The sequence below is a fragment of the Sporosarcina saromensis genome (assembly GCF_054901285.1).
Window position 1 is genome coordinate 173,014 of the sequence record NZ_CM142738.1, and the last position, 115,343, is coordinate 288,356.

Annotated in this window: 115 protein-coding genes, 1 pseudogene, 1 riboswitch and 1 other annotated feature (2 of these 118 only partly in view); of the genes and pseudogenes, 20 read left to right on the forward strand and 96 right to left on the reverse strand. The window is 45.3% G+C overall.

Features of this window, described 5'->3' with window-relative positions; all coding sequences use genetic code 11:
- The 31 genes from atpD to ACVHUV_RS00830 form a co-directional block, all read right to left on the reverse strand.
- Positions 1-1,140, reverse strand: the 5' portion of a protein-coding gene (gene atpD / locus ACVHUV_RS00680; RefSeq protein ID WP_317944851.1) for a F0F1 ATP synthase subunit beta. 276 nt of this gene lie to the left of the window's left edge; 1,140 of the gene's 1,416 nt are visible here — the first part of the coding sequence; it begins with the start codon at positions 1,138-1,140; the stop codon falls past the left edge of the window.
- A gap of 41 nt (positions 1,141-1,181) precedes the next feature.
- A complete protein-coding gene (gene atpG / locus ACVHUV_RS00685; protein ID WP_317944853.1) occupies positions 1,182-2,039 on the reverse strand; it encodes an ATP synthase F1 subunit gamma in 858 nt (285 codons plus the stop codon).
- A gap of 266 nt (positions 2,040-2,305) precedes the next feature.
- A complete protein-coding gene (gene atpA, locus ACVHUV_RS00690) occupies positions 2,306-3,817 on the reverse strand; it encodes a F0F1 ATP synthase subunit alpha (RefSeq protein WP_317944855.1) in 1,512 nt (503 codons plus the stop codon).
- Between the two features lie 23 nt (positions 3,818-3,840).
- Positions 3,841-4,380, reverse strand: coding sequence for a F0F1 ATP synthase subunit delta (locus tag ACVHUV_RS00695; RefSeq protein WP_317944856.1), 540 nt, complete (start codon positions 4,378-4,380; stop codon positions 3,841-3,843).
- On the reverse strand, positions 4,377-4,910 hold the full coding sequence (gene atpF, locus ACVHUV_RS00700) for a F0F1 ATP synthase subunit B (protein ID WP_317944894.1): 534 nt from the start codon (positions 4,908-4,910) through the stop codon (positions 4,377-4,379). The genes ACVHUV_RS00695 and atpF overlap by 4 nt, the downstream gene beginning before the upstream one ends.
- Before the next feature lie 190 nt (positions 4,911-5,100).
- On the reverse strand, positions 5,101-5,313 hold the full coding sequence (gene atpE, locus ACVHUV_RS00705; protein WP_060209511.1) for a F0F1 ATP synthase subunit C: 213 nt from the start codon (positions 5,311-5,313) through the stop codon (positions 5,101-5,103).
- Positions 5,314-5,384: 71 nt separating this feature from the next.
- The gene (gene atpB / locus ACVHUV_RS00710) at positions 5,385-6,095 is read right to left on the reverse strand and encodes a F0F1 ATP synthase subunit A (RefSeq protein ID WP_462085779.1); all 711 of its coding nucleotides are present in this window, start codon (positions 6,093-6,095) and stop codon (positions 5,385-5,387) included.
- A 32-nt stretch (positions 6,096-6,127) separates the two neighbouring features.
- Complete coding sequence (locus tag ACVHUV_RS00715) at positions 6,128-6,502, reverse strand: ATP synthase subunit I (RefSeq protein ID WP_462085780.1); 375 nt, start codon at positions 6,500-6,502, stop codon at positions 6,128-6,130.
- A 573-nt stretch (positions 6,503-7,075) separates the two neighbouring features.
- The gene (gene wecB, locus ACVHUV_RS00720) at positions 7,076-8,173 is read right to left on the reverse strand and encodes a non-hydrolyzing UDP-N-acetylglucosamine 2-epimerase (RefSeq protein WP_371390903.1); all 1,098 of its coding nucleotides are present in this window, start codon (positions 8,171-8,173) and stop codon (positions 7,076-7,078) included.
- Between the two features lie 57 nt (positions 8,174-8,230).
- A complete protein-coding gene (upp, locus tag ACVHUV_RS00725; protein WP_317944862.1) occupies positions 8,231-8,860 on the reverse strand; it encodes a uracil phosphoribosyltransferase in 630 nt (209 codons plus the stop codon).
- Between the two features lie 665 nt (positions 8,861-9,525).
- Positions 9,526-10,779 (reverse strand): serine hydroxymethyltransferase, encoded by a 1,254-nt coding sequence (glyA, locus tag ACVHUV_RS00730; RefSeq protein ID WP_317944864.1) that lies wholly within the window; start codon positions 10,777-10,779, stop codon positions 9,526-9,528.
- A 130-nt stretch (positions 10,780-10,909) separates the two neighbouring features.
- The gene (locus tag ACVHUV_RS00735; protein ID WP_462085781.1) at positions 10,910-11,470 is read right to left on the reverse strand and encodes a TIGR01440 family protein; all 561 of its coding nucleotides are present in this window, start codon (positions 11,468-11,470) and stop codon (positions 10,910-10,912) included.
- A gap of 8 nt (positions 11,471-11,478) precedes the next feature.
- Positions 11,479-11,925, reverse strand: coding sequence for a ribose 5-phosphate isomerase B (gene rpiB, locus ACVHUV_RS00740; RefSeq protein ID WP_462085782.1), 447 nt, complete (start codon positions 11,923-11,925; stop codon positions 11,479-11,481).
- Positions 11,926-12,756: 831 nt separating this feature from the next.
- The gene (locus ACVHUV_RS00745; RefSeq protein ID WP_317944870.1) at positions 12,757-14,043 is read right to left on the reverse strand and encodes a methyl-accepting chemotaxis protein; all 1,287 of its coding nucleotides are present in this window, start codon (positions 14,041-14,043) and stop codon (positions 12,757-12,759) included.
- Positions 14,040-14,486, reverse strand: a complete 447-nt coding sequence (locus ACVHUV_RS00750; RefSeq protein WP_462085783.1) for a low molecular weight protein arginine phosphatase — start codon at positions 14,484-14,486, stop codon at positions 14,040-14,042. The genes ACVHUV_RS00745 and ACVHUV_RS00750 overlap by 4 nt, the downstream gene beginning before the upstream one ends.
- Positions 14,487-14,543: 57 nt before the next feature.
- Positions 14,544-15,050, reverse strand: a complete 507-nt coding sequence (locus ACVHUV_RS00755) for a manganese efflux pump (RefSeq protein WP_317944873.1) — start codon at positions 15,048-15,050, stop codon at positions 14,544-14,546.
- An 82-nt stretch (positions 15,051-15,132) separates the two neighbouring features.
- Entirely contained in the window at positions 15,133-16,155 is a 1,023-nt protein-coding gene (locus ACVHUV_RS00760) for an L-threonylcarbamoyladenylate synthase (protein WP_462085784.1), read from the reverse strand.
- Between the two features lie 60 nt (positions 16,156-16,215).
- A complete protein-coding gene (locus tag ACVHUV_RS00765; RefSeq protein WP_462085785.1) occupies positions 16,216-16,803 on the reverse strand; it encodes a stage II sporulation protein R in 588 nt (195 codons plus the stop codon).
- A gap of 43 nt (positions 16,804-16,846) precedes the next feature.
- Positions 16,847-17,746: a peptide chain release factor N(5)-glutamine methyltransferase gene (gene prmC, locus ACVHUV_RS00770; protein ID WP_462085786.1), complete on the reverse strand. Its 900-nt coding sequence runs from the start codon at positions 17,744-17,746 to the stop codon at positions 16,847-16,849.
- A complete protein-coding gene (prfA, locus tag ACVHUV_RS00775; RefSeq protein WP_317944879.1) occupies positions 17,688-18,764 on the reverse strand; it encodes a peptide chain release factor 1 in 1,077 nt (358 codons plus the stop codon). The genes prmC and prfA overlap by 59 nt, the downstream gene beginning before the upstream one ends.
- Before the next feature lie 196 nt (positions 18,765-18,960).
- Positions 18,961-19,926 carry a VanW family protein gene (locus tag ACVHUV_RS00780; protein WP_462085787.1) on the reverse strand — a complete coding sequence of 322 codons (966 nt, stop codon included), beginning with the start codon at positions 19,924-19,926 and terminating at the stop codon, positions 18,961-18,963.
- 121 nt (positions 19,927-20,047) lie between these two features.
- The gene (locus ACVHUV_RS00785) at positions 20,048-20,650 is read right to left on the reverse strand and encodes a thymidine kinase (RefSeq protein WP_317944896.1); all 603 of its coding nucleotides are present in this window, start codon (positions 20,648-20,650) and stop codon (positions 20,048-20,050) included.
- Between the two features lie 178 nt (positions 20,651-20,828).
- The gene (locus tag ACVHUV_RS00790; RefSeq protein ID WP_462085788.1) at positions 20,829-21,206 is read right to left on the reverse strand and encodes a nuclear transport factor 2 family protein; all 378 of its coding nucleotides are present in this window, start codon (positions 21,204-21,206) and stop codon (positions 20,829-20,831) included.
- Positions 21,207-21,222: 16 nt separating this feature from the next.
- Positions 21,223-22,482 carry an MFS transporter gene (locus ACVHUV_RS00795; RefSeq protein WP_462085789.1) on the reverse strand — a complete coding sequence of 420 codons (1,260 nt, stop codon included), beginning with the start codon at positions 22,480-22,482 and terminating at the stop codon, positions 21,223-21,225.
- A gap of 57 nt (positions 22,483-22,539) precedes the next feature.
- Positions 22,540-22,789 (reverse strand) — a binding site (T-box leader).
- Positions 22,790-23,245: 456 nt separating this feature from the next.
- A complete protein-coding gene (rpmE, locus tag ACVHUV_RS00800) occupies positions 23,246-23,461 on the reverse strand; it encodes a 50S ribosomal protein L31 (protein ID WP_317944522.1) in 216 nt (71 codons plus the stop codon).
- A 201-nt stretch (positions 23,462-23,662) separates the two neighbouring features.
- Entirely contained in the window at positions 23,663-24,946 is a 1,284-nt protein-coding gene (rho, locus tag ACVHUV_RS00805; RefSeq protein ID WP_371390818.1) for a transcription termination factor Rho, read from the reverse strand.
- 645 nt (positions 24,947-25,591) lie between these two features.
- Positions 25,592-26,557 (reverse strand): class II fructose-bisphosphatase, encoded by a 966-nt coding sequence (glpX, locus tag ACVHUV_RS00810; protein WP_317944526.1) that lies wholly within the window; start codon positions 26,555-26,557, stop codon positions 25,592-25,594.
- Between the two features lie 145 nt (positions 26,558-26,702).
- Entirely contained in the window at positions 26,703-27,980 is a 1,278-nt protein-coding gene (gene murA, locus ACVHUV_RS00815) for a UDP-N-acetylglucosamine 1-carboxyvinyltransferase (protein ID WP_317944528.1), read from the reverse strand.
- Positions 27,981-27,999: 19 nt separating this feature from the next.
- Positions 28,000-28,647 (reverse strand): fructose-6-phosphate aldolase, encoded by a 648-nt coding sequence (gene fsa / locus ACVHUV_RS00820; RefSeq protein WP_462085790.1) that lies wholly within the window; start codon positions 28,645-28,647, stop codon positions 28,000-28,002.
- A gap of 96 nt (positions 28,648-28,743) precedes the next feature.
- On the reverse strand, positions 28,744-29,601 hold the full coding sequence (locus ACVHUV_RS00825; RefSeq protein ID WP_317944532.1) for a class II fructose-bisphosphate aldolase: 858 nt from the start codon (positions 29,599-29,601) through the stop codon (positions 28,744-28,746).
- Between the two features lie 130 nt (positions 29,602-29,731).
- Entirely contained in the window at positions 29,732-30,100 is a 369-nt protein-coding gene (locus ACVHUV_RS00830; protein WP_317944534.1) for a response regulator, read from the reverse strand.
- A 178-nt stretch (positions 30,101-30,278) separates the two neighbouring features.
- On the opposite strand from ACVHUV_RS00830, the gene ACVHUV_RS00835 reads away from it, so the two are divergent.
- Positions 30,279-30,797 (forward strand): DUF2529 family protein, encoded by a 519-nt coding sequence (locus ACVHUV_RS00835; protein ID WP_462085791.1) that lies wholly within the window; start codon positions 30,279-30,281, stop codon positions 30,795-30,797.
- Positions 30,798-31,217: 420 nt separating this feature from the next.
- Here the strand turns inward: ACVHUV_RS00835 and pyrG are convergent, their stop codons facing one another.
- From pyrG to ACVHUV_RS00880, 9 genes are all read right to left on the reverse strand, one after another.
- A complete protein-coding gene (pyrG, locus tag ACVHUV_RS00840; protein ID WP_462085792.1) occupies positions 31,218-32,831 on the reverse strand; it encodes a CTP synthase in 1,614 nt (537 codons plus the stop codon).
- Positions 32,832-33,001: 170 nt separating this feature from the next.
- Complete coding sequence (gene rpoE / locus ACVHUV_RS00845) at positions 33,002-33,571, reverse strand: DNA-directed RNA polymerase subunit delta (protein WP_462085793.1); 570 nt, start codon at positions 33,569-33,571, stop codon at positions 33,002-33,004.
- Between the two features lie 481 nt (positions 33,572-34,052).
- Positions 34,053-37,310, reverse strand: a complete 3,258-nt coding sequence (gene icmF / locus ACVHUV_RS00850; protein ID WP_462085794.1) for a fused isobutyryl-CoA mutase/GTPase IcmF — start codon at positions 37,308-37,310, stop codon at positions 34,053-34,055.
- Positions 37,311-37,345: 35 nt separating this feature from the next.
- Positions 37,346-37,972 carry a TetR/AcrR family transcriptional regulator gene (locus ACVHUV_RS00855; protein ID WP_317944546.1) on the reverse strand — a complete coding sequence of 209 codons (627 nt, stop codon included), beginning with the start codon at positions 37,970-37,972 and terminating at the stop codon, positions 37,346-37,348.
- A gap of 13 nt (positions 37,973-37,985) precedes the next feature.
- Complete coding sequence (locus tag ACVHUV_RS00860) at positions 37,986-39,125, reverse strand: acyl-CoA dehydrogenase (protein ID WP_462085795.1); 1,140 nt, start codon at positions 39,123-39,125, stop codon at positions 37,986-37,988.
- Between the two features lie 27 nt (positions 39,126-39,152).
- On the reverse strand, positions 39,153-40,289 hold the full coding sequence (locus ACVHUV_RS00865; protein WP_462085796.1) for an acyl-CoA dehydrogenase: 1,137 nt from the start codon (positions 40,287-40,289) through the stop codon (positions 39,153-39,155).
- Between the two features lie 249 nt (positions 40,290-40,538).
- A complete protein-coding gene (locus ACVHUV_RS00870; RefSeq protein ID WP_462085797.1) occupies positions 40,539-41,390 on the reverse strand; it encodes a 3-hydroxybutyryl-CoA dehydrogenase in 852 nt (283 codons plus the stop codon).
- Between the two features lie 27 nt (positions 41,391-41,417).
- Positions 41,418-42,605, reverse strand: a complete 1,188-nt coding sequence (gene mmgA, locus ACVHUV_RS00875; RefSeq protein WP_462085798.1) for an acetyl-CoA C-acetyltransferase — start codon at positions 42,603-42,605, stop codon at positions 41,418-41,420.
- Between the two features lie 277 nt (positions 42,606-42,882).
- On the reverse strand, positions 42,883-45,033 hold the full coding sequence (locus ACVHUV_RS00880; RefSeq protein ID WP_462085799.1) for a (Fe-S)-binding protein: 2,151 nt from the start codon (positions 45,031-45,033) through the stop codon (positions 42,883-42,885).
- Positions 45,034-45,389: 356 nt separating this feature from the next.
- On the opposite strand from ACVHUV_RS00880, the gene ACVHUV_RS00885 reads away from it, so the two are divergent.
- On the forward strand, positions 45,390-45,665 hold the full coding sequence (locus ACVHUV_RS00885) for a hypothetical protein (RefSeq protein ID WP_462085800.1): 276 nt from the start codon (positions 45,390-45,392) through the stop codon (positions 45,663-45,665).
- 231 nt (positions 45,666-45,896) lie between these two features.
- On the opposite strand, the gene ACVHUV_RS00890 is transcribed toward ACVHUV_RS00885, so the two are convergent.
- The 13 genes from ACVHUV_RS00890 to ACVHUV_RS00950 form a co-directional block, all read right to left on the reverse strand.
- The gene (locus tag ACVHUV_RS00890) at positions 45,897-46,718 is read right to left on the reverse strand and encodes a hypothetical protein (protein ID WP_462085801.1); all 822 of its coding nucleotides are present in this window, start codon (positions 46,716-46,718) and stop codon (positions 45,897-45,899) included.
- A complete protein-coding gene (locus ACVHUV_RS00895; RefSeq protein WP_462085802.1) occupies positions 46,715-47,200 on the reverse strand; it encodes an ECF transporter S component in 486 nt (161 codons plus the stop codon). The genes ACVHUV_RS00890 and ACVHUV_RS00895 overlap by 4 nt, the downstream gene beginning before the upstream one ends.
- Position 47,201: 1 nt before the next feature.
- On the reverse strand, positions 47,202-47,783 hold the full coding sequence (locus ACVHUV_RS00900; protein WP_462085803.1) for a cob(I)yrinic acid a,c-diamide adenosyltransferase: 582 nt from the start codon (positions 47,781-47,783) through the stop codon (positions 47,202-47,204).
- Entirely contained in the window at positions 47,780-48,187 is a 408-nt protein-coding gene (locus ACVHUV_RS00905; RefSeq protein WP_462085804.1) for a bifunctional adenosylcobinamide kinase/adenosylcobinamide-phosphate guanylyltransferase, read from the reverse strand. Before ACVHUV_RS00905 ends, ACVHUV_RS00900 begins: the two co-directional genes overlap by 4 nt.
- Entirely contained in the window at positions 48,103-48,738 is a 636-nt protein-coding gene (locus ACVHUV_RS00910; RefSeq protein ID WP_462085805.1) for a histidine phosphatase family protein, read from the reverse strand. Before ACVHUV_RS00910 ends, ACVHUV_RS00905 begins: the two co-directional genes overlap by 85 nt.
- Positions 48,711-49,475 (reverse strand): adenosylcobinamide-GDP ribazoletransferase, encoded by a 765-nt coding sequence (gene cobS, locus ACVHUV_RS00915; protein WP_462085806.1) that lies wholly within the window; start codon positions 49,473-49,475, stop codon positions 48,711-48,713. The genes ACVHUV_RS00910 and cobS overlap by 28 nt, the downstream gene beginning before the upstream one ends.
- Complete coding sequence (locus ACVHUV_RS00920) at positions 49,472-50,299, reverse strand: cobyric acid synthase (protein WP_462085807.1); 828 nt, start codon at positions 50,297-50,299, stop codon at positions 49,472-49,474. The genes cobS and ACVHUV_RS00920 overlap by 4 nt, the downstream gene beginning before the upstream one ends.
- On the reverse strand, positions 50,296-50,883 hold the full coding sequence (locus ACVHUV_RS00925) for a bifunctional adenosylcobinamide kinase/adenosylcobinamide-phosphate guanylyltransferase (RefSeq protein WP_462085808.1): 588 nt from the start codon (positions 50,881-50,883) through the stop codon (positions 50,296-50,298). The genes ACVHUV_RS00920 and ACVHUV_RS00925 overlap by 4 nt, the downstream gene beginning before the upstream one ends.
- An 846-nt stretch (positions 50,884-51,729) precedes the next feature.
- Positions 51,730-52,815, reverse strand: a complete 1,086-nt coding sequence (gene cobD / locus ACVHUV_RS00930) for a threonine-phosphate decarboxylase CobD (protein ID WP_462085809.1) — start codon at positions 52,813-52,815, stop codon at positions 51,730-51,732.
- On the reverse strand, positions 52,802-53,761 hold the full coding sequence (gene cbiB, locus ACVHUV_RS00935) for an adenosylcobinamide-phosphate synthase CbiB (protein ID WP_462085810.1): 960 nt from the start codon (positions 53,759-53,761) through the stop codon (positions 52,802-52,804). Before cbiB ends, cobD begins: the two co-directional genes overlap by 14 nt.
- Positions 53,758-55,227 (reverse strand): adenosylcobinamide amidohydrolase, encoded by a 1,470-nt coding sequence (locus ACVHUV_RS00940; protein WP_462085811.1) that lies wholly within the window; start codon positions 55,225-55,227, stop codon positions 53,758-53,760. Before ACVHUV_RS00940 ends, cbiB begins: the two co-directional genes overlap by 4 nt.
- A gap of 1 nt (position 55,228) precedes the next feature.
- Positions 55,229-56,221, reverse strand: coding sequence for a FecCD family ABC transporter permease (locus ACVHUV_RS00945; protein ID WP_462085812.1), 993 nt, complete (start codon positions 56,219-56,221; stop codon positions 55,229-55,231).
- Positions 56,214-57,194 (reverse strand): ABC transporter substrate-binding protein, encoded by a 981-nt coding sequence (locus ACVHUV_RS00950; RefSeq protein ID WP_462085813.1) that lies wholly within the window; start codon positions 57,192-57,194, stop codon positions 56,214-56,216. The genes ACVHUV_RS00945 and ACVHUV_RS00950 overlap by 8 nt, the downstream gene beginning before the upstream one ends.
- A 129-nt stretch (positions 57,195-57,323) precedes the next feature.
- A riboswitch (cobalamin riboswitch) is annotated at positions 57,324-57,507 on the reverse strand.
- A gap of 244 nt (positions 57,508-57,751) precedes the next feature.
- On the opposite strand from ACVHUV_RS00950, the gene ACVHUV_RS00955 reads away from it, so the two are divergent.
- Complete coding sequence (locus tag ACVHUV_RS00955; protein WP_462085814.1) at positions 57,752-58,996, forward strand: IS4 family transposase; 1,245 nt, start codon at positions 57,752-57,754, stop codon at positions 58,994-58,996.
- Positions 58,997-59,195: 199 nt separating this feature from the next.
- Here the strand turns inward: ACVHUV_RS00955 and argS are convergent, their stop codons facing one another.
- The gene (gene argS, locus ACVHUV_RS00960) at positions 59,196-60,863 is read right to left on the reverse strand and encodes an arginine--tRNA ligase (protein ID WP_462085815.1); all 1,668 of its coding nucleotides are present in this window, start codon (positions 60,861-60,863) and stop codon (positions 59,196-59,198) included.
- A complete protein-coding gene (locus ACVHUV_RS00965) occupies positions 60,860-61,285 on the reverse strand; it encodes a YwiB family protein (protein WP_462085816.1) in 426 nt (141 codons plus the stop codon). Before ACVHUV_RS00965 ends, argS begins: the two co-directional genes overlap by 4 nt.
- Positions 61,286-61,490: 205 nt before the next feature.
- Between ACVHUV_RS00965 and ACVHUV_RS00970 the strand changes: the two genes are divergently transcribed.
- Entirely contained in the window at positions 61,491-63,545 is a 2,055-nt protein-coding gene (locus ACVHUV_RS00970; RefSeq protein WP_462085817.1) for a transglycosylase domain-containing protein, read from the forward strand.
- Positions 63,546-63,900: 355 nt separating this feature from the next.
- Here the strand turns inward: ACVHUV_RS00970 and ACVHUV_RS00975 are convergent, their stop codons facing one another.
- Positions 63,901-64,431, reverse strand: coding sequence for a YwhD family protein (locus tag ACVHUV_RS00975; RefSeq protein WP_317944583.1), 531 nt, complete (start codon positions 64,429-64,431; stop codon positions 63,901-63,903).
- 68 nt (positions 64,432-64,499) lie between these two features.
- Between ACVHUV_RS00975 and thmT the strand changes: the two genes are divergently transcribed.
- Positions 64,500-64,688: a 2-hydroxymuconate tautomerase gene (gene thmT / locus ACVHUV_RS00980; RefSeq protein ID WP_317944584.1), complete on the forward strand. Its 189-nt coding sequence runs from the start codon at positions 64,500-64,502 to the stop codon at positions 64,686-64,688.
- A gap of 443 nt (positions 64,689-65,131) precedes the next feature.
- Here the strand turns inward: thmT and ACVHUV_RS00985 are convergent, their stop codons facing one another.
- The 3 genes from ACVHUV_RS00985 to ACVHUV_RS00995 form a co-directional block, all read right to left on the reverse strand.
- Positions 65,132-66,310, reverse strand: a complete 1,179-nt coding sequence (locus ACVHUV_RS00985; RefSeq protein WP_462085818.1) for an IS256 family transposase — start codon at positions 66,308-66,310, stop codon at positions 65,132-65,134.
- An 836-nt stretch (positions 66,311-67,146) separates the two neighbouring features.
- The gene (locus ACVHUV_RS00990) at positions 67,147-67,653 is read right to left on the reverse strand and encodes a YwgA family protein (RefSeq protein ID WP_317944586.1); all 507 of its coding nucleotides are present in this window, start codon (positions 67,651-67,653) and stop codon (positions 67,147-67,149) included.
- 16 nt (positions 67,654-67,669) lie between these two features.
- The gene (locus tag ACVHUV_RS00995) at positions 67,670-68,968 is read right to left on the reverse strand and encodes an HD domain-containing protein (protein ID WP_462085819.1); all 1,299 of its coding nucleotides are present in this window, start codon (positions 68,966-68,968) and stop codon (positions 67,670-67,672) included.
- A gap of 192 nt (positions 68,969-69,160) precedes the next feature.
- Between ACVHUV_RS00995 and ACVHUV_RS01000 the strand changes: the two genes are divergently transcribed.
- Positions 69,161-69,790: an RsfA family transcriptional regulator gene (locus tag ACVHUV_RS01000; protein ID WP_317944589.1), complete on the forward strand. Its 630-nt coding sequence runs from the start codon at positions 69,161-69,163 to the stop codon at positions 69,788-69,790.
- 20 nt (positions 69,791-69,810) lie between these two features.
- Here ACVHUV_RS01000 and lipL read toward each other — a convergent pair whose 3' ends face one another.
- The gene (gene lipL, locus ACVHUV_RS01005) at positions 69,811-70,641 is read right to left on the reverse strand and encodes an octanoyl-[GcvH]:protein N-octanoyltransferase (RefSeq protein ID WP_462085820.1); all 831 of its coding nucleotides are present in this window, start codon (positions 70,639-70,641) and stop codon (positions 69,811-69,813) included.
- A gap of 260 nt (positions 70,642-70,901) precedes the next feature.
- Here lipL and hemQ point away from each other — a divergent pair, with 260 nt between their 5' ends.
- Positions 70,902-71,651, forward strand: a complete 750-nt coding sequence (hemQ, locus tag ACVHUV_RS01010) for a hydrogen peroxide-dependent heme synthase (RefSeq protein ID WP_462085821.1) — start codon at positions 70,902-70,904, stop codon at positions 71,649-71,651.
- 126 nt (positions 71,652-71,777) lie between these two features.
- Here the strand turns inward: hemQ and ACVHUV_RS01015 are convergent, their stop codons facing one another.
- The 3 genes from ACVHUV_RS01015 to ACVHUV_RS01025 form a co-directional block, all read right to left on the reverse strand.
- Positions 71,778-71,981 (reverse strand): hypothetical protein, encoded by a 204-nt coding sequence (locus tag ACVHUV_RS01015; protein ID WP_462085822.1) that lies wholly within the window; start codon positions 71,979-71,981, stop codon positions 71,778-71,780.
- Positions 71,982-72,078: 97 nt separating this feature from the next.
- The gene (locus tag ACVHUV_RS01020) at positions 72,079-75,147 is read right to left on the reverse strand and encodes an efflux RND transporter permease subunit (RefSeq protein WP_462085823.1); all 3,069 of its coding nucleotides are present in this window, start codon (positions 75,145-75,147) and stop codon (positions 72,079-72,081) included.
- Between the two features lie 1,096 nt (positions 75,148-76,243).
- Complete coding sequence (locus ACVHUV_RS01025; protein ID WP_462085824.1) at positions 76,244-77,098, reverse strand: aminopeptidase; 855 nt, start codon at positions 77,096-77,098, stop codon at positions 76,244-76,246.
- 89 nt (positions 77,099-77,187) lie between these two features.
- On the opposite strand from ACVHUV_RS01025, the gene ACVHUV_RS01030 reads away from it, so the two are divergent.
- The 3 genes from ACVHUV_RS01030 to ACVHUV_RS01040 all read left to right on the forward strand — a co-directional run bounded on the left by ACVHUV_RS01030 (position 77,188) and on the right by ACVHUV_RS01040 (position 78,430).
- The gene (locus ACVHUV_RS01030) at positions 77,188-77,607 is read left to right on the forward strand and encodes a cell wall hydrolase (protein ID WP_462085825.1); all 420 of its coding nucleotides are present in this window, start codon (positions 77,188-77,190) and stop codon (positions 77,605-77,607) included.
- Positions 77,608-77,806: 199 nt separating this feature from the next.
- Positions 77,807-78,163 carry a spore coat protein GerQ gene (gene gerQ / locus ACVHUV_RS01035; RefSeq protein WP_462086836.1) on the forward strand — a complete coding sequence of 119 codons (357 nt, stop codon included), beginning with the start codon at positions 77,807-77,809 and terminating at the stop codon, positions 78,161-78,163.
- 144 nt (positions 78,164-78,307) lie between these two features.
- Complete coding sequence (locus tag ACVHUV_RS01040; RefSeq protein WP_317944601.1) at positions 78,308-78,430, forward strand: hypothetical protein; 123 nt, start codon at positions 78,308-78,310, stop codon at positions 78,428-78,430.
- Positions 78,431-78,547: 117 nt separating this feature from the next.
- Here the strand turns inward: ACVHUV_RS01040 and ACVHUV_RS01045 are convergent, their stop codons facing one another.
- From ACVHUV_RS01045 to ACVHUV_RS01070, 6 genes are all read right to left on the reverse strand, one after another.
- Complete coding sequence (locus ACVHUV_RS01045; protein WP_462085826.1) at positions 78,548-79,591, reverse strand: beta-carotene 15,15'-monooxygenase; 1,044 nt, start codon at positions 79,589-79,591, stop codon at positions 78,548-78,550.
- Between the two features lie 388 nt (positions 79,592-79,979).
- Positions 79,980-80,360, reverse strand: coding sequence for a DUF423 domain-containing protein (locus tag ACVHUV_RS01050; RefSeq protein ID WP_371390856.1), 381 nt, complete (start codon positions 80,358-80,360; stop codon positions 79,980-79,982).
- A 99-nt stretch (positions 80,361-80,459) separates the two neighbouring features.
- Positions 80,460-80,720, reverse strand: a complete 261-nt coding sequence (locus ACVHUV_RS01055; RefSeq protein ID WP_317944607.1) for a YwdI family protein — start codon at positions 80,718-80,720, stop codon at positions 80,460-80,462.
- Positions 80,717-80,893 (reverse strand): uracil-DNA glycosylase, encoded by a 177-nt coding sequence (locus tag ACVHUV_RS01060; RefSeq protein WP_317944609.1) that lies wholly within the window; start codon positions 80,891-80,893, stop codon positions 80,717-80,719. Before ACVHUV_RS01060 ends, ACVHUV_RS01055 begins: the two co-directional genes overlap by 4 nt.
- 123 nt (positions 80,894-81,016) lie before the next feature.
- Positions 81,017-81,703 carry a uracil-DNA glycosylase gene (locus tag ACVHUV_RS01065; protein ID WP_462085827.1) on the reverse strand — a complete coding sequence of 229 codons (687 nt, stop codon included), beginning with the start codon at positions 81,701-81,703 and terminating at the stop codon, positions 81,017-81,019.
- The gene (locus ACVHUV_RS01070; protein ID WP_462085828.1) at positions 81,693-82,469 is read right to left on the reverse strand and encodes a DUF4230 domain-containing protein; all 777 of its coding nucleotides are present in this window, start codon (positions 82,467-82,469) and stop codon (positions 81,693-81,695) included. The genes ACVHUV_RS01065 and ACVHUV_RS01070 overlap by 11 nt, the downstream gene beginning before the upstream one ends.
- Positions 82,470-82,881: 412 nt before the next feature.
- Between ACVHUV_RS01070 and thiD the strand changes: the two genes are divergently transcribed.
- The 4 genes from thiD (at position 82,882) to ACVHUV_RS01090 (ending at position 86,557) form a co-directional block, all read left to right on the forward strand.
- The gene (gene thiD / locus ACVHUV_RS01075; protein WP_462085829.1) at positions 82,882-83,715 is read left to right on the forward strand and encodes a bifunctional hydroxymethylpyrimidine kinase/phosphomethylpyrimidine kinase; all 834 of its coding nucleotides are present in this window, start codon (positions 82,882-82,884) and stop codon (positions 83,713-83,715) included.
- A 250-nt stretch (positions 83,716-83,965) separates the two neighbouring features.
- Positions 83,966-84,316 carry a YojF family protein gene (locus tag ACVHUV_RS01080; protein ID WP_317944616.1) on the forward strand — a complete coding sequence of 117 codons (351 nt, stop codon included), beginning with the start codon at positions 83,966-83,968 and terminating at the stop codon, positions 84,314-84,316.
- A 33-nt stretch (positions 84,317-84,349) separates the two neighbouring features.
- Positions 84,350-85,033: a bacillithiol biosynthesis deacetylase BshB2 gene (bshB2, locus tag ACVHUV_RS01085; protein ID WP_462085830.1), complete on the forward strand. Its 684-nt coding sequence runs from the start codon at positions 84,350-84,352 to the stop codon at positions 85,031-85,033.
- A 171-nt stretch (positions 85,034-85,204) separates the two neighbouring features.
- Positions 85,205-86,557, forward strand: coding sequence for a YjiH family protein (locus ACVHUV_RS01090; RefSeq protein WP_462085831.1), 1,353 nt, complete (start codon positions 85,205-85,207; stop codon positions 86,555-86,557).
- 321 nt (positions 86,558-86,878) lie between these two features.
- Here the strand turns inward: ACVHUV_RS01090 and ACVHUV_RS01095 are convergent, their stop codons facing one another.
- The 5 genes from ACVHUV_RS01095 to ACVHUV_RS01115 form a co-directional block, all read right to left on the reverse strand.
- Positions 86,879-87,049 carry a hypothetical protein gene (locus tag ACVHUV_RS01095; protein WP_462085832.1) on the reverse strand — a complete coding sequence of 57 codons (171 nt, stop codon included), beginning with the start codon at positions 87,047-87,049 and terminating at the stop codon, positions 86,879-86,881.
- Between the two features lie 54 nt (positions 87,050-87,103).
- The gene (locus tag ACVHUV_RS01100) at positions 87,104-87,346 is read right to left on the reverse strand and encodes a hypothetical protein (protein ID WP_462085833.1); all 243 of its coding nucleotides are present in this window, start codon (positions 87,344-87,346) and stop codon (positions 87,104-87,106) included.
- A 40-nt stretch (positions 87,347-87,386) separates the two neighbouring features.
- Entirely contained in the window at positions 87,387-87,542 is a 156-nt protein-coding gene (locus tag ACVHUV_RS01105) for a hypothetical protein (protein ID WP_462085834.1), read from the reverse strand.
- Between the two features lie 141 nt (positions 87,543-87,683).
- On the reverse strand, positions 87,684-88,391 hold the full coding sequence (locus ACVHUV_RS01110) for a hypothetical protein (protein ID WP_462085835.1): 708 nt from the start codon (positions 88,389-88,391) through the stop codon (positions 87,684-87,686).
- 234 nt (positions 88,392-88,625) lie between these two features.
- Complete coding sequence (locus ACVHUV_RS01115) at positions 88,626-89,570, reverse strand: L-threonine 3-dehydrogenase (protein ID WP_462085836.1); 945 nt, start codon at positions 89,568-89,570, stop codon at positions 88,626-88,628.
- A gap of 189 nt (positions 89,571-89,759) precedes the next feature.
- On the opposite strand from ACVHUV_RS01115, the gene ACVHUV_RS01120 reads away from it, so the two are divergent.
- Together ACVHUV_RS01120 and ACVHUV_RS01125 are read left to right on the forward strand one after the other, a co-directional pair.
- On the forward strand, positions 89,760-90,416 hold the full coding sequence (locus ACVHUV_RS01120) for a hypothetical protein (protein WP_462085837.1): 657 nt from the start codon (positions 89,760-89,762) through the stop codon (positions 90,414-90,416).
- A 3-nt stretch (positions 90,417-90,419) separates the two neighbouring features.
- The gene (locus ACVHUV_RS01125) at positions 90,420-90,590 is read left to right on the forward strand and encodes a hypothetical protein (RefSeq protein ID WP_317944630.1); all 171 of its coding nucleotides are present in this window, start codon (positions 90,420-90,422) and stop codon (positions 90,588-90,590) included.
- Positions 90,591-90,643: 53 nt separating this feature from the next.
- Here ACVHUV_RS01125 and ACVHUV_RS01130 read toward each other — a convergent pair whose 3' ends face one another.
- From ACVHUV_RS01130 to ACVHUV_RS01175, 10 genes and pseudogenes are all read right to left on the reverse strand, one after another.
- Positions 90,644-90,961 (reverse strand): DUF6958 family protein, encoded by a 318-nt coding sequence (locus ACVHUV_RS01130; protein ID WP_462085838.1) that lies wholly within the window; start codon positions 90,959-90,961, stop codon positions 90,644-90,646.
- Positions 90,962-91,232: 271 nt separating this feature from the next.
- Entirely contained in the window at positions 91,233-92,423 is a 1,191-nt protein-coding gene (locus tag ACVHUV_RS01135; RefSeq protein ID WP_462085839.1) for a glycine C-acetyltransferase, read from the reverse strand.
- 72 nt (positions 92,424-92,495) lie between these two features.
- Positions 92,496-93,578, reverse strand: a complete 1,083-nt coding sequence (locus tag ACVHUV_RS01140; protein WP_462085840.1) for a hypothetical protein — start codon at positions 93,576-93,578, stop codon at positions 92,496-92,498.
- 550 nt (positions 93,579-94,128) lie between these two features.
- On the reverse strand, positions 94,129-94,395 hold the full coding sequence (locus ACVHUV_RS01145) for a hypothetical protein (RefSeq protein ID WP_317944636.1): 267 nt from the start codon (positions 94,393-94,395) through the stop codon (positions 94,129-94,131).
- A 344-nt stretch (positions 94,396-94,739) separates the two neighbouring features.
- Positions 94,740-95,389 (reverse strand): annotated as a pseudogene (locus ACVHUV_RS01150) (YczE/YyaS/YitT family protein).
- A 101-nt stretch (positions 95,390-95,490) separates the two neighbouring features.
- Positions 95,491-95,982, reverse strand: a complete 492-nt coding sequence (ybaK, locus tag ACVHUV_RS01155) for a Cys-tRNA(Pro) deacylase (RefSeq protein WP_462085841.1) — start codon at positions 95,980-95,982, stop codon at positions 95,491-95,493.
- A 152-nt stretch (positions 95,983-96,134) separates the two neighbouring features.
- Positions 96,135-96,725 carry a hypothetical protein gene (locus ACVHUV_RS01160; RefSeq protein ID WP_462085842.1) on the reverse strand — a complete coding sequence of 197 codons (591 nt, stop codon included), beginning with the start codon at positions 96,723-96,725 and terminating at the stop codon, positions 96,135-96,137.
- Between the two features lie 134 nt (positions 96,726-96,859).
- On the reverse strand, positions 96,860-99,028 hold the full coding sequence (locus ACVHUV_RS01165) for a DNA topoisomerase III (protein ID WP_462085843.1): 2,169 nt from the start codon (positions 99,026-99,028) through the stop codon (positions 96,860-96,862).
- 146 nt (positions 99,029-99,174) lie between these two features.
- Entirely contained in the window at positions 99,175-99,738 is a 564-nt protein-coding gene (locus ACVHUV_RS01170; protein WP_317944642.1) for an NADPH-dependent FMN reductase, read from the reverse strand.
- A gap of 64 nt (positions 99,739-99,802) precedes the next feature.
- The gene (locus ACVHUV_RS01175) at positions 99,803-101,746 is read right to left on the reverse strand and encodes a cation:proton antiporter (RefSeq protein WP_462085844.1); all 1,944 of its coding nucleotides are present in this window, start codon (positions 101,744-101,746) and stop codon (positions 99,803-99,805) included.
- Between the two features lie 135 nt (positions 101,747-101,881).
- Between ACVHUV_RS01175 and ACVHUV_RS01180 the strand changes: the two genes are divergently transcribed.
- Together ACVHUV_RS01180 and ACVHUV_RS01185 are read left to right on the forward strand one after the other, a co-directional pair.
- Complete coding sequence (locus ACVHUV_RS01180; protein WP_462085845.1) at positions 101,882-102,937, forward strand: PseG/SpsG family protein; 1,056 nt, start codon at positions 101,882-101,884, stop codon at positions 102,935-102,937.
- A gap of 24 nt (positions 102,938-102,961) precedes the next feature.
- Positions 102,962-103,150: an SE1832 family protein gene (locus ACVHUV_RS01185; RefSeq protein ID WP_462085846.1), complete on the forward strand. Its 189-nt coding sequence runs from the start codon at positions 102,962-102,964 to the stop codon at positions 103,148-103,150.
- Positions 103,151-103,349: 199 nt separating this feature from the next.
- On the opposite strand, the gene ACVHUV_RS01190 is transcribed toward ACVHUV_RS01185, so the two are convergent.
- From ACVHUV_RS01190 to ACVHUV_RS01225, 8 genes are all read right to left on the reverse strand, one after another.
- Positions 103,350-104,801: a phospholipase D-like domain-containing protein gene (locus ACVHUV_RS01190; protein WP_462085847.1), complete on the reverse strand. Its 1,452-nt coding sequence runs from the start codon at positions 104,799-104,801 to the stop codon at positions 103,350-103,352.
- A gap of 288 nt (positions 104,802-105,089) precedes the next feature.
- Positions 105,090-106,274, reverse strand: a complete 1,185-nt coding sequence (gene tnpC, locus ACVHUV_RS01195; protein ID WP_462086837.1) for an IS66 family transposase — start codon at positions 106,272-106,274, stop codon at positions 105,090-105,092.
- The gene (locus tag ACVHUV_RS01200) at positions 106,264-106,662 is read right to left on the reverse strand and encodes an IS66 family transposase (protein WP_462085665.1); all 399 of its coding nucleotides are present in this window, start codon (positions 106,660-106,662) and stop codon (positions 106,264-106,266) included. The genes tnpC and ACVHUV_RS01200 overlap by 11 nt, the downstream gene beginning before the upstream one ends.
- 39 nt (positions 106,663-106,701) lie before the next feature.
- Positions 106,702-107,061, reverse strand: a complete 360-nt coding sequence (gene tnpB / locus ACVHUV_RS01205; RefSeq protein ID WP_317946914.1) for an IS66 family insertion sequence element accessory protein TnpB — start codon at positions 107,059-107,061, stop codon at positions 106,702-106,704.
- A complete protein-coding gene (gene tnpA / locus ACVHUV_RS01210; RefSeq protein WP_317946915.1) occupies positions 107,051-107,386 on the reverse strand; it encodes an IS66 family insertion sequence element accessory protein TnpA in 336 nt (111 codons plus the stop codon). Before tnpA ends, tnpB begins: the two co-directional genes overlap by 11 nt.
- A 449-nt stretch (positions 107,387-107,835) precedes the next feature.
- A complete protein-coding gene (locus ACVHUV_RS01215; RefSeq protein ID WP_317944651.1) occupies positions 107,836-108,381 on the reverse strand; it encodes an RNA polymerase sigma factor in 546 nt (181 codons plus the stop codon).
- A gap of 84 nt (positions 108,382-108,465) precedes the next feature.
- A complete protein-coding gene (locus ACVHUV_RS01220; protein ID WP_462085848.1) occupies positions 108,466-108,750 on the reverse strand; it encodes a hypothetical protein in 285 nt (94 codons plus the stop codon).
- Between the two features lie 3 nt (positions 108,751-108,753).
- The gene (locus ACVHUV_RS01225; protein WP_317944652.1) at positions 108,754-109,989 is read right to left on the reverse strand and encodes a hemolysin family protein; all 1,236 of its coding nucleotides are present in this window, start codon (positions 109,987-109,989) and stop codon (positions 108,754-108,756) included.
- Between the two features lie 166 nt (positions 109,990-110,155).
- Between ACVHUV_RS01225 and ACVHUV_RS01230 the strand changes: the two genes are divergently transcribed.
- A complete protein-coding gene (locus tag ACVHUV_RS01230) occupies positions 110,156-111,553 on the forward strand; it encodes a dipeptidase (RefSeq protein WP_462085849.1) in 1,398 nt (465 codons plus the stop codon).
- 72 nt (positions 111,554-111,625) lie between these two features.
- Here the strand turns inward: ACVHUV_RS01230 and ACVHUV_RS01235 are convergent, their stop codons facing one another.
- On the reverse strand, positions 111,626-112,231 hold the full coding sequence (locus tag ACVHUV_RS01235; protein ID WP_462085850.1) for a nitroreductase family protein: 606 nt from the start codon (positions 112,229-112,231) through the stop codon (positions 111,626-111,628).
- 178 nt (positions 112,232-112,409) lie between these two features.
- On the opposite strand from ACVHUV_RS01235, the gene fakB reads away from it, so the two are divergent.
- Positions 112,410-113,252, forward strand: coding sequence for a fatty acid kinase binding subunit FakB (gene fakB, locus ACVHUV_RS01240; protein ID WP_462085851.1), 843 nt, complete (start codon positions 112,410-112,412; stop codon positions 113,250-113,252).
- Positions 113,253-113,289: 37 nt separating this feature from the next.
- On the opposite strand, the gene ACVHUV_RS01245 is transcribed toward fakB, so the two are convergent.
- The 3 genes from ACVHUV_RS01245 to ACVHUV_RS01255 form a co-directional block, all read right to left on the reverse strand.
- Entirely contained in the window at positions 113,290-113,781 is a 492-nt protein-coding gene (locus tag ACVHUV_RS01245; protein WP_371390884.1) for an amidase domain-containing protein, read from the reverse strand.
- A gap of 103 nt (positions 113,782-113,884) precedes the next feature.
- Positions 113,885-114,640, reverse strand: a complete 756-nt coding sequence (locus tag ACVHUV_RS01250) for an SDR family NAD(P)-dependent oxidoreductase (RefSeq protein WP_317944661.1) — start codon at positions 114,638-114,640, stop codon at positions 113,885-113,887.
- 303 nt (positions 114,641-114,943) lie between these two features.
- A protein-coding gene (locus ACVHUV_RS01255; RefSeq protein WP_462085852.1) for a M23 family metallopeptidase crosses the window boundary here: on the reverse strand, positions 114,944-115,343 show its 3' portion. Its footprint extends 176 nt past the window's final position; the window shows 400 of its 576 coding nt (coding positions 177-576); the start codon falls outside the window, past its right edge — the gene reads right to left on this strand; it ends in the stop codon at positions 114,944-114,946.

Sequence of the window (115,343 nt, forward strand, 5' to 3'; positions counted from 1 at the left end):
ATCTTGAAGTTCACGGTAACGTTGTAGCGTTGACTGTACTTGACGTGCCACTTCGTAGTGCTCTTCGCCGACGATTTCAGGGCTAAGTGCGCGTGAAGATGAAGCAAGTGGGTCAACCGCTGGGTAGATACCCATTTCAGATAGTTTACGCTCAAGGTTTGTTGTCGCGTCCAAGTGAGCGAATGTTGTAGCCGGAGCCGGGTCCGTATAGTCATCGGCTGGTACGTAAATCGCTTGGATGGAAGTTACAGAACCTTTGTTTGTTGAAGTGATACGCTCTTGCAATTGACCCATTTCCGTCGCAAGTGTTGGTTGGTAACCAACGGCAGATGGCATACGGCCAAGAAGTGCAGATACTTCAGATCCCGCTTGTGTAAAGCGGAAGATGTTATCGATGAACAGAAGTACGTCCGCGCCTTGCTCGTCACGGAAGTGTTCTGCCATTGTCAAACCACTAAGTGCAACACGCATACGTGCGCCAGGTGGCTCGTTCATTTGACCGAATACCATTGCTGTTTTGTTAATAACGCCGGAATCCGTCATTTCGTGGAACAAGTCATTTCCTTCACGTGTACGCTCACCAACACCTGCGAATACGGAGATACCGCCGTGTTCTTGTGCGATGTTGTTGATTAGTTCTTGGATAAGTACTGTCTTCCCTACACCGGCACCACCGAAGAGGCCGATTTTACCACCTTTGATGTATGGTGCAAGTAAGTCAACTACTTTAATCCCTGTTTCTAGAATTTCAACTTCCGTTGAAAGGTTTTCGAATTGTGGAGCTTGACGGTGGATTGGGTCACGGTGTTCTGAAGCCGGAATTTCCTCTCCTAGGTCAATGATTTCTCCAAGTACGTTGAATACACGTCCAAGTGTGACGTTACCGACTGGAACTGAAATCGCCGCGCCTGTATCAATAACAGCCGTACCACGCTTTAGACCATCCGTGGATGACATTGCGATTGTACGTACTGAGTCGTCTCCAAGGTGGAGTGCAACTTCAAGCGTCAACGTTTGCGGTTCTTCGTTCGGACGTTGGATTTGGACCTTCAGTGCGTTATAGATTGCTGGCAGTTGACCGTCTTCGAATTTAACGTCAACAACAGGACCCATAACTTGAAGTATTTGTCCGTTACTCATGCTTTTCCCTCCTGTCTTACTTTTCCCGTTCAAATTATGCTCTATTCGAGAGCGGCAACTCCGCCGACAATCTCGGTGATTTCTTGCGTAATTGCAGCTTGACGTGCTCGGTTGAATGACAATGTGAGTGAATCGATGAGTTCCGTCGCATTGTCTGTAGCCGTCTTCATCGCTGTCATACTGGAAGCATGTTCGCTCGCTTTTCCATCAAGCACTGCTCCGTAAATCAGACTTTCCGCGTATTGTGGAAGAAGCGTTTCGAGAATCGCTTCTGCAGAAGGCTCAAATTCATAGGAAGCCATTGCTGACGCTGATGAAATATCCGTGAGCGGAAGCAATTTCTTTTCCGTCACTTCATTGGAGATGGCGGAGATGAAGTGATTGTAGTATAAGTACACTTCATCGTATTCGCCTTCTGTGAACATGCCAACAGCTCGATTCGCGATTGATTTTATTTCCTCGAAAGAAGGGTGATCGGAAACTCCGACTAGACTTTCGCATACGTCATATCCAAGACGGCTGAAGAATTCAAGCCCTTTACGACCGATTGCAACGATTTTCACTTCCTCTTTGGAGGCGTGACGTTGTTCAATCGCTCGACGCGCTTTACGGAAGAGGTTACTGTTGTATCCACCAACGAGTCCGCGGTCAGATGAGACGATGATATAGCCTGTCTTCTTCACTGGACGATGTGTAAGCATCGGATGGCTTGCGTCGCTTGTCGCGCTCGCTATTGCACCGACAACTTCTTGGATTTTCTCCATGTACGGAACGAATGCTTTCGCGTTCATTTCTGCACGAGTCAATTTCGAAGCTGAAACCATTTGCATCGCTTTTGTGATTTGACTAGTCTTCTTTGTCGATTTAATACGATTTTCGATATCGCGTAATGATACCACTGGCAATTCACCACCTTATTGTTTAGTTGTAAAGGATAAATTTGTCTTGTTATAAGATATTGCACTGTTGATTTACGCTCCAGGCGGACGCTTTCCGCGGGCACGGCTTCAGACGCTTCCCTCGCTTCGCTCAGTCCAGGGTCTTCAGCTCGCGCTGTTCCCGCAGGAGTCGCCGCCTTTCGCTCCAATCAACTACATGAGTACTCTCTCATAATAGAATTAAATTTAACCAATAGTGATCAAAATCCTAAGAGACTATTTTTGAATTAAGACTCAGAAGGTACGAAAGTTTTCTTGAATGCGTTGATCGCATCTTTCATGACGTCATCAGACGGAAGGTCTTTCGTTGTACGGATATGATCTAACACTTCAGTGTGGTTGGACTCGAGCCAGCTTGTAACTTCGCTTTCGAATCGAAGAATATCTTGTACTGCGACATCGTCAAGAAGGCCGCGTGTCAATGCATAAAGAATGACTACTTGATATTCAACTTTAACCGGTTTGTTCAAGTCTTGTTTAAGAACTTCAACTGTACGGATACCGCGGTCTAGTTTCGCTTTTGTTGATGCATCAAGGTCTGAACCGAATGCAGAGAATGCTTCGAGTTCACGGTATGCAGCAAGGTCAAGACGAAGTGTACCCGCAACTTTTTTCATTGCTTTGATTTGCGCAGATCCACCTACACGGGATACGGAAAGACCGGCGTTGATCGCTGGACGTACACCCGAGAAGAAGAGGTCTGATTGCAAGAAGATTTGTCCATCAGTGATGGAGATAACGTTCGTTGGAATGTAAGCAGAGATGTCTCCTGCTTGAGTTTCAACGAATGGAAGTGCAGTGATTGAACCTGCGCCTAATGTATCGTTCAACTTCGCTGCACGCTCGAGTAGACGGCTGTGCAAGTAGAATACGTCACCAGGGTAAGCTTCACGACCTGGAGGACGGCGAAGTAGTAGTGAAAGTTCACGGTAAGCAGCAGCTTGTTTAGATAGATCATCGTAAACAACCAATACGTGCTTGCCTTGGAACATGAATTCTTCGGCCATTGTTACACCTGTGTAAGGTGCTAGGAATAGCAATGGAGCTGGTTGTGAAGCAGACGCTGTAACGACGATTGTGTAGTCAAGCGCTCCGTTTTTACGAAGTGTTTCAACAACCCCACGTACTGTGGATTCCTTTTGTCCGATAGCGACATAGATACAGATCATATCTTGGTCAGCTTGGTTAAGAATCGCATCGATCGCAACAGTTGTTTTACCTGTTTGACGGTCACCGATGATCAATTCACGTTGTCCACGGCCGATCGGTACAAGTGCATCGATCGCCTTGATGCCTGTTTGCAATGGCTCATGTACGGATTTACGTGCCATAACGCCTTGCGCAGGACTTTCAATTGGACGAGTTTTTGTTGTTGCGATTGGACCTAATCCATCTACCGGCATACCGATTGAATTGACTACGCGTCCAATTAGTTCCTCACCTACAGGAACTTCCATAATACGGCCAGTTCGACGTACTTCATCGCCTTCTTTGATATCTGTGTATGGTCCAAGGATAACGATACCTACGTTGTTCGCTTCCAAGTTTTGTGCCATACCTAGAACACCTGTTGAGAACTCTAAAAGTTCTCCAGCCATGACGTTGTCGAGGCCATGAGCAAGAGCGATACCGTCACCGATCTTGATAACCGTACCGACTTCGCTTACTTCCATCTCAGACTGATAGTTTTCAATCTGCTGCTTAATCAGCGTGCTGATTTCTTCAGCTTTGATGCTCATGTATGTCACCCCTCAATTTCAAATTAAGATCCGATCAATTTACGTTGGAGCTTATCGAGCTTCGCGCTCAAGCTGCTGTCGTAAATCTGATTGCCGATTTGGAGACGGATGCCTCCGATCAAGCTTGGATCGATGATATTTTCAATGCGTAATGTTTGTTTGCCAACTTTATGTGCGAATGAAGCAGAGATTGAGTTCGACTCATTTTCCGTCAATGGACGTGTCGAGTATACTTTCGCTTCTGCAACGCCTGCAGCACCGTTCGCGAGTTCATGGAATTCAGTAATAACATTTTGGATTTCATCAAGACGTTTCGCATCCAATAAAACGAACAATGTGTTCATGATGATCGGATTTACGCCTTTAAAGATGTTTGCCATAATGTCTTTCTTTTTTGCTACGGACAACTTTGGAGAACTAAGAAGTACACCTAGTTGTTTATTGTCACGGAACGCTTTTTTCAATTCGATCAGTTCTGATTGAATGGAAGCAGTTTGTCCTTGTTGTTGTGACAAGTTGAATAATGCGGTTGCATAGCGCTTAGCTACTACCGATTGGCTCATCGGCTTTCGCCTGCCTTCACAATCGTTTCTTCAATCAATGCACGGTTGTCTTCCTCAGAGATTTCTTTACCAAGAACTTTGGAAGCCGCCATAATTGATAGTGAGACGAATTCTTCACGGACAGCTGCAACAGCTTTTTCTTTCTCTGTCGCGATTTCAAGTGTTGCCGCTTCTTTCATGCGGTTCACTTCTGCACGTGCTGCTGAAATCAGCTCTTCACGTTGTGTTTCACCTTGCTTACGTGCATTGTCAACAATCGACTGTGCGTTATCACGCGCTTCTTTCAAAAGGGCACGCTGCTCTTCCAAAAGTTTGTGTGTTTCGAGACGGCTTTGTTCAGCTGCTTCGATTTCATTCGCGATCAATTGTGCACGTTGATCCATAATGCCCATAAGTGGACCCCATGCAAACTTCTTCAGAAGAAGCATTAGGATGGTGAAGAATGTTACTGTGACGATGATGTCACCTAAGTTCAAACCTTCTGGGTCGTTTAATCCTGCTAAAAATCCTGCGTCAGCGCTTGCCGACAAAAGGATGAAGGTATTTCCAAACACGATTGTTTCACTCCCTTCAAGAGCTCCTGTCAAATTTCGTTAGTGTATAGAAAGAACGTTATTCTTAATTTTCAACGTTAAACTTGCATTTCAAACATCTGTTGTTACATAAATGAATGGCGAAGGACAAACGTTGCGTTCTTCGCCATCTATAGTTGTGTGTAAATTATTTGTTCATTACGATGAACGCGATAACTGTCGCGATGATCGGAAGGGCCTCAACTAAAGCTACCCCGATGAACATTGTCGTTTGAAGCATACCGCGTGCTTCTGGTTGACGAGCGATACCTTCTACTGTTTTCGATACGATCAAACCGTTACCAATACCTGCTCCAAGTGCACCAAGACCAACTGCAAGTGCTGCTGCTAATAAACCCATTGTGTAATATCCTCCTAAAAATTCATGTTTTTTTGTGTTGTTTATGAACCCTCTAAAGGGGCAATATATGTTTAATGGTCTGTATCGACTTTATGAGCCATATAAACCATCGTTAACATAACAAAGATAAATGCTTGGATCGCTCCGATGAAGATGGAGAAACCTTGCCAAGCGAGTGCCGGGATTAATGCTCCAGCGAATCCGAAGATACTGGAAGCCCCTAGTGCCGCAAGAAGACCGATAAGGATCTCCCCTGCGAAGATGTTACCGTAAAGACGAAGACCGAGTGTCAACGTGTTTGCGAATTCCTCAATTACTTTAAGTGGTGCCAAGAAAGGCATCGGTTGTAGGTACGATTTAAAGTACCCTTTCGCACCTAATAGTTTAACGCCATAATAATGTGTCAAAACAACAACCATTCCTGCAAGCGTCATCGTTACAACTGGATCAGCTGTCGGCGATTTCCACCATAGATAATGGTTATAACTAATTGCGAATGGTAAACCGAGCATATTTGCGACAAATACGAACATGATGAGTGTTATCCCAAGTACATGGAAACGACCACCCGTTTTCCAGTCCATATTGTTCTTGATGATCCCTTTGACGAAATCCATGACCCATTCCATGAAATTCTGCATGCCTGTCGGTTTAATTTGTAAATTACGCGTCGCGATGACTGCAATTAGGAAGACGATAAGGCATGTTACGAAAAGCATTAGGATGTTGGATAAGTTAAAGACCAATCCGAGAAATTCCACATTCGGATTTTTATGGTTCACGTTTCGTTCACCTCCCTTTTGCAATCAAAAAATTAGTAATGCTTGACGTGTACTACGATCCTGTCGACTAGCAACAAGACGTATGGAATCATTAACCCGATCACTGTTGCAATCATGTTAAATGTTTCCGGCTTCGTCAACGTAATGGCTGCCGCCGCCACACCGGATCCGAATCGCAATACGGTTCCTCCGATTGACTTCGTTTCTTTTCCTTGCGAGATCGATTGATCAAATCTTTCCATTCTACGGACAATAATCCAAAAATTATACAATCCGAACAAGGAGCCAAGAATTAATCCTGCAAAAATCGGTTTGAAGTCAGTAAAACCCCATCCGATGACGAACAGTGCGAGCAAAAAAAAGAGCGCCTTCTTTTGCCTATTGAAAATTTGTCGCATTGTATGCATGGTGGGTGATTCTCCTGATTCGTATTTTTGCCGATTTTTGTGATCCGCGAAAAGTGTTAGGACAATGAGCAGTGTCAAACGAAAAGGTTCGTTTCCCTAAGTCGGGCTTGTCCAAGACTCCGATAAAGGTCGGAACCTATAATTGTAAGTGAATCGTCGTAGCCGCTGACCACCAGGAAGCGTTGCTATTGTGCACGCTCGTGATGTGACTATTGACGACGTCCAGTGAAAGGATGATAGAATCGCGTCAAATTTGATTGCAATGACGATTTTCATATGTATGAAATCCCTATCATTCTTACCCTTTGTTAGCATACAATAGGGGCATTTTGATGTCAATTGATTCCCGTGAAAAACTTCACAAAGTCGTGTTTTTGTCAAATTATCGACATAATTGGGTGCAACCTGCAAGAATGCGTGTTTCACGGAGTCATATGCTGCAATTTTAATGTGTCCATGGTCTGGATTTCCATCTATCCTGCGCACATTGTGAAAGGAAAGAAAAACCGTTGAAGTGGAAACACTTTCGAGTTGCACATTCAACGATTTTTCGTGTTGTTCGTTTGCTTTTTATTACAAAGAAGAAAGATATTCTTTCAACGCTTCTACAATTCGTGCAGACGCTTTTCCATCTCCGTAAGGATTGGATGCTTTGGACATCGCACTGTATTCCGCTTCGTCGGAAAGAAGTGTATCCGTCAGTTGGAAGATCATCTCTTCGTCTGTCCCAGCAAGTTTTAACGTGCCAGCCTCAATGCCTTCAGGGCGCTCTGTTGTATCGCGTAACACGATGACCGGCTTCCCGAGTGAAGGTGCTTCTTCTTGAATACCACCTGAATCCGTCAAGATGATGTGCGAGCGGGCAGCGAAGTTATGGAAGTCCACTACTTCAAGCGGCTCGATGAGATGAACGCGGTTGTTATTACCAAGCAGTTCATCTGCAACTTCACGCACCGCAGGATTCATATGCACAGGATAAATCACTTGTGTATCAGGATGTTTTTCAAGGATGCGATTGATGGCACGGAACATGTTGCGCATCGGCTCCCCTAAGTTTTCACGACGGTGTGCCGTTAGCAAGATGAGGCGATCATCCCCGATTTTATCAAAGATCGGGTGATGGTAATCTTCTTGGACAGTCGTTTGAAGGGCGTCGATTGCCGTGTTCCCTGTAATGTAAATACGGTCTTCCGGTTTCTTTTCATCTAGTAGATTACCGGCAGATTTTTCGGTTGGTGCAAAGTGCAAATCCGCAATGACGCCTGTTAGCTGACGATTCATTTCTTCAGGGTACGGGGAGAATTTATCCCACGTACGAAGTCCTGCTTCAACATGGCCAACAGCGATACGGTTGTAAAATGCTGCAAGGCTACCGATGAATGTTGTTGACGTATCACCGTGGACAAGGACGATATCAGGTTGCGCTTCTTTCATAATTGCGTCCAATCCTTCCAACCCACGAGTCGCAACATCCACGAGTGTTTGACGATCTTTCATGATGTTCAGATCGTAGTCAGGTGTGATGCCGAATGTATGCAAAACTTGGTCGAGCATTTGACGATGTTGTGCCGTCACAGTGACGATTGACTCGATGTCCTCCGTGTGCTTTTGCAACTCCAGTACGAGTGGTGCCATTTTAATCGCTTCCGGTCTTGTACCGAATATCGTCATTACTTTCCATTTCTGTTTCAAACCATTCACGCCTTCCCCCATTATTTTATCGCAATCTTATTTTGTGCCGAATAAACGGTCGCCCGCGTCTCCGAGTCCTGGTACGATATAGCCTTTTTCGTTCAGCTTTTCGTCCATCGCCGCGATATACACATCGATTTCCGGATGTGCATCCGTAAATACTTTAACGCCTTCAGGAGCAGCAATTAAACACATGAAACGGATGTTTTTTGCTCCGCGTTTTTTTAGTGAATTAACCGCCTCTACAGCCGTCCCACCTGTTGCTAACATCGGATCGACGACGATGAATTCGCGTTCCGCCACGTCAGATGGTAGCTTTACGAAATACTCGTGTGGCTGTAATGTTTCCGGATCACGGAACAAGCCGACATGTCCAACTTTTGCCGCTGGAATCAATTTCAAGATGCCATCAACCATCCCAATACCTGCACGGAGAATCGGAACAATCCCTAATTTCTTCCCTGCCAATACTTTCGATTTTGACATGCATACAGGCGTTTCTACATCGACTTCCTCTAAAGGAAGGTCGCGTGTAATTTCATACGCCATGAGTGTCGCCACTTCGTCAACGAGTTCACGAAACTCTTTCGTGCCGGTGTTAACGTCCCGGATGTGTGTCAATTTATGCTGGATGAGCGGATGATCGAATACGTGTACTTTTGCCATTGCTTATCGCTCCTTTTCGGAATGTCTCGTACATTATAACAGATAGTTACCAATACACACACCATCAACCGTAGTTTGTGTCAGATGTTGTTGAATGATGAATTATTTGAGGATTTTTTGTATTGATGATTTTGTGAAGAGGGAATTTTGGTAGAGAGCTAGCGAGTTCTTTTTGAGCGGATTGCTTCGGTCTGGAAGCAAAATGGACTAATCGACTGGCTAGCGTGGGTATTTTGTGTGTTTAATGACGCGAGAGATGCTGTTTTTCTGGGTTGCGTGTCGATATAATTTTTTATCGACACGGGACGGCCTGATTTTATGGCTCTCGCATCAATATAATTATTTATCGACGCAGGAGGTCCTGTTATTCCGGTTTGCGTGTCATTAGAGACTGGTTTATGACGCGGGAGGTCCTGTTTTTCCGGCTTGCGTGTCATTAAAACTATTTATCGACGCGGCGACTCCTCATTTGCTGGCTGGCGCGTCATTATCGGTATTGAGGAATGAGAGTGACCGCGGGCAAAACGACTTCTTCTCCCCCACTCTCCCTTTCGCGCAGAATGCTTTTGACAAATTAGCGCTTTGCTTCAATGGCCATCACTTGAAAACAAAACTCCCCTATCAAAAGAAAAACCCCGTTCTGCAAGAGAACGAGGCTGGTTTTATTATGCATATAGTGGGAATTTGTCTGTTAGTGCTTTGACGCGCTCTGCTGCTTCTTTTTTCGTTGCTTCGTCTTCGTGGTTTTTCAGAAGCTTCGCGATGATTGCACCGACTTCTTTCATTTCTTCTTCTTTGAAGCCGCGCGTTGTGACAGCAGGTGTTCCAATACGGATACCTGATGTGACGAATGGGCTTTCTGTATCGAAAGGAATCGTGTTTTTGTTTACTGTAATGCCGACTTCGTCTAGGACGTGTTCAGCGATCTTGCCTGTGATGCCAAGTGACTTCAAGTTGACAAGCAATAAATGATTGTCCGTTCCGCCAGATACGATGTCGACACCTTCTGCCATCAAACTGTCCGCAAGGGCTTTCGCGTTTTTCTTCACTTGCTGAATATGCGATTTAAACTCAGGCTTTTGGGCTTCGCCGAATGCAACCGCTTTGGCAGCGATGACGTGCATCAATGGACCACCTTGGATGCCAGGGAAGATCGTTTTATCGATTTTACGACCGAATTCAGCAGCGAATTCTTCATTCACAAGAATCAAACCGCCACGTGGCCCGCGCAACGTTTTATGCGTTGTCGATGTTACGAAATGTGCGTGTGGCACTGGGTTTGGATGCTCGCCCACTGCGACAAGTCCAGCGATGTGCGCCATATCAACCATTAAGTATGCACCGACTTCATCCGCGATTTCACGGAATTTCGCGAAGTCGATTTCGCGTGGGTAGGCACTTGCGCCTGCAACGATCATTTTTGGTTTGTGCTCGAGTGCTTTTTGACGAACGTCTTCGTAGTCGATGCGCTCGTCCGTTTCGCTTACTCCGTATTCCACGAAGTTGTAAAGGATACCAGAGAAGTTCACTGGACTACCATGCGTTAAGTGTCCACCGTGTGAAAGGTTCATTCCAAGCACTGTATCGCCTGGCTCAAGCACTGTGAAATAAACAGCCATGTTCGCTTGTGCACCGGAGTGGGCTTGGACGTTTGCATACGCTGCACCGAAGATTTCTTTTACACGGTCGCGCGCGATGTTTTCTACCACATCAACATGTTCGCATCCACCGTAGTAACGTTTGCCTGGATAGCCTTCTGCATATTTGTTTGTCAAATAGGAGCCTTGTGCTTCCATAACTGCTTCTGTTACGAAGTTTTCAGATGCGATTAACTCGATGTTTGCGTTCTGGCGATTTTTTTCCGCCATGATTGCTTCGAAAACTGCTGCGTCATCACGTTGTACATTGCTTAAATCCATGTTGTCATTTCCCCTTTATCATTTATATATCCGGAATCGGCGCCGTAAGCTTGTCCGGTATTTTGAACGCCCCGCTCTCACGTTCATTTCGCGAAAACGGAGCGGGCGCATCTAATTGGAAATCAGTCGTTCATTCTTCAATCGGATGTTTGTAAACTGCGCGTTCTCCACCGATTAGTTTCGGACGGGTTGTCGCAACGGTTACGATGGCGTCACCGATTTTTTTAATGGATGTACGTAGTGGGACAGCGACCGGTTTTAATTGCATTCCGATCAATGTCTGACCGATGTCGATTCCTGCATTGGCACGGATGGATTCGACGACAACTGCGTCTTTTAAATGTTCATATGCGTACGCTGACATAGAGCCCCCTGCCTTTACGACAGGTATGACAGAAACTGGGTCGAGATTGTACGCTTCTGCTGCTTTGCGCTCAATCGTCAATGCTCGGTTAATGTGTTCGCATCCTTGGAATGCCAAGTGGAGGGAATACTTTTTGGCAAATGCTTGCAACGGTTGGAACAAGGCTTCCGCTACTTCAAGTGCGCCGCCGGTACCAATTCGTTTGCCAGCAATTTCAGATGTTGAACAACCGATGACAAAGAACGTTCCAGGAATTAAATCGGTTTGTTCTGCCAATTCCGCAAGCAGTTGTTCAAGTTCGAGCTTATATAAGTTCATTGCATCCATTGTTCATTTCACCTCGATTCGTCTTCGAGCTCCGTTAATTTTGCGATGCGTCGCTGGTGGCGGCCGCCTTCAAAAGAAGTGTCCAACCATGCTGTCACGATTTCGCGTGCAAGTCCAGGACCAATTACTCTTTCGCCCATTGCGAGGACGTTCGAATCGTTATGGCCTCTCGTCGCTTTGGCGCTGAATACGTCATGGACAAGTGCGCATCGGATCCCTTTCACTTTATTGGCAGCAATGGACATACCAATTCCTGTGCCACAAATGAGAATCCCTTTGTCAAATTCCCCTTTTGCCACGCCATGTGCGACGGGCACTGCGTAATCCGGGTAGTCGACGGAAGCGTCTGAGTCTGGACCGAAATCCACATATTCTAGACCCAATTCCGATAATAAGTCCATAATTTCACGACGCAAGTTATTGCCGCCATGATCTGAAGAGATTGCGATTTTCATTGCGGTCCCTCTTTTCTTAATTTACTCACAACTAATTCTATCATTGTTCGACATAAAAACACAGCATCTGAATGATTATTTCGTGCTGTGAAATGAATGGCGAATCGCCATGTAGTGCTAATTCCACTGTACACTATCCGACTTGATGGGTAAATGATTCGATACTTGTATGGATTTGGTAGCTGCTTTTGGAGAGGTTTTGTTTATGCGGGGATTTGTGGCGTTATGCGGCGTTCGGCGGCATTATGCGGTGTTTTAAGGAATTTTGCTGTGTTTGGCAAAGTTATGCGGCGTTCGAGGGATTTATGCCGCGTTTTGAGAAAGTACGCGGCGTTTTCTTGATCCGCGGAGAGCAGTAACTCGTCAGCAATCTTGTCGCGCCACATGCACTTTACAAACTAAGGGTTGGTACAAGGCGAAATGCTATCATATTTTGGGTTATGCTGAGTTATAGGCATTTATGCGGCGTTTGCTTGTTCCGCGGGGAGCTGTAATTCATCAGCAATCTTGTCGCGCCATATGCACTTTACAAACTAAGGATTGGTACAAGGCGAAATGCTATTATCTCATGGGTTATGCTGAGTAATAGGCATTTATGCCGTGTTTAAAGGAATATTGCTGTGTTTGGCGAAGTTATGCGGCGTTCGAGGGATTTATGCCGCGTTTTGAGAAAGTATGCGGCGTTTGTTGTTCCGCGGGGAGCTGAAACTCATCAGCAATCTTGTCGCGCCACATGCACTTTACAAATCCTCACAACGATCAAAACCGTATAGAGCTACGTTTTTCGTACGTAGTTCCATACGGTTTTTCATTTATTCCACATATTTGCAATTACGAACGGTCAAATTGGTTGATCACTTTGTATAAGTCTTCCGATTGGCGTTTGAGTTGGATGGCCATGTCATCCGTTTTTTCGATTGACTTTACTTGTTCATCCGTTGCGGCACGTACTTCTTCAGCGCCGGCTGATGTTTCTTCTGCGATTGCTGCGACTTCTTGTGATTGTCTTGCCGTCGTTTCGATATTTGCTAATTGGTTCTCGACGAGTTCGGTTATTTGGACGACCGATGCCGCCATGCCGTTCACTTTTTCAGACATCGATTGGACACTGCTGCTCGTTGCGTCTGCACGATCCGCTTCGATAGCCGCTGTTTTAACTTGTTGCTCAATTTCTTTCACAACTTTGGAGACGTCTGTTTGAATCGTTTTCACGAGTTCATCGATACTGTGGACCGCTTTCGCACTTTCATCCGCCAGCACACGGACTTCTTCCGCCACGACCGCGAATCCTTTTCCATGTTCACCCGCACGTGCAGCTTCAATTGAAGCATTCAATGCAAGCAAGTTCGTTTGCCCTGCAATGCTGCCGACCAACTGAACAATTTCTCCGATTTTTTGTGCGTTATGATCCAACTCGCGAATCGTTCCGAGTGACTGCTCGCTTTGGTTGGACATGTCACGGATGCCATCGACGAGCGTTTTAAACACATTCGTCGTACGTTCGAGTTCTGCTAGCATTTCTTTTGAGCGGTCGGACGACTCCTCTGCACGGCTGCTCACTTCTGCAGCGAGCATTCTGACGTCTTCCATTGCCTCCGCCGTTTCTTGGATTGCCATCGCAGACGCTTCTGCACCTGAAGAAATTTCCATAATCGTCGATGCAACTGCATCCGCTTGTGTGGCAGCAGCGCTCGTTTCAGCGGACAACTGATCGACTGTTTTCGCCGTCTTTTCAAAATTCGTCTCAATTTCTCCAACAATCGTCCGTAAATTAACGACTAGATGTTGGAACGCTTCTGCAACCGAACGAATTTCATCCGAAGACTTCGGTAATGGGATATCCGCGCCAATTTTTCCATCCGCCACTTCAATCGCTGCAGCTTCCAAGTTTTGCAACGGTTTCGTCAAAATTGTTGAGAATAAGGCTGCTAAAATACCCGACCATAAAATTCCTAACGCATATGTAATTAATTCAAACAAAAAGGGTTGTACACCCGGAAAAAACGTCGGGCCAATATAATTAATAAATAATGCACTCGTTGAATACGTGACAATTGCTAAGATGGTCACGAATAAAACAAGTTTCTTCCGTAATCCAAACTTTTTTCCATTTTTCATCCTTCATCCTCCGTCAGCTTTGTCTTCAACTGTCCAATCAAAATGCTCAATTCGTCAAAAGTCTGTTCATACAGTTCCAGAGAACCGCCATAAGGATCTAGCACATCCCCGCCTTGATCCGGCCACACATACTCCTTCAACGTATATGTCTTCCCTGCCGCAAATGGAAAAGCAAGCAAAACCGCATTTTTGTGAGACGTTGTCATCGTCAAAACAAGGTCGGCCCATTCCAAGTTTTCAGCAGTCAACGCGGACGACACAGCGGTATAGGGCATGTCCGACCGTTTAATTACTGTTTCGGCATGCAAAGAAATCGGCAATCCGTCAAACGCATGGATTCCTGCCGATCGTACCGTGACTCCATCGATTTGTTTGGAACGCAAAATCGCTTCCGCCATCGGACTTCTACACGTATTTCCTGTACAAATAAAATAAATATTCATTCCATAATCACCTACTTATACCATACCTTATCTCTACGAATAAAGAAACAGATAATTTTAACGAAACCATGACATTATTCCCATGACTAGTAAAATACCGCCACAAGCCCTTCGTAACAGCGCTCCATTGCCAAGTTTTAGCTTTCTACCATAGTAAAGTGCCAAACAGGAGAAGATGAAAGTGAGAAAGCCGGATGCTAAGATGAACAGGATTTTATTCAATTGAAGCATGCCAAAAGAAACACTGACGGAAAATGTATCAAGACTGACCGCCAACGCGATAATACCAGGGTGCAATTGCCTCGTTAACTCCGAATTGGCATTGTCGTCTTGCAGCAACATATGCACACCAATTAAAGCCAGTAAAATCCCCGATAACAAATGGCTCCACGTCGAAAAAAGTTCTGCAGACCAATCACCCATGACAAATCCTATAAATGGAAACGCCATATTGAGCAACATCGTCCAAATGGCCAGCATCAATCTCGCTTTTCTTAATCGTAACAACGAATACACAATGATCACATCGATTGTCGTCACACTTGCCGCGATAATTTCTACCAATAAATTGACCTCCCAACTTCCGCATCCCCTCATCTTATGCGGCCCCTTGGGAGGTCATTCGTTCAATATTCAATTGTGTCAATTAAAACCGTTTGCCGTCCGCCGCTTTTAACAACCGGTTCATGACCGCTTCACCGACACCTGTTGAAGCAGTTTCCACAGCTAAAATGATATCTGCTTCCGTCTCATCACATTGCCGAATCGCGTTATACAAATTTGTCGCCATCGCTTGCTGATCGCTTCGTGCACCGACTGAAAAATACCAGTCCGCGCCACTATCGCGGTATTCATCCGGCCCAATGACCGCCACACGCTTGCCGTCTTCATGGATGGAAGAAACGGCACGTTGAATGACTGCTTCATCCGACTCAATTACATAAAGCGGAGATTCCGGCGCATAATGCATATACTTCATACCTGGCGCGCGTGGTGCTTCTCCTTCAGAAGTCTTGCTTTCTGCATGCACGGGTCCGATAACCGCTTCAATCATTTCTCGCGTCAAACCGCCCGGACGCAAAATCGTCGGCGGCTCCGTTGTCACGTCAAGCACGGTCGATTCCACACCGACGCCTGTCCGCCCCCCATCAACAATGAGAGGAATGCGGCCTTTCAAATCATGATACACATGTGCTGCTTCTGTCGGGCTCGGTTTACCGCTACGATTGGCACTTGGCGCGGCAAGAGGCCCGTCTAATGTGCGCAACAATTCAAGCGCAACGGGATGATCTGGCATACGTAGCCCGACCGTTTGAAAACCAGGTGTCGCATTTTCTGCAATGACACCCGGACGTTTGTGGAAAACGAGCGTCAGCGGACCTGGCCAATACCGTTCCATTAGCTTATTCGCAAGTTCGGGAACAATTACCGCATACTTATCCACATCTTCTTGACGTCCAATATGTACGATCAGTGGGTTGTCCGACGGGCGCCCTTTTGCGTCGTATATACGTTGGACAGCCGTCTCATCCGTCGCCAACGCACCTAGCCCGTAAACCGTTTCTGTCGGAAAAGCAACAACTTCCCCACTTTTTAAAATATCCACAGCCTGTTGATAACTTAGCGAGTTATCCATATGGTTATCCACTGAAACAATTTTTGTTTCCACGAATAAAACCTCCATTTATACACATTTCAATTCACTTATCCACAATTAAAGTGGATAACTTTACGAAAACAACGACTTTATCCACTCCCAAATAAAGAACGTTACCTTTTCCTCTTTTTCTTCATCCACTTTCTTTTCCGTTTCTTGCTCCGGAAAACAGACATTCGGGAACAAGCCACACCACCAATTGTCGCCACGCCCACTGCCGATTGTTAACACGTATGCATCATACGGCGCTTGCGGCGTAATGACGAGGCCAGACCGTTTTGGCGGGAACAATGTTGCTTTTCGTTCAAATTGCACATCTTGTCCATCCGCCATTTGTTGTGCAATACGATAAATCTCTTCATCTACTTCTTCCAAGTTATCCACAATGTCCGCATTAGACGTTGCCTGACTGACTGCATTGTGTATAAGCGGCGCAATTGCCTGTTGAATCGATTCTTTCAACTGCTGATCCGCTGGTGTATTCGAATGCGCAACAACACGGAACCGGATTTCCTTCGCCTGTTCAGGTTGTGGTTGTATAAAAAGCATCAAAGCGGACTGGATTAGAAATAAGATCAGCATGAATTCAACGACTGCCACCACTTTACCCATCCGCTTTGTACGTGTATGCAAATTACTAATTTCATAGTCTTGTAACATCTCGATTCCCTCCTGCCCTCATTGTTACCAGGAGCAGGATCGTTTATTCATCAATCTCGCAAAATATCATTCGATCTTTTCCGTTAATATCTTTGACAATTGAAACACGTGCTGCAGGGAAGGCATTTTCAAAGAGACGCGCAACTGCAGGACCTTGCTGATAGCCAATTTCAAGGCCGATGACTGAAGGTGCATTCATGAGCGGCGGCAAGTTTTCCGCCAGCTTCTTATAAAAGAAAAGCCCATCGTCCTCTGCGAACAATGCGCCATGCGGCTCAAAATCGAGAACCGTCCGCGACATATCCACGGACTCCTCAACAGCAATATAAGGAGGGTTCGATAAGACGATATCCCATTTTTCCATCGCAATCGGATTCGTTAAGTCCCCTTGCCGGAAGTCGATTGATACACCGTTCCGACATGCATTGCGCTTCGCCACTTCAAGCGCCGCCTCACTAATATCGACCGCCGTTACCATTGCGTTCGGTCGTTCTTTTTTGTAGGCAATCGCGATTGCGCCACTCCCGGTACCGATATCTGCCACGCGTGCATCTTCAGGCAGGTGCTTGCTTCGTTCAAGCGCGCCGAAAACAAGCTCCTCCGTTTCAGGACGCGGGATGAGGACATGCTCATTCACCTCGAAGGACAGTCCGTAAAACATTTCTGTCCCGATAATATGTTGGACAGGTTTCCCCGTTAACAGCTGTTCGGTTTGATTCCAAAAATCGGTTTGCTGTTCAGGCGTGAGCGGTTCACGTAAATCAGCAAGCAACGAAGCCCCTGATTTGTTTGTAACATGTTCCATCAGGAGCTGCGCAGCGTTTTCATCGAGATTGTTTGACGCTAGGCGCGTCTTCGCTCGTTGGAGCGCTTCATAAATTTTTTCAGTCATGCTGATCCAAACTTTCCAGTCGTCTCGCTTGGTCTTCCATAATGAGTGCATCGATCACTTCATCCATTTTCCCTTCGATGATTTGATCGAGTTTTTGGATCGTCAAGCCGATACGGTGGTCGGTTACGCGGTTTTGTGGGAAGTTGTACGTGCGAATCCGTTCAGAACGGTCCCCTGTTCCGACTGCGGATTTCCGTTTTTCATCATACTCCGCTTGCGCTTCTTGCATGAACTTGTCGTAGATGCGGGCACGCAATACTTTCATTGCCTTTTCTTTGTTTTTAATTTGCGATTTTTCATCTTGGCACGAAACGGTAATGCCTGTCGGTAAATGCGTCAAACGGACGGCAGACATCGTCGTGTTAACGGATTGCCCACCCGGACCTGAAGATGCAAACGTATCTGTCCGGATATCTTTTTCATGAATATCAATTTCGACTTCCTCGGCTTCCGGTAGCACGGCGACAGTGGCAGTGGACGTATGAATGCGCCCGCCCGATTCAGTTTCGGGTACACGTTGCACACGATGCGCACCGTTTTCATACTTCAATTTTGAATACGCCCCGTTCCCGTTAATCATAAAAATGATTTCCTTGAAGCCACCAAGCTCCGTCGGCGACGAATCCATCACTTCCACCCGCCAATTGTTCGTTTCTGCAAAACGGCTATACATCCGGTACAAGTTCCCAGCAAACAGCGCCGCCTCGTCCCCACCAGCAGCCCCACGAATCTCCATAATAACGTTTTTATCATCATTTGGATCCTTCGGCACAAGCAGCATCTTTAACCTAATTTCAAGCGCTTCAATCTGCTCATCCAACTCACTAATTTCCATCTTGACGAGCTCTCTCATCTCATCATCCAACGATTCCTCAAGCATCTCTTTCGCACTTTTGAACTGCGAAGTCAGCTCTTTATATTCACGATACGCATCGACCGTATCCTGCAAATCGGACTGCTCCTTCGAATACGTCCGCAACTTCGTCATGTCACTCACAATTTCCGGATCACTTAACAATTCATTCAACCGATCATAACGATCCTCAACGGCTTGCAGCCTATCAAACATACACGCACACCTCAAATTTCTCAGTCATATAGTAAGTTTATTGTACGGCAATAAGCCCCCAAAATACAGTAATTTCTCCCCATTTTTACGGGGACAGTCCCCCACACAAATGCCAATCTTCCGAATTAAACCGGGGACAGGCACCAGAACAATTGGGAATGTTGCGAATTGCGCCGGGGACTGTCCCCGAAACAATTCACAACGCACGACTATGTTTTTGCGAAGTCCTGAATTCGATGGTGAGGGAGTTTTTGTTGTAGATTGTTTTGATGAGGAACGGAACTTCAGAAGTATTTTGGAATCTAAAATCCAGTCCGCCGTATGACACAGTGGCGTCTCTTCCTTTAGGAACGTAGCCGATATCGAGGGAGTGGTGGTGTCTTTCGACATAGTTCACGGGTAGTTGATCCACTGCATTGAACAACGTTGAGGATGTTTGGCAGACGCCTCCTCCGATGCCCATAACAAGTTCTTTGTTTACGATTTCCGGAGCGGGTTGGTAGCCGCTAGCTTCATCTCGCGGACCGACGACGGTATTGAAGGAAAAGTAGTCACCGCTTCCGATAATGACATTGTTAATTGCCAAGGCGGACAGTTCAATATTTTTGTTCCGGCCGGTTTCAGCTGGATTAAAATACGTTGTGTAGGTTGCGACGACGACTTCGTCTAAATAAGGGACATCTTCGGGATCATAGTCACTTTCAATGATATCAATCGGAAGTTCAACCTTTCCACCTTCCACAGAAGCCGCTAAAATCCGTTCCACCAATACGCGTTCCCGCAGCAAGATTAACGGACTCCCTTTCACGACGTTGCCTTTGTCATCCAACTTATCCAAAACCATTCTTCGGTCGTATCCTTCCGCATCTTCCGTCCCTCTTGCCAAATTTCTCGCCAACTTTTCGATGGTCTGTTGATAGCTCACACGATCTGTTTCAAATTCTATTTCAGTCGGCTTAATCGTGTGGATAACTTCCGAAGTTGACGGATCGACAAGTTCAACAATTACGGGTTCCTGTTCAATTTCTTGCTGTGGTTTCTCCGTTTCCTCTTGCTTTTCCTCAACAACCGGCGCTTCCACTTGTTCAACAGCCGTTTCTTCCTCACAACCCATAAGTACAATGGCGAGACTGAGGGAAAAGATGCATTTCCATTTGTTCATACGTTCTCCTACTTTCAATATGCTCTTAATGCCCTTCATAGTATTCAGCCAAAGCCCTTTTGTGTGCATTTCATTCCACAAAAAAGACAATATGGAGGTTGTCCATATTGCCCACATTCTCTTATTTCGCTGCAACGTTCGCTGTTACGCCATTTGGTACTTCGTGATGCAAGCGACATCTTGCTTCATACGCTTCCGATGCGCCAACGAGGATAATCGGATCATCATAGCCTGCCGGTTTCCCATTAATGAGTCGTTGCGTACGGCTTGCAGGTGATCCACAAACTGTGCATACCGCTTGAAGTTTTGTAACGTTTTCCGCAACTGCCATCAATTGCGGCATCGGACCGAATGGCTCGCCACGGAAATCTTGGTCAAGTCCCGCAATAATGACACGAAAACCACGATCCGCAAATTCCATCACAACATCTACAATGCCTTCGTCAAAAAATTGCGCTTCGTCAATTGCGATAATATCGTAGTCTTCTGTAATGAACTGCTCAATTTGCGTCGATTCTGCGACCGGCGTTGCAATGACTGTCGTTCCATTATGGCTGACGACCGCTTCCTCACTATATCGATCATCGATTTCAGGTTTGAACACGGCAATTTTCTGTTTCGCGAATTGCGCACGTCGCACTCTTCGAATCAATTCCTCAGATTTCCCCGAAAACATACTTCCACAAATCACTTCAATCCATCCGCCTTGCATTGATACGTACATGTTGGTTCCCCTTTCACTTCTACCTTTATATGGACTTCCATCTATCGTCATAGGAATGTCTATCATACACCAAATCGAAGTGAAAAGGACGTCTTTTATTTCTTGTAAAAATATGTTATGCGTCAATACAGGACTTGTCATTCAAGCAACTAAAACTACTCTTTGTTAATAAAAACCTTTACCTTTCTAACTCAATATATTCCCTTAACAATTTCCACTCACCCTCCTCTTTTCTCCAAATGAACATACACTGAGCGCAATATGGTTCATTATTTATCAAATTGGTCTCTCTTCCTACAACAATCATTTCATCTCCATTTTTTCGTTCAGTTACGCAAAATGTTTCAAAACTTTTCTCTGCTTTCCCATACTGACATAATACATCGTCTAGGTCATAGTTGTAGCCGTACTCATCCGGTTTATTTAAATTAGCGTGCGCCCAATATCCAACAAATTCAGGAGACATGTAATGCCTAATCCCCTCTCCGTTTTTGCTGATAAATCCTTCATTCCAAGCAGCGAAATATTCATCCAATACCTTTTGTATATTCTCCATTTGACTCCCACCCCATCTATTTTTCTACTTGTTCGTAAACACGCTCTCCACTTGCTAAATAATAATGTACCTTCGCTGGTAGTACATTACAAACAAATAACACACAAGCGACAACTCCCATACATAATGCCCCTGAAACAACAACAAATCGAATGGACATCAACTCAGTAGCAAGTCCAAATATTGCGGTTGCTACGATAATGAGAAATGCTTCCACTAGCCCATAAATACTTCCGATCCGCCCCATTATCTCTACCGGAATAGTATTTTGGTAAAACGTATAAAAGCCCGTATTGGCAAACGCCGTCGCAAATGATAGGACGAAACAACCAATTGCAGCAAGGACAAATCCGTTCGATAGTGTAAATACGATATACCCTGTAGCCGTTACAATAGATCCCATTCCGATTAGCCAAGAGGTACGTAATTTCTCAACAACGGCTGTATTCAGCAATGAGCCGACGACTACCCCTGCACCTGCAATACTTACTAACACGCCGTATTCGCCTTCCGTCAGCAACAGGATTTGTGTAGCGAATGCAGCTTCTAAAGAGTCCGTTGCTGTCATTAGCACAATTGTGAGACTGAACAAGAAATAGATAAGCATAATGTAGGCGTTGGCTTTACTGAACTTTGCAACGAGTTGCCAGTCGGTTTTCAATACTGTTACAGATCGTGTTTTTGCTAATCGGGCTGGTTCTTCACGTATGTCGACAGTCGGCATGGCGAATGTAATGATTGCTGACATCAACAGCGCTAAAGCATTACAATAAATTGCAAGATTGGGTGTTCCAATTGTAAACAGCATACCTGCGATTGCTGGGCCCGTCAAAAATGCGCCAGAATCCAGTAAACTTCGCAGTGCGTTGAACCTTTTTCTTTGGTCAATTGGTAGTAGTTTCGTCAAGTATGCCATTGATGTCGGTTGATACATGGAACTACCAATTGTAATTATAAATACGAGTAAATAAATGATTGGTATCGACGGGAATAGTGGAAGTACCGCGATGAATAAAGCTTGCATGAAATTCAGTATCATCATCAAGTATTTTTTGTTTACTCGATCAATAAGACTGCCCGCCCAGCTATTCGTGAATACCGTGGAGACTGCACGAATGATATAGAGTCCTGAAACAGCGAGTGCTGATTTTGTCAGGTCCAAGACAATTAGATTGAGTGCGATGAAATAGATCCAACTGCCAACACTTGAAACTCCTATGCTGCACAAAAAGATGGCAGGATACCGCCATGATGTTGGTACGAATGCTCCCCTCATTTACACAACCCCTCTCATTATTGACCAATAAAAAAAATCCCACCTCCAAGAATTGATCTTGGAGGCGAGATTAACCAATCGCGGTGCCACCCCAGTTTATTAATATGTCACCATATTAACCTTATCAGGTACGTTTACATAAATACCCTAGCTCTATAACAGGAGCTCCTGTCACGCCATCCCCTTACACACGGTTTCGGCATGCTGCTCAGAGGCTTGTTTCAATAACGTTTCCTTACTCCTTTTCAGCTAACGGAGCTCTCTGTAAAGAAAAACGATTATCTACTCTTCTCTTCAGTGCATGTAGTTTTAGGAATAGTACCACTTTTGATTGTTTATGTAAAGAAGCCTTTTGTGGAGTTCAGTAGCGTTATGCGGCGTTTTGTGAAGTTATGCCGCGTTCTCGTCGATTTTGCGGAGTTTCGCGGAGTTATGAGGTGTTCCAACCAGTTATGCGGCGTTTGACGAAGTTATGCGGCGTTCTATCCAGTTATGCGGTGTTTGAGGAAGTTATGCTGCGTTCCAGCCAGTTATGCGGCGTTTGACTGAGTTTTGCTGCGTTCCAACGGATTATGCTCCGTTCAGGAAATTTTTCCGCCGTTTAACCGCCTAAAACAGTATGCAGCAACCGCGGTGATCGCTTATTGGAACGCATCCATCCCATTCGCGCCAAATGCCTTTGACACATCAAAAGCAATTCAGTCTTAAACATTTTTACACACATAAAAACCCGCTGGCATAATACCAGCGGGTTGAATCAATCTTATTCTTGGCCTTCTTCTTTGAAGCCATATTTCTTGTTGAAGCGGTCGATACGTCCGTCCGCTGCAGCGAATTTTTGGCGTCCAGTGTAGAATGGGTGGCATTCTGAACAAACTTCTACGCGAATGTCCTCTTTAACAGAGCCTGTTTCGAATGTGTTACCACATGAACAAGTGACAGTTGCAAGTTTGTAATTTGGATGAATTCCTGCTCTCATCGGTCTCTCTCCTCTCGCCCTGAACCATCTGGAACAGAGTATGTTTTAAAGGTCTTGCATAAGACTGATGCCTTACACGGTCCGTATATGTCAACCGTATATGCAGCAAATTTATTGAAACCTTACTCAAATAGTATAGCAAATCTGCTGGGACGACGCAACTGTTTCCTCTTTTATTCAGAAAAAGCATGTTTGCCTACTTTACAACAAACCTTTGCCGTTACGATGCGCTTTCATTTCTTCATTCAACTTATCAAAGAACTCCTCATTCGACTTCGATTGGCGTAACTTTTTCAAGAAACGTTCTGCAAAATCGGATGCATCTGAGAACGTTTTACGGATCGCCCACAGTTTTTCAAGCTGACTTGAGGGAATTAACAACTCTTCTTTACGTGTGCCCGAACGACGGATGTCGAGTGCCGGGAAGATACGACGCTCTGCCAGGCTCCGATCTAGATGCAACTCCATATTACCCGTTCCTTTGAATTCCTCATAAATGACTTCATCCATCCGCGAGCCCGTATCAATCAACGCTGTCGCCAGAATTGTTAAGCTACCGCCTTCTTCAAGGTTACGTGCAGCCCCGAAAAATCTCTTTGGACGGTGGAACGCCGCAGGATCAATCCCGCCTGAAAGTGTCCGACCACTTGGTGGAATGACCAAGTTGTACGCACGCGCAAGACGCGTAATCGAGTCCATAAGAATGACGACGTCCCGTTTATGTTCAACGAGGCGCATCGCTCGCTCCAAAACGAGTTCCGCAACTTTCACGTGGTTTTCCGGCACTTCATCAAAAGTCGAACTCACAACGTCCGCCTTTACAGACCGTTCAATGTCCGTCACCTCTTCCGGTCGTTCATCGATCAGGAGAACGATCAGTTCAGCTTCGGGATGGTTTGTTGTAATCGCGTTCGCAATTTCTTTCAACAGCATTGTTTTCCCCGCTTTTGGAGGTGCCACAATCAAGCCACGTTGTCCGAAACCTACAGGCGAAACGAGGTCCATGATCCGCGTAGATAATTTTGAAGGAATCGTTTCCAAATTGATGTGCCGCTCTGGATAAAGTGGTGTCAACGCCGGGAAGTGAACGCGTTCACGGGCAACTTCAGGATTTTCTCCATTGACCGCTTCCACTTGCAATAAACCATAATACCGTTCGTTTTCTTTCGGCGGGCGCACTTTTCCAGTTACCTTGTCCCCGTTACGCAAGTCAAAACGTCTAATTTGCGATGCAGAAATATAAATATCCTCTGAACTCGGTGAGTAGTTGATGGGGCGTAAAAAGCCATACCCTTCCGACTGGATGATTTCTAAAATCCCTTCCATGAAGAAGAAACCTTCTTGTTCTGCTCTTGATTTTAAGATGGCAAAAATGAGTTCTTTTTTCGTAAGTTTACTGTAATACGTAATCTTGTATTCCTTTGCTAGCTCGTATAACTCTTTGAGAGTCATATTTTCCAAACTGGCGATTGTTAATATCGACATATTCCGTTATGCACCACTCTTTAGTAAATTTAGTTTTTTGAGGTCTTATCGAGTATCGGGTAGGTGAAGCTCACTAGAAGTGTGCCCGGGGATTACCGGACGATGAGGCAAGCTAGTATTGTTTTGTGTATAGTGTTTCGTTGTTTGTAAGATTTCATACGTTTCGTTACTATATTATCATTTCGGGAAGAATATAAGTAGTTATTTTTTAGAGGGCATTCGTTTGGAATGCCCTCCTTTATTATGTTGGATCGTCGCGGCTAAACGCCCACCGCTTTTGTTTCATCCAGCTACGGGCGGCAGGCTCTCGGGTCGCTTCAGAATTGAAATAAAGGCAAAGTGCGCCTTTTTTTCAATTCTTCCGACGTACACGATGTACTAGTGCCGACGTTGCCACAGGACGTGGCGCACTTAGCCGGCCAGCGCCTGTCGAGCCTAAGCGCCGCCCTCCGCTTTTGTTAGCATCCAGCTGCGGGCGCTAGCTGCTCGGGTCATAAGTCAGCTCTGCTGCATGGCAAAGAGCGCCATTTCGCATTTCTGTCTTATGCCTGAGGCCGGCACGATGCCGGTCATGCAGTCGTTGCCACAGGACGTGGCGCACTTAGACTGCAAACCTCTGTCTGAGCAAGCGCCCTCCGCTTTAGTTTAGTCTTCCATTACGAGATTCGGTTTCTTCTTCAAGCTGTGGCGGCCTTCTACGAATCGGATGGTGCCGGATTTGGAGCGCATGACGAGTGAGTGGGTTTCACTGTAGCCGCCTTTTAGTTGGACGCCGCGGAGGAGTTCTCCGTCGGTTACGCCGGTTGCAGCGAAGATGGCGTCGTCGCCTTTGACGAGGTCGTCCATGTATAGGATTTTGTTGACGTCGATGCCCATTTTTTCGCATCGTGCACGTTCTTCATCGTTTGATGGAACGAGACGTCCTTGGATTTCGCCGCCTAGGCATTTGAGTCCAACCGCTGCGATAACGCCTTCAGGAGCACCGCCGAGGCCAAAGAGGATATCTACGCCCGTATTGTCGAATGCTGTGTTAATTGCAGCTGCAACGTCTCCATCATTGATGAGCTTGATGCGAGCGCCTGCTGCTCGTATTTCTTCAATAATTTTTCCATGACGTTCACGGTTGAGGACAGTTGCCACAACTTCATCAATCGATTTGTTTTTCGCTTTGGCTACGGCATGCAGATTTTCGGTTACAGAAGCGTCGATGCTAATCTTTCCTACCGCTTCAGGACCTACTGCGATTTTGTCCATGTACATGTCTGGCGCGTTGAGCAAATTGCCTTTGTCCGCAATCGCGATAACTGCGAGTGCGTTCCAGCCACCAGAAGCAACGATGTTCGTTCCTTCAAGCGGATCGACTGCCACGTCAACTGCCGGACCATGTCCTGTCCCTAATTCTTCACCGATATATAGCATCGGTGCTTCATCCATTTCGCCTTCACCAATAACGACGACTCCTTGCATCGGAATCGTATCAAACACAGTACGCATCGCTGTCGTCGCGGCGTCATCCGCTTCGTTTTTCAAACCGCGTCCCATCCAGCGTGATGCCGAGATAGCTGCTGCTTCTGTTACACGTACCAATTCCATCGATAAACTGCGTTCCATTATGATTGTTCCTCCCGTTATACGCTTTACAACTACAAGCTAAATAATTTGTCATTGTTCAGTATAGCATATTGTGAACGTGCCGTTTTTTGTCAATTCGCCAAGTTTTCAGCTGTTCATTCACACGAAAAACTCGACATGTTCTTTATTCGGTAATGACGGCATTTTCGGCGACGGTTTCTTTGCGAATATCCGCTCCAATGCCACGAAGCTTTTCGATAATCGAACTATAGCCTCGTTCGATGTGTACGATTTCCTGAATTTCCGTTTCCCCTTTAGCAATCAACCCTGCAATGACAAGTGCTGCCCCTGCTCGTAAATCGGAAGCACGGACGGTTGCCCCTTCCAATGGGGTTGGTCCGCTCAATAACACCGATTGGCCTTCCACTTTCCCATCGGCATTCATTCTACGTAATTCGTCGATTTGTTTAAAACGGGCTGAATAGATGGTGTCGGAAATGACGGAAGAACCTTCTGCCTGTGTCAGTAAAACGGAGAATGGTTGCTGAAGATCGGTCGGAAACCCTGGATAGACAAGCGTTTTCACATCGACTGCCTGTAATTTATTCGCCTTCGGAATGAAGATCTGTTCTTCACGCTCTTCAACAGTAACACCCATTTCACGAAGTTTTGCGGTCAATGCTTCGACGTGGAATGGAATGACATTATCGATTGTAATGCCGTCACCCGCAGCAGCTGCCATGATCATGAACGTTCCTGCTTCGATACGGTCCGGTATAATCGTATGTTTGGTACCGTGAAGCTTCTCCACGCCTTCGATTCGGATGACATTCGTCCCTGCGCCTTTAATGTTTGCGCCCATATTCGTTAAAAGCGTTGCCACATCAATGATCTCAGGTTCTTTTGCCGCATTCTCGATAATGGTGCGTCCTTTGGCAAGTACAGCTGCAAGCATAATATTGATCGTCGCGCCTACACTAACGACATCCAAATAGATTTTAGCTCCACGAAGTTCGTCGGCACGTAAATAGATGGCACCGTGCTCATTTGTCACTTTTGCCCCTAACGCTTCAAACCCTTTAATATGTTGGTCAATCGGACGAGGACCTAAATGGCATCCACCTGGTAACCCGATTGCCGCATGCTTGAAACGGCCTAACATCGCACCCATTAAATAATACGATGCTCTCAGCTTTTTCACTTTACCGTTAGGAAGTGGCATCGCAATCATTTCAGTTGGGTCGATCGTCATGTTCCCATTTTGGAAATCCACTTTACCGCCAATGTCTTCAAGGAGTGCTTGAAGGGTGAAGACGTCCGAGATTTCAGGAAGTCCATCAATTGTTACGGGAGAATCTGCCAAGATGGATGCCGGGATTAAAGCGACGGCGCTATTTTTTGCACCGCTCACTTTGATAGTTCCTTGTAAAGGGTTACCGCCTTTAATTTTATAAACGTCCATGTCAGTCTCCTTTAATAAATCACTTGTTCTTTCTTGCTTCCCAGTCTGCAAGGAATTGTTGGATACCTTTGTCTGTCAACGGGTGATTGAACAATTGCTTGAGCACGTTGAAAGGAGTTGTTGCAATGTGCGCTCCGGCTAATGCTGAATCTGTAATATGTTGCGGGCTCCGGATGGACGCTGCAATAATTTGTGTATCCATGTCATGGATTGTGAAAATGTCCGCAATCGTGCTAATTAGTTGGATACCTTCTTGACCGATATCATCTAATCTGCCGAGGAATGGAGAGACATACGTTGCGCCAGCGCGGGCAGCAAGCAATGCTTGGTTCGCACTGAAAATGAGTGTAACGTTCGTTTTAATGCCCTCTTGAGCGAAAACTGAACACGCTTTTAAACCTTCCGGTGTCATCGGTAGCTTCACGGTAATATTTGGAGCGATTTTTGCAAGCTCGCGCCCTTCTTTAATCATACCTTCTGCGTCTAACGCAATAACTTCTGCACTGACAGAACCGGGTACGAGTGCTGTAATTTCACGTAGTCTGTCGTGGAATGAAATATTCTCTTTCGCCACTAAAGATGGGTTCGTTGTAACACCTGATAGAATTCCCCAACTATGTGCTTCTTTAATTTCCTCAAAGTTTGCTGTATCAATAAAAAATTTCATTTTCAACTTCCTCCTTCATGAATGGAAAGAAGGAGAATGCACCGATGATTCGATGCCTCTCCTCTTTTCGGACAACGTTTCTGTTCGAAAAAGCGATTATGCTTTACCTGAGCTACCAAATTCACGCATTTTACCAATGACTGTCTTTTTAATTGCTTCGCGCATTGGCGTCAAATACTTGCGTGGATCGTATACGTTCGGATCTGCGTTCAACGTTTCACGAACCGCTTTCGTTCCTTCGATTTGGTTTTCAGTGTTGACGTTGATTTTTGCTGTTCCTAATGAGATGGAACGTTGGATATCTTTCGTTGGAATCCCTGTTCCGCCGTGAAGAACGAGTGGAAGGTCAGACTGACTAGAGATGATTTCCATCTCTTCAAACCCTAAGTTCGGCTCGCCTTTGTAAGGGCCATGAACGGATCCAAGTGCAGGTGCTAAGCAATCAATGCCTGTGTTGTCGACAAGTTCTTTACACTCTGCAGGATCTGCGTAAATGACGCCTTCTGCGACAACATCGTCTTCTTGTCCACCGACAACGCCCAATTCCGCTTCTACAGAAACACCTTTTGCATGTGCATATTCCACAACTTTTTTCGTAATTTCAATGTTTTCTGCGAGTGGTTTGGATGAAGCGTCAATCATGACAGACGTGAATCCTGCGTCAATCGCTTCTTTACATTTTTCAAAGCTTGATCCGTGGTCAAGGTGAATGGCTACCGGCACGGTAATTTTATAATCATGCATGAGTCCTTTTACCATATTGACGACAGTTGTGAAACCGCCCATATAACGACCTGCACCTTCAGAGACACCAAGGATGACAGGTGAATTTTCTTCTTGCGCAGCTTGTAAAATCGCTTGCGTATATTCTAAGTTATTTAAGTTAAATTGCCCAATTGCATATCCTTCTTGCTTACCTTTAATCATCATTTCTTTCATTGAAACAAGTGCCATGAAAAAATCCTCCTCTGGATTGTTGAGATGAATTGATTTATCACTATGTTATTTACCTCTTTTATCATAACAAAAACAGACAGTATTTACTACTGTCTGGCTGTCCGTCAAGCATATTCACATTTTCATGCTAACGAGTTGTTTTGTTAATTGTTTCGAGGACTGCATCGCGCACTTCATAAATGTTGAACGGTTTCGTAAAGTACCTGATGGCTCCATGTTCCATTGCGTCTTTCGTTAAATCGATTTCACCATATGCCGTCATCATGATTACAGGAATCTCCGGCCAGTCTTTTTTTATACGTTTTAGCACTTCTACCCCATCGATGCCCGGCATTTTCATATCCAACAAAACACAATCCGGTTGTACTTCTGCTACCGATTGCATTGCTTCGGCACCATTCGCGGCCAACCTCGTTGCAAACCCTTCTTTCGTGAATACTTCGTTCAATAGAAGACGTATTCCGGTTTGGTCGTCTACAATTAGCAAGGTCTTCAATTGGCCCCACCCCTTTGTAATGATATATCCCTTATATATATTTAATTATACATAAATCGCGGATATCCTTCTTTTTTCTCTCGTTATTGTAAGATAACTTCCAAGATTTTAGTTTGCACCGTCTAATTTGGTTTTATTTTCGATAAAAATTATAATGAATTACGAGGTGATTGAACAGATGAAAATATTGACGACACAAACCGGCGGACTTCTACAACGGGCTGGTTCTAATAATGAAGAAGCCATTGAAGAAACTGCACGGTTATTGGCGCAGGCAACAATTGGACAAGGTCGAGTCATTTTTGCAGGTTTTGATGAAATGCAGGGCGTCGCATTGAATGCCACTTATGGTGCAGAGCCATTTAAAGGGGCAATTCCATATGAACAAGGAATGGTCATTCAATCTGCAGATCGGATTTGGCTATTTGCGCGATCCGCTTCGGATGAACGTGCACTGCAATTGGCTAGAGAGCTCGCTGAACAATTCATTCCATTCGCTGTTGTTGCGGGTGAAAAGGCAGTTGAAGGGAATGAATTAGCGGAGTTGGCGTATACGTATATGGCTACTGGATTAGTGAAAGGAATCTTGCCAGCGGATGATGGATCAAGAATCGTCCAGCCCCATTTGCTCGTTGCTTTGTTTTTGTATGAAGCGGTGAAGATGGCGTATGATGAGATGATTTTTGAAGAGGATTGAGTAGGTTTATGCGGTGTTTCGAGGAGTTATGCGGCGTTCGCGTGATTTATGCGGAGTTTTGAGGAGTTATGCGGCATTCGCGTGATTTATGCGTAGTTTTGAGGAGTTATGCGGCGAACGGAAGAGTTATGCGGCGTTCTACTGTGTTATGCGGCATTGTGATCCGCGGGAGAGATTTTGTAAGGGAATGCGCTTGTCGCGCTGGATGCCTTTGACACATTAACGGTTTTGTTATCTTGCAATAATATGCTGAAGGAATGTCTTGTGTTCAGATAATGGATGTTCCTTTAGATTGAGTTATACTTATCTATCCTAGTTTTACCGCATTTTTGAAGATAAAAGACTTGATGAAAAAACAAGATTGATGTAAGAAAAAAAACGGCACCGCCCTCACATTTGTTGGGCGGTGCCGTTTCTGTTTTACGCTTTTTGTGCTTCGAGTGATGCGCGAATAAATTCGCGGATTAGTGGTTGTGGGCGCGTTGGGCGTGACGAAAATTGTGGTTGGAATTGTGTGCCCATGAAGAATGGGTGATCGTTCAATTCGATGATTTCCACGAGGTGTCCGTCTGGGCTTTCGCCTGCTACGACCATGCCTGCGCTCTCGAAACGCTCACGGAAAATGTTATTAAATTCGAAACGGTGGCGGTGGCGCTCGTACACAAGCTCATCGTTATAAGCTGCTTGTGCTTTCGTGCCTTCGTTTAACTTACATGGGTGAGCACCTAGGCGCATATCGCCACTTGGTTGATCAACGCCGGCATGCGTTTCAAAATCATGATTGTTTTCAATGATTTGGTTTTCCGTTTCGCTGTCGAATTCAACAGAGTGCGCGTCTTGAATGCCAAGGACGTTACGTGCGAATTCCACAGCTGCTAGTTGCATACCTAGACCGATTCCGAAGAATGGAATGTTGTTTGTACGCGCATAACGCACTGCTTCCATTTTCCCTTCGATTCCGCGATCGCCAAATCCGCCTGGAACGAAGATTCCGTCTGCATCTTTTAAGGTTGCTTCAACATTTTCGCTCGTCACTTCTTCTGAATTAATCCAATCGAATTCGATATCCGTATCAAATTCATACCCTGCATGGCGGAACGCTTCAACTGCAGAAATGTAAGCATCTTGTAATTCTACGTATTTCCCAACAAGCGCAATTTTTACTTTGCGTGTTAAGTGGCTTACACGGTTAACAAGTTCCTGGATTTCCGTTAAGTCTGCTTCTTTTGTTTCAAGTCCTAGGAAATCCACTACAATCTTGTCCATGTTTTGTGCATGCAAACGAATCGGCACTTCGTATAATGTTTCTACGTCAAGCGCTTCAATGACTTCTTCCGGCTTGATGTTACAGAACAATGCAATTTTGTCTTTCATTTCTTGCGGCACTGGATATTCGCTTCGAACGACGATCATGTTCGGTTGGATACCAAGGCTACGTAATTCTTTCACACTATGCTGTGTCGGTTTTGTTTTCATTTCCCCTGCAGCATGAAGGTATGGGATGAGCGTATTGTGGATGTACATGACATCGTTTCTGCCAAGATCTGTTTTCATTTGACGGATTGCTTCGAGGTACGGTAGGGATTCGATATCTCCTACGCTACCGCCGATTTCCGTAATGACGACATCTGCATTTGTTTCTTGACCCGCACGTTTGATGAGGCTTTTGATTTCATTCGTAATATGTGGGATAACTTGGACAGTTGCACCTTTATAGTCGCCGCGGCGCTCTTTTCTTAACACAGAGGAATATACTTTCCCCATCGTGACGTTGGAGTATTTGTTACATTTAATGTCGATGAATCGCTCGTAGTGACCGATATCGAGGTCTGTTTCAGCACCATCTTCCGTCACGAATACTTCACCGTGTTGGTAAGGACTCATCATACGTGGATCAAGGTTAATGTACGGGTCAAACTTTTGGTTCGTTACTTGGAGGCCTCTACTTTTTAATAGTCTGCCGAGTGATGCGGCATTGATGCCTTTCCCTAAAGATGAAACAACTCCGCCTGTTACAAAGATATATTTTGTCATGTGTAGCTCCTCCTTTTTGTTAGGGGTCGATCATGTAAATGAAAATCAAAAAAAGCGCTCCACTGTAGTCTATCTACAAGAGGAGCGCTTATACACGGATTCATGTGTCCTTTTTCAAGGAGCCCAAACAGTATCTTAAATCCTTGGACGCTCGAAGTCAAGTGGAAATGTTAAAGAATGTCTTCTTCCTCTTCTTCATCTTCCTCATCTTCGTCTTCATCATCTATATCCAGTTCATCGTCAGGTACGATTTCAAGCCCGTCTTCATCATCTTCGACAAGGTCTTCGTCGATTTCAAGGATGTCTTCTTCCTCGTCGTCTTCTTCATCCTCATCGTCATCAAGTTCGTCGAATTCTTCGTCGAACAACTCATCTTCATCAAGAAGTTCTTCTTCTTCGTCTTCCTCTTCGTCATCGTCATCGTAAGCCTTTTTCTTTTTCTTCTTACGAACTTTAACGACAGGAGCCGTTTCTTCCTCGATCTGGTCAACCGGGTACCATTCACGTAGTCCCCAACGGTTGTCATGAATCGCAAGGAATCTTCCATCGATATTCATATCTGTGTAAAATTGCAGAAGCTTGTCCTGTATTTGTTGTTCTGTCATGCCTGTCAGCTCGCGAATTTCAGTTAGTAATTGCTCGAGCGTCAAAGCTTCATGTCTGTCTGTTAATATGGCATAAGCGATGTCAATCATTGATTCTTCAAGGAGTTCTTCCTTCGTCAATTCATTAAGTTTCATCATACGCACATCCTTTCTCTGAACAAAAGCATACTTATCATTATATACAATGAAGTGCCTATTATGCTACCATCTTTTACTCTTCTTGACACGTTGAAATTCTTTGATGCTCAGATACCCAAGGTAAACGGATGCTAGCATGAAGGGAATTGCCCCTAAACCTGCGCCATACAGGAAAAACACGAGGGCGAGAAGCACTGCAATAATTAGTATATGGTGATACAGCTTCATCTCCCCACCCCTTTTTCATCATTATGTCCATTATACGTTTGACCAACCATTAAAATCCACTCGCAACACGCTAAAGTCCCTTGATTTTTTTTGCGGCCAGTTCGTGTTCAGACAATCTCAACGAAGCAAGCGCGTTAATTGTTCTCGTACCCTATCCGCCCTTGATAAAACATGTCCTTTCCCGTTTATTCAAAAACGAGCAGGCATGAGAAAAACGCTCTCTTGTAAGATGAAGAGCGTTTCTCTGATTTTACATATTTCTACGGTATTGGCCGCCCACTTCGTAAAGCGCATGAGTGATTTGGCCGAGACTTGCCACTTTAACTGTTTCCATCAATTCTGCAAAAATGTTACCACCCGTAACCGCCACTTCTTGTAATTTCCGAAGGGCTTCCGCCGAAGCGTCGCTATGTTTGGATTGGAAAGCGCGTAAATTCGTAATTTGCGTTTCTTTCTCTTCTTGTGTCGCACGTGCAATTTCCATATTGTCAATGTCTTCTTCTGAAGGCGGGTTCGGGTTCAAGTACGTGTTCACACCGATAATCGGCAGTTCACCCGAATGCTTCTTCATTTCATAATGCATTGATTCCTCTTGGATTTTGCCCCGTTGGTATTGCGTTTCCATCGAACCTAATACACCGCCACGGTCATTCAATTTATCGAATTCCTGTAGGACGGACTCTTCGACAAGGTCCGTCAGTTCTTCGATAATGAATGAACCTTGAATCGGATTTTCATTCTTCGATAAGCCGTGCTCTTTCGTAATGATCATCTGAATCGCCATTGCACGGCGTACTGATTCTTCCGTCGGTGTCGTAATCGCTTCGTCATAGGCATTCGTATGGAGCGAATTACAGTTGTCTTGCAACGCCATGAGTGCTTGCAGCGTCGTGCGGATGTCATTGAAGTCGATTTCTTGCGCGTGCAAGCTGCGTCCGGACGTTTGGACGTGGTACTTCAATTTCTGACTCCGTTCGTTCGCACCGTATTTCTCCCGCATTGCAACCGCCCATATGCGGCGAGCAACACGTCCGATGACCGTATATTCTGGATCGAGACCATTGGAGAAGAAGAAGGACAGATTCGGTGCAAAGTCATCGATGTTCATCCCACGGCTCAAATAATATTCAACATACGTGAAGCCGTTTGCCAGTGTGAACGCGAGCTGTGAAATCGGATTGGCACCTGCTTCTGCAATATGGTACCCCGAAATTGAAACCGAATAATAGTTCCGCACTTTTTTGTCGATGAAATATTGCTGGATATCGCCCATCATCCGAAGCGCAAATTCCGTTGAGAAGATGCACGTATTTTGTCCTTGGTCTTCTTTTAGAATATCCGCTTGCACGGTACCACGGACGACTTCTAACGTTGCATCACGCACTTCGGTAAATTCTTCAACTGTGAGGACACGACCGAGTTCTTCCTCTTTCAACTTCACTTGTTGGTCAACAGCTGTGTTCATGAACATCGCCAAAATGATCGGTGCCGGTCCATTGATCGTCATCGAAACCGACGTCGACGGCGCACATAAGTCAAAGCCGTGGTATAGTTTTTTCATATCGTCAAGGGTACAAATGCTGACGCCTGATTCCCCGACTTTCCCGTAAATATCCGGGCGTTCATCCGGGTCTTCCCCGTACAACGTCACGGAGTCAAACGCAGTCGATAACCGTTTTGCATCATCATCTTTCGATAAATAATGGAAGCGTCGATTCGTTCTTTCAGGCGTTCCTTCCCCAGCGAATTGACGTTTTGGATCTTCCCCTACCCGCTTGAACGGGAATACACCCGCCGTGTACGGGAACGAACCTGGCACGTTTTCTTTATACACCCAGCGTAAGATTTCGCCGTAATCCTTGAAATTCGGCAATGACACTTTCGGGATTTTCAAACCGGATAAACTTGTCGTCGTTAGCAGCGTCCGAATTTCTTTGTCACGGATTTTCGTGACAAATTCATCGCCCGCATACGACTCTTTCAACGTAGCCCAGTTATTCAGAATCCGCTTCGATTCGGCAGACAGTTCTTCACGCACACCATCGGCAAGTGATTGAAGTGATGCAATCAGTGCGTCGTCCATCCCTTTTTCCTGAACCGCCTCCATTGCACCTTCCAGTTGGAATAAACGACGGGCAAGTTCCACTTGTTGGGTCGATTTCTTATGGTAATCGCGGATTGTACTCGCGATTTCACGTAAGTAATGTGTCCGGTCATTTGGGATGATGACGTTCTGTTTTTGTGTTTTTACGAAATCCGTATAGGACGTTTCCCAGTCTAGCCCACATTTTTCATTCAACTTGGCAACGAGCGCAGCGAATAAGGAGTTCGTTCCTTTGTCGTTGAATTGGCTCGCTATTGTCCCGTAGACAGGCATTTTATCCAAGTCTTGATCGAACAATAGATGGCTGCGCTGGTACTGTTTTTGCACTTGGCTTCGGGCATCTTCAGAACCTTTGCGCTCGAATTTATTAATGACGATCAAGTCTGCAAAGTCAATCATGTCGATTTTCTCAAGCTGTGTCGGCGCACCGAACTCGCTCGTCATGACGTACATGGATACATCGGACACTTCCGTAATTTCTGCATCCCCTTGCCCGATCCCACTCGTTTCAACGATAATCAAGTCAAACCCAGCCGTTTTCACGACGTCAAGTACGTCTTTGATCGCACCCGACAGTTCGGACCGTGATCCTCTTGTTGCAAGACTGCGCATGAACACACGCTCGTTAAAAATGGCGTTCATCCGGATCCGGTCGCCAAGTAACGCTCCGCCCGTCTTTTGCTTCGTCGGATCAATGGATAGTATCGCGACTTTTTTGTCAGGCAGCTCCCGGAGGAAACGGCGGATTAATTCATCCGTAAGGGAACTTTTCCCCGCGCCCCCTGTACCGGTAATTCCGAGAACAGGTGTGTTTTTGGTCATCTTTCTTGCTTGCTCAATGAGTGCCTTCGCTTGTGGATCGTCTTCGTTATGCTTTTCTTCTGCATAGGTGATCAAGTTGGCAAGCACTTCCGGACATTCGGTGCTCACCTTCTCCAAGTTTGCCATTTCATCTTCCGCTTCTGTGAGGTAATCACATTCCTCTACCATGCGGTTAATCATCCCTTGAAGCCCTAGTTTACGTCCGTCTTCCGGTGAGAAAATCCAGGCGATCCCGTAATCATGCAGTTCTTTAATTTCCTTCGGTAAGATGACGCCGCCACCACCGCCGTAAATGCGAATGTGCGGAGCCCCTCTTTCTTGTAGCAAGTCGTACATGTATTTGAAGTATTCGACGTGTCCGCCTTGGTAGGAAGAAATCGCAATCCCTTGGACGTCTTCTTGGATCGCCGCATTGACGACTTCCTCGACAGATCGGTTATGCCCTAAGTGAATCACTTCTGCGCCGGTCGATTGTAAAATACGGCGCATGATGTTAATGGACGCATCGTGTCCGTCGAACAAGCTGGATGCTGTGACGAATCGAACGTGATGCTTCGGTTTATAAATTTCAATTGTAGCCATCTATCACTCACCCCTTCTGTTTAAAGAACGACAACTTACGAACTTTTCACAATCCCATTCAATAACTGGTCCGTTTGAAGCGTGATGAACGCATCGATTGAATACTGACTTTGAATCGCCCATCTTCTAAACGCCCACATTTGCCCTTGGATGACGACATGGTGCGCCGCGATGTCGACCGCCTCTTCCGTAATGCGCAGTTCCCCTGACTTCACGCATGCATGGATGAGCCGTTTAAAGAGCGACACCATTTCCATCTCTTTTTTCAGCACATATTGCAAGGCGTCTTTTGGCAATGACTTCGACTCTTGGTACATGACGACAAATTCGTCGGACATGTCGTCGATCAGATGGAAATACGTGTCGATCGCACTCCGTAACCCTTCGACATTGCCTTCTTGGTCCATCGACGTCGATAAGCGGCTTTGCACTTCATTGTAAATACTGTCACAAACAAGATAGAGAACATCCTCTTTCGTCCGGATATATTCATAGAGTGTGCCAATGCTGAAGCCTGCCGCTTTCGCAATTTCTCTCGTCGTTGCACGGTGAAATCCTTTTTCCTTAAATAGCTTCACCGCACCATCGATAATTTGTTCACGTCTTTTTTCAATTAAGTTCTCATCTTTGACGGATGATTGGACTTCGCGTTTGAACTGCATGTTGCACCCCCGATTATTTCGTTAACATACGGGAGATGACGAGTCGTTGGATTTCTTGTGTACCTTCATAGATTTGCGTAATTTTCGCATCGCGCATGAAACGCTCGACCGGATAATCTTTCGTGTAGCCGTAGCCGCCATACACTTGCACGGCTTCTGTCGTCACATTCATCGCTGTATCACCGGCCATCAACTTCGCCATTGCGGACGCTTTTCCATACGGTAAGTTGTTCGACTCGAGCCACGCCGCTTGGTACGTCAACAGACGAGAAGCTTCCGTCGCTGTCGCCATGTCCGCAAGCTTAAAACCGACGCCTTGATTGGCCGCAATCGGTTTGCCGAATTGCACACGCTCTTTCGCATAGTCCGTCGCCGCGTCGAGTGCACCTTGCGCAATTCCAACAGCTTGTGCTGCGATGCCATTACGTCCACCATCCAACGTTTTCATTGCGATAATGAAACCTTCGCCTTCTGCCCCTAACAGATTTTCTTTCGGAACACGGCAATTGTCAAACATGATTTCCGTTGTCGGTGAAGAACGGATGCCGAGTTTCTTTTCTTTTTTACCGACCGAGAATCCTGGGAAATCCTTTTCGACGATGAACGCACTCGTTCCTTTATGCTTGGAATCCGGATCTGTGACTGCGAACACGATGTAAATGTCTGCAATTCCGCCGTTTGTAATGAAAATCTTGGAGCCGTTGAGCACATATGCATCGCCATCGAGTTTTGCTGTTGTCCGCATACCACCTGCATCAGACCCTGAACCTGGTTCCGTCAGACCGTAAGCACCGATTTTCGTTCCTTCCGCCATTGGACGGAGGTATTTCTGCTTCTGTTCTTCTGTGCCATATTTATATACCGGCCAGCCAGCGAGGGACGTATGTGCGGATAACGTAACCCCCGTCGATGCGCAAACCCTTGACAATTCTTCGACTGCAATGACATACGCCAAATAATCGCTGCCGATTCCGCCGTATTCTTCCGGCCAAGGAATACCTGTCAACCCAAGCTCCGCCATCTTCTCGAAAATCTCCCTATCAAAACGTTCCTCTTCATCCCGTTCAGCCGCGGTAGGCGCGACTTCTTTTACCGCAAAATCGCGCACCATTTTACGAATCATTTCATGTTCTTCAGAAAGGTTAAAATTCATGTCATTTCCTCCTTGGGGTATGTAGACTTATTGCATCAACTGTTTGCTAATGACGATGCGTTGGATTTCACTTGTACCTTCGTAAATTTGTGTCACTTTCGCGTCTCGGAAATAGCGTTCTACCGGATAGTCTTCCGTATAGCCGTAGCCTCCGAATACTTGAACAGCTTCAATCGCGTTATCCATCGCCGCTTGGGACGCAAACAGTTTTGCCATTGAAGCTTCTTTGCCACACGGCTTCCCTTCTGCTCGAAGTTGTGCCGCCCGGTAAACAAGCAATTTGGCCGCCTCTGTCGCAGTTGCCATATCGGCTAATTTGAAGCCTATGCCTTGATTGACTGCAATCGGTTTTCCGAATTGAACACGCTCTTTTGCATACTCGGTCGCCGCTTCGAGTGCGGCTTCCGCAATGCCGAGTGATTGGGCTGCAATTCCGATGCGGCCGACGTCCAGATTCGCCATCGCGATTTTAAACCCTTCCCCTTCTTCACCGAGACGGTTGTTCGCGGGCACTTGCATATCTTCAAATGTCAATTGCACCGTTCGCGATCCGTGAAGACCCATCTTTTCCTCATCTTTTCCAATAATGAGTCCAGGTGTGTCTTTATCGACGATGAACGCTGTAATGCCGTATGTCCCTTGCGAAGGGTCGGTCGATGCAAAGACGATGTACACGTCTGCTTCCCCACCGTTTGTAATGAACATTTTGGAGCCGTTGAGGACATAATGATCGCCTTTGTTGACCGCTTTTGTTTTCAATGATCCTGCATCAGAACCTGACGATGCTTCGGTCAGGCAGAAGGCGCCGATGTACTCGCCGGTCGCCATTTTCGGAAGGTATTTGGCTTTCTGCTCTTCATTCCCGAAATACATGATCGGGTTCGTGCCGACGGAAGTGTGGACAGAAAGGATGACCCCCATAACTGCGCTCACTTTCGACAGCTCGTGAATCGCGATAATATACGACGTGAAATCCATGTCGGAGCCACCGTATTTTTCGGGGACGGTAATCCCCATTAGCCCGAGTTCCCCCATCTTCTTTAAGATGTCGCGTGGAAATTCTCCCGCTTCCATCCGTGGAATAAAAGGCTCGATTTCCGCCTTGGCGAAATCTTTCACCATCGTACGCATCATCTGTTGTTCTTCGGTGAACTGTAAATCCATATGATTAACCCCTTTGCTTGATGTGGTGACCTTCTAAACTGTAAATCCCTCCTGATTCCCCACTGAGGAAATTTCTAGCTAAAACTATGTGTAGCGTGAAGTGGCGTAGTTATCGATCATGTAGATGTTGTTATCGATTGGATAAACGTTTTTATCAATCGCATAGGCGAAGTTATCAATCGGATAAACAGAGTTATCGATCAGATAGCGAAAGTTATCGCCATTTCATGACCTTCTACCTACCTCAAATCAGTCGTATGTGTAAAAACCGCGTCCGGATTTTTTGCCGAGCCACCCTGCGTTGACGTATTTCCGTAGCAACGGGCATGGGCGGTATTTCGAGTCGCCGAATCCTTCGTGCAACGTTTCCATAATGTAGAGACACGTGTCGAGTCCAATGAAATCTGCAAGTTGCAACGGCCCCATCGGATGGTTCATACCAAGTTTCATCACTTCGTCGATTGCTTCTTTCGTTGCGACGCCTTCGTACAAGGTGTATACCGCTTCATTAATCATCGGCATGAGGACGCGGTTTGCAACGAATCCTGGATAGTCGTTCACTTCGACTGGTGTTTTTGAAAGCTTGTGCGTCATCGCTTCAACCGCCTCATACACTTCGTCTGATGTTGCAAGGCCTCGGATAATTTCGACGAGCTTCATGACCGGCACAGGATTCATGTAGTGCATGCCGATGACTTGTTCTGGACGTTTTGTGGCGGCTGCAATTTCCGTAATTGGCAACGACGAGGTGTTCGTCGCAAGGATAGCGTGCTTCGATGCGATGCCGTCCAGTTTTGCAAAGATTGACTTTTTCACATCCATGTTTTCGACAGCCGCTTCGATGACAATGTCAACGTCCGCTGCGTCTGCTAAATCGAGTGACTTTGTAATTCTGTTGAGCACTGCTGTTTTGTCGTCTTCCGTCATCCGTCCTTTGTCGACGTTGCGCGCAAGGTTTTTCGTAATGACGGCAAGGCCTTTTGCATAAGATTCCTCTTTAATGTCGTTCAGTTTTACGTCAAATCCAGCTTGGGCACATACTTGTGCAATGCCGCCACCCATTTGCCCTGCACCGATGACCATTACTTTTTGTATATTCATGAGACCATTCCCTCCGTCTTCGTTTCTTTATTTCACTTCAATCATGACCGCGTCGCCTTGGCCCCCGCCTGAACAGATTGAAGCGATTCCGATTCCGCCGCCGCGACGTTTCAGTTCATAAGCAAGTGTCAAAATGATGCGCGCACCACTTGCACCAATCGGGTGACCAAGTGCAATTGCACCACCGTTGACGTTCACTTTCTCTGGATCCAGCCCTGCGATTTGCGAACTTGCGAGAGCGACTGCTGCGAACGCTTCGTTTATTTCAAACAGATCGATGTCTTCTAACGACTTCCCTGTCTTTTTCAATAGTTCCGTAATGACGAGTCCTGGCGTCTGCGGGAAGTTTTCCGGCTCGACTGCGACTTCGGCATGACCGATAATCGTTGCTAATGGCGTCTTTCCTTCTTTAGCGGCCCGCTTTTCTTTCATGAGCACCAATGCACATGCCCCGTCATTGACACCTGGCGCATTGCCTGCTGTAATGGTGCCGTCTTTCCCAAATGCTGGACGCAATTTTGCAAGTGATTCGAGCGAAGTATCCCGTCGAGGGGCTTCGTCCGTTTCGACGATGAGCGCGTCCCCTTTCCGTTGGGGGATCTCGACTGTGACGATTTCGTCTTTGAATTTCCCTTCATCCATTGCAGCGAGTGCCCGTTCATGGCTGCGCAACGCCCACTCGTCTTGCTGTTCACGTGTTAATGAAAATTTGTCCGCTGTTGCGTTGCCGTACGTTCCCATATGGACACGGTCAGGTGAAAATGAACAAGAAAGGCCGTCATAGATCATGCCGTCCACTAATTGTGTATCGCCCATCTTCAATCCGAAGCGACCTTTCGGCAAATAGTACGGTGCATTCGACATGGATTCCATGCCCCCCGCAACGATCACTTCTTCGTCACCAAGTCGGATGAGCTGGTCAGCGAGTGTGACGGAACGCATGCCCGACGCACATACTTTGTTAACCGTTTCCGTTTTCACTGACCAAGGAAGCCCTGCTTTTGTCGCCGCTTGCCTGGACGGAATTTGCCCCTGTCCTGCTTGAAGAACCGTTCCGACAATGACTTCGTCCACTTCATTCGCATCCACACCTGCTCGTTGAAGCGCTTCTTTTATGGCAATGCCCCCAAGATCACTTGCCGATTTAGTCGATAAAACCCCACCAAGTTTGCCAAACGGCGTACGTGCTCCGTCCACTATGACTGTTCGATGCATGCTAATTCCTCCCATTCTCCATGATAACGTTTACATTTATGTGCTCACCATACGACTGAACGCTCGCTCGGTAACACATTGAAAGAAAAGGGAGTGCACTGACTCCCTGGAACGTATAGACAAAGCCGGGTTAAAACTTTGTCTATGCACTTATTGATGAAATTTGTCATGTATAGAAAATACTCGTTCACAAGAAACTCGTAATCTTGTAAACTCCTTAATTTTCTTAATTATATCGCTGTTCAGCGAATCACGCAATGAAAGGTGATTGTTTCTGTTATTTCGATGCTGCTTCTTCGGCCTCTTCCACTGGTGCTTGGCGCTCTTCACCGAAGATGGAACGTTCTAACAGTTCGGCGATATCATACGTGCCGACTTTCTCTTCCACTTCAATCGCTTTTGTACCGTCAGAAAGCATTGTTAAGCAGTACGGACAACCGGATGAAATGATGCCCGGGCTGACTTCCATCGCTTGTTCGGTACGTGCAACGTTGATGCGATGGCCTGTGTCTTCTTCCATCCACATGAGCCCGCCACCTGCTCCGCAACACATGCCGTCTTGGCGATTCCGTTTCATCTCGACAAGATTGACGCCTGGAATGGCTTTCAGAATTTCCCTTGGTGCATCGTAGACGTCATTGTATCGGCCCAAATAGCACGAATCGTGGAACGTGATCGTTTCGTTAATTTCATGAACCGGGTTCAATTTGCCTTGTGATACAAGGTCAAACAACATTTCGGTATGATGCAGAACTTCCGCTTTGAAGCCGAAATCCGGGTATTCATTTTTGAAAATGTTGTACGCATGCGGGTCGATCGTGACAATCTTTGTAACCCCTGCTTTTTCAAATTCCGCAATATTCGCCGTCGCAAGTTCTTGGAAAAGGAATTCGTTCCCTAAACGACGTGGCGTGTCTCCGGAGTTCTTTTCTTTATTGCCAAGAATCGCGAACTTGATGCCCGCTTCGTTCATAAGCCGTGCGAATGAAAGAGCGATTTTTTGCGAACGGTTATCGAAAGCTCCCATGGAACCGACCCAGAACAGATACTCAAACTCTTCGTCTGTTTTCTTCAATTCCTTCACTGTCGGAATGTGCAGTTCCGGACTAGCGTCACGCCAGTTTTCCTTCTCTTTTCGGTTCAGCCCCCACGGATTCCCTTGACGCTCGATGTTCGTCATCGCACGTTGTGCATCCGCATCCATTTTCCCTTCTGTCATGACAAGGTAGCGGCGTAAGTCGATGATTTTATCGACGTGTTCATTCATAACCGGACACTGGTCTTCACAGTTTCGGCACGTCGTACACGCCCAAATCTCCTCTTCCGTGATGACATCGCCGATGAGTGACGGATTGTAGATATCATCCATCGTCGCTCCTTCAAGTCCAGCGGCTAGTGCGATTTGATTCCCTTTTGTGTTTTTAAAGGCAAACGTAGGCACCCAAGGTTGTTTCTTTGTCACGAGTGCACCTGTATTCGTCAAGTTATCACGGAGTTTTGTAATTAAGTCCATCGGTGACAACATTTTACCTGTCCCGGTTGCTGGACACATATTTGTGCAACGACCACACTCCACGCACGCATAGAAGTCGATCATTTGCTTTTGCGTGAAATCCGTAATTTTGCCGACACCGAGTGCTGGCATTTCATCTTCATCTTCGACTTCCTCTAATGCTTCAAAGTCGATTGGTGAAAGTTTTCCCCTACGATCAAAGCGCATCATGTACGTATTGATCGGCCCAGCGATTAAGTGCGCATGTTTTGATTGCGGCACGTAGACGAGGAACGTTAGTAACGTGAGTAGATGCACCCACCATGCGATGAAGAAGACGACTGCCGCAGCGGTCGGCGACATGAAGCTGAAAACGCTTGCAATTGCAGACGCCATTGGCTCGGTCCAAGTCGTTTCATGCCCATGCCAGATCATGTTCATCCCGTTCGATACAAGGGTTGACACCATGAGTAAACCGATGAAAATCAACACAAGCCCCGATTTCCATCCTCGTTTCAAGCGGACCAGTTTTTCGACGTATCGGCGATGGAACGCCCATACGACTGCGATGAGAATCATGAAAACGACGATTTCCTGGAAGAATGTGAACGCACCATAGAGCGGCCCTAACGGTAAATGTGACTCCGGCTTCAATCCTTTCCAGATGAGGTCGATTGCCCCAAGTTGGACGAGCAAGAAGCCATAGAAGAACATGACGTGAATGATTCCACTTTTCTTATCCTTCAATAACTTTTTCTGCCCAAACACATTCACCCAAACTTCTTGTAAGCGGCGCGAAACATTGTTATCAAACTCTTCTTTTCTCCCCAATTTCACAAACTCTACACGCGTCCTAATTAAATACGTGAATAATGCCAATCCATACGCCACGACAGCTAAGAACAACACCCAGTTGGCGACTAATAATGCATTCATTGTCATTTCGCTCCTTCCCTAATTGCTACGATTATGAATAGTGTAGTAGATTTTAAATACTATGTCGATGTTCTACTTCCTAGTCTATGATATGAATGAGCATTCAGTCAACGGATTTTTTTATTTTGCTATACTTTTTGGACGGTTTTGCGATTTGTTGTTATATGCGGGGATTTGTGGAGTTATGCTGCGTTTCGTGGCATTATGCGGCGATTGGCGGAGTTATGCGGCGTTTTGGGCAAGTTTGCCGCGTTTCGGAGAAGTATGAGTTGTTTGGGGCAAGTATGCCGCGTTTGGCGGGATTATGCGGTTTTCCAGAGAGTTATGCCGCGATTCGCCTGATCTAGGTGGTTTTCTTGGAATCGCGGGGAGTTTTTGTTGGTGGAGTTGATGTCGCGCTGCATGCTTTTGACAAACTAAAAGGTTTTATTTGCGGGCTGGATATGCGGCGATTGGTGGAGTTATGCGGAGTTTTAGGCAAGTTTGCCGCGTTTTGGGCAAGTTTGCCGCGTTTGGCGGGTTTATGCGGTGTTCCAGAGAGTTATGCCGCGATTCGCCGGATTCTAGGTGGTTTTCTTGGAATCGCGGGGAGTTTTTGTTGGAGCAGTTGCTGTCGCGCTGAATGCTTTTGACAAACTAAAAGGTTTTATTTGCGGGCTGGATATGCGGCGATTTTTGGATTTATGTGGCGTTTTGGGCAAGTTTGCCGCGTTTGGCGGGTTTATGCGGCGTTCCAGAGAGTTATGCCGCGATTCGCCTGATTCTAGGTGGTTTTCTTGAGACCGCGGGGAGTTTTTGTTGGTGGATTTGCTGTCGCGCTGCATGCTTCTGAAAAAGAAACGCGCACGATGTTGTGCGCGTTGTTAGCGTATGTGGAGTTTATGGAGTGCGCCGTTGAAATGCTGTTGGGCTTGGTTGCGTTTTGTGCGCGGTACACCAACGATAACTGTTGTGGATGGGCCGGCGGAAGTATGGAGATCCAATGTGGATTGAAGTTCTATGGTTGGATCATTCGTTAACTTCCTGAATTCCTTGAGAATGCCTGACGAGCCGACTGGCCACATTCGTTGGACGAATCCACGATGCATTGCTTCTTTGATGATGCGTAGCGAAGCGATTTCAGATTGGTTTTCGAGGACGGCCGCCCCGACAAGCGGTTTGCCGTAGGCGTACCATTCCAATTGTGAATCGTGATAATGATTGAATTTCTGTTTATTTAGGATTTCTTGATCTCTACATTGTTGATCTTTACATTCTTGATCTTTTAGGTCAATCGCATTCTCTGTTATTGTTCGCTGATGATTCTGTTCTGCGACCTCTTCGCTCACCTTTTCAGCTTCAGCTTTTCGTTTGCCGATAATGGTCACCGCCATGGCGGATTGCAGCAATTCCATATTCGTTTCCGTACTGCCGCTAATTGTCGGAACCGGACAATTTGCATCTGTGAACAGTTGTGTAACGCCATTGACGTAGGCTTTCCAGCTAGCAGGGCCACTGAAATTGTGGAGAAGCACAGCTAGCGGTTCTGCGTTGGCCGCCCATTGCTCCAGTAACGCGACACGTGTGGCGAAGTAGGCGGTCACTTCGTCAGGCACATTTACAACGTCTTCCGCTTTTTCGCCGATGCCGCCTGAATTGTCGGTCGTAACAATTAGACCATCGACTAGGTGAAGGGCGTTTCTCATTTCGACAACCTCAACCGGCCTTTTGCCACTTTCGCGAGGGCTGGCTGGACCGTAATGACGACGGCTGCATTCAGCACTGTCGCTAGGAAGATCGATGGCAACGCCGCTACAAAGAAGGCAGGAGACACGATGAAATAAAACGGAATGAGTGCTAGCACACCGTTCGCCACGATGAAGAACACCCATTTCCAAACTTTGCTACCTGCTCTGTGCATGCGGGAAAATACATAAAGGATGATGAACATTTCAATCGCGATGACCACATGCAGGGGTCCTAGTGGAAAGCCCGCATACATGGCGGAGGCGAGATGCCCGGTCATGGAGGCGAATCCGACGAACACGGGCGGCAAGAAAGATGCCGCCAGCAACGCAGGCACTGTGTCGAGTGCGAGTGAGCCGATGCCGGACGGGATTTTTATGTAGCCGCCGATGACGCAGAGGGCGGCGAATAGTGCGGTGAGTGTCAGTTTTCTAAGGTGCATGTCAGTCCTCTTTCTTTTTGTCCGTTCGGAAGACTTTGGCGCTACGGACATATTCGTTGTCTGGTACACCGAGGCGTGCATTGACGATACGTGCTGCGACGAAGAAGTAGTCGGAAAGACGGTTCAAATATTTTTGAACGGTGGCCGGGACATCTTCTTCCGCTTTCATAAGGGTGACTGTCAAGCGTTCCGCGCGACGTGTGATCGTCCGTGCGATATGCAACGTTCCGGAAGCCGGTGATCCGCCAGGCAAGATGAATTTTTCAAGTGGCGGCGCTTCTTCCATTAGGGCATCAATCCGCTTTTCAAGCACTTCAATCGGTTCATCGGAAAGTTTGTAGTGGCGCTCTTTCATGACGTTCGCCAAGTCGCCGCCCCCATCAAACAGTTCGTTTTGGATGGCTTCTAAGTCTTCAAGTAAATCTGCGAATTTCTCATCGTCAAGTTCCGTCATCGCTTTTCCGACAAAGGAATTCAGTTCGTCCATCGTGCCATACGCTTCGACGCGCAAGCTGTCTTTATCGACGCGACCTCCGATTAAACTCGTTTTCCCTTTGTCACCTGTACGTGTGTAAATTTTCATATGCGTTCTCCCCTTTTCTTGATTGTTTGTGGTATGCCGTACCAAATTCTCGTTACTTCATCTGCGCGGGCGAATAATTGCTGGTACAGCCGGCCGCACGTATCGCGCAATGCACGTAGTTTCGCGTCCATTGGCACGATGCCTCGCCCGAAATCGGTGAGGATGAACAGCGTATTGCGTCCTTCAACAGCCGATAAAATGTGGTCAATCGCTTGTGGTTCTGGCAAATTCGTCCGTGCAAGCCACTTTTCAATGTGCTCAATTACAACGATGCCTGTTGGGTGCCAGTCCCCGAAACAATTCTCCGTATTCTCACAATTCATCCATTGGTGTGCCGTGTTGGCGAGCTGTTGTTGGACGTAGGTACGTTTGCCGTTGTGGGCACCTCCGATAATGATGTGCATCGTCCGCCCTCCTTCATCGTTGTTTCGTTTGCCCACTCGAATTTCCATAGGGAGCCGTGCGGGATATGCCAAGACCAGAAATCGGCTGGTTCAGGTGAAAATCGATTGAGTGCAATCCGGATTGGTCCGCCATGTGTGACGACGAGGGAGTCGTTTGGCAACTCGTTTAACGCAGCCATCAAACGCTTTTCAACGTTCTCAAGCCCCTCCCCGCCTCTTGGTGCATATTGTACCGGATTATCGAGCCAATTTCGGTAGTCCTTATCTTGTTCAAGGTCGGCATACGTTTTTCCTTCAAAATCGCCAAAATGACATTCACGAAAACGGCGATCTTCGTGGAAAATGGCATGCGGCAAGAAGATGTTTGCGCTTTGTCGCGCTCTTCGCAAGTCGCTCCCGTAGACGATGTTCTGTTGCATACTTGACAGTCGAAATGTTTCTGGTTCAGTAATCGGTTCAATCGGTTCGTCTGTCCAACCGATATACTTTTTCGCTCGGTTTCCCGCTGTCGGCAAATGACGTATCAAATACAAAGTATGAGGACGAGCCATAATAACGCCTCCGTTCCTTCAATGAATGCCCCGCATAAATCTCCCGTCACCCCACCGAATTGCTTGTAGGTCCAGTGTTGATAGATCACCATTGTACCGGCCAACACGATGGCGAATGCTACTGGGATGACAAGTGACTGAACCGCGATGCCAAGCGCTATGAGTGAAAGAAGTGCCATACTCCCTGACGTCGAAATGACCGTGCTTGTCGCTAATTTCTCCTTGAAGAAATGGGCAATTCCTTTTTCCTTTGCAAGGCGTGTCGTTGTAAAGTACACATTCATGCCGGCACGCGAGAGAAGCGGGATAGCTATCATAACTGCCAGCAAATGTGGTGCGCGGAGCAGCAGTTCGTACACCAATGCCACTTTCCCGACGATGAGCAGAATGAGCGCCATCGTCCCGAACGCGCCGATACGCGGATCGTCCATAATTTCCATGCGTCGCTCCTTGTCGCGATACGAAAAAAACGCATCGCTCGCGTCCGCGAAACCGTCCATATGCAGGCCCCCTGTCAGCGCAATGCCGACTAAAACAATTAGGAACGAGGCGAGCAGCGGACTGATCCCGACGCCTTCGGTGAGCAGTACGGCTGTGCCGTATAGGATAAGCCCGATGAGTGCGCCTATGAGCGGGAGTGCGCTGTACATGCGGGTGACGTCTTGCTGTTCCATCGGCAAGTTTTTCCGGATCGGAATGGCTGTGAAAAATTGTAGCGCCAGTAGAAATCCTGTCATTTCGGTTCTCCGATGAGCGATTGGATGAACGGCCAATCGACGTGCGCTTTGACGTGCGCGGCCCATGCGTCGTACACATCGATGCCAGCTGGGGCTTTTGACGTTTCGCGATCGACATCCTCCTCTTCGATGCCATGGTTCATCATATGCGGGAGCACCCCGACGACGCGAATGCCGGTGTGCTGTTCGATGAACGTTACGCCCTCTTGGAATAGCGCGACGTCTCCGTGGAATTTATTGATGAGAATTCCTTTGACGCGTGCGCGGTGTGCCGGTTCCAACAAGGCAAGCGTGCCGACGATGGAAGCGATGGCGCCCCCTCGATCGATGTCTGCGACGAGTAGCACGGGTACATCCGCTATGTCCGCGACGCGCATGTTGACGATTTCACGGTCATTCAAATTCACTTCCGCCGGACTGCCCGCCCCTTCGATAACGAGAACGTCAAACCGGTCAGCGAGCGTTTGCAGAGAGGACTTGATCGTTTCGATAGCTCGGTTGAAAAAACGCTCGCGATACGCCATACCATCGACCGTTTCAAAAAGTTCCCCGAGGAAACGGACTTCGGATTGCATGTTCCCGAGCGGTTTCAGCAAAATCGGGTTCATCTCAACAATCGGTTCCGTCCTCGCCGCCTCCGCCTGCAAAAATTGTGCGCGGCTCATCTCTTTGCCGTCTTTCGTTTTTTCGGAGAATCGCGACATGTTTTGCGATTTGAATGGGGCTACCCGCATGCCTTCATCGGCAAACAGCCTGCATAATGCGGTGCAGATCATCGTCTTACCGACATCTGAAGCCGTTCCCATTACCATAATGCCTTTCATCGGGTCGTCACCTGCCCTTCTTTTTTCCAGTAAAACGGCAAACCATAGTCCATTTCAATCGCATCGTCTGCCATGCGGACAAGTTGTTGGTGCAGGTAGCCGATCCACTTGCTGTATTGTTGTGTTTCTGTAAACGGAGATGGAAGTTCGTCGAGCACTTCGTTGGAAACGATGGTGAAGTGTGCTGCTCGTTCTCTTATTTGCCGGACTGTCTCAAGTAGTTGTTCGGCTTTTTTCTCCATACAACCTGGTACGTGGATACAAAACGTATCTGCTCGTTCTTCGTACATTTCGTTCGCAAGCCACGTTGTTAAACAGTCCCACAAAACAAAGTCGTTCGGTTGAATGAATGGAAGCACGTTTTCCAGGGAGACGGGCTGTTCAATCGTGGACCATTGTTGGTCCGCTCGGTCGTGTTGATGTTGCTCAATACGTGCTTGCATTTCCTTGTCGACAGCTCTTCCTGAAGCAATGTAGACGAGCCGTCCCCCTGCAACACGCGCGCTTGCAACGAGCTGTTTTTCCGCAAACGCGCTTTTCCCACTCCGCACGCCACCGCTGATGAATGTCAACTGCCCACGCACTCAATCCCCTCCGTTTCTATGTATGGCGTATTTTTATATGTATTTGTAAATTCTAGCCCCGCTTACTAGGAGTGCATCTTTTTTTCAGTAGTAAAACACCGCATACTTCGTAAGATTGCGGCATAACTTTCTCAAACTCCTCATATTGGCATGAAACTCCGCATAACTCTGCAGATTGCCGCATACTTGCCCAGAACTCCGCATAACTAGACGAATCGCTGCATTTCCCGTTTACAATTCCAAACCCTTTATTTGTCAAAGGCATTCTAGCGCGACGCATGCCTTCCAATGTTGACTACTTCCCGCGAATCTAGTTTATTTTTATACCAATCAGATATTTGAAGAGCATCGTTTACTGCTTGAAGGATAACCGCATAGTTTTGTAAAACGGCGCATAGTTGCTCAGAACTCCGCATAACTCTGCAAAACGCGGCATACTTGCTCAGAACTCCGCATATCGCTGCAAAACGCCGCATACTTGCCCAGAACTCCGCATAACTAGACGGATCGCCGCATATCCCGCTCACAATTTCCAAACCCTTTATTGGTTAAGAGCATTGCTAGCGCGACGTATGCCTTCCAATGTTGACTACTTCCCGCGAATCTAGTTTATTTCTATACCAATCAGAAATTTGAAGAGCATCGTTTTCTGTTTGTAGGAAAGCCGCATAGTTTTGTAAAACGGCGCATAGTTGCTCAGAACTCCGCATATCGCTGCAAAACGCCGCATACTTACCCAAAACTCCGCATAACTAGAGTAATCGCCGCATATCCCGCTCACAAATTCCAAACCCTTTATTGGTGAAGAGCATTGCTAGCGCGAACTAGCGCAGTCGTACTCAGCGACTATTCGCGATTCCGGGCAAACCAATCTGTTAGTTCGCGTTGCAATAGCGCCATATCCGCTGCACGTTTCATGCCTACTCTCAGCCAGCGTCCATCCATACCATGGAAGTTTTCAGAGTGGCGGAGGACGATGCCACGAGTGAGCAGGTCTTTATAGAGTTTGCGTGCATCTAGACCTGCTGCCGGTTTGAAGGAGAGAAAGTTGGCTTGTGCGTCAGTGACGGTGCAAGCGTGTTGTTCCAAAAATTTCTGTAGTTGTTGACGTTGTTCAGCGGCATGCTCGATCGCTCTTGCTCGGTACGCTTCTTCGTGCAGGCATTGTGCGCCGATTGCAGCGGCGATGCCGTTGACGTTCCAATGGGGGGCGATTGCTTGTAACGCCTTAATCACATCCGGGTTTGCGATGGCGTACCCAAGGCGAATGCCCGGGATGGCGTACATTTTCGTCATGGAGCGGACGACGATGACGTGCGGGAAATCTTGCACGTTCGGGATGAATGATTTTTCTTCATCTACGAAGTCGATGAACGCTTCGTCTAGGATGACTTCGCAACCGGCTTCTCCTGCTTGCACGATGAGTGATAGGAGTTCTTCCCGGGACGGCAAGATGCCTGTCGGGTTGTTCGGCGTGCACAAATACAATGCAGCTGCGTTCGGAAGTTTTTCTATGATAGCTGCTACGGGCAGTTTGAAACCGTCTTGTTCTGTAGCGAGAACACGTATCGGTTCTACGCCTTTTGCCCGCAACGTCGCTTCGTATTCGGAGAATGTCGGATGGACGACGATTGCCCGTTTGCCGCGGTATCGTTCAGCCAAGAGCGATAAGAGCTCTGCTGCACCGTTTCCTGCGATGACAGCAGCAGGAGAAACGTGATGGTACGCTGCCACTTCCGACAAGAACGGTTCGCCGGATGGATCAGGATAGGTAGGAATCGTCGACAAGAGCGCCGGCCACATCTCGATCACGTTTTTCGGCGGTCCTTCCGGATTGCAGTTTTCACTGAAATCAACGGTTCGCTTAGGTGGCTCGATGCCTAATCGCTTATAGACATGGTGCGGGTTTGCGCCGTGTTCAGGTAATTGCATGTATGATCACTCCAATGGCTGTCAGTAACATCCAACATACAAACGATACAATGTGCATGTGGACAATGGTCGATTGGATATCGGGTGCAGTGAGCTTCCGGTGGCCAGGACCAATTTGAGGACGTTCAGAAACGACGCCTCGATATGTACTTTTCCCGCCTAACGTGACACCGAGTTGCCAAGCGGTGGCTGCTTCTAAATAGCCGCTGTTCGGACTTGGATGACGTTTAGCATCTTGCCACCAACCGGCGAACCGTTGACGGAACGGGATGCCCCCTTCGTTCGGTGTCGTCAGTAAGATGAGCAACCCTGTAATTCTTGCGGGAATGAAATTCAGCACGTCATCGGCACGCGCTGAAAACTTGCCGAATTCATGGTAGCGGTCGTCTTTATACCCAACCATCGAATCGAGTGTGTTAACCGTTTTATACAACCAGATGCCTGGCGCACCAAACAGGAATGCCCAAAATAATGGTGCTGTCACTCCATCTGATGTGTTTTCTGAGACCGTTTCAATGGCTCCGCGGGCAATGTCGCTTTCTTGTAGCGCTGCTGTATCGCGGCCGACAATCCAACTTAGTTTCGTTCTTGCTTCTTGCATATCGCCAGCGATCAAAGGCTTGTACACTTCCGTCGCTGCATCCCGTAAACTTTTCTGGGCAAGACCAATGGCAATAAGGACGGCTTCAACGGCGATGCCTACTGCAATATGCGTTTGATAGGCGATCGTTACAATTGCCAGAACGATGCCCGTCACGATAACGATCATCATGAGCAGCAATCCCGCGCCTTTTAGTATGCGGGCACGTCCTTTGTTTAAGACCGCGGTTAGTTTAGTAATTAACGTGCCGATCCAACGTATTGGATGTGGCCAGTTCGGGGGGTCCCCAATGAGGCGGTCAAGGAGGAACCCGATCGCGATTGCAACAAAATGGGTTTGAATCATGTGTGCCAACCTTTCGCTTGTTTGTAGGCTTTGATGGCGCGGACGGTGCAATCGTAGACGCCGTGGCCAATCAGTTTGCCGAGGGGCGTGATAGGGCCCGCATATGGCAACGATTCGCCTTCTTGTGTGGCGGCGACGAGTAGGCTGTCGGTCGATGTGCCAGTTGCGATTGTGCCGGTTAATGGGTCGGTGATCGCTTCGGTTTGGAGCGCTTTCGTTTTCGCTTCCGTCGCTGTGATCATCGCTTGGATGAACGCCTCTTCGGATAAGTGACCGTTGACGATGATCCATGTGTTGATGGTGCCGATGCGTTCCGGCCGGTCCCGGTAAAGAGCTTGCGACACATCGACTGCGTTTCCGACGCCAGCAGTGACCATGATGAGGACGGTGCCGAAGTCTCCTTTATATTCACCAACTTCTGCGTGTTCGGTCGTGACCGCCGTCATCATGCCAACGGTTTCTGTCAGGTGGTAGCCACGTTGTTGAAGATAGGCTTCGTTTTCCGCTTTGACATTGTCGATATTGTAGTCGGCGTCGACGTGACGGTTGACGAATGCGCGGTACCAGCCTGTGCCGGCGTTATGGACGGCGGATGAGACGGTTTTTAACGGCTTGTCGGTGCGCAGTCCGACGTGGTCCGCTGAAATGGTAATTTGTTCTTTCTTGACAATGAACGGTTTCGTATCCATTGTATCAGGCAACAACGTCATTTGCGGTTTCGGGAGCTCCGGGTGCGGCTGTGTCTTGATGCGCGCGTTGTAGACGGAGCCGATGATCGTTTCTTGAATGACGTCTTGCGGATCACCGATTGCTGAGATAGTCCCTTTGTCCATAAGGAGCAAACGGTCGCAATATAATGATGCGAGGTTGACGTCGTGGAAAACGGAGATGACGGTCACCCCTTTTTCGACGGCGTGTTTTCGAATTGTATCGAGTAATTGCTGTTGGTGTGCGATGTCGAGATGGTTGGTCGGCTCATCCAGTAAGAGGATGGGTGCTTGCTGGGCGAGTGCTTGTGCGACGAAAACCCGTTGTTGCTCGCCGCCTGACAATAGCTCGATCGGCGTATGTTCATAGCGTGTTATGCCTGTGTACGCCATCGCTTCTTGGACGGCTGTTTCATCCGTTTCCGACCAGGTGGAAAAGAGACCGGACTGATGCGGGTACCGGCCAAGGGAGACGGTGTCTTTTACGGTATGGGAAAAGGCGTGCGCATGGAGCTGTGGCAAGACAGCCACTTTCCGCGCAAATTCTTTTTGGGAATAAACCGCAGCGTCTTGCCCGTCGATACGGACGGTGCCTGTCAGTTTCGGCAAAATGCCTGAAATAATTTTGAGCAACGTCGATTTCCCGCTGCCATTTGGCCCAAGGATGCCGAGCACTTCCCCTTTTGCCACTTGGAATGATACATCGCGGACAACTGGCTCTTTGCCATAGCCGCCTGAAAGGTTGTTCACTTGCAGCATGTCACATCGCCCCTTTCCTTCTCTGTCTGTAGAAAATATACGCAAACACTGGTGCTCCGATAAATGCGGTAATGACGCCAACTGGTAGTTCTGTTGGTGAAATGATCGTGCGGGCAATCAAGTCACAGATGATGAGCAATGATGCACCGTTTAAGAATGATAATGTCAGTAAATGACGATGGTCAGACCCCCACATGAGTCTTGTCATATGCGGAACTACGAGGCCAACAAAGCCGATTGTACCGGATACTGCGACAGCGGAACCTGTTAAGATGGAGCCGCCGATAAGGATCATAAATTTTCGTTTTTTAACGTTTACGCCTAAATGATGGGCACGTTCTTCTCCAAATAGCATCGCATTTAATTCACGACGGTTCAACCAAAGAATGAAGGAGCCGATGACGACAAATGGCAGGATCATGAGAATGTAATTCCAACCGCGCATGGACACACTGCCTAGAAGCCAGCCGATAATTTGGCGGAGTTCTTCGCCGGTGAGGGCAATCATTAATGATAGAACTGAGCCTAAGAAGGACCCGAAGATGATGCCTGTCAAAATGATCGTCTCCATTTTCATGGAACGGTCGACGAGACGTGCGAAGCCGATGACGAGAAACATTGTAATTGCTGCACCGGTCATGCTGAAAAACGGTAAGGTGTATGTGCCGACAATCGGAATGGACAAGCCAAAAAAGAGTGTCATAACCGCACCAACAGAGGCGCCGGATGACACTCCGAGGGTGTATGGATCAGCAAGTGGGTTTTTTAATAAACCTTGGAATGCGGCTCCTGCAATGGCGAGCGAGGCGCCGACTAGTCCAGCTAAGATAACACGTGGCATGCGAATTTTATATAAAATGTTCGTTGCCGTCGTATCGGATGCGTCCCAAAATGTGTTGATTGGAATATGTACCGTTCCGATTGAAACACCGAGCCAGACCGCCACGAGTAATGTGGCGGTGGACACGATGTAGGCAGTGGTTGCTTTATTCACCAAAAGCCTCTGGGTATACTGCTTTCGCTACTTCTTCAAGACCGAGTGCAAGACGTGGACCAGTACGACTCGTCAAGTTTTCATCGACTTGAATGACTTGGTCTTCTTTTACGGCTGTAATGTCACCGAAGCCATCGCGGTTTTTCACGCTTTCGATAATGTCCGGCACATAGCTATACATGACGATAATAACGTCAGGATTTTGGTTGACGATTTCTTCAGGACTGATCATCACCCAACCTTCTTCAGTGACAACGTTTTCCGCACCGATCATGTCCAAGATTTCTTGCATGAACGTGTTTTTACCCGGTGCATAGATGGAAGGTGCATCGGATGTTTCGATAAATACACGCTTTTTGTTTTCAACTTTTTCTGTTTTCTCGATCACTTCAGCGACTTTCGCTTTCATGTCTTCGATAATTGTTGTTGCTTCTGCTGTTTTTCCAGTCGCTTGACCGATTTGTTCGATCGTTGTGTATGTTTCTTCAAAGTTCGTTGCGTTTTTCACGACAAACACTTGAACGCCCGCATCGCGGATTTGTTGTAAGCCTTCTTCACCAGTGCTCAGACCGGATTCGTGTGCGAAGACAACATCCGGTTGCATCGCTACGATTTTTTCGACGTTAAACTCCATGCCGCCGATTTTTTCTTTTTCCAATGCTTCTTCAGGGTAATTATCATAATCGTTGACGCCAATGATTTCTTCGTTCAAACCAAGGGCAAAAAGGATTTCTGTGTTACTTGGCATCATGGACACGATTGTTTTTGGTGCTTCTTCAAACGTGATTTCATTGCCGACAGCATCTGTCAAGGTGACAGGGAATGCTACTTCTTCAGACGCTTCTTGTCCGTCTGCTTGCCCGTTTTCAGTTACAGGCGTTTCCTCTTTTTTCGGCTCGTCCGCTGTACCGCATGCCGCAAGCATGAATGTCGCGAGCACGGCCATGAGTAGTAATTGCAAAAACTTCTTCATTGCTCGTTCCTCCTGTTTTGTCCAAATAAAAATCCCCCGTTTGTCAACGGAGGAATGTGCTCAGTAAAAATCCGGTACGACGTTTCTAACTTGCTTGTACCGATTTTCACCAAACCTATCCTCGTAGGGTACGGGTGATTCATGAAGGCAGGTCTCCTGGCTCGTGCGTAACGCTCGCTGCGCCTTCCCGGAACGATTCCAGTGGCACTTGCAGTTTGCTTGCACATACAGTGGCGGGACCGCGTCGGCATTGAACCGACTTCCCTTTTAACCCCGGCGTTGGAAGCGGGGCACCTTCATGTTTGGGTATGTAATTTTCAATTCTGATTCATTATACTATACATTTCGACAATGTCGAGAGTCCTATTTTTTTGGTGCCTGTCCCCGAAACAATTGTGAATTGTTTCGGGGACCACTAGCGTTGCACCACAGTAAAAAAATAGATGATTTAAATAAAAAATAGAATAAAAGACTTGAAGAACGACAAAAAAACTCCTAATGTAGGTAAGGAAGCGACGACTAAATCAGTTCCCTTACACTACAAAAAGGAGTAAGCCATGAAAAGTGTAAACCCTAATTTAGTCTTTCGTCAACTCTTATCCAATTTACCAGATAGTATTTTAGCTTGTCCTTTAATGAATGGTACGAATAAAATTACTGACTTCTCAATCGTAAAACTCTTTATTATGGCGAATGTTGCACAATGGCATAGTCATCGGGACATTGAAGCAGGAATCCAGTCAGACGAGGCATTTAAGAAAGAGCTTGGAATTGATTTTATCAGCTATTCTACAATTAGCCGTCGTCTGAATGGATTAGATACTGAACACTTAGTTGATCTCTTTAACCGTATTGCACGAAGGTATTGGCAAGTAAAAGGAGTAGCTAAAGGAATAAATTCTAATGTTGGAGTACTAAAAATCATAGATGCAACGTATGGGAAATTACCAAAAAATGCGTTAAACTGGACTGCAGTTTCTAAGGACTCTTGCGGCATTAAATTGCATATACGGGTCGCTTTAGCCTCTGCAAATAGCGTCTATCCAGAGAAAATGATTCCTTCTACTGGGAATATAGCGGACTCCGACGCTGTCAATCATATCATTGATGCTGATGGCGCATTATATGTCATGGATCGTGGCTACGCCCACAAGACAAAGATGGGCGGCTGGATGGAAAGAGGCGTTCAATTTCTCGTGCGTACGCGCAAGAATTTTAGAATGGAAACGCTAGAATCAGAAACGCCAACGCATGATAAGGTCCTTCGCAATGAGTTGGTTTCGATACTCACGCGCGAAGAACCACTGCGCTATATTGAGTTTGTAGATGACAAAGGAACTCACTTTCATCTAATAACCAATCGATTGGAACTGACTGAAGAAGAGATCATGGAAACGTATAAAAACCGTTGGTATATTGAGCTTTTCTTTAAGTGGTTAAAGCAGCATGTCAAGATTGATCATTTGTTTAGCACTTCTCCAGTTGGCATATGGAACCAGATGTACATTGCGCTCATAACAGTGGCATTGGCAGAAATCCTGCGACTCATTCATATGCCTAATCGAACACTTTGGACACTCTTTAGAAACGTCAGGTTGTATGTGTTTAAAACGATTAGAAAACTGTTAAACTACGTCAACCGAAAGCTTAGAAAGAGTAAAGGAAGGCAAAAAGTGTCCAAGGAAGAAGAGAAACCAATAAATTATGGTGAAGACTCTGCCATTGTCGACCCGATAAATAAACAACATTTCATCAAAAAAGAGAAGAAGTTAAAAGCAACAAAGAAAAACAAAGCTAAATAAATTAAATTACAAAAAAAGGGAACTGATTTAACTGTAGACCCCTGTTCCCTTTTTTAAATTTTACCGGAGTACCATAATGTAAAAATATAGATTTTAATGTATTTAGTGTAAACTATGCAACGCTAGTGTTCGGGGACAGGCACCAACACGATTCAAAATATTCGCCCTTCCGTCGTGAAGACGGAAGGGCGAAATGGGGTTACATTTTTTCAGGTGCTGCGACGCCAATGAGTTTGAGGGCGTTGGCGATTGTTGTGCGTGTTGCTGTGATGAGTGCTAGGCGTGCTTCGGATAGATCACGGTTTTCCGGGTCGAGCACTTTTTCCGCATTGTAGAAGCTGTGGAATTCAGCTGCGAGTTCCTGGATATAGACTGTGATCCTGTGTGGTGAGCGTAGTCTTGCTGCATCGCTCACAAGACGTGGGAAGTCACCGATTTTTTTCAACAGTGACAGTTCTTTTTCCGTCTGTAAAAGATCGACGTGATCTGTTGAAGCAGCAAGGTTTGCGTCGCCTGCTTGACGCAAGATGGATGAAATGCGTGCATGTGCGTATTGCGCGTAGTACACCGGGTTTTCGTTCGATTTGGAAATCGCAAGATCTAAATCGAAGTCCATTTGCGCATCGGATGAACGCATTGCGAAGAAATAACGAACAGCATCCAGGCCGACTTCTTCGACGAGTTCACGCAATGTGACCGCTTTGCCGGTACGCTTACTCATTTTAAATTTCTCGCCGTCTTTGTACAGTTGCACCATTTGTGTCACTTCTACTTCAAGCGTGTCGCGGTCGTAGCCTAATGCTTCGATCGCTGCTTTCATACGTGGAATGTAGCCATGGTGGTCTGCTCCCCAAATGTTGATCAGCTTATCGAATCCACGACGCAGCTTGTCTTCATGGTAGGCAATGTCCGGCGTTAAGTACGTGTAGGAGCCGTCATTTTTAATAAGCACGCGGTCTTTGTCATCCCCTAAAGTTGTGGAGCGGAACCAAGTCGCCCCGTCTTCTTCATACACATGCCCATTTGCACGCAATTTGTCGAGTGCAACACCGATTTTCCCATCTGTATAAAGGGATGTCTCAGAGAACCAGTTGTCAAAAGGTACACGGAAGTCTTCCAGGTCCTTTTTCAACTTCCCTAATTCATAATCCAAGCCGTATTTGCGGAAAAAGTCTTGCCGTTCTTGTTCTCCAACATGGACATACTTGTCTCCGAATTCTTCCGCCAATTTCTTCCCAATGTCAATAATGTCTTGCCCGTGGTAGCCGTCTTCAGGCATGTCCTTGTCCATTCCAAGTGCTTGGAAGTAACGTGCTTCCACTGACATCGCCAAGTTGTTCACTTGGTTCCCCGCATCGTTAATGTAATATTCACGTGAGACGTCAAAGCCTGCAAAATCCAAAATATTGCACAATGAATCCCCGATAGATGCTCCGCGTGCATGTCCTAGATGCAAGTCGCCCGTCGGATTTGCCGAAACGAATTCAACTTGGATTTTCTGTTGTTCACCGTAAGTCGAGCGGCCATAATCTTCTTTTTGGGCAAGCACCGTTTTCACGACATCCCCTAAATAATCGCTTTTCAGTCGAATGTTCATGAACCCTGGACCAGCAATCTCTACAGAATTGATGGACGTGGACGATGTATCGAGTTTTTCCAATATGGCTTCCGCGATTGCACGAGGAGGCTTTTTCGCAATTTTTGTGAGCTGCATTGCGATATTCGTCGCATAGTCACCGTTCTCTTTGTTTTTTGGTGTTTCGAGTAGAATGTCCGGGATGTCGGTTGCTTCCGCTAATTCTGCCGCGATGACGGCTTGGTGGAATGCTTCTTTAATTTCTTGTTGGATTTTTTCAACTGCGTTCATGCGTGTCCCTCCGTATATGTAATGAGTAGTTCATGTGTGCCGAGTCGTGCGCCGTCTGCATGCAATTCGTAGTGGGCGGTGAATCGACGATCTGTTACTTCCAGTTTTGTCGTTTTGACGAGTAGGTTAAACGCGACCGGTCCATTGCCGTATGTGCCAGGGCGAATGTCACCTGCTGTGAATGGCAAGCGCATTTGCACAGCACCTTTGCGCATGATGAATGCGTCGTCTTTGTCCAATTTGACGATTGTTTTGACAGGTTCAGCGTGCCCGCTTTCTTCAAATTGCAAATACGTCTTACCCGCTTTTTTTATCAATATCCCCGCTGCTGTTAGTTCGTGCGGCTCTGCTACTTGTCCTTCATGCTGAATGGACGATTGGAGCCGGACGTCTACGGGTTGACCGTCCTTGATTGATTCCACAAGAACACTTCCTTACTCTATCGATTTCTACGTCGTGCTTTTGTTGAGCGTGCTCGTAAATACTATCCATTATAACTTTTTTCCGTTGTCGTTTCCATACATCTACTGATTGGAATGAAAAGTCGTGCTTTTTCATAGGAATGCCGTTTAATCTTCGCCTTGCTGTCGCATACTGACTGCATAAAGATTGGGGGATCGATTGCCAATGAAGAGAGCCGATTTTAAAAAGAAAAGGAAGATGCGCACAGCAACGCGGATGCTACTTCTATTGTCAGTCACAGCGTTGACCGCGTTTTTCACGGTGTTAATTAGTCTTCGTTTGTATGCACAAATAACTGGCGCCCCTTCTTTGAGTGTGCCAAAGGCGAGTGTTTTCCTGGACAACAATGGTCGTCAGATTGGTGATAAGTTTTCAGCAGAGCGCAGGTATTGGGTCAGCTTGGACGACGTGTCGCCGTTTTTAATTGATGCGGTCATTGCAACGGAAGATCGCAATTTTTATGAACATAACGGTTTTGACTATAAAAGAATTGCCGGTGCAATATTAAAAGATATTAAGACGATGAGTAAGGCTGAAGGGGCCAGTTCCATTACCCAACAGTATGCCCGTAATTTGTTTTTGACACACGAAAAATCGTGGAGTCGGAAAATTAAAGAGGCGTTGTATGCATATCGAATGGAGATCTTTTACGAGAAAGATGTCATTTTAGAAGGCTACTTAAACACCGTTTACTTCGGACACGGGATGTATGGTGTCGAGGCGGCGAGCCGGTTTTATTTCGCGAAGGCTGCGAAGGATTTGACGCTTGAGGAAGCGGCAATCATTACGGCGATTGCCAAAGGGCCATCTGTCTATTCGCCCGTCGCCAATCCTGAAAAGTCGAGAGAACGCCAATTGCTTGTTCTTTCATTAATGGAAAACCAGGGTTTCATCACAGAAGTGCAAGAATCACGTGCGAAAGAAACAGCGGTTGCGTTGAAAACGGAAGAATGGGCAGACATGAAACGAGCTGCGCCATATTTTTTGGATGAAGTATGGCGGGAAGCAGAGAAAATATTAAGTAAAAAAGGGCGTTATCCTGCTGAAGGTGGCTGGACAATCCGAACGACTTTGGATCCTCATCACCAACAGACGGCTGAAGAGTACATTGAAAAGTGGATGCCGGAAAACGAATTGCAGCTTGGATTCATTTCCATAGAACCTGAAACCGGTGCAATTACATCGCTCGTCGGCGGGACGAATTATGCGGAAAGTCCCTTTAACCGTGTAACGCAAGCGAAGCGCCAACCCGGATCGGCGATGAAACCGATTTTGTATGCAGCTGCGCTTGAAAGCGGCTATAACCCGTTGACGTTCATGTCGACAGAAAAGACGATCTTTACGTATGATGAAGGACGGTCGACGTATGAGCCGAAAAATGTGAACGGGAAATTTGCCGGACACCCGATTTCATTAGCACAAGCACTTGCCATTTCGGATAATATTTACGCGGTAAAAACGTTGGAAGATATCGGGTACAAAAAATTTAATAAAATGGCGAACCGTTTAGGGATCGACGTCGAATTTCAAGAATCCCCTGCTGTCGCTTTAGGGACGTCGGAAGTGTCCTTGTTGGAAATGACGAATGCCTATAACCGGATTTCATCGGGCGGATTGCTCGTAGAACCGACGACAATCATTTCTATCACAGACTCGGAAGGAAAGACGGTTTATGAACAACCGAAACTCACGACGAAGCGCGCGCTTACTGAACAAGATGCATTTGTCCTGACGCATTTATTGACAGGCATGTTCGACCCGGTGTTCAATGATTACTCGATTGCAACAGGACTGTCCATGCGTTCGAAGCAATCTCGGCCGTATGCAGCGAAATCTGGAACGACGATTTCTGACCAATATTTGATCGGCTACTCCCCTTCCCTCACTGCAGGTATTTGGACGGGCTACGATGTCGGACAGCATTTGACGTCGCTTGAGGATAAAGCGGTATCCAAAAAAATCTGGATTGATTTCATGGAAACGGTACACGCCGGAAAAGCGCCAGAGCCGTTCATTCCACCAAAAGGTGTGAGCAGCGCAATTGTCGATGTACAGACGGGCGGCATCGCAGTCAATGAATGTCCAAAACAGCGGCTTATGTATTTGAAAGACAAGGATTTGCCGCAGCGGTTATGTACGGACAAGAACTTGCGTGAGCAATTGCATGGCGAGGAAGAAGATGCCGATTTTGAACTGTTCCCTTTTTCGTTTTTTGAATGAAGAGCGATAGGACATGATCGTGCACTTCTGGACGGGAATTAACGCAACATAGATTCATCTTTGCAGAATGGTTATACAGCAGGTACAAGTTCCAGTGCTTGCTTACTACCGTTCACAAGGCCAATCAAAAAAGCTTTGCACGCTGAATAATTCAGAAGTGCAAAGCTTTTTTACCGTCGCATGCGACCTATTTCATGCTCGTTCATTGCTTGGGTTTGGAATGAACAGCAAGCGAACAGGAGCGCACGTTTCGGTTGTCCTAGCTTACAATTGCAAGCTGTGAATTAAGTGTACTTCCTTTCCGGCTTACATTCAACCTCGGAAAGTGAAAGTGTGCACAAATGTCACATTTTGTTCATAATTCCGGTGAGTCCACACCTAAATCCACACGTAGTTTTGGTTCGCTATTGTCCCACATCTCTTGATTATGACTTGAAAGGAAATCAGCGAGAATCTTTTTGGACGTGTCATCCATATGGTCGACGATGATTTGGCGTTTCATCGATTTGTCCATCCGATTGACGTGGTCCGCAAGAATTTTATAGCCGCGTCGTTTTTCACGGTTGACGATCATTTCGCACGCTGTCACTCCAGCATAATACGGTCCGTTGGCATTGAAATCGATGGTGACCCAGACGAGCCAATACGGTTTTCCGCCTTCAGAGTCTTCCCGATTCGTCGTAAATTTGATGCCGCGTTCCGTGTCACTCCGTGCGTGCATCGCCCCGATTTCAATACGCGCGACCCCTTCTTCGATATCAACGATGACCGGCGAGACGTTTTCCAATGACAAGGAACCGATACCGAAGCCTCCGTGCCCGTCAGTCGGATCGTCTTTTATAATGGTGAATCCCATTTTCTGTTTTGGTTTCTGTTCATTCGACATTCCAATAACCCCTCCCACTCTGTTATTATATACACTATACATAAGTTTAAGCGAAAGGGGGAAATGGTATGCCATATGTAACTGTAAAAATGCTCGAAGGCCGCACCGAAGAGCAAAAACGCAACCTTTGTGAGAAAGTAACTCAAACTGTGGCGGAAACTACAGGCGCACCGATCGAGAACGTCGTCGTGTTCATCGAGGAAATGCCGAAAAACCATTACGCAGTAGCAGGACAGCGGTTGAGTGATAAGGAATGATTTGGGCGATGCGAGGATGATGATCCTTGCATTGTTTTTTTTTGGGGGTTATGCGGCGTTTGGAGGATTTATGCGGCGTTTCGGAGAAGTTTGCCGCGTTTGGAGAAGTTATGCCGCGTTTTGGTGAAGTATGCGGCGTTTGGAGAAGTTATGCCGCGATCCAGCGAAGTTTGAGTCAAGTCCTAAATCTTGTGTAAATTCCTTACTAATGTTTTCAACATGTCTACTAAAGAAATCTAATTGAACAAATTTGTTAATCCTGTTGAGAAGGATACTTAGCACAACTGGAACAAGGCATACGATTATCTCTCTCACAACTTTACTTGGAGAGGCGGGCATGATAGGCTTGTCGGAAAAGCCAGCATCTACATAAGCTGGCTTTCCTGGCTTAAGAGTCATGCCCGTAGAGGCTCCTAGTCAAGTTGTTAACGGCTTTTTAAGTCTTACGACTTCTTTGTGGTAAATAGTTTTCTGTTCCAGTTTTCATTTGCATCTACATAGCTAATTAATACTGCACCAATTAATCTAAAAGCTGATTGTGTATTCGGGAATATGTTGATGACTCTTTCGCGCCTACGGACTTCTAGGTTTAAGCGTTCTAAACTATTGGTGCTTCGTATGGACTTTCGATGTGAAATAGGATAGTTCATGTATTGAATTGCATCATCAAAACCTTCATCTAGGATCTTTAGTGCCTTTTGGTATTTCAAATCATTCTCATACTTCTCAAAGAATAAATCTTTTAATTTCCTTACTGTCTCTAGCTCTTCAGCCGCAAAGATACTCTTCAGTAAACTGGTTGCTTCTTGACGATCTTTCTTAGGAAGAACCTCTACAATATTGCGTTTAAAATGGACGGTGCAGCGTTGCCAAGAAGTTCCGATGAATTCTTGCCGAATCGCCTTTTTTAAACCTTCGTGTGCATCCGAAATGACCAATTTAGGTGATTGAAGTCCTCTTGAAATAAGGTGCTTGAAGAATCCAGACCAGCTAGTATAGCTTTCATTATGATCCACGCTCATACCAAGTATTTCTCTACGTCCCTCTTCATTAATTCCCATGGCAATGTAAACAGCTTTGGAGACCACTTTACTGTGTTCTCTAACTTTAATGTACATGGCATCGACGAAAAGATACGGATAATAAGCCGTGTTTAGTGGTCGATTTGCCCACTCGTTTACAATTGGATCGAGTTTAGAAGTTAACGAAGAAACAAACGATTTCGATACACTACTCCCACATAACTGTTCAACCACTTTGGTTACTTTCCGCGTAGAAACGCCGTTAACTACCATCTCAAGCATAGAGAGGATAAGTGCTTGTTCACATCTTGCATAACGTTCAAACACAGATGGAGCAAAATCACCTTGTCGAGTACGAGGTACCTTCAACTTGATCTTGCCTAGACTAACAGTGTAGTCGCGTTCGTAATAGCCGTTACGGTAATCCCTACGGCTGTCAGTCCGCTCATAAGCAGATGCCTGTAAATGTTCGTCACGCTCTTTCTCCATGAATTCATTCAGTACAAGCACAATTGTAGATTTTACAACCGCATCAATATTCGAATTCATCACAGAGTCTTTCAAAATATCCATATTTAAGTTAAAATTAAGTTGAGCCATTTTCTATTCCTCCTAAATGTTTATCGTGGTTGAAAACATTTTAACATAAGGAATAGAAATGGCTTTTCCTTTTTACACAATTATATGGACATGGCCGAAGTTTGCCGCGTTTGCTATTGTTCAATTAATGAGACCGCGGGTGGATATTTTTCAAAAGCGCTTCCTGCTCGCGCCTAATGCTTTTGACAAATTAATGGTTTGCTTAGAGGCGATTTGCTGAGTTTAGAGAAATTATGCCGCGTTTCGGAGCAGTTTGCTGCGTTTAGAGATGTTATGCCGCGTTTCGGAGCAGTATGCGGCGTTTGAAGATGTTATGCCACGTTTCAGCGAAGTATGCGGCGTTTGGAGATGTTATGCTGCGTTTCGGCGAAGTTTGCGGCGTTTGGAGATATTATGCCGCGATCCAGCGAAGTTTGCCGCTTTTGATATTGTTAAATCCACGAGAACGCGGAAGGTGAATTTTTCATAACGATTCCTAATCGCGCCAAATGGCTTTTGACAAATTAACGGTTTGCTTAGAGGCGATTTGCTGTGTTGGAGAAATTATGCCGCGTTTCGGAGCAGTATGCGGCGTTTGGAGATGTTATGCTGCGTTTCGGAGCAGTATGCTGCGTTTAGAGATGTTATGCCGCGTTTGGAGATGTTATGCCGCGATTCAGCGAAGTTTGCCGTGTTCTAGAGGCGTTTGCGGTGTTTCTGCCTCGTTATGCATTATTCGGAGGGAGTTTGCGGCATTGGCCTACAATGAATGCGGATTGCCGTAGCTAGTATGCGAGCCTATGACGCGATTCAAAAAGAAAAGCCCTTCCCTCTGCTATTAAAGGGAAAGGCTTTGTTCATGCACGGGTGCATGATTGTAGATCAGAGATGAAGGCGAAGGCGTCGGCCATTTCGGCTTCGGTGTAGTTGAGTTTGTTTTTGACGATGTGTACTTTTTCGATTTGCTCGGTTTGTGGGAGGTGATCGAAGTACAGGACGGTTGAGACGAGTTCGAGGAAGCGTGAGCTTTTGCCGTTGAGCTTTTCGATGCAGTCGTGTAGTTTTGCATGTGGGCTGTCGGCGGTCTCGAGGAATCGTTGGCCTTCGTCTGTGACATTGTAGCGATATTGAACGTAGGAGCCTTTGTCTGTGCAGTTTTCAGAGAGGAATCCCATTTCGCATAGTTCTTCGACGCGGAGGGTCAATTCCTCGGAATAAGGTCCGTACATATGTAGTTCGTATTTTTCGGCAAACGGGAAGTTCATCTTCTTGGCGATGTAGATCATTTTCTGCAACTTTTTCCGGCCGCTTACTTCGTTTGCTAGTGCGATGAATTGTACAATTTTGGCGTGTTCTTGCAGCAAGTATTCCCTCTCCTTCCTATTTTCGTAGCATTTCGAGAATCTGTTTATACAATGGCTGTTCCTCTTGTTTTGCTTCAAAGAGGTCTTCCGGGAAATAGATTTTATGGTCGGTCCGCCGTTTGCCGGATATGGCATCGACGATTTCCGATGAACGGGATAGCTCGCGCAACTCACCGCTCGGCATTTGCAAGTAGATCGGCACTCTTTCATTCTCCTCGCCGGGACGATAGAAATCATACGGCAAATCCGATGAAGAATCGGTCACTAAATAGTATTCTGGTTCAATGCCCGCTTCTTTGAAAAGTTGCTCGAGCTCACCAATTTTGCGATATTCCGTCGCGGGATCGAACTCTGCGTATTGAAAGAGTTTCCGATCGAGGAAACGATTGCATAAATCCGATAGAATCGCATCGTCCTCTTTTCGCCACCATTGGAAATACGTCATGAGTACGTGTTCATCGAGCGCGATGTAGTCTTCAAGCTCAATCGATCGGTCAAAGAATGATTGAAACGGCACTGGATCATATTTGAATGAGTAGCCTGCCGCATGTAAATGCTTGGCGCGGTGCAAGATTTTCATTAAGATTACTTCCGCACTTCTTGACACCGGGTGGAAATAAACTTGCCAGTACATTTGGTAACGGCTCATGATGTAATCTTCGACGGCGTGCATGCCGCTCGATTTAATGACGACTTGTTCTTCGTCTGGACGCATCACACGCAAAATCCGCTCCATGTCGAAATGACCGTAAGAAACACCGGTATAATACGCATCCCGTTGCAAATAATCCATCCGATCTGCATCAATCTGGCTTGAAATCAAACTGACGACAAGCTTATCCGGATAGATTTTGCCAATGATATCCGCCACTTTTTGCGGAAAATCAGGCGAAACGTTTCGGAGGACCGCATTCACTTCCGTGTCCCCTGTTAAAATCGCTTGTGTAAAATATTCGTGATCGAGTGTAAACACTTTTTCAAACGCATGCGAAAAAGGACCGTGCCCGAGATCATGCAACAAGGCGGCGCATAATGTTACTAACCGTTCTTCATCATTCCACTCCGCACGTCCGCTGAAACCATCATCAATGATCCGTCTCACAATTTCATAGACGCCGAGCGAGTGTTGGAATCGAGTATGTTCGGCACCATGAAAAACGAGATACGTCGTCCCGAGCTGTTTGATTCTACGGAGACGCTGGAACTCCCTCGTTCCAATCACATCCCAAATTACTTTGTCGCGCACATGGATGTACCGGTGAACGGGATCCTTGAACACTTTCTCTTCAGCCAGTTTCTCATTCTTATAATCCATCGTGCCCCTCCGTCCATGCATTTTCTTAAGTATATCAAAAAGACTGCGGAACGGTAGATGAAAAAAGGACGGATTTCCTTGAAATAAAGTGATATTTTTTGGAAAGTGTTCCAGTTTGAATGAATAAAAGGTTCATTGTCTGTACACACTGACCGTAAGAAAGAGACTATTAACATGGCAGGAGGCAAGGAGATGGTGAAAGTTAGACAGGATGCATGGCTTGAGGAAAATGATATTTTATTAGCTGAGACGGTACTTCGACATGTCCGTGAAGGCAGTACACAGCTTAGTGCGTTTGAAGAGGTCGGCGATGCGCTCAATCGGACCGCGGCCGCTTGCGGATTTAGATGGAACGCCGTCGTTCGCCGCGAATACGAAAAGGAATTGGCAGAGGCGAAAAAGGAACGGAAACAGGCAATGCGCGTTTTAGGGGCTGATTTCAAGCGTCGTACACAGCAACTATATAACCCTAGTCCAGGGGTGGAGCAGGATGAAAAAGCAGCTGTTCCGTTGTCCGCGTTATCACTTGATACGGTCATTGCGTATTTGATTCGTTTGCATCATTCGGGTGGCGGCGACTCTGAATCACTCAGATGGAAGCATACTGCTAAAATGGCAAATGATAAAGTCGAGAAGCTTGAGAAGGAGATTCAAAAACTCCGCCAAGAGAATGCGAATATCCGTAACGACTATGAACAGTTCGTGCAGATTATGAACCGTGCCCGTCGTCTCGTCACACTTGAAGAAGAAGACCGTACCGCGCCTGTATTCAAAATGGAGCGCAACGGAAATCTCGTATCAAAAGAACCGCCAGTCAACTGATCTGGCGGTTTTTTTGTCAATCATCGTGCAAGCATCTTTTGATTGCGCTCAACGACCCGTTTCAAATAAAACAAATACAATTCCATTTCATCAGACGTCAATCCACCCATTTGGACCTCTTTCTCCGATAAGACGTTCAACAACATTTGAATGCGAATGCAAACGTCACTGACCGTCAACGGCATGCCAAGCAACTCTGACAGTGACGCCATCACTTCAGGTTGAATGGTTGGGTAGGTGAATTTCGTCTGCTCCCCTTGCAACCCTTTTTCGTATAAATCGCGAACGAGTGCTGCGCGTTCGGACCCACTGCCCTCCACGCACAAGTACACTTGAACCGCCACGCCCAGACGTAGTCGTCGTTGTGAAATCCCTGCAAACTTCCGCCCATTGATACTCAAGTCATATGTCCCCGGGCAATAAGATCCTACAATTTCATACGCTTCAATTTGGTCCGCAGCTTCGGGGAACAGCAAGCGAACAAATTCAAGCATCGCTTCATACCCTTCCGGAATATCAATCGATCCCTCTTGTTCAGAGAGGACGATTGAAACATTCAGCACACCTTCGTCAAGGACGACAGCTAATCCGCCTGAATTACGGACGATTGTTTGATAGCCCGCTGCATGTAAAATGGGCAAGGCCTCCTCAATATGCGGGAGACGATGATCTTGAATGCCTAACACGACGGTGTTTCCATGCACCCATGTTCGGACGGTCGGAACGGAGTCCTTCTGCCCGACGAGGTGGCAAAGCGTGTCATCCATTGCAAAGGATTCAAGGGCGGAACGGTCTAAAGCGGTCATCGATTCATCAATAAAGCGCCATTTTGCTAGTTGTAAATTGGACATTTCTTTCTCTCCTGAATGTATGTGCAACGATAGTATGCAGGCCATTCATTGCCATAGACGCCTCGACAATGGACTGCACGCCTGATCGCTTTTCTTGTCTAGTTCTTTTCCGCTTTAAGCATACACTACAAACGAGTGAACGAACAACCTCGCCGTTCATGACGAATTGATGAATTAAACAGTTGATGAACATGTTTCTTAATGGGTTGTGCTACACTAAAGGAAGAAGTAAAACCATATATAAAGGAGTTTGATTTCACTTGAACGAAGCAGCGATTACACTCGATGGTTGGTATGTATTGCACGATTTACGGACGATGGATTGGGCGTCTTGGAAGTTAATTTCAAAAGAGGAGCGCCAAGCCGCTGTCGATGAATTTCTAGCATTTTTAGAAAAGCTTCAACAAGCGGATGACAATAAAACAGGATCACATGCATTTTATACAGTCGTTGGGCAAAAGGCTGATTTCATGCTCATGACGCTACGTCCGACGATGGATGAATTGCAAGAGCTTGAAACGGAATTCAATAAATTGACGATCGCGGACTACACGATTCCGGCGTACTCCTATGTGTCCGTTGTCGAACTGTCGAATTACCTTGCAGGCGAATCAGATGAAGACCCGTATCAAAATCCATATGTGCGCGGCCGTCTGTACCCAGAGTTGCCACGTAACCAATACATTTGTTTCTACCCGATGGATAAGAAACGCGAAGGCACCGACAACTGGTACATGCTCGATATGGACAAGCGTAAGGAATTGATGCGCAGCCACGGCATGATCGGTCGCGGGTATGCGGGGAAAGTAAAACAAATCATTTCCGGTTCTGTCGGCTTCGATGATTTCGAATGGGGCGTCACATTGTTCTCGGATGATGTGTTGCAGTTTAAGAAATTAGTATACGAAATGCGTTTTGACGAAGTGAGTGCGCGTTACGGTGTGTTCGGTTCGTTCTTTGTCGGGACGTTGCTTGATGAGGAGAAACGCAAGTCGTTCTTTACGATTTAATGCGGTGTTAACGTATACGTGTTTGTAATCACGTTTGGACTATTATAGCCAGAAAAGGTGAAAAGCAACAGGCGCTATCCCGTTCAATGGAGAATGGGATAGCGCCTTGTTTGCTTGCTATTTTATTTACTGCTTACGCTTAACAAACGCACTTACATAAAACACTACCAAACCACTAATCAAAATATAAAAAGATGAACCAAAAGCCGAGTGTTTTAAGTATGCATATAGAGAATGAATAGATAAAGCGACCACAAAGAAGATAAATCCTAATTCCACCGCTTTTGAAGTATTTTTCTTTTCTTCATCTGTCATTTTTCTAAATAACATTCTTACACCCCTCAATCAATTGCTTGAACTTGAACAGGCTTATCGTCAGCTTCATCATAAACATTTCTGATTTTCTTCTAAACGTTTACGACTCCCATCATGATTCCTTTACCGAGTGTTCGAAAGTATCGTTTCGATGTCCAATCAGCTTGTAATAGACCAAGTAGAGTGATGGAATCAAGACGAGTGTGAACAGACTTGAGAAGGCCAGACCAGCAATGATCGTGATCGCTAATGCTTCAAACAGCGGATCACCCGTTGCCGCGACTGGAATGAGTGCAACAATCGACGTCAAGGATGTTAAGACGATCGGTTTGATTCGTGCATAACCAGACTCGACGACTGCTTCCACGACATTCATGTTGCCTTGCAAACGCCTCGCTTCCACGAAGTCGATGAGCACGACCGCGTTTCGTACGACGATACCGGTCAGCGACACAATTCCCATGACGCCGAGGAAACTGAGTGGTGTTTGCGTGATGAACAATCCGAGGATTGCACCGGAAATCCCTAAGTACACCGCAAACAACACGAGGAACGGCAATGTAAATGATTTAAATTGGAAAGCAATGACGAGATAGACAAGTAAGATAACGACTAAGAATAAAATTCCGATTTCAGCAAAGAATGCTTGCTGGTCCGAATTCTCTCCACCTGTGGAAATTGTGTATCCTTCAGGTACATCTTGTTTTGCATCTTCTGCCGCCTCTAACATGGCATCCTTGAATCCATCTGCATCGCCGAATGCTTTCAATGTAATCGACCGCTCACCATTTTCGTGTGGTATTTGTGCGAGCAATGACGTTTCTTCAGTTGAAACCAATTCATCCAATGGGACAAATTGCGGTGGGCCCCCAGCTGCTGTCATCGAAGGTAGTTCAAACTGTGACAAGTCAATTGGCGCTCCACTTTCCACGCCTCGTTGTTTTAACACGACTTGATAAGGAATGTTGTCTTCATACAGTTTAAACAAAGGAACACCTTGTGTGAGCAATTGCAATTGGTTCGTCACCGTGCTTAACGCAATTCCATTGTCTTGAAGCGCTTGGCGGTTTGGTACAAATTCATTTGCAGGAACTGCTGCCCCTAAATTATCTGTAACAACCGTTGCCCCGTTTGCCAATAAACGCTCTTTCAGCTCATCCCGTAACGACGCGAGCTCCGTAATGTCATCGCCTGTCACAGTAACCGTTACCGGTGCACCGACTGGCGGTCCTTGAACGATTGTATCGAGGAAAATCTCTGCTTCTCCAAATCGCTCCCGCAGCTCAGGCTCCCATTTTTCAATAAACGCAGATGCACTTGTCTGTTCACGGTCAACACGGAACACTACCTGCCCAGTATTCGCCCCTACATTGTCCATAGATGCCGCAAACAAGCTCGGCAAACCGGTCCCCGTGAAAATGGCCGTCTCTTTTACATCTTTATCTTCTTGTTCAACTGTCGACACAATCTCTTTCAACACTTCATCAGTTTCCTCAATGGAAGTGCCTGCTGCTAGTCTGACATTCATTGTCACTTCTTCTTTATCCGCTGCCGGGAAAAATTCAAATGGCGTCAAAAATGCAAGGAACAACAACCCGGTCGCAATCCCTAATCCACCAAAGCCGACGAGTAACGGACGTTTCAATACAGACCTCAACACTTTTTCGGAATAAAAGACGGCAAGCTTCTCCAACGGCTTTCCAAGGAATCCAGGAGTGTCCGAGATTTTTTTATTGCGTCGCTTCGTTTTGACATATTGCAACATCGGCACGAGTGTCACAGACAACACCGTCGATGCAATAATTGTTGTGATCAAAATGCTCGGCAATGCCTTGATGAATGCGCCATTTCCACCTGACAGCAATAATAATGGTGAAAACGTTACAACAATCGCAAGGCTCGATGAAATGATCGACGTGTACACTTCTTTGACACCATTTACAGTACCGAGTAGTGGTGCATCCCCTAACTTATAACGACGCTGAATATTGTCATTGACGACAATGCTGTCATCGACAAGTATACCGATGGCAATAATCAGACCGATGACGGAGATTTGATTCAAATCCACGCCCATATACGGGATTGGAATCAGGCCAATTAACACAGAAGCAAGCACGGTGAGCGCTACCGCAAACGATCCGTAAATTGTCAACCCAGCAGTCGTTACAACTAAGACCGCCAACACTGCAATGAGTAGTGAAATGTACAAGCTGTCAAAGATCGTGTTGACGTTTTCAGCTTGAGACTCATAGTGTACCGCGGTGATCCCGTTCGGTAGGTCTTCAATGAAACCGTCCATTTTTTGCGCAACCTTTTTATCCATAGAAGGAATGTCTTTCCCCGGTTGCAAGAAAATCGTATACGAGATTGCAGGATTGCCTTCAAAAGTAATGAAGTCTTCCGCTTCCTTCTTCACTTCGCGGATGTCCGCAACTTCATCTAACGGAACCGCTGTTGCACCAACTTGTAGTTGTTTCAATTTCTCGATGCCTGTCGCTTGTTGGAGCGTTAACACGAGGTTTTCATTGCCATCATCATGCGTGCCAAGCGCAAGCGGCTGGTTCGCTTGTTGCAACGCACTCAGAACGTCACCTGGCTGCAAACGGTTTTGCACAAGCTTTTCGGTGTCAATTAAAATCTCGATTTGCTTATCTGTAAACCCTTTGACCGTAGTACCTGCTACACCTTCGATGGATCGTATTTCATCAGAAAGCTTTCCGAATGATTGCTCTAAGTTACCGAGCGCTTCCTCATCTCCCGTGAACATATAGGAGGACAGCGGAAACGCCAAGTCCAGCTTTTTCACATCAGGGGTCTGTGCATTTTCCGGCAACTCCCCTGCTGAACGCTGAACTTCCTGCTGGATTTTGCTAATTGTCTGATCTGAATCAATTCCGTCTTTCAACGATAACGTAATGATTGAGGCGGAGTTTGCCGATACGGACTTCATCGCGTCGATGCCATCAAGCTTTTTCATCGCACGCTCCAACGGGTTCGTAACAGACGACTCGACTTCTTCAGGTTCAGCACCCGGTAGAATCGTAGACACCATGACGACATCTACAGGCGTTTCAGGAATTTCTCGTTTGGGCAACGTCAAAAATGTGTAGACGCCAACGAGCATTAATATGAAAATCAAAAAAATGAATAGTTTACTTCTCTTCAATATGAAGGCCAATGTCCTCATTCCTTTCCGTTCAACTGGCAATAAACCCCTTATGATGGATTTATTCTAATCATGTCATAGTATTCACGTATTCTCAATTCTGGAAACTTGCTTGCTACCAACTATTTTGTGTCCGAAGGTTAAGCGAGCATCGATGAGCTTAATTGTACCTTGCATGTTGATATTTCGGAGGTAGTACGGAATTTGAGGGGATATATTGGACAATGAGTGCTGGAATTTCAAGAGGACAGGCAATTAGAAGTGCTCTATTTGACTACAGGCGTTGATATTTTTGGGGACGGGCATTTAGAAGTTCTCTATTTAACCGCGGGCGTTGATTTTCGGCGGTGACGGGCATTTAGAAGCCCTCTATTTGACCGCAGGTGCTGATATTCGGCGGTGACGGGCATTTAGAAGTCCTCTATTTGACCGCGGGCGTTGATTTTCGGGGGCAACGGGCATTTAGAAGTTCTCTATTTAACCGCGGGCGTTGATTTTCGGCGGTGACGGGCATTTAGAAGCCCTCTATTTGACCGCAGGCGCTAATATTCGGCGGTGACGGGCATTTAGAAGCCCTCTATTTGACCGCAGGCGTTGATATTCGAGAGTGACGGGCATTTAGAAGTTCTCTATTTAACCGCGGGCGTTGATTTTCGAGGGTGACGGGCATTTAGAAGCCCTCTATTTGACCGCAAGTGACGATATTCGGGGGTAACGGGCATTTAGAAGCGTTCTATTTGACCGCAAGCGTTGATTTTCGGGGGTAACGGGCATTTAGAAGCCCTCTATTTGACCGCAAGTGACGATTTTCGGCGGTGACGGGCATTTAGAAGCGTTCTATTTGACCGCAAGCGTTGATATATGGGGGTGACGGGCATTTAGAAGTGCTCTATTTGACCGCAAGTGACGATATTCGGAGATGCCGGGTATTTAGATAGCCTCTATTTGACCACGAGCCACAAAATTCAGGGGTGACGGGCATTTAGGAGCCACCTAATTAACCGAGAACGATAATAGCAGGACTCGCGGGTAATTAAGTAATTTATTATACTGCGAGTCCTGAACTTATAAGTGTATTCTATTTGGCATAACTTTTCATTGCAGGCATTTATTTCTCAGCAAGCCAGTTCAAGATATCCGCTTTTAGATCGTTGCCGTTCCAAAAGGTCAATGCCTGTTCTTCGCCAAGCTTCTCAACGAGATGTTCCATATAATCAGTCCCAAGTAAGTACCCGATTCGGTTATACCCAAAATAAGTTCCACCGGATAATCGGAACCACTCCCGTTCCTTCGCCATATCCCATTCCCCTGTTGCATCTTCTAAAAAGCGACGTTTTACTTCTGCTTTATTACGCTCATAGCACTCCACCCATGGTGCGCCTTCGTCATCGTACGTAAAATAGACCGGTTGTAGAAGGCCTGGAACCATTTTCTTTGATAAATAGGTCGCGGCTCCTTCTGTAAAAAGCGTCGTCAATCCATGCATCCAATCAATGGTCGACCAGTCAATCCCTTGGCGTGTAGCCAGTGCGAAATGTGTGACATGACCGATTTCATGCGCCGTAATGACTTGCAAGTGCTCATGTTTTGCCGATAGCTTTTCTGCAGCAAAAAAAATCTTGCGGCGATTGTCTCTCGTGACGAATGCGTTGGAACCGAATGTACCAACCATTAGTACATACGCTAAATCTAGGTCCAATTGATAAGTTTGTGCATAAGCCTCTTCAATGTCTTCGATAATCGCTGGCAAGGTATGTGAAATTGTACGGATATCCTCAATTTTACTGTCGTACTTGTCAATCGCAAGTTGGATGCGCTCATCGGTTTTTGGACAATGCATCGGAAAATAGTCTTTAAAAATTTTTTCGTGCTCATTGAAATATTGCTCAAGTTTATCGCGCGTTAGTGGCTTTTTCTCCTCGTAGAAAGATAGGAAACTTGGAATTCGGTTATCAATTTGCATGCGTGCTCTCCCCCTTTTCCTTAGTATAGATAAGTTTCTGTCATTTTCATAGAATGGCGAGCATATCGTTGAATTGAGGGGGTTATGCCGTGGCAGTCATTAAGGCCACTGACAAGGATGTTGATCTGTTAGCTCGATTAATGCGATCGGAAGCTGAGGGCGAAGGGCAGTTAGGAATGCTCATGGTCGGTAACGTTGGGGTCAATCGGGTTCTGGGGGATTGTTTGGATTTCACGAAAATCCGAAACATACAAGACATGGTCTATCAACGTCCGGGAGGCTTTGAAGCGACGACAAAAAGCTATTTTTATCAACGGGCTCGTGAGGTGGATAAAAAGTTGGCAAGACGGGCAATTGCAGGGGAGAAATTCCACCCAGCAACCCGCTCACTTTGGTTTTTCGAACCATCTGGAGCTTGTCCTCCACAGTGGTACAATCAACCAAACACAGGCAGATACAAAGCACATTGCTTCTTTGCCCCTACCGTTGAAGATTGCCCACGCGTATAACCGTCAGTACCTGTGCGAATCGACAAGCATGCAGCAGCTCTCTTTTATTCCACCCTTTTTAAGACGTGAAAATGAAGGGAAGTTGTGCGCATCAGTCGCTTCCGCAACAACGACAGCCAGAGTACGGAATTTTGCCTCCATGGAAAAATTCAAACGCAATTACACCAAGGTGTAATTGACCACATGAAAGGATGAGTAAATCGTGCAATACTATTGGTATCCAGGATTTCAACCGCAACAACCAGGGACAACACCACCACAAGTAACCATTCCAAGCGGAGGAAGACCACCAGCTACGCCATTTCGGGAAGAATCGTATATCGAGAACATTTTACGTCTTAACCGGGGAAAAATCGGTACATTCAACTTCTCTTTCGAAAACGCATTAGCTGCTGGAAAAAATACGCTCGCGATTCGAGGCATGGTCGAAGCTGCCGGTCGCGATCACGTCATTTTAAGTGAAAGTGGCACTGGGGATCGTTTTTTAATGCCTATGATTTACTTTGACTATGCTCAATTTGACGAAGAGCTCAATTATTTTAATCAACAGCCCTAATACGTTATCCCCCATTGTTCTTTGAATAGTGGGGGTTTTTCTTTTTAATGGATGATCTTGGTATGTACCTATTTTTGTAACGAGAAAACATATTGTTCTTATCTAACCTTTTTACGCGTGCACTTTAAACGAGGAGGAACATGAATGGACAAGTTCTTAAAATTTATCATTGCAGTATCGTTACTAACAATAGCAGTAAATAGTATGTTAATCAGTAGCTATTTAAAGAATATTGTTGAGTTAATAGGCGGTATTAGTATTCCTTAATCCCCTTAAAACAGCAATAACCTAATGGTTATAAAAAGTGATTCTGCTCACATGAAAACAGACACGTTACTAGAAACAACTTTTCCAGTAACCTGTCTGTTTTTGGCCTGAGTATCCCTATAACTTTTTAGAAAGTGTTTGTTTAAAACGTTCAAGTTCATCCACACGAATTGCAGCAGTATTAAATTCCTTTTCCGCTCCTAAAAACAATGTTGCCTTCAACGGACGGTTAAAGTGGATAATACAGTGCGGCTTTACATCTTCAAAATCTCTCGCAATAAATTCGATAAGATTTTTCTTTTTTAACGGGTAAGCCTCTGCGTCAGCACCCCAATCTACTTTCTCAATTGCATCGTAAGGGATTTCAATTCGCTTGCTTAACCCTAACGATAGTTGAAGATGGTCTTCATTCATCTTCAATGGATTAAGGCGTATTGCTTGGATATCCGCAATAAAATAGATGACCGAGTAAACATTCAATACGAGTAAAACAACTGAAAGGATGAAGGATTTTTCGTGTAGCCACCAATGGATTCCTATCGTTTCAATGACAATTGCATGAATGAGCATAATGTTAAACGCCAGCATGCTCGTTTTCTGATGTAACGTGAACAAGTTCTGTCCAACTGGAGGTTGGCGCTTCCAAGCTGCAAAGGCATAGTAAAACATTAGTACTTCAGCGGCTATGATAGAAATAAGCGGATGCGCCGAAACTCTTTCCTTGACCAGTCTAGGAAATGCAAACAAACTACTCGAATTACTTTGCTTGAGATCTTTAATAATTGTAGGCAAATGTTTTGCTAGAAGGAAAAGAAGACCGATTTCAGCTAGAATAATCAAACCCTCAAAACCAATTGCAACATAAGGAAGCACTTTAAATGGAGCAAAATGTTCAGCAGGAATGATAAACCGAGCAGCGATTAGCCCCATCACCATAAATGTTAAGAAACGCTTTATTGTAAAGCCCTTTTTTCGCGTCAACGCTAAAATCAAAAGTGGCGCGACAATTGTAAAATCGAGCAGCGATCCAATGACAACTCCACGAGAATCAGCCGGAATTGGGATGGCAGGCAGTCGATAAGCTAAGAAATTACTAACAAGTACGAGAAGAAGTAATACAAGTAAAATGGCTTGTTTGGAGCGTGAACCGGTCAACACCATACAATCTCCCCCTTTTTATATAGTTTATCAAAAGAATAATCGGTGAACGAATAATTTTTTGACAATTGAGTGTACAGTGTATTGTTTTCGCAACCGCTAGACGTTACTTCTCTCTATTCGGACGTAGAGGACACGGTTCAAGCGTGGGGTAACGCTCTTTGGAGCGAGACAGTCTCCTTTTGAAGCGAGATGAACCACTTTGGACTCTGCACGACTCGCTTTGGGTGCGGAACAAACCACTTTTGACCGAGGCGTACTCGTATTAAAGTTGTCTCACGCGAAGAGACACCATTCACGCGTAACCTCGCCCATTTCTAGAACTCACGATGACGCGATTCCACAAAAAAGAGTTGAAGAATTTAGGCACTTCAACTCGATCAAACGCTTATTATTTTCCAAATTTCACTGCTGCGATGATTAACATTATCCAGCCAGCAATGAATGCGACGCCGCCGATTGGGGTGATGGCGCCTAAAATTCCGATGCCTGACAGACTAAGGACGTAGAGGCTACCGGAGAAAATGATCGTACCCGCGAGCAGTAAGTAGCCTGCCCAGCTCAGTTGTGTCGACGGTCCGAGGAGCGCGGAGCTCATGAGGATGCCGACTGCTAGGAGACCGATGGCGTGAAACATTTGGTATTGAACGGCCGTTTCCCAGATGGCGAGGTAATGCGCGGATAGGCGTTCTTTCAGTGCATGTGCGCCAAATGCGCCGAGGGCAACGGCGATGGCCGCGTTAACAGCACCAGCGATAATAAAAAATGGCATATGGTTTCCTTCTTTCTGAATGTGAATAATTGTTTCTATTTCTATGATAGCTCATTTCAACAAGTATTCCCGTTTTCATGATAGGCAAGTTTTCAACAATTAGAAATCGAAAATCGAACCGCCATTTGCGTCTTCTTCAACAAGCGGTTTGCTCTCCAGTGAATGAATTTGTGGTTGTTGGGCAAGCGGTACGGCCTGTTGGACAACTGGTTGCGTTGCTATCGTTTCTTCGCCTAGTACGACTTCGCAAAGCGAGCGGATTGCTGCCAAAGCTTCTCGAATTGCTTGTTCATCATTCGTCGTTCGTGCCTGATGAAGTTGGCGTTCCATTTCTGCAAGTATTCGTTTCGTCGCAATCAACGTCGGATGCCCCCTTTTTTCGGTTCATATTTCATACATTCCATGCCGGACGATCGTCGGACGACGATGGACGGTAGTTCGCGCGTTTTAAATCCATATGCCTTACAACCACGGGGATGTTTTGGGTCCCATGTGACATAAAAATATTGACAGGTAAAACAATTTACAGCCATGTCATCAACCTCTTTCCTATCAACTGTATCATGGCCTAACTGCGTACGCAACGACGCGCCCCAATGAGGTTTTCGCTTGTCGAATCTCTACAGTTCACAAAAACTAAGGGTCATTCATTCCCATCAAATTCCCCCATCGGTCTTACACCACTCAATTGGGCGAACATTCCACGCTTGTAAAATCGCATTTGTTTTCGAAAATGGACGGCTGCCAAAAAACCCTCGGCTTGCACTCAAGGGGCTTGGATGAACCGATTCCACAATAGCATTAATCGAGAGGTCTATTAATTTCCTTTTCTCCTGAGCAGGACGCCCCCACAATATAAAAACTACCGGTTCTTCGCGCATGGCTAAGCGACGAATGACTTCATCCGTGAAAGTCTCCCACCCTTGTTTTCGATGAGAATGCGCTTCTCCTTCTCGGACGGTCAGAACGGTATTGAGCATTAGCACGCCTTGTTTTGCCCAGCCTGTCAACGTACCGGTCGGAGGAATATCGCAACCAATATCCGCCTGCAATTCTTTAAAAATATTACGGAGACTCGGTGGAAATTTGACATCCGGCTTGACGGAAAAACTGAGTCCATGTGCTTGTCCTGGCCCGTGGTACGGATCTTGTCCAAGTATGACGACTTGCACTTTATGGAATGGGGTCAGTTTAAAAGCAGTCCATACGTCTTCCCTAGTTGGATAGACTGTTTCATTTTCATATTCATCCGCAAGGTATTGCTGCAGGTTAGCAAAGTAGGGTTTTGTGAATTCTTCTTGCAATACGTCATCCCAGTCGTTGCCAAACACTTTATTCGCCATGCTTCTCAGTCTCCTTGAACTCAATCGTCACGTCATAGCCTGCGAATGAAAACATTTCCTTTAAGGTCTTTTCTGCATTGAATTGCGCGGTTTTTAACACACCTTGTCCTGTCGCTTCTTCCAAAATGAGTGTCTTCGCTTCTGCTGCTAGATCATATGCTTCGTTAATGTCCGCTTTTTCGCGGAACACCCCTTCATACGAATAGATCTCAACATCTTCAAAATAGATTTCTGCACCGCCTAAAAATCGAGCTGCTGGTAACGTTAGTTTAGCTGTTTTCTTCTCGTCATCAATGACAATATCGTTTTCAGTTACGCCGGATAAATCGACGCCCGCCTTTACGGAACCTGGTATGACGACAAGTAGTTGCCGTTTTGTCCCAGGTACATTCATGCCGATACTTTGCCCGAACAATTGATTGTCCGACCGCTCGACAATTACTTTTGTAAACGCCTCGGCGGTTGCCATTTCATTTAAATCCTGTATTTGTTCCACGAAGACGCCTTTTTCTTCGGTGAACGTGCTACCTTGTTTTAATACATAAAATGTGACGAACGGAATTGCGATAACTAGCAGGATAGCCAAGACCGCCATGAGGATAAACGAACGCTTCCAAAGCTTGAACGATAGAAAAAGTTTGCCGATGCGCCAGAAACTCTTCCTCCTGCCCATTGCTTCTTCCACTGTGACAGCACTTTCCGATTCTGCCGCCTTCAATTCTTTTAACAGTTTCTCGATTTCTTGTATTTTTTTCTGATCTCCCATACTTTCACTCACCTTCCTTCGACACAATCCGTTACACTTCGAGTCTATTCTACTAAGTTGTACGTTTGGCCTATGAAAAAGTTTCCTGGCAAACTATACATCTGTGACAACTCCTTGCCAAATCGTTTTTCATTGCAAGGTCACCGGTTTAGTTGCGGGAGAATCACGGAGTAATTTATCTGAGGCCTGTGATGACCGGCTTTGAGTTAGAGACGACACGGTTTGGATGCGGGTCTGCCCAACTTAGGTCACAAAACGGTCTACCATGGGCACCAGAGCTCTACTTCGAACGCACCGCACAGCCGCTTTACGTTAGCATCACTATTTTCAATTCCTGTTAATTGTATTTTACGTTTTTCTTCCTTACTATGAAAGGAAAGATTTTAATCCAACACGAAGGAGAATCACAACAATGACGATGAAAAAAACGTTGACGATTGCAGGTTCAGATACATCGGGAGGAGCTGGCATTCAGGCCGACCTAAAGACATTCCAAGAGCATGGCACGTATGGCATGACCGCTTTGACAGTCGTCGTGACGATGGATCCCGACAATCATTGGAATCACGGAGTCTACTCCCTTCCAATTGACGTGTTGCAAGCACAACTAAAAACGGCACTTTCGACAGGCATTGACGCCATTAAAACAGGCATGTTGAGCACGGAAGAAGTCATTCGGACGGCAGGCGAAGCAATTACGGCATCAGGACTTGATCATGTCGTCATTGATCCGGTGATGGTCTGTAAAGGAGATGACGAAGTGTTGAACCCTGGTACGGTCGATGCCATGGTGGAATACTTACTTCCTCATGCAGAGATTGTCACGCCAAACCTGTTTGAAGCAGGCCAATTGGCGAGCATGAAAACCCCGACAACGATTGAACAGATGAAATCAGTTGCCGAAAAAATTCATTCATTAGGAGCACGCAATGTTGTTATAAAAGGCGGGAAACAATTGGATCACGACAAAGCCGCCGATCTGTTTTATGACGGTGAGACATTCACCTTATTGGAAGCAGAAAAAACAGCGACGCCATATAACCATGGAGCCGGATGTACGTTTGCAGCAGCGATTACCGCGAACCTTGCGAATGGACTTGCCGTCAAGGAAGCGGTCATTGAAGCAAAGCGGTTCGTCTCTGCAGCGATCGCTAACGGCTGGCAGCTGAATGCGTATGTTGGCCCTGTCATGCACGGTGCGAAAAATCGATTTGGTGCATCAGACATTACGACAACAACGATCTAATCGCCTGGATTGGCTAGGTGCCCGTAAAGTAACGCGGGCATCTAGCTTTTTTAGGCGATTCACTCCGAAACTGCACAGGCCGTTTCATCGGCACCAGCATGTATACCATGTATATCCCACTACTGCTCGCCACCTTTCTGCTATGTCCACCCTCTTGATGAAGACGACCCCTTCAAGCACGTCAATCGCATTCAATCATCGTTTTCTATATACTTAAACCATTGATAGTTTGCACGAAGGAGGATTCTGCATGGAAAAAGTTCAACCCGCGCACTTACAGGAATTGCTTAATTCCTATGCGAATAAAGATGTGTACATCCATCTTGAAACGACGAACGGCGCTTACGCAACGCATTTCAAAGAAGGATTTTTTAATGCTGGTGCCTTTATCCGGAACGTTGTTGTGAAATATGAGCTCGGAAAAGTGGCTGGTGATTCGCCACATCGCATCGGCTTGAAATTGCCTTCCGGTTGGATTTATGCGCAAGGCATCACGCATTACACAGTCGACGAGCACGACCGTCTCCTCATGGCAGGCTTGGATCCCGACGGAAAATTGGCAGTCGCTCTTGAAATTAGTGAAACACCGTTTACATATTAAGTTGTAGCAATGGTAAGCTAAGGAGGCTTTTCGATGATAAAAAAAGAACGTCACGTACTCGTCATTTTCCCACATCCAGACGATGAAGCTTTCGGCGTATCGGGTACCATTTCCACCTACATCGAGATGGGCGTGCCGGTTACTTACGCATGCTTAACACTAGGGGAAATGGGGAGAAATTTAGGCAATCCCCCATTTGCAAACCGCGAAACATTGCCGCAAGTTCGTAAACAAGAACTGCAAAACGCAGCCGCTGCAATGGGCCTTACCGATTTACGGATGATGGGTTTGCGCGATAAGACACTTGAATTTGAAGACGACGAAAAGATGATTAAACTCATTACAGACTTAATTGAAGACACAAATCCATCGCTCGTCATTTCATTTTATCCAGGATTGTCCGTCCATCCGGATCATGATGCTACAGCGCGCGCAGTCGTCCGTGCAATTCGGCGGATGCCTGAAGACGAGCGGCCAACGTTGTATACAATCGCCTTTGCACACAATACGGTCGACGTCATTGGACAACCGGATATCGTTCATCACGTAGAAGGTGCTGCGCAAAAGAAACTTGCGACGTTGAATGCGCACGCTTCCCAAACCGTCTGGATGATGCGCGATATGGAAAAGCGTTTAGCTGAAAAAGACCCTGAAGCGATGAAATGGCTACACTACGAACGCTTCTATACGTATCAGTGGGATCGCGATTTTGAATGAACCCAAACAAAGCCCTGTCTGCATTGTTGACAGGGCTTTGTTTTATTCTTTAAAAAATGAATACAGAAAACTACAACATTGTGATACGATATTTACATTAGGTCTTCATGCAGTTAAAATGTATAATTATACAATAAAAATGATAGTTTATTCACAAAGGGGAGAAACAGCGTGAAAAAGCATAGCACATCCACATGGCTTTACTTTTTAGTACCATCTATACTCGGCATTATCTTGTTCATGATTCCTCTAAAATTCGGAGACGAATGGAAAGTGCCAATCGCAAAATTTTCAGCGATTCTTTCCGGTTGGGTAGAACCTGCAATGCCAATGGCTGCAATGATTTTGATTAGTATCGCGGCGATCGGTTCTTTAGTATTTCTATTCGTCCCGCGGTCCAGTTCAAAACCGTCGCTCATGGAATCCTTATTCAAAGTGACACCATTTTGGGCCATCACACGTCTTGTCGGGGCAATTTTCGCCATCATGATAACGTTCCAAGTCGGACCGGAAGCCATCTGGAATGAAAACACAGGCGGCTTGCTACTGGCACCAGATGGTCTTGTATCATTCTTATTCACGATTTTCTTATTTGCCGGCTTGCTCTTACCACTTCTATTAAACTTCGGTTTACTAGAGTTTTTCGGCACAATGATGGTGAAGGTAATGCGTCCATTGTTCAATTTACCAGGTCGTTCTTCCATTGATGCACTCGCTTCATGGATTGGCGACGGAACAATCGGGGTTTTATTGACAAGCAAACAATATGAAGAAGGCCACTACACGCAACGTGAAGCAGCGATTATCGCTACGACGTTTTCAGTCGTTTCGATTACGTTCTCACTCGTTATTATCGATACAGTTGGCATGTCGCAATATTTCCTACCGTTCTATGCAACTGTTATTTTAACCGGTATCATCTTGGCATTAATCATGCCACGGATTTATCCGCTGCGTGGTAAAAAGACCGAGTATATTGACGGTCGAAAGTTTACAGGTGCAGACGAAAAGTTACCTGCAGGGTACAACGTTGTCAGCCACGGGTTGGAGTATGCGCTAGACACAGCTTCAAAAAATCGTTCCATCGGCAAAATCTTCACAGACGGCATGAAAAACGTGCTCGACATGTGGATCGGTGTTGCGCCAGTCGTTATGGCGTTCGGTACAATCGCCCTTGTTCTAGCTGAATATACAAGCGTGTTCACCATTTTAGGAAAGCCGTTCGAACCGATTTTAGCTGTACTCGGTATTCCAGAAGCTGCAGAAGCTGCACAAACAATGGTCGTCGGATTTGCAGATATGTTCTTACCTGTAATCCTCGCAGACGGTGTCATCACGTCCCCGATTACGTTGTTTACAATCGCTACGATTTCGGTCGTACAACTCATTTACATGTCTGAAGTCGGTGGCTTGATCCTCGGAACAAAAATACCACTGAACATTTTAGACTTGATCATCATTTTCTTATTACGTACGCTCATCGCCCTACCAATCGTAGCCGGCGTTGCACATCTGTTATTTTAATTTGTCATTGCAAAACCACCGTATCTGTTTGAGATACGGTGGTTTTTTGTTTGGATTGAGGGTGTTTGGGCTGCGTCAAAGGTCACGAAATGGCGATAACTTTGTGAATTCGATCGATAACTTTGTGAACTTGATCGATAAGTCGGCGGATTCAATCGAATAAATTGTGAACTTGATCGATAAGTTAGTTTATCCGATCGATAACCTCCTTGTCTCAATTGAAAAGCTACTACTTTGCGAAGTTTGCATTTCAATAAATGCAAAAAAGGAACTGAACGGCAAACCGCTCAATCCCTTTCTCCCTCTATCACATAACCTTATTTACTTATCTTGTAACTTTTTGTATATAGCGATTTGCATACCTAAAATCATTCCAATAGGTACCGTTAAACTGAAAATAGCTCCTGTTACATTGGAGTATATATTTTCGAAAATAATAAAAGCCACAGCGCTGATAAAGATACCTAAGAATAGATAGGGAATAATTTTCATAAGCTCTCTCCAAATCGTTAATTTCGAACTTTCTTTAGCAGCAAGAGTCGCTAATTATTGAACCTTATTGCTTTTAAACTTCACTCGATAACCAATCATGAGCATTAAGAAAAGCACCGGTAAAAATCCTAAATAAGATAACGGCGGACGCACACTTGCAAAGTACAACGATATCGGCAGACTCGCAATTAAACACACGAACATGGCTGACCAAGAACGGTTAATGACCGCGTAGAATAAAGAAATGAATAGTAGAATGATTGAGAATGACATGATGATCGTTAGTAATAAACCCACATTACATACCCCCATTCAATTCATTGAAAAAGCATTTAACTCACTTGTTCGTACCAATCCGATTAATTACAAAAATGACGGCGAGAAGAATCAACAAACATACTAAGAGATACAACGTGAACTCTTTAGAGATGAGGAAAAAGGCGAGAACAGGAATAATACAAACAAAAATGATTCCGTAAATTACATACTTCAAAAATACATCTCCTTCGCTTTGTTACTAAATTAGTAGTTGTGTTCAGTACTATTACATTGTAATGAAAATAATTAAGTTTATCTACAACTACACATTTTATTTATTCTGTAAGCATAAAGCGCTAAATTACTGAAACACCCTTTAATTTCCATCAATGAACTCTTTGATTTCATCAGACAAGATAGATGTGTCCCAAGGATACCAATAATAGGTGTTTCCGTCGAACTGCATGGTAAATTTATAAGCAATTGGACCTTCCGTATAGAAAACCATTTCGTAAAAAAGAGGATCCCCTTTTTCACTATTTGGCTGGAAGTTAGGATTTTCTTCACTCTCCACTAGTAGTTGAAGGAAGATATTGACGTCTTCGCTCTTTGTCAATTTAGCAATCAATTTATCCTTCTCTGCCGGAATAGCTTGATAAATTTCTATTAACTTAACCTTTTCAATGGGCATATCTTTAAAATGCCACTGATAGTCAAGTTCATCTCTTGAAAAGTATACTTGGTATCCATTTATGGCATGAGCATCCTTTACTGCGATTAAATGCGGTTGATCCTTGACTTGAAAAATCTCAGTTCCCTTTTCATGAAATGCAGCATCGCCATCTTTGATTTTATAGTTTGCATTTGTTACGTTATCTGCCACTCTAAAGTTAACCGTTCCAATTTTTTCTCCAATATCGTGTTCGTCTGCTAAAACCCCAGAATAAATTCCATTGTATTCTATTCCTTGGAGTTTAATAAAATCCACCCATTCAATTATACTTTCACCACCAAAAGCAGATGGCCGGCAACCCGTTAGTACGAATAAAATTACACCGAAGAAGAACATCCTCCGTTTCTTCATGAAATCCGCCTCCTTATTCAGTAGACGGAAATTCAAGACATTTCGTTACATTCAAATTAAAAAAAATCCAGTATGTAATGCTAATCCTCCAACTAAAAAATACTCGCTCATCGACAACTCTCCGTAAGAAGACAGCTTTTTATTACTTAAATCGTTTATTTCAACAAACTGACTTCTAAATACCAAACAAAAAACCGTCAATCCTAATCGAATCAACGGTTTTCCTATATACGCTTATCGTTGTAACTTCACCTTTAACTTTTCAAGCATGTCAGCGGTCATTGCGTCCAAATCATATTGTGCTTTAAAGCCCCACTCCGCCACAGCTGCTGAAGGATCGATGCTGTCTGGCCAACTGTCAGCGATTGCTTGACGAGCAGGATCTACATTATAAGATAGTGTAAAGTTAGGAATATGCTTTTGAATGGAAGCTGCAATTTGGCTCGGTTCGAAGCTCATAGCCGTTACGTTGAATGCATTGCGGTGCACCAATTTCGCTGGGTCCGCTTCCATTAAGTCAACGATTGCTTGCAGTGCGTCTGGCATATACATCATATCCATGTATGTACCTGCTGCAATGAAGGACTCGTACTTCCCTTCTTCGATCGCTTTGTAGTAAATATCTACCGCATAGTCTGTCGTTCCGCCACCAGGTTGTGCGACATACGAGATGAGTCCAGGGAAGCGCACACCTCTTGTATCGATGCCGAAACGGCTGAAATAGTAGTCACATAATAGCTCACCTGATACTTTATTGACACCATACATGGTCGTCGGACGTTGCAACGTATCTTGCGGCGTATTCACTTTTGGCGTTGAAGGGCCAAATGCTCCGATTGAACTTGGCGTGAAAAATTGCATGTTTAATTCGCGAGCGACTTCCAGTGCGTTTAGAAGTCCACCCATGTTCAAATTCCAAGCAAACAATGGATTTTTTTCTGCGGTTGCTGATAACAAAGCAGCCATGTGCATAATCGTATCTGCACCAAAATCCTTTGCCAAATCATGCATTTTCTTACCGTCTGTCACATCTAGCACTTCAAATGGACCCGCAATCGGATGTTCAGGTTTACGAATATCTGTCGATAAAACATTATTTTCGCCATATTCTTTTTGGAGTTTACCAATTAATTCGGAACCAATCTGGCCAAGTGCACCCGTAACAATTATTTTCTTCAACACATACTCCTCCTAAAGATCAAATGTATTTATGGAAAGGACAAAAATTATTCTAAGTAGTATAAACTCTTTATTATCAATACATTACGATTATATTATGTTCTTTTCTGAAAAACAACTACCTGTTTTAGTTAGCAATCTTTTCCTCTCAATTTTCTGTTATACTAAAGAAAAACATTGAGGTGCATCATGTTTAGTAAATACGTTAATTACATAATTGTTATTGTCATCAGCGTCCTGCTCGCTTTGTCTTTATACATGGCGGGGTTACAGCCATGGCTCGTTTTTACAATCATCATGATTTTCACGTTCGTCTTAACGATGGGTTACCCATTCTATATCATATACAAATCCCGCAATTTGAAACTGATTAACCGGTATTTGACAAACCATCGCAGTAAACCGATTTTTGGATATGCTTATGCACTCGCTCATGGAACGGACGAGGAAGTTATTACTTCTTTACAGCGTGTGCTTAAATCCTATGCAAATGCAGAAGTGCAACAAGTGTACAAAGCAAATTTATATTTCCACCAGAAAGAGTGGAGAAATCTCGTGGAGTTTTCAAAAACAATGGAAGACCCTGCTTATCGGAATTATTACAGCGGAATCGGGTATACTATGAATAACAATCTGGAAAGAGCTTCTGAATGTTTGGCCAAGCTTGGTACCCCGTGGATGGTACATTCATTGAAAGGGATCATTGCAGCTAAGCAAAAGAAGAGAGAGGTTTTTGAGAAAGAGATGGCGATGGCGACAAAACAAGCTGTCGGCATGCAAAGGCATGTTTTGCACTATACGTTGAAGAGAGTAGCTGAGAGGACATTTTCAACGAAGGAGGTGTGAGAAATGGACTTTGTGGAAGAGACATTTGTCGAATTAAAAGATGGCACCCGTTGCCTCATTGTCGCGGTTCGACCGAATGAACAGACGCAATATGACCTCGAACTTCCTAACGGTGAACTCACAACGGTCTTTCATGATGAAGTGGCAAGAGAAGTTCACATTCCAACTAAATAAACCCCTTTGTAAACACAAAGCAAGCCCATCAATCAACGAAGGGCTTGCTTTTATCATTTAGCGAATCGAACAAATAATTGACCGTTCAATAGTGGACACTCCAACTGTCCACGCGCTTCTAAATCTGTAACAATCGCTTCCATATACCATCGATTATTGCCGTCAAAAGGAGTTAATCGTTTCAACGTTCTTGTTGAAAGCTCTTCAAATGAAATAACACCGGCTTCTCTTATAATCATCAACATCGTCTTTTTAATCTTTTCATATCTATATTTAACAATCGACGCACCCGCTCTGCCGTTCGACTGCAATAACTGAATGCTCTCATTATATCGCATACTATCATCCTTCTTCGCATGATTTCTTCTCATCTATTACCCTTTTTACTAAAAAGTAATCATCCTGTAACGTTAAATAGTAAAAAAAGACTAGTTTTGTTACAAAGCCAATCGACCAATTGACGATAATGGCGAAAATTGAGAGCACTCTTATTCCGAGTCTAGTCGCTTTATGCGCGAAACTTCCGTCCCCTTCTCTTCAAATGTCTTTAATCATGTAAAGAACATCTATAGCACCTGCATCATTCAATAAAAAAACTACCGTACCAGCACAAAAGCCGATACGATAGTTGATAAAATATTTTTATGAAATGACGCCTAACTCTTTCCCTACTTTTTCATATATCGCAAGTGCGTCATCGAGCATTTCCTTCGTGTGCGCTGCAGTCGGCATATTCCGAACGCGGCCTGTGCCTTTTGGAACCGTCGGGAAGACGATGGATTTTGCGTAAACGCCTTCTTCGATTAAGCGTGTAGAGAATTGCTGTGTCAACTTCTCTTCGCCGATAATGCATGGTGTAATTGGTGTTTCGGAAACACCGATGTCAAAGCCAAGGTTTTTCAACCCTTCCTTCAAGTAACGGCCGTTTTCCCATAACTTATCGTGCAGTTCCGTAGATGCCATGATTTTATCTAATGCGCCCATAATCGCTGCAACATCGCCTGCCGGTAAAGCCGTTGAGAATAAAAACGGACGTGAGCGGACTTTCAACCAGTCGATCAAGTTTTGTGTACCTGCTACATAACCGCCGACAACACCAATCGCTTTTGATAACGTACCGATTTGGAAGTCGATTTCTTTTTCTAGACCGAAATGCTTCACAGTCCCTTTTCCTAGACCGGTAACGCCTGAACCATGCGCGTCATCCACATACGTGATCAAATCGAACTCTTTCGCGATTTCCACGATTTCCGGCAACTTCGCAATATCGCCATCCATCGAGAACACGCCGTCTGTAATGTACATGAGCTTACCGTATTGACCGGATTCTTTCGCTTCTTTCGCCTTCGCTCTTAAATCGTCCATATCTTGGTGTTTCACACGGATGATTTTTGCACCAGATAGACGACAGCCGTCGATAATGGATGCGTGGTTCAATTCATCTGAAAGAATCGCATCTTGTTTTGTCATCACCGCTGAAATCGCAGCCATATTACAATTGAAACCGGATTGGTATGAAATCGCTGCTTCCGTTCCTTTGAACTCCGCGAGTTTCTTTTCGAGTTCGATATGAATGTCGAGTGTACCGTTAATCGTACGGACGGCTCCAGCACCTACACCGTATTTTTCAGTTGCTACAATCGCAAGTTTTTTCAAATCTTCGTCAGTCGCCAGACCTAAATAGTTATTGGAGGATAGATTAATTAAATCTTTTCCTTTGATTTTAATAACAGGACCATTTGGACCTTCCACGGGATCAATAACATTGTGCAATCCTTGGTCACGCAATTCTTGTAAATTTTGTTGTAAATACGTATCGAGAACTTTGGACAAATTGATCTTCCTTTCAATCAGGTGATGCCCCCATTTTAGCATATGGAAGCAAAACGCGCTGAAAGAACCGTTTCACTCATGAATGCATGCCCAGAACTGCTTCGCTTTCTCTTCGAATCGTTTCCGATCAATCGCCTTATCCATAACGTCACGGAGCTTGCTTTCAGACTGCGCAAATGCGTGCATATACCCGATACCGTCCATTATTTTTTCCTTGTAACGCCCTTCAATCTCTTGCACAGCCTCTTCCGCTTCTGCATTTTCAGCAACGAGCGAAACAAGGTCTAAAATTTCATCGCCTGGTCGTTCAGGGTCATATTCATGTGGCAGAGTTGCATCGAACAGACAAACCGAAAGTTCCGGAAACAACAACAGATCGACACTATTCGGATCTAATCCACACCAACCATACTGAACGTCAATTCCACGTTGTTCCGCTTCTTTCCCAAGCGTTTTCAACATCGTCGATTTCCCCGTACCCGATAAACCTTTCATAAGAATCCGCCTTTTCACTCGGCTCGTAATGGACGGCAAATAATCACGCGATCCGCCCGGCGCAAGTGAGCCTGCGATACGATGGGCCACTGTCGATTTCTTGTGCAACTTCATCGTACCGAACAATTCCACTTTTAAGGATTCAAGCAATTCATCATGTTCTTTCCACATGACCCTCGGAATATTTAACGCTTCTTTTTCCTCATGAATGTGAATGGCATTTGTCATTGCTTTCAGCAGCTTTGTTCGTTGAAGATCCGATTCCTCAGCTATCTTTTTCAAGTCGGTTGTTTGAGCTTGTAGTTTATTCTCATCGAACGTATCGTAAAAACTGATGACACGATGACGCCCACCGAACTCCGTCGGTTCCAAAGCGACCGGATGGGATGATTGGAGAATGAATAACCCGAATGCACTGACGAAAATGGCGTCAATTCGATCTACATCGACCGGGTTATGAAAACGGTCCACGTCAAATCCTCGTTTAATGAAATAAGTTGTCGCTTCATTCAATAAATCAGACACTGTATTTGTAAGTGGTGCTTTTAACAACAACGTCTGCTCCGCGGTGGCAATCAATGTGTCGTATTTATGCGCAATCCCCCGTCCTGTATAGGCTGTCCCCATGTATTCGGTAATTGTTCCGTATATGATAACCATCCTTTCCCTTCGATTGACTTCTTGCATACATCTACCATATGCCTAACGCATAAAAAAAAGCACGGCTTGTCTTACATAAATTAAATCTTGGATAACACATTATAGACTATTAAACTGACTAAGGCGTGTTGATTAACCAATTTATAGGATACAAGACTATACGGTTTTCCTTATAATCTTCGATAAATACCGGATTTCCGCTTCAGGCGGACGCGTTCCGCGGGCACGGCTTCAGCCGCTTCCCTCGCTTCGCTCAGTCCAGGGTCTTCAGCTCGCGCTGTTCCCGCAGGAGTCGCCGCCTTCCACTCCAATCCTGATGAGCATTTACTAAAGTGAGTAGCAATATACTAGTTGACTAGAGTGCATGCGCCGACTCCAGGGGGGACAGCACAAATTGTGAGACCCCACAGGGAAAGCCGGTACGCAAGCAAAAGGGTTCGAGGGTATATTTATAAATAAAGAGTTAACCAACACACCTGAAATTGACTAAAAGTACAACAGCAAAAAAACGCACAGCTCAATTCGTCTGTGCGTTTTACTCAACATAATTTCAAGTTTTTTTAAAGTACTCTCTACCCAAAATGATTAATCCAACGAGTGCTAAAACCCAACCTATAATAAGAGGCAATCCTAAAAACAACGAATCTACCCGATCCTCACCATACATCTCTCCGCCTATAATGGTAAACCAAAACTTTGACCTACCAGACCACCACGAAGTCGAATCAGGCACATAGATCGCACCTGCGATAATCACGGTTGCAGCCAGGAATAAACCACCCATCATGACGAATCCACCAATTACTACATTCTTCAAATGTCCCTCACTCCAGTGTTGCCAGAATATCCATTGACTACTAACAATAATAACCTACCAATCTTGTTGATGAACTAACGATTAAATTTCTTTCATCTGTTATATTTTACCACAACGGAGTTGCTTACTATCACTAAAAATGCAATTCAATCAAATGATTTTATTTAACTTCAGATTAATCCTTGCTCCAAATTAGAACGCATTAATGGCATTTCACTATCCATTCATTTTGCGAGCTTCTACTGCACATCTCGAGTACTCGGACAACAAAAAGGGACACAGTCCATATAGGAAGTGTGTCCCGTGCTAGGTTTCTTAGCGTACTCACTCAGCACCAAATCTACTTATGCCTTCTCCATCTTCTTAATAAACAATACACTTTCATCTTCTTGAATAATATTCAGCAATAATCTTCTGCATTGCGGAAGCGAATAATGGACAATTTGACCAATTAACAACGCAATGATGACCGTACCGACGCCAACCGGGCCACCTAATAACCAACCCGCAATGGCAACCGTCACTTCAATCATAGTGCGCACTTTCTTCACGCCGATTCCTAACTTATCGACAAGAATGAGCATTAAACTATCACGCGGCCCTGCTCCAACGTTCGGCGCAACGTAAATGCCAATTCCGTATGCGAGCACAAGCACACCGCACGTAAAGATGCTCACTTGCCCCGTCATGGACGAAAAATCAGGTAGTAACCAGTTGAACAAATCAATGAACAACCCGATTAACACCATATTCAACCATGTCCCGACTTGCGGCCATTGTTTCAACACAGCCGCGGTCACAAGAATAATGAGGAACCCCGTAATGATCCCCACGTACCGATCGACAAACCAAAATTTTGATACAACCCGACATGCAACACATCCCACGGACCGATCCCGAGCCGTTGCCCTTTTATCGTCATCGAAATCCCTAGCGACATGACCATCATGCCGACGAGGAAGAAAATCCACCGCCACATAAAAATCTTTCTCATATGCATTCTTCTTTCTACTACTTATAATCTTACACCAGCGCAACTCTAAATAGCCTATTCTACCATTGTATCATGGAGTTTTAGCACAATACATGCCTAAATTACCCTTTTGTTAGATCGCAAAATGTAGCTCCTACTACACGGGCAAGATCCTGCGGCGACACTTTCATTTGCAAACCGGGCTTGCCAGCACTTACAACAATCGCTTCAAAATTCATAGCCGTCGTATCTAACACCGTCGGATACTGCTTTTTCATCCCAACTGCCGAACATCCCCCACGTACATAACCGGTTTCTTTTGTTAAATCCTTTAACGGCAACATCTCAAGTTTTTTCACACCTGCCGCTTTCGCTGCCTTTTTCAAGTCCAATTCTTCACGAACTGGGATGAGAAATACGAACAATTCATTTACACTCGCACGTGAAACTAACGTTTTGTACACAAGTTCACTAGACGTCCCCGTTTTCTCCGCGGCCGAAACCCCATCAACCAATCCATCATCAACTGCATATTCCATTAACACATACGGCACTTTTTCATTGTCCAAGATGCGGACAGCATTTGTCTTCACCGTTTTCTTCTGTTTCCCCATGTGCACACGCCCCTTCCACGAACTTCCGATACCATTTACTTTACCAGTTCCTGCTACATTGTACGTGACAGATGCTCTCGGCATCCAAATTCTATACAAAAAAGCAGCAAGATTCCCTAGGGAGGTGGGATCTTACTACTTTTTCATCTACATTATGCGCTTCTTGAAAAACTTGGCCATGCAGTCATAAACCGATTTTGCTTCGCTTCCATTTGGATGGCGTATGCGGAGATTGCTTTCGCAAAACGCTTTTGTTCAAGAAGCAGTTCCCGTTCTAGATCGGTAGGGAGATCCATGGATGCCACTTTGAACGTTTCCGCTTTTGCTCGATTTGCTTCTGCAACTTGTTGGGATTGTTCCCTCTTTTGCAACGCAAGTCGTGCTTCGGTTTCCATGATTTTGGCTGAAGCCGTCGCTGCTAACTGATAATCTGCCGTTGTCGGATCTGTCGAAGCAATCGCTTCCCTTCTAACATCCCGCCACACGTCTATCGTTTCTTCCAACGTCTTTCCAACTGGAATCGCAACCTGCTTCACTTGCCCAGCACCAAGCTTTGTAAAATCCCGACGATCCAAATGTTCCGCTTTTCCTGTCAGCAGTGCTTCCAAGTCCGCCACTGTTTTTTGGTGCCGCCCGTTGTACTCGGCTTGGCGGTCATACGCTCGTTCTGCATGTCTGCGTTTCGTCGCGTCGTACCGTTGCACTTGATCCGCGGCCGATGCAAATAGCATACTGGCATTCATGCTCTCTCACCTCCTAAAGGATTCGCTTATTGATAAGTATATCCATTTTTCAGTTACAACTGTATCCTGTAAAAGAGCTAAAATCGAAGCGTAAAGTAGGTAATCATGACTCTCAATGGCTGCAAATGCCGCATTTATTCCTTCTCAAATAGTTTTTTCAGCGCATCCGCCATCGCATTATTCGTCGGTTCTTCCTGCTTTTTCAAGAACTTCTGTACATCACGTTTGTCCGCTTTCTTACCGCCGGATTGGTTTCTCCGCTTTTCAAAAGCCGACAATTTTTCACGGTGTCCACATTTGCAGACGAAAATACGTCCGTCTCCTTCTCCACGCAACTCCAGTTTCTTTTTACAATTCGGGCAACGTGCATTCGTCAACTGAGAAACATTCCGTCTGTGTCCGCACTCTCGATCTTGACAGACAAGCATTTTACCTCGTTTCCCATTCACTTCTAGTAAAGGTTTGCCGCAATCCGGGCACATCTTCCCTGTCACATTATCATGACGGAATTTCTTCTCATCCGTTTTGATTTCATGGACTGTTTTCTTTGAAAATGCAATCATCTCTTTCATGAAGACCGCTTTTTTCATTTTCCCATTCGCAATTTTTGTTAAGCTCTGTTCCCATTCAGCTGTTAAAGCAGGGGATTTCAAGTCTTCTGGAACAAGTTCCAACAACTGTCTTCCTTTAGAAGTCGTATAAATATCGTTTCCTTTTTTCTCAATGACAAACGAACTGAACAACTTCTCAATTATCTCCGCTCGTGTCGCAACGGTTCCGAGGCCACCTGTTTCACCAAGGGTTTTAATCAAGTCTTTGGATTCTCCTGCCATGAATTGCGCAGGGTTTTCCATCGCTGCAAGCAACGTTCCTTCATTGAAACGGGCTGGTGGTTTCGTTTGGCCATCCGTCATGACCACAGCACGGATTTTCATTTCCTCCCCTACTTTGAAAGCAGGCAAGCGATCCGTATCTTCTTCCTCGTCATCTGTGGAGTAAACCGTCTTCCATCCTTCATCCGTCACCGTTCTTCCTTTGGCTTTGAACGTCTCTCCGCCAACTTCCAGCTCAACCGTCACTTGGTCGTAACGGAACGGGCCGAAAAATACGGCAAGGAAACGTTTCACAATTAAATCATACAACCGCTGTTCCTTGTCAGATAGGTTTTGAAGTACCGGCGTTTCCTCCGTCGGAATGATGGCGTGGTGATCCGATACACGCTTGTCGTCAATGACGCCTTTTTGCGGCTTCACACTGTTCGAACGCAGCAACACATTGACCGCTTTCCGGTACGCGCCAACATCAACCGCTTTAATACGCTCTTTTAACGTTCCTGCCATATCGGTCGTCAAATGTTTGGAGTCTGTTCGAGGATACGTCACCGCTTTATGTCGTTCATACAAACCTTGTAATGTCGATAATGTTTCTTTTGCCGACCAAGACCATCTGCGGTGTGCTTCTTTTTGCAATTCCGTCAAGTCGAATAAAGGCGGTGCAGGCTGTTGCTTCGGCGTCGTCTTTACGTCCTTCACCTTTCCGACATGCACTCCATCCAATTGACTCAATAACTTTTCAACTAGTTCTTTATTGAAAGATTGTGTCTGTCCTGTACGGTCTGCCCATGTGAACTTCGTCGTTTCCGTTAACGCTTGCATGCCATAATAAGACTTCGGTTTGAACTCTCGGATTTGTCTTTCACGTTCCGCAATCATGCTTAACGTCGGGGTTTGTACACGTCCTGTCGATAACTGTGCATTATATTTCACCGTTAACGCACGCGTCGCATTAATGCCGACGACCCAATCCGCTTCTGCTCGAGCAACTGCTGCTTCATACAAGTTTTCATACGCACGACCATCTTTTAAATTGTTGAAGCCGTCTTTAATCGCTTTATCGGTTACGGATGAAATCCAAAGACGTTTCACCGGTTTGCGATTTTTAGCCATTTCTAAAATCCATCGTGCGACTAACTCGCCTTCCCGCCCGGCATCCGTTGCGATGATGACATTTGACACGTCATTGCGGCGTAATTGTGCTTTCACTGCATTAAATTGCTTTGTCGTCTGGCGAATCGGTGTTAATTTGAACGGTTCCGGTATGATTGGCAACAATTCCAATTTCCACTCTTTATATTCATTACCGTACCCTTCAGGATCTGCATGCGTGACGAGATGCCCGAGTGCCCACGTTACAATATAGTTAGAACCTTCCAGAAATCCATTTCCTTTTTTATTACACCCGAGCACCCTTGCAATGTCGCGGGCGACTGAGGGTTTTTCGGATAATACAACTGATTTGGACATAAAAAAATCCCCTTTCTACATACATCGATTATACGGGAGTTCGGTCATTGTTGCATGCTAGATGACCAACTCCTCTACTTGCTTTACTACGTTTAATAGAAAAAACCTGCCGTTTCCTGTTGAAAGGTCGGCAGGTCTCCTATTGCTTATTTTTCATCCAACATGTCGTTGGCTAAGCCTTTACTCATTTCCGTATACTTCTCAAACACCCTTACCAATTCGCGTAAACGGTTGTGTACATCTTCATCGATAATCCGATTGTCTTGGTCGAAATGACCGGCATGTGTGTATACGTAATTCGGCGTCACGAGGCAGCGGAAGTAATCTAAAATGGGCTTCAACTGATTTTCGACGACTAGATGATGCTGATACGTTCCACCATTTGCAACAATGGACACTGGTTTGTAGCGCATCGCATGTGGGTGTAGCATATCAAAAGCGTTTTTTAATACGCCTGGAATGGATCCTTGGAAGATCGGCGTGGCAATGATATATCCATCCGCTTCTTCAAATTTCTTTATGAGTCGTTGCATATCTGCATTATATTGCGCTGACGGACGTCCATCTACGAATTGATGCTCATAATCCGCAAAATTCATCCGCTCAACTTCTATTGCACTGCCACTTTCTTTCACATACGTTTCGACCGTATCGAGCACTGCGCCCGTTTTGTTGCCGATAATGGTCCCGTCCACAAACAAAACTTTCAATGGTCATCCTCCTCAAAGCTGTTTCTCCATTTCCAATCGTACCATAACACTATGAGCAATACTGTTACAGCGCTCCTTTGGCATGGATCGTTGAAATTGGAGCAGCTCCAGGTATTTCAGGTTTGGATTGGGTCGGTTCCTCGGTGAACAGTTCTTCTAGTTTTTCATAAGGAACTTCACGATCTCCATTTTCACCTTCCAAACGTTCTTTCACGCGTTCAATCGTTTTCGCCGGAGACGTCAATGCGACAATCGCATCGCCTGCGGACGCTTGCAACTCCACTTTCGGTGTAAAGAACTCAATCGAACCGTCCGCTCGTAAAATGTATAACAAAATCGCTTTGTCATCACGTTCACGCAAATACTGTGTATAGCTATATTGCTTCGTCAATAACGTTTTTCGAATGACATGCCCCGTATGCATCCGTTCTTCCAAATCGTAAATGGAGATGGCAGGGCTAAATAATGCCTGACCGCCTGTAATCGTAAAGAATTCCTCATCCTTACTTACTTGGAAGGCTGTTTGGAATAAATGATCACGCCCAAGATCCGGAGCAAAATCTGCACAAACATGCGCGTTATATACATCCGTCTTTGTCATCGCCAACATGTATCGGTATGGCGTCAAGTCAATGTGGTATTCGATCTGTTCTGATAAAATATCGCCAACATAACTATTGATGCCACTCTTTCTTGCATCCGCCAATGCCGCCCACGACTGATCGATGAGCAGCACTTCATTACCCGTCTCCTTAATGGACTGTGCGAGCTTAGCTGCAAATCGGCTTCCCCCGACAATCGCCACACCTGATTCATCCGTCGTTGTCAAATTCAGTTTTTTAGCAACAAATCCAATGGAGAAACCGTGAAGGACAACGGTCGATAACACTAATGCAAAGGTCAGAGCCGTGAGGAGTTCCGCATCCTCATAACCGTTTTCTAATAAAATCGTTGCAAAATAACCTGAAACCGTCAAGGCGACAATTCCTCTTGGCGCAATCCAACCAATCAACAATTTCTCACGTGTCGTCAAATCCGTGCCAATCGTCGAAAGCCATATCGACAACGGCCGTACAATAAAGATCATTGCGGCAACATAAATGAGGATGGAAGGGTTGAAAACTTCTATTAACACTTTTGGATTCAGAGAAGCCGTCAACATGACAAAAATGCCTGATATGAGTAGGACTGAAATATTTTCTTTGAAATGACGCACGTCGTTTAGAGTCGTCAAGCGCATATTCGCCATTTTCATCCCCATGGCAGTAACGGCTAATAACCCGGTTTCATGCATGATTTCATCTGAGAAAACAAAGGTGAACAATACAACAACAAACAGAATCGGCGCTTTTAAATATTCGGGAATGCTCCCACGCTCAAATGCATTTCCGATAACCAACGCGACAATCCATCCAAGAAAGACGGCAAAAGCGGAAGCTGCAAAAAACAGCATCAACGCGTTAAACGTCACTTCACTATTAATGAACTTAATAAATTCGAAAGCAAATACTGCTAGCAACGCACCAAATGGGTCGACGACAATCCCTTCCCACTTTAAGATCGCTGCCACACGCGGCTTCAACTTCGCCTGTCTCAACAACGGCAAAATAACTGTCGGTCCAGTAACGATGAACAATCCACCGATAATGAACGCCACTTCCCAAGACAGACCTGCTAAATAATGGGCCGCCAAAGAGCCTGCAATCCACGCAATGAACGCTCCGATGGTAACAATTCGCCCAACTGGTTTGCTGAACCCTCTAATTTCACGGACATCCAAGTTTAAACTACCTTCAAAAAGAATGATCGCAACCGCGAATGTAATAATCGGACCAAACAAATCCCCCATACTTTGTTGGGGATTAATCCAACCAAAAATCGGTCCGACAATTAGCCCAGCTACCGCCATGACAACGATGGCCGGCATCCGGTATTTCCATGCAACCCATTGGGAAAGCATCCCTATAAGAATGACAAACATGAGATCGAACAATAAAGAATCAAACATGGAAATACCCCATTTCCCTCTAGATTAGATGTTAGTTTACCACATTTCCATTCCCTTTCCACGCATTTGGACATAACTTGTTTGAACGAATCATAGGGTTAAGAGAAGCTTCATTGATTCATAGGAATAGAAAGGGTGATTCCAATCGAAAATTCAAAAAAGAAAGTGGTCGCATTTCATATTACGTGGACGGATGGAAAAGGTTCGTACCCTGCGAGAAGGGCAGCTGTACTTGCCGAATCGATCTCTCAACAAGCAGATGTGTTATTCATTGTCGGAGAAAACTCCCCTGCCCCACCCGAAGAATGTAAAGCCATTCAAATTGGCAAAAATACCAATCTGCTACAAACGTTGCACCTCCTCAAACCAGACTTACTCATCCGTGATTCAGGTTCAACAGTCGCAGAGGAAGTTGAAAAAATACGGGAAATTGTCCCTTCCATTTTACACTTCGACGACTTTGGAGATGGTGGTTTACAAGCCGATTTCGTCTTACAAACGTTATTGGAAGATGCGAATGATGGCTATGCCGATCATTACATCGTAGATCGCCAACTGTTCATAGCGGATCCCGCAATGCGTACTTATGAAAAGTCCGGATTGACCAAGCCTAAGCCCGGCCCGCTCCCCCACCTCGTCATTTCATTCGGCGAGGAAGACGAAGGCAACTTGTCTTATCGTGCACTGCGCCATGTTTCACAACTTCACATCCCGCTAAAAGTGACACTTGTGATTGGAGAGCGTTATGCACACGACATTAGTACGCTCAAGATGATGGCACTCGGAAGAAGAAATACGTTTGTCCAACAGGCACCTTATCATCTACCGGATATCTTTTCAACCGCTGACATCATATTATGTGGCTCCGGTTATACACCTTACGAAATCGCAGTTATGGGCATCCCTTGCATCGTCCTTTCCCAAAATGATTTTGAGCTAGGACTCGCATTTCCGAAAGAGCATCATGGCTTTTCTCACTTAGGGCTCGGTCGAAAAGTGAAACAATCCAATTTGCTAAACGCAATTATGGAGCCTTTATTGCACGAATCCTTGCGGAAACGTTCAATTGATCGACAGCTTGCGCTCAATTTAGGGAATGGCAAAGACAAAGTGTTGGAAACCATTTTGTATTTACTTGAATACCCGAAACGCGGTGCGAGCGGAAAAGCATTGACGGATATGCTACACTGAAGGAAAACAGTGGAGGATTTCCTCATGAATAAAAGACAACTGGAAGCAGCAATTACAGAACTGAAAATGGAGTATACGAACCTTCAAGGGGATATTGAAAAATTGGAATCTACCGGAAACGCGGACTCCGTCCATAAAGCTGAAGCCCGCCTTGCCACGATGGAAGAACGACTCGCAGAACTGAACAAACAGCTCGCCACTGTAGCAGAATAACGGTATTCTCAAGCTTACGTAGAATGAAATAGAGAGACAGACTAAACGTAACCGGATTTTTGATGAATTGAGTACATGCAAAAATTAATTCGTCCAAGTAATCGGTATCTCGTATTCCAACATAAACGAAAGCGTGAAGCAACGGACATTTACCCGAGCTTCACGCTTTTTATTTGTTAGAATTTTACATACAAAACACTCAATATGTCGTCAGTTTTAACATTTCCTGCAACTGATAAATGCCACGTTGTAAAAATGTAAATTCACTTTGATATTCTTCAAGATCTAACGTATATAGCGCGTCTTCATTTTTCCATAACCGGTCAAAGTATTGCTCAATGTCACCTACAAGTTCACTGTCATTCGGTGCAATGATCCGCAGATTTGCTTCTAAGTTGTAATTGTTCAACGTCCTTCCAGTCAAATTGGCAGATCCATTTGTAATATACGTATCCTGCGCTGTCCGTACGGTTACAAGTTTCGTATGGTATTGACCAATAACGGTATTGTACCAACGCACGTCAATTTTCCCGTCCGTTTCGTCCATCATTTTCTGCACAACGGGACGATTTGGAAGTCCGGATTTTTCATTGTCAAATGAGTTTTCATTCGGATCTAAAATCATTTCAACTTTTACGCCTCGGTTCGCTGCATCCTCAACCGCCTCAACGACTTCCGGCATGGCAATGAAAAACATACCCATTCGAATTGTATCTCCTTCTTGCGCTGTCGCAATGTCTCCTACTAACGCTTGAAGAATCTTCTTTTCCGTCAAATATTGAACTGCATATTCCCCGTCAGCTGGCGCTTTCACGTCAACACGCGGCAACAATCCGCCATTTGTATATTTCACAACCGCCTCTTCTGCTTCAAGAATGTCATTAATAATTGGACCGGACACCTTCATCGCTACATTCCCATGGAAACCGCTTGCGTTATGCGGGTTACTCGACGTGACCAATGCTTCCTTGTCCGTCACAATTGTTTTCCGGTGATTCGCTTTCACATTCATTAACACCATGTAAGAATGTAACGTCATTTTAGGCGCTTCACTCGCCATCGCGTTATCAATCCATCCTTTTGTCTCAAAATCGACCCATTTAAAAATCGTCCGATACAAACCGGAATAGATTGGCGTGGAATCCCGCAATGGATCCAACTCCGTATAGACGACTTCGATTCCTGCATCTTCTAATGCATCAAACCATTTTGACTCATATGATCCATATCCCGTGTTTAACGGATCAGTAATATAAATGATGTCCATGTCAGGATGGGCTTCCTTCTTTTCCACCAATTTCGCCGTTAACGTCTGAGCAATTTTAGGAAAGTCAACATCTTCATCCGAATAATGGTCCATTAGAAAAAAGTCTAACACGATGAATGACTCCGCCTCTTCAATCATCTTATAAATTTCGTCAAAAATCGTCAGCTCATGCACCATGCCGTCACCTTCTTTGTTTTGAGCAAACGTCAGGTCCGTAAACATCTCCACATCATCTGTCCAGTGGATATCACCCTGATAGTTAAGCCCTTTCGGCAACGGCTTATATGTATGCCAACTGATGACGCCGACATAGACGAATAAAAACAACAAAACACCCATTAACACAAACCACTTCGGCCGTACCCACTTCCGTCTCTTCTTCATATTCATCAACCTCGTTTTCTACTCCACTCATACCCAACAATCAGGAGTTAGCAAACTAGCAATATAAAGAAAGTACAACCCAAATTAGTCAAATGCATTGCTGCGCGTCAATAAATTCTTCAACACAATTCTCACCGCGATAAAATTGAGTTGCATTCAATCCGAGGCATTTCCGCATAAGTCGGGTAAACGCCGCATAAATCCTTCAAACTCAGCATAAAACGTAAGCGTAAAAGGATCTGCACCTGTTTTTCCGGGTGCAGATCCTTTATTTTAGTAATGAATCCTTTAATTTGTAGATAGGTAACATTGCTCCGGCAGCTTTTTCGACCAAGGGAACAATTTTGCAAGCTCATTCACATTGTTCTTATCAATGTTAGGAAGCGTTTCATAGAGGTGAACTAGATAGGCTAAGACATTTAACTTATTCTCTTTCGCCGACTCCACGATACTATAAAGGATGGCAGTAGATTGAGCCCCTTTTGGAGTAATCGAGAATAGTGAGTTTTTCCGTCCTAATACAAATGGTCTGATTGATCTCTCTGCTCTATTGTTATCAATGTCGAGTATTCCATCTAAAAAAGGACGCAGTAACTTCTCTTTTTGATTGATTCCATATTTAATTGCTTTACCTAGTTGGCTTTTCGGTGTGACTATTGGTTGAATGGATTGAAGCCATGCGAAAAAAGCCTCTGCGAGTGGTAAACTTTCCTTGCGGCGCACCTTACGGCGCTTTGCGAAAGATTGAGAGGTGATTTTTCTTTCAATTTTATAAATCTCTCCAATTTTCATAAGTGCTAATTCTGAAAGAGTGGGCGCTTCTTTCTTGTTCTTTGGGGCAGCTTTTACAGCTTTATCAAAATAACGCCTTAAGTGTGCCCAACACCCTGAGAGACTAACGTTTTCCAACCCCTCATAGCCTGAATAGCCATCTGTATGAAGCGTTCCCTTAAAATTTTCCAAAAAGAGTTTTGGATTAGTAGCGCTTCGAGTTGATGAATATACATATATGGCACATGGAGGCCCAATCCTCCCAGTCCTGTATAACCAAATATATGACTTCGAAGAAGGCTGCTTACCCTCTTCGTACAAAACTTGTTGTGTTGACTCGTCTGCATGAAGTACTGGAAGCGATAAAATAAATTGATGCATCGCAGAGTAGAGCGGACGAAGTAGTTCCTCTGTAGAAAGGACTAACCAATTGGACATCGTCTGCCTAGATAGATGAACACCCAATTGGCGAAACTGTGCCTCCAACCTATGTAGTGGCGTGGCATACATATACCTTTGCGTCACCACATAAGCAATCGCTGAAGGTGATGCCATGCTTTTAGGAATGACAGCTTCTGGCATTGAAGCTCTTACAATTGGTGTATGAGTATTCTCTTTCTCGCATGTTCGACAAGAGAAAACGTCACGTTCGTGTTGGACAATCTCTGCGCGAGCAGGGATGATCTTGATTTCACGGCGGATTCTTTTTCATCACATGCATAGAATGACCGCAATCTGAACAGGCCTGCTCCTTTAAGGGCAGGCTGTGGTGAACGACTGTTACAGGTAGCTCATTGTTTAGGCTTTCCCGAACTTTTCGTTTCTTTTTTTTTTGATTGTAAGCTTTTGAAGTTCCTTGCACTGTCGTATTTTCCAGGGTAGAAGAATGTGATGTTTCCTCACCAAAAAGTGTCAATTGACCACTCGGAAACTTCTCACTTGAAGCTCCGAATTGGCGTTGCTTTTGTAATCGAAACATCTCTTCGTACCTAGCTATGATTGCTTTTAGACAGAGTAGTTCCTCTTCAAGAGCCGCAATCTTTGTATCCTGTTCAGTTAATTGGGGTGAGTGATCATTTAGGTTTCTCATATTATAAATATCGACATATTTACCATAATCTTTATGCGGTTAGACAACTTTTTTTACATTCATTTTCGGAAATACTCTTCCGTCTTCCAATGTTAACCCTTCAAGTAACCAAATTAATTGCCTAGGTGTAATTTGCATGGTCTCATCTTCTGGACCTTGCGGCCAGTTAAATGTACCGTTTTCGAGTCTTCGATAGTAGAGCCAAAAGCCATTATGATCCCAGTGAAGGATTTTTATTCGGTCCTGTTGGCGATTACAGAAAATAAAAAGGTTCGAAGAAAAAGGATCTAATTCAAAAGTTTCTTGTACACGAGCTGCTAGACCGTCCATTGAAAGACGCATGTCAGTTGAGCCGTGTGCGAGGAAAACACCTTTCACCCCCTCGAGATTAATTCGCATCTTTTAACACCTCCACAATCTCCAATAGAAGTGTTCGATCGAATCCCGGAGGGACCTCTATATATAAACCATTTACATGAACATTCATAGAAGAGGACGGCAACTCCATTGTAATAGCTGACCAAGTATTGGGTTTTCCAGTTCCATAAACTTCTTCTGGATAAAGTCTTCTTCTAGCGTTCACTAGTTGATAATAGGTGACTTCATCTTGCCCCCTGATCCATTCTGACATGGTCATACCGCTATCCTTCCACTGTTCAATAATCTCAATCCAGCGAGCATCTTTTTCATCATGTATCGCGGATGGATTCGCTAATTCTGACAATCTCAAACACCTCTCTGTTTCTAAAAGTTACTACCAGTATTGCATGGACAAACAAATAGAATAAGGTGTATTTCGATTAACGCTTACCATAAAACGGACAAACAACGCATACTTCTACTAAACGCGGCATAAATAGGCTAAAACGCCGCATAACTCCCGCAAACGCCGCATTCCGCTTATCTACCAAACCTCTAATTTGTAAAAAGCATTGCTGCGCGACTTCAATCCCCTCAACAAATTCCACCCGCGGTACAAATCAACTCTAGCCAATCAAACGATTTCCGCATAAGTCGGGTAAACACCGCATAAATCCCTCAAACACGGCATAAAACGGACAAACAAAGCATACTTTTCTCAAACGCGGCATACATAGGCTAAAACGCCGCATTCCTTAAAATAATAAAATTGCCCAAAAAGAAAAAGCATCGGCATGAAGCCGACACTTTTCGTTACGCAATAACATATTCCCGCACCGAAGAATCATCCATCATTAAATCTTTTAAATACTTTTTCGCGCGGAACAAGCGGGATTTCACAGTTCCGATCGATACTTTCATCATTTCTGCAATCTCAATTAACGAGTATTGATGGACATAAAAATACTCAATCGTTGTCCTATAAATCCCGTCTAACTCGCCAATCTTTTGTTGCACCATGCGTTGAATGTCACTTTGCTCAATCATTTCGACAGGCGTCGGATTATCGCTGGGAACCAAATCGAGAATCGGAACGTCCAATGTATCAGGTTGGTTCATAACGTGCTTACTTCTTCGCACATCTTTACGATAACGATCGCGGAATGTATTCATACAAATCGTTGTCAACCAAGCTTTCATACGATCAACACTGTCCATCTTTCCACTGTAACGGACAACTTTCACCCACACATCTTGCATGAGATCTTCCGCTTCTTCTTTATTACGTGTCAATTTTAAACATAAGTGATATATATAGCGGCCGTATTGTTCATACAGCTCTGTTAAATCCATTTTCATCAGTAACGCCCTCCGTTTTGTAACTGTTACCCTTATTATCAGCAAAAGCCCCCTTACAATCTATCGCTTTCCCTTTCACTTAACTTACAAAAATGTAAGTAATGAAAAGCGAAGAGTGGCGTTCAGCTGCGACAGGCGATGGCCGACTAAGAACGCCACGTCCTGTGGCAACGTCGGCACTAACACATCCTGTATGTCGGAAGAAATGAACGAAAGGCGCTCTTTGCCTTTTGCTTCATTTCCGAAGCGACCCGAGCAGCTGCCACTCGGAGCTAGACACTTGAAAAGCGGAGGACGCTTGTTAGCAAGAAAAAAAACAAAAACAAAAAATCCCGCAAACTCGGCTTTCACCGAATTCACAGGATTCATCTATTATTCTTCGTCTGTTCGTTTCGTAATCTTCATTTTTACAATTCGACTGCGATCCATTTCCATGATTTCAAAAAACAGATTTTCGAATGTAAAGCGCTCACCCGGTTCAGGTACGTGACCGAGTTCCTGCATGACAAATCCCCCAATTGTTTCATGGTCTGACGGTAATTCTACATCGAACATTTCAATGACATCCACGATTTCCAGTCGACCGTGACAAACAAGTACAGATTCGTCTTTTTCATAGACAAGTACCTCTTCGTCAAAGTCTGTTTCATCCTCGATATCCTGACCAATCATTTCTTCAATGATGTCTTCATGCGTCACAATGCCAAGCGTGCCGCCGTATTCATCCAAAACAATTGCCATATGCTTCTTTTTTGCTAACATCAACTTGAACACTTTCTCAACACTAGCCGTTTGAACAACAAACAACGGCTCGTTATCCATCAACTCGGACAACTTCTTTTCTGGATGGATTGACCATTCAATGAGCATTTTAGAATAAAACACGCCGACAATCCGGTCAATGCTTTCCTCGTAAATCGGATAACGGGTATAAAAGTGTTCGAGAATGGTGTCTCGCACTTCTTCGTATGTCGAGTCAATTGGCAAACCAATGACATCTGTACGGTGCGTTTCCATAACGTCTGATACATCTTTTTCAGGAAAATCAAGCACGCCTTTTAACCGTTGCGACTCTTCCTGTTCAAATGTTCCCTCCGTCGAAGCAATATCTACCATGGAACGAAGCTCTTCCTTCGTCAATGTCGCTTCCGTCACAGTCCCTTTTGAGATAATGCGGATAAACACATTTGTAAACATCGCAAGTAACGCCGTTAACGGAATAAGTATTTTTACAAGGATTGTAATGACTGGAGCTACTATGTACGCGACCCGGTCTGCAAATGTTGCTGCTATTGTTTTCGGCAAGACTTCACCAAAGATAATGAGAACGACGGTTAATATCCCCGTCAATACACCGACTTTTAAATTCTTATCAATTGCGATCATCGTAACAATTGTCGGCATCATAATATTGGCAATATTATTCCCAATTAGAATCGCCGTAATCATACGATCTGGCTTCGCGATGAGGTTTCTTACGGTAATTGCCTTGCGGTCACCTTGCTCGGCACGAAGTTGTACCTTCATTCGGTTGACTGCAGTGAGTGCCGTTTCACTTCCTGACAGGAAGAACGACATGAATAAAAAGAACCCTAGTGCTATAAACAAAAGTAATTCCTCCAGGATTTTCTAGTCTTCAACAGCTTGTTCTTTTTGTAACTTTTACATATCATAACATACTTATCCGTCACTCGTCCGTTAGAATCACTCGAATCCTTTTCTACATGCTATACTGTTTCTATTCACGAAATAATAATTGAAATGAGGGATTAGAGTGGATCAATACCAACAACTTGATACGTACTTCACATCTAAGAGGGATGAGCATTTGCAACAACTAACAGATTTCCTTCGCATTCCTAGCATTAGTGCACTGTCTGAACACAAAGTGGACATGCAAAAAGCAGCTGAATGGTTACAGCATTCATTCGAACAAGCAGGCTTGGAAAACACTTCAATCGACGCAACTGATGGTCATCCAGTTGTGTACGGTGATTGGCTTCATGCGGAAGGCAAACCGACAATTCTCTTCTACGGACATTATGATGTCCAACCGGTTGACCCGTTGCATCTTTGGGAAAGCGGTCCTTTTGACCCCGAAATCCGCGACAATAAATTATATGCACGTGGGGCGAGCGATGATAAAGGCCAAGTGTTCATGCATATTAAAGCAGTTGAAGCGTTAATGCATGAAAACGGTAGCTTGCCAGTGAATATTAAATTCATTATTGAAGGTGAAGAAGAAGTCGGTAGTCCGAACCTCGAAAAATATATTGAAGAAAACAAAGAGAAATTGGCTGCGGACATCATCGTCATTTCTGATACAGGCATGTACGGTCCTGGAAAACCTGCAATTTGCTACGGGTTACGCGGTTTAGCCGGTGTACAGATTGATGTTAAAGGTGCAAAGGGCGACTTGCATTCAGGGCTTTACGGTGGCGGTGTACAAAATCCGATTCACGCTATTTCTGAAATACTCGCGTCTTTCCATGACAAAGAAGGCACGATTGCAGTCGATGGCTTTTACGAGGATGTACGGCCGTTAGCGGATGAAGAACGTGCAGCGTATCAAGCTCTTAATTTCGACGAAGAGGCACTTAAGCAAGAAATTGGCGTGGAAGCATTATTCGGAGAAAAAGGCTATTCGTATTTAGAGCAAACGTGGACTCGCCCTACACTTGAAGTAAATGGCGTATTTGGTGGATTTGCAGGCGAAGGCATTAAGACGGTTTTACCCTCTGAAGCGGGGGCAAAAATCACATGCCGGCTCGTTCCTGACCAAGATCCTGAAGATATCGTGAGAAAACTAAGAGCCCATATCGAAGCACATAAGCCTGCAGGCGTAACCGTAACGGTAAGTGAATTCGATAAAGGAAAGCCCTTCATCACACCATTCGACCATCCTGCAATTCAAGCAGCAGGCAAGTCTTACGAAAAAGTGTACAACGTCCCAACTGCATTCACACGCATGGGTGGCTCGATTCCAATCGTTGCTGCATTTGACGAAATTCTTAACTTGCCTGTCGTGCTCATGGGCTTCGGACTTGCAAGCGAAAACTTCCATGCACCAAACGAGCACTTCCATTTAGAGAACTTCGATAAAGGACTTCGTGTAATCGGGGATTACTATTGCGAGCTCGCACACTTCTCAAAAGACGCGTTAACAAAATAAGTTTTTTCTTGAATTAACTAAAGCCGCGTGCCAGCAAGTGAATTGCAACTTGTCTGCACGCGGCTTTTACACTTATTGTTCTACTTCAACGCTAGTCTCTTCATCTTCCATTCCATAATAGGTAACAATTTCTTCTAGTGGTGTACGTGTGCGGGGTTTAGGAATTTCATCAAAATACCCGAATTGCAACATGCTCATGATCCGTTCCCCCGGCTTTACACCGAGCTCTTCGCGGAATTTCGGGTTGTCCAAGAAAGGTGGTGTTTTCCAGCACGTACCGATTCCTTGATCCCACGCAAGAAGCATTGCGTTTTGAACAAGTGCGCTTGCTGCCGCAAAATCTTCAAGACGCTCTTTTTGACGCGCATCTTCTTGAACGATGACGAAAACGACCGCTCCGGCTGCGCTAAACTTCTTCATCTGTTTTTCTAAGTCCTCATCCGAAAGCTCTTTCCACTTTGGCACTCCGTATTCTTTCAGCACATCTAACACTTTGGCATATTGTTTATTCGCAGCGACGATGAAGCGCCACGGGTTGCGCAATCCATGAGTCGGTGCCCAAATTGCATCCTCTAAAATACTTGTTATATTTTCGAGATCAACCGGCTGACCGTTAAAGTTTTTAATCGAACGACGGTTAACAATTGCATCCCTAATCGACAATGCTTGTTCATTCATAATAAGAACTCTCCTTTAAAACATACTATTCACCATTATACATGATTTGAAGTTTCGTGGAAATGTAAGGGACGATTAGGATTTTCTCTACCAAAATGCCCAAATACTATTTCATGAAATTACTTTCTGTAGTATAGTAATGAAAGAAGTGAAAGTTTCGAAAAGGATGGCTGACGTAATGACAAAAAAACCATTAGCATGGATAACTGACAGCACTGCATTTATACCAGAAGAATTGAAGCAACACCCTGATTTTTATGTAATCCCGTTAAATATACATTTCGGGGAAAAGCAATTTATTGACGGAGTTGACCTGACTTCTGCAGAGTTATATGAGCAAATAAAAAACGCAACAGAGTTCCCGAAAACCTCTCAACCTTCAGCTGGAGAATTCGCGGAAAAGTTTAAGGAAATCGCGGAAAACTATGAACAGGCAATAGCCGTGCATTTATCGAGCGAATTGAGCGGAACATTGGCTTCATCTATCGCAGGGTCAGGAATTGCAGATTTCCCGATAACATTTGTCGATTCTCTTTCCCTCTCTTACGGTATTACTGGATTGTTGGAAAAAGGAATGGAGTTATACGAAGACGGCGCTTCTGTCGAAGACATTAAAGCACAACTCGACAAGATGGCAGGAACTTTGAATAACTACATCCTCATGGGACAACTCGAGCAATTGTACAAAGGCGGACGCATGAATGGCGTACAGTTCTTCCTCGGAAGTTTGCTTAAAGTCAAACCGGTCATTCAAATTACGTCTGAAGGGAAACTAGAAGCAACTGACAAAGTCCGTTCCGAAAAGAAAGCGCTTCAATATTTAGTCGATAAAGTGATCGAAGCGCATCCTTCCGGCCAAGGAAAAATTTATCTCATGCAAGGAAATGTATTAGAACAAGCAAACCAGTTAAAACAAATGATTCAAGAAAAAGCGCCTCAACTCGAAGTCGTTATCGGGGATATCAGTTCCACGCTCGCAGTACATGCAGGAGAAGGAACGCTTGCGGTATTGTGGTATTAAAATAAGACGGATGCCTGTTGAGGTATCCGTCTTATCATTATGAAAACTGGTCGTTTATTTTAAAGAAAACGTACTTGGCATTTGGGGAGTATGCATAGGAGTCTTTGTAGTCCCATGTCCGATGAAACGCGTCATACGTATGTGCATTGACGAGTGGAACATTCCCCATTTTCGCCGTCACAATCGTTGTATGATCAAAACGACCGTCTCCTTGGAAATCGTAGCAAATGACATCTCCAAGATCCAACTCCTCCGCCGAACTGACTTGTTTAGCTGTTAACCCTTTTTTGGAGCCTGCTAAATACCAACGCATCGAATGAGCGACCGCCCAACTGAAACTCCAATTTCTGTTCCCACGTTGTAACCACCAGCCACGCTCTCGATTTGGCTGCCCGTACATCGGAGCACCTCCAGCGAGTAAACATTGCGAAATATAATTCGTACAATCCACATCGAACGACGGAAATGCCGGATTGCGACCATTCCACCATTCATCCGCATACCGAACCGCAGCCTCTCGATTGTACATATGCCTACCACCCCCTACTAACAGCGTATGAACATACATGTGAGCCCATGCAAAAAAAGACCCGTTTGCACGGATCTTCTTCTTGCACAGGCTGAGCGACAGCTTATCGCAACATGATTGACCCACCGTCAACCATGATCGTTTGTCCTGTAATGTATTGGGAGTCTTCGGATGCTAAGAATACTGCGACACGACCGATGTCTTGTTCAATATCACCGAAACGACCCAATGGAATTTTACTTCGTACCGCTTCGTAATACTCAGGCTGCGCTTTCGCCCAAGCTTCAACGCCTGGTGTGTTTGCAATCGGGCTAATAATGTTGACGTTAATGCCAAATCTGCCCCACTCATTTGCCGCTACGCGAGACAAGCCACGGATCGCTTCTTTCGCAGCCGCGTAAACACCTTGTGTCTCATGTCCTGCAAGGCCTGCTCCTGACGCGAAATTGATGATATTCCCTTTTGTTTCTTTTAAGTATGGAAGTGCCGCTTGCATCAAGTAGAACGTCGGATAGAATCCTGTACCGAATGATAAGTCAAGGTCTGCTTGTGTTGCATCTTCAATCGTCATTTGCTTAGATGCATGCGCATTATTCACTAACACATCCAACTTACCGTATTGATCAATCACTTTCTCAACAATTTTACCTAAGTTTTGGTGATCCATTAAATTTGCTTGAATGAATGTGGACTTTGGAGAAATCGTTTGTAATTCAGCGACCGTCTTTTCACCGGCTTCTTCATTCAAATCGACAATCGCAATTATTGCGCCTTCTTTCGCCATTGCTGTTGCCATGCCGCTACCAATCCCACCAGCTCCGCCGGTAATGATAACAACTTTTTCTTCTAATTTACCCATTGTTCCATCTCCTTTTCAAACTACTGTAGTTATTTTAACATTAAAAAGCATGACTTGTACATTACTCTAACTTGTAGTATGAAGTATGTGCTAGCTAATTTATTCATTACAAAAGCGTTTGTTCGAGTTCGTATAGAAAGGAGAGTAGGATGACTTCTAGACACTATCGTACTATTTTGAAACGCACTTTTTTATCCACCTATTCTTTTCCCATCTGCAAGTGCAGCTCCAGCAATTAACCCGTTTAAGTAAATGGCTTTGGACACCGTCATTTTCCCCTCTCTCATTTCTTTCTCATGTTCATCAGAAGAAAATACGCCAAGCTCTCGTGCATATTGATACACATTCGCCAATTCTTCTCGTTGACGTTGGTTGAGTTCCAACATGATCTCCTCCTTCCCTATCGGCAGTACAATCGGTGGCGAAGCCCAATCGATTTAACTGCTCTTGCACAACCTTAACTGTAGAATCGATGATATATAGAGCAGGGTTCACGTGATTGGCATAACCGCCCGGCCACGTCCCTTTACTCATTTCAAAGTGCAGATGAACGCCCGTTGAATTTCCAGTGCTCCCTTTCATGCCAATGTACTGACTTTGAGAAACGTATTGTTTGGTCGATACGGCTATTGTCTGTAAATGCAAATACGCGGTCTCCCATCCATTTGGGTGTCGTATGACAATATAATTGCCCGCAGTGGCA

Excerpts from the sequence above, each read along its gene's own strand:
- atpA (WP_317944855.1), bottom strand. The coding sequence starts at position 3,817 with ATGAGCATCAAAGCTGAAGAAATCAGCACGCTGATTAAGCAGCAGATT.
- ACVHUV_RS00695 (WP_317944856.1), bottom strand. The coding sequence starts at position 4,380 with ATGAGCCAATCGGTAGTAGCTAAGCGCTATGCAACCGCATTATTCAAC.
- atpE (WP_060209511.1), bottom strand. The coding sequence starts at position 5,313 with ATGGGTTTATTAGCAGCAGCACTTGCAGTTGGTCTTGGTGCACTTGGA.
- ACVHUV_RS00715 (WP_462085780.1), bottom strand. The coding sequence starts at position 6,502 with ATGCATACAATGCGACAAATTTTCAATAGGCAAAAGAAGGCGCTCTTT.
- wecB (WP_371390903.1), bottom strand. The coding sequence starts at position 8,173 with ATGACGATATTCGGTACAAGACCGGAAGCGATTAAAATGGCACCACTC.
- upp (WP_317944862.1), bottom strand. The coding sequence starts at position 8,860 with ATGGCAAAAGTACACGTATTCGATCATCCGCTCATCCAGCATAAATTG.
- glyA (WP_317944864.1), bottom strand. The coding sequence starts at position 10,779 with ATGGATTTAAGCAATGTACAACGTGATGACGCAGCAGTTTTCGAAGCA.
- ACVHUV_RS00735 (WP_462085781.1), bottom strand. The coding sequence starts at position 11,470 with ATGGATGCAATGAACTTATATAAGCTCGAACTTGAACAACTGCTTGCG.
- rpiB (WP_462085782.1), bottom strand. The coding sequence starts at position 11,925 with ATGAAAATCGCAATCTCTTCAGATCATGGCGGCAATAACTTGCGTCGT.
- ACVHUV_RS00745 (WP_317944870.1), bottom strand. The coding sequence starts at position 14,043 with ATGAAAAATGGAAAAAAGTTTGGATTACGGAAGAAACTTGTTTTATTC.
- ACVHUV_RS00750 (WP_462085783.1), bottom strand. The coding sequence starts at position 14,486 with ATGAATATTTATTTTATTTGTACAGGAAATACGTGTAGAAGTCCGATG.
- ACVHUV_RS00765 (WP_462085785.1), bottom strand. The coding sequence starts at position 16,803 with ATGTTACAAGACTATGAAATTAGTAATTTGCATACACGTACAAAGCGG.
- prmC (WP_462085786.1), bottom strand. The coding sequence starts at position 17,746 with ATGCACTCATTATGGAAGACCAAGCGAGACGACTGGAAAGTTTGGATC.
- prfA (WP_317944879.1), bottom strand. The coding sequence starts at position 18,764 with ATGTTTGATAGGCTGCAAGCCGTTGAGGATCGTTATGATCGGTTGAAT.
- ACVHUV_RS00780 (WP_462085787.1), bottom strand. The coding sequence starts at position 19,926 with ATGAACAAATGGAAATGCATCTTTTCCCTCAGTCTCGCCATTGTACTT.
- ACVHUV_RS00785 (WP_317944896.1), bottom strand. The coding sequence starts at position 20,650 with ATGTACGTATCAATGCAAGGCGGATGGATTGAAGTGATTTGTGGAAGT.
- ACVHUV_RS00790 (WP_462085788.1), bottom strand. The coding sequence starts at position 21,206 with ATGGAGAATATACAAAAGGTATTGGATGAATATTTCGCTGCTTGGAAT.
- ACVHUV_RS00795 (WP_462085789.1), bottom strand. The coding sequence starts at position 22,482 with ATGAGGGGAGCATTCGTACCAACATCATGGCGGTATCCTGCCATCTTT.
- rpmE (WP_317944522.1), bottom strand. The coding sequence starts at position 23,461 with ATGAGAGCAGGAATTCATCCAAATTACAAACTTGCAACTGTCACTTGT.
- rho (WP_371390818.1), bottom strand. The coding sequence starts at position 24,946 with ATGTCGATATTAACAATCGCCAGTTTGGAAAATATGACTCTCAAAGAG.
- glpX (WP_317944526.1), bottom strand. The coding sequence starts at position 26,557 with ATGGAACGCAGTTTATCGATGGAATTGGTACGTGTAACAGAAGCAGCA.
- murA (WP_317944528.1), bottom strand. The coding sequence starts at position 27,980 with ATGGACGTTTATAAAATTAAAGGCGGTAACCCTTTACAAGGAACTATC.
- fsa (WP_462085790.1), bottom strand. The coding sequence starts at position 28,647 with ATGAAATTTTTTATTGATACAGCAAACTTTGAGGAAATTAAAGAAGCA.
- ACVHUV_RS00825 (WP_317944532.1), bottom strand. The coding sequence starts at position 29,601 with ATGGCACTTGTTTCAATGAAAGAAATGATGATTAAAGGTAAGCAAGAA.
- ACVHUV_RS00835 (WP_462085791.1), top strand. The coding sequence starts at position 30,279 with ATGAAAATATTGACGACACAAACCGGCGGACTTCTACAACGGGCTGGT.
- pyrG (WP_462085792.1), bottom strand. The coding sequence starts at position 32,831 with ATGACAAAATATATCTTTGTAACAGGCGGAGTTGTTTCATCTTTAGGG.
- rpoE (WP_462085793.1), bottom strand. The coding sequence starts at position 33,571 with ATGAAACTTAATGAATTGACGAAGGAAGAACTCCTTGAAGAATCAATG.
- icmF (WP_462085794.1), bottom strand. The coding sequence starts at position 37,310 with ATGGCTACAATTGAAATTTATAAACCGAAGCATCACGTTCGATTCGTC.
- ACVHUV_RS00855 (WP_317944546.1), bottom strand. The coding sequence starts at position 37,972 with ATGCAGTTCAAACGCGAAGTCCAATCATCCGTCAAAGATGAGAACTTA.
- ACVHUV_RS00860 (WP_462085795.1), bottom strand. The coding sequence starts at position 39,125 with ATGAATTTTAACCTTTCTGAAGAACATGAAATGATTCGTAAAATGGTG.
- ACVHUV_RS00865 (WP_462085796.1), bottom strand. The coding sequence starts at position 40,289 with ATGGATTTACAGTTCACCGAAGAACAACAGATGATGCGTACGATGGTG.
- ACVHUV_RS00870 (WP_462085797.1), bottom strand. The coding sequence starts at position 41,390 with ATGAATATACAAAAAGTAATGGTCATCGGTGCAGGGCAAATGGGTGGC.
- mmgA (WP_462085798.1), bottom strand. The coding sequence starts at position 42,605 with ATGCATCGAACAGTCATAGTGGACGGAGCACGTACGCCGTTTGGCAAA.
- ACVHUV_RS00880 (WP_462085799.1), bottom strand. The coding sequence starts at position 45,033 with ATGAATGCATTATTAGTCGCCAACTGGGTGTTGTTCTTAGCTGTCGTG.
- ACVHUV_RS00890 (WP_462085801.1), bottom strand. The coding sequence starts at position 46,718 with ATGAGAAACGCCCTTCACCTAGTCGATGGTCTAATTGTTACGACCGAC.
- ACVHUV_RS00895 (WP_462085802.1), bottom strand. The coding sequence starts at position 47,200 with ATGCACCTTAGAAAACTGACACTCACCGCACTATTCGCCGCCCTCTGC.
- ACVHUV_RS00900 (WP_462085803.1), bottom strand. The coding sequence starts at position 47,783 with ATGAAAATTTACACACGTACAGGTGACAAAGGGAAAACGAGTTTAATC.
- ACVHUV_RS00905 (WP_462085804.1), bottom strand. The coding sequence starts at position 48,187 with ATGCACATCATTATCGGAGGTGCCCACAACGGCAAACGTACCTACGTC.
- ACVHUV_RS00910 (WP_462085805.1), bottom strand. The coding sequence starts at position 48,738 with ATGGCTCGTCCTCATACTTTGTATTTGATACGTCATTTGCCGACAGCG.
- cobS (WP_462085806.1), bottom strand. The coding sequence starts at position 49,475 with ATGACAGGATTTCTACTGGCGCTACAATTTTTCACAGCCATTCCGATC.
- ACVHUV_RS00920 (WP_462085807.1), bottom strand. The coding sequence starts at position 50,299 with ATGAAAGGCATTATGGTAATGGGAACGGCTTCAGATGTCGGTAAGACG.
- cobD (WP_462085809.1), bottom strand. The coding sequence starts at position 52,815 with ATGCAATTACCTGAACACGGCGCAAACCCGCACCATGTCTATAAGCGA.
- cbiB (WP_462085810.1), bottom strand. The coding sequence starts at position 53,761 with ATGATTCAAACCCATTTTGTTGCAATCGCGATCGGGTTCCTCCTTGAC.
- ACVHUV_RS00940 (WP_462085811.1), bottom strand. The coding sequence starts at position 55,227 with ATGCTGCAAGTGAACAACCTTTCAGGCGGCTATGGCAAAGAGCCAGTT.
- ACVHUV_RS00950 (WP_462085813.1), bottom strand. The coding sequence starts at position 57,194 with ATGAAGAAGTTTTTGCAATTACTACTCATGGCCGTGCTCGCGACATTC.
- ACVHUV_RS00955 (WP_462085814.1), top strand. The coding sequence starts at position 57,752 with ATGAAAAGTGTAAACCCTAATTTAGTCTTTCGTCAACTCTTATCCAAT.
- argS (WP_462085815.1), bottom strand. The coding sequence starts at position 60,863 with ATGAACGCAGTTGAAAAAATCCAACAAGAAATTAAAGAAGCATTCCAC.
- ACVHUV_RS00970 (WP_462085817.1), top strand. The coding sequence starts at position 61,491 with ATGAAGAGAGCCGATTTTAAAAAGAAAAGGAAGATGCGCACAGCAACG.
- ACVHUV_RS00975 (WP_317944583.1), bottom strand. The coding sequence starts at position 64,431 with ATGTCGAATGAACAGAAACCAAAACAGAAAATGGGATTCACCATTATA.
- thmT (WP_317944584.1), top strand. The coding sequence starts at position 64,500 with ATGCCATATGTAACTGTAAAAATGCTCGAAGGCCGCACCGAAGAGCAA.
- ACVHUV_RS00985 (WP_462085818.1), bottom strand. The coding sequence starts at position 66,310 with ATGGCTCAACTTAATTTTAACTTAAATATGGATATTTTGAAAGACTCT.
- ACVHUV_RS00995 (WP_462085819.1), bottom strand. The coding sequence starts at position 68,968 with ATGGATTATAAGAATGAGAAACTGGCTGAAGAGAAAGTGTTCAAGGAT.
- ACVHUV_RS01000 (WP_317944589.1), top strand. The coding sequence starts at position 69,161 with ATGGTGAAAGTTAGACAGGATGCATGGCTTGAGGAAAATGATATTTTA.
- lipL (WP_462085820.1), bottom strand. The coding sequence starts at position 70,641 with ATGTCCAATTTACAACTAGCAAAATGGCGCTTTATTGATGAATCGATG.
- ACVHUV_RS01015 (WP_462085822.1), bottom strand. The coding sequence starts at position 71,981 with ATGTTATTTAGAAAAATGACAGATGAAGAAAAGAAAAATACTTCAAAA.
- ACVHUV_RS01025 (WP_462085824.1), bottom strand. The coding sequence starts at position 77,098 with ATGCAAATTGATAACCGAATTCCAAGTTTCCTATCTTTCTACGAGGAG.
- ACVHUV_RS01040 (WP_317944601.1), top strand. The coding sequence starts at position 78,308 with ATGGACAAGTTCTTAAAATTTATCATTGCAGTATCGTTACTAACAATA.
- ACVHUV_RS01045 (WP_462085826.1), bottom strand. The coding sequence starts at position 79,591 with ATGGTGTTGACCGGTTCACGCTCCAAACAAGCCATTTTACTTGTATTA.
- ACVHUV_RS01050 (WP_371390856.1), bottom strand. The coding sequence starts at position 80,360 with ATGCCATTTTTTATTATCGCTGGTGCTGTTAACGCGGCCATCGCCGTT.
- ACVHUV_RS01060 (WP_317944609.1), bottom strand. The coding sequence starts at position 80,893 with ATGGCTGTAAATTGTTTTACCTGTCAATATTTTTATGTCACATGGGAC.
- ACVHUV_RS01065 (WP_462085827.1), bottom strand. The coding sequence starts at position 81,703 with ATGGCGAATAAAGTGTTTGGCAACGACTGGGATGACGTATTGCAAGAA.
- ACVHUV_RS01070 (WP_462085828.1), bottom strand. The coding sequence starts at position 82,469 with ATGGGAGATCAGAAAAAAATACAAGAAATCGAGAAACTGTTAAAAGAA.
- thiD (WP_462085829.1), top strand. The coding sequence starts at position 82,882 with ATGACGATGAAAAAAACGTTGACGATTGCAGGTTCAGATACATCGGGA.
- ACVHUV_RS01080 (WP_317944616.1), top strand. The coding sequence starts at position 83,966 with ATGGAAAAAGTTCAACCCGCGCACTTACAGGAATTGCTTAATTCCTAT.
- bshB2 (WP_462085830.1), top strand. The coding sequence starts at position 84,350 with ATGATAAAAAAAGAACGTCACGTACTCGTCATTTTCCCACATCCAGAC.
- ACVHUV_RS01095 (WP_462085832.1), bottom strand. The coding sequence starts at position 87,049 with ATGAAAATTATTCCCTATCTATTCTTAGGTATCTTTATCAGCGCTGTG.
- ACVHUV_RS01110 (WP_462085835.1), bottom strand. The coding sequence starts at position 88,391 with ATGAAGAAACGGAGGATGTTCTTCTTCGGTGTAATTTTATTCGTACTA.
- ACVHUV_RS01120 (WP_462085837.1), top strand. The coding sequence starts at position 89,760 with ATGTTTAGTAAATACGTTAATTACATAATTGTTATTGTCATCAGCGTC.
- ACVHUV_RS01125 (WP_317944630.1), top strand. The coding sequence starts at position 90,420 with ATGGACTTTGTGGAAGAGACATTTGTCGAATTAAAAGATGGCACCCGT.
- ACVHUV_RS01130 (WP_462085838.1), bottom strand. The coding sequence starts at position 90,961 with ATGAGAAGAAATCATGCGAAGAAGGATGATAGTATGCGATATAATGAG.
- ACVHUV_RS01140 (WP_462085840.1), bottom strand. The coding sequence starts at position 93,578 with ATGGTTATCATATACGGAACAATTACCGAATACATGGGGACAGCCTAT.
- ybaK (WP_462085841.1), bottom strand. The coding sequence starts at position 95,982 with ATGGGGAAACAGAAGAAAACGGTGAAGACAAATGCTGTCCGCATCTTG.
- ACVHUV_RS01160 (WP_462085842.1), bottom strand. The coding sequence starts at position 96,725 with ATGAATGCCAGTATGCTATTTGCATCGGCCGCGGATCAAGTGCAACGG.
- ACVHUV_RS01165 (WP_462085843.1), bottom strand. The coding sequence starts at position 99,028 with ATGTCCAAATCAGTTGTATTATCCGAAAAACCCTCAGTCGCCCGCGAC.
- ACVHUV_RS01175 (WP_462085844.1), bottom strand. The coding sequence starts at position 101,746 with ATGTTTGATTCTTTATTGTTCGATCTCATGTTTGTCATTCTTATAGGG.
- ACVHUV_RS01185 (WP_462085846.1), top strand. The coding sequence starts at position 102,962 with ATGAATAAAAGACAACTGGAAGCAGCAATTACAGAACTGAAAATGGAG.
- ACVHUV_RS01190 (WP_462085847.1), bottom strand. The coding sequence starts at position 104,801 with ATGAAGAAGAGACGGAAGTGGGTACGGCCGAAGTGGTTTGTGTTAATG.
- ACVHUV_RS01200 (WP_462085665.1), bottom strand. The coding sequence starts at position 106,662 with ATGAGAAACCTAAATGATCACTCACCCCAATTAACTGAACAGGATACA.
- tnpB (WP_317946914.1), bottom strand. The coding sequence starts at position 107,061 with ATGCGAATTAATCTCGAGGGGGTGAAAGGTGTTTTCCTCGCACACGGC.
- ACVHUV_RS01215 (WP_317944651.1), bottom strand. The coding sequence starts at position 108,381 with ATGAAAATGGATTTAACAGAGCTGTATGAACAATACGGCCGCTATATA.
- ACVHUV_RS01220 (WP_462085848.1), bottom strand. The coding sequence starts at position 108,750 with ATGAATCCTGTGAATTCGGTGAAAGCCGAGTTTGCGGGATTTTTTGTT.
- ACVHUV_RS01235 (WP_462085850.1), bottom strand. The coding sequence starts at position 112,231 with ATGAATGAACAAGCATTGTCGATTAGGGATGCAATTGTTAACCGTCGT.
- fakB (WP_462085851.1), top strand. The coding sequence starts at position 112,410 with ATGACAAAAAAACCATTAGCATGGATAACTGACAGCACTGCATTTATA.
- ACVHUV_RS01245 (WP_371390884.1), bottom strand. The coding sequence starts at position 113,781 with ATGTACAATCGAGAGGCTGCGGTTCGGTATGCGGATGAATGGTGGAAT.
- ACVHUV_RS01250 (WP_317944661.1), bottom strand. The coding sequence starts at position 114,640 with ATGGGTAAATTAGAAGAAAAAGTTGTTATCATTACCGGCGGAGCTGGT.